Here is a 114,609-nt window from a genome sequence, read left to right on the forward strand (position 1 = left end):
ACGTGCGAAACGGTGCTGCGCAACTGCATAACTCTGAAAACGACGAGAGCCTGCGGTTACATGCTCCGCAGGCTCTGTACTGCAAGGGGAACCAAACTGCAACTTGCGGCAAGCCTAGCATCCGGGCAGCCGAAAGCAATAGGGGTCAAGATCACTTCACCCGGATGTTTGAACACCCGCTCGGCCATTCGACGGCACGGCGAGGGTGGGGGCGGTCCCGGCACCGTACGGCACGGGGTCTAGTCTCGCGATGTGGACAATTCTCGCACCCGGCCGCGCGTCGGCCACATCCAGTTCCTGAACTGCCTGCCCCTCTACTGGGGGCTCGCGAGAACCGGCACCCTACTCGACTTCGACCTCACCAAGGACACCCCGGAGAAGCTCAGCGAGCAGATCGTGCGCGGCGACCTCGACATCGGCCCCGTCACCCTGGTCGAGTTCCTGCGCAACGCCGACGACCTGGTCGCCTTCCCGGACATCGCCGTCGGCTGCGACGGCCCGGTGATGTCCTGCGTGATCGTGTCGCAGGTCCCGCTCGACCGCCTGCACGGCGCCCGCGTCGCCCTCGGCTCGACCTCCCGCACCTCGGTCCGCCTCGCCCAGCTCCTGCTCGCCGAGCGCTACGGCGTCCAGCCCGACTACTACACCTGCCCGCCCGACCTCAGCCTGATGATGCAGGAGGCGGAGGCGGCGGTTCTCATCGGCGACGCGGCGCTGCGCGCGAACCTGCTCGACGGCCCGCGCTACGGCCTCGAAGTCCACGACCTCGGCGCGCTGTGGAAGGAGTGGACCGGCCTGCCGTTCGTCTTCGCCGTCTGGGCGGCCCGCCGCGATTACGTGGAACGCGAGCCGCTCATCACCCGCCGGGTCCACGAGGCGTTCCTCGCCTCCCGCAACCTCTCCCTGGAGGAGGTCGCCAAGGTCGCCGAACAGGCGGCCCGCTGGGAGTCCTTCGACGAGGCGACCCTGGCCCAGTACTTCACCACCCTCGACTTCAGCTTCGGCACCCCCCAACTGGAGGCCGTCGCCGAGTTCGCCCGCCGCGTCGGTCCCACGACCGGTTTCCCGGCGGACGTGAAGGTGGACCTGCTGCAGCGGTGAGGACGCGTCACTAGGCTGAACCCACAGGCCGTTGAGGTAGCGGCCTCGAGGTCCGGTGACCTCGGGCTGGCGACCTCGGGTTGCCGACCCCGGGTCGGCGATCTCGGTCCGAGGCGTTGGGGGGAGCGCGTCATGCAGCCGCTGGACATGGACGAGCCGGCCACCGTCGGGCCCTACCGGCTGCTCGGCCGGCTCGGCTCCGGTGGCATGGGCCGGGTCTACCTCGGCCGCAGCGCCGGCGGCCGTACCGTCGCCGTGAAGATCGTGCACCCGCACTTCGCGCTGGACGAGGAGTTCCGCGCCCGCTTCCGGCGCGAGGTGGCGGCCGCCCGCCGGGTCGGCGGCGCCTGGACCGCACCCGTCCTGGACGCGGACCCGGACGCCCCGGTGCCCTGGGTCGCCACCGCCTACGCGGCCGGCCCGTCCCTCGCCGCGGCCGTCACGGACGCCGGCCCGCTGCCCGCGCACACCGTACGGGCTCTCGGCGCGAGCCTCGCCGAGGCGCTCACGGCCGTACACGAACTGGGCCTGGTGCACCGGGACGTGAAGCCCTCCAACGTCCTGCTGACCCTCGACGGCCCCTTGCTGATCGACTTCGGCATCGCCCGGGCCATGGACGGTACGGCGTCCCTGACGTCCACCGGTGTGTCGATCGGCTCCCCGGGCTACATGGCCCCCGAGCAGATCCTCGGCAAGGGCGTCACCGGGGCCGCCGACGTCTTCTCCCTCGGCGCGGTCCTCGTCCACGCGGCCACCGGCGAACCACCCTTCCGCGGCGACTCCTCGGCCGCGCTGCTCTACAAGGTGGTCCACGAGGAGCCCGAACTCGGCACGCTCGACGGCGAGGCGGCGGAGGTGGCGGCGGCCTGCCTGGCCAAGGACCCGGCATCCCGGCCCACCCCCGCCGAGGTGAGCCACCGCCTCGCCCCCGAGGGTGCCGCCCGCCTGATCACCGGCGGCTGGCTGCCGGGCCCCCTGGTGGAGCAGGTCAGCCGCAGCGCCGTACGCCTCCTGAACCTGGACACGGGGGAGACGGCACCCTCGGGCCCGGCGCCCTTCGACAGCCCGGCGGTGACGGGCTCCTCGATCCCGGCACCGCCTTCGGGTGCGACACCGGCCTCTGCCTCCGTCCCCGCTCCGGCCCCTGCCCCTGCCTCCGCGGAGCTCAACGCGTTCACCGGAGCCGGTGCTTTCGGGCCCGCTCCGGTGATGAGTCCAGGGGGTCCGGCCGCGGCGGCCGGTGTCGGCGGGGCTTCCTCGGGAGCGCCTTCCGGTGTGGGGGCGGTCCCGGGGCCGGCGACCGGTGTGGACGGCGCGGTCCCCGGAGCGCCGACCGTCGTGCCCGCGCCGCGGGACGCGGTGCCGCCCGGCCGGTTCTCCGTCAGCGTGGCGGCGGCCTCCGCTCCGGTCGAGGGCGGCCGTGGGCGCCGGCTGAGCTGCACGGTGGTGCTGGCCGTCGCCGGGGCGCTGGCCGCGGCGACCCTGGGTGCCGGCGTGCTGCTCCAGCCCTGGGCCCGACAGGACGGGGGCGACAAGAGCATGGGCAGCGGCCCCTCCCACTCCCGGACGCCGACCGCGGACTCCACCGACGCCACCGGCACGGGCTCCGGGCCCGGCGCGATCCCGGCCCGCTACCTCGGCACCTGGGAAGGACAGGCCACCGGCCTCGGCGGCAGCCTGCCCGAGGGCACCTTCCGGCTCACCGTCCATCAGGCCGCCGTGGGAAAGGAGTTGGGACAGCTCCGGCAGACCGACCAGATCGGCCAGGTCTGCACGGACGTCCTGACCCTGAAGAAGGTGACGAAGACCCAGGTCCTCGCGACCTCGACCGGCGCCAAGGACAACCCCGGCCACTGCGTACCCACCCCGCACCAGGTCGAGTTGACCCCGGTCGGCGACGACCTGAGGTTCACCTCGGACAGTTCCGCCGAGGGCAACCCGGTGGCGCGCCTGTCGAAGGTGGGATGAGCACGGTGGGTGCGAGGGGGAGCGGGGGGACCGGATGAGCACAGGGGCGCTGGTGGCCGTCGCCGGGGTGTGGGGCGCGCTCGTGGGCGGGCTGCTGCCCCGCGCCGTCTACCGCTTCGCCGTACCGTCCGGTGAGCCCTGGCGGGACCGCTGCCCGGACGGCCATCCGATCCGCGGCTGGATCGGCCGGCTCGCGTGCGCCGCCTGCGGGGGAGCGGCCCACCGCACGGACCCACCCACCGCCGCCGCCCTCCCCGCCTCCCTCGTCACCGCCCTGACCTGCGCCGCCCTCGCCGCCGCCACCGGCACCCGGCCGGAACTGGCCGTGTGGCTGCTGCTCGCGCCCGTCGGCGTGCTGCTGGCCGTGGTCGACTTCCGCGTGCAGCGGCTGCCCGACCCGCTGACCCTGCCCCTCGCCGCGTCCGCCCTCGCCCTGCTGGGCCTCGCCGCCCTGCTGCCCGAGCACGCCGGCCACTGGCTCACCGCCCTGTACGGAGCCCTCGCGCTCGGCGCCGGCTACTACGCGCTGTACCGCATCAACCCGGCCGGCATGGGCTTCGGCGATGTGAAGCTGGCGGTCGGCATGGGCGCCGTACTCGGCTGGTACGGCTGGTCCACCGTCCTGCTCGGCGCCTTCGCCGGCTTCCTGCTCGGCGCGCTGTACGGCGCGGCCCTCGTCGCCGTACGGCGGGCGGGCCGGAAGACCACGATCCCGTTCGGGCCGTTCCTGCTGGCCGGCGCCCTCGCCGGGCTGCTGATCGGCGCGTACGCGGCCTGACGTCCTTACGGTGAAACCGCTGGCGTAGGCTGGTTCGGTCCGTCCACAACCCTTGACGAAAGGGACGCCCTGGTGACCGAGAAGGCCGACCTCCAGTCTGTCCTCGACCGTGCCGCTGCCGGTGGGCGGATCACCCCGGAAGAGGCGCTCGACCTCTACCGGGACGCCCCGTTGCACGCGCTGGGCGCCGCCGCCGACGCCGTACGCCGCCGCAAGTACGCCGGCGTCGAGCACATCGCGACGTACATCATCGAGCGGAACATCAACTACACGAACGTGTGCGTCACGGCGTGCAAGTTCTGCGCCTTCTACGCGGCCCCCAAGGACAAGGACAAGGGCTGGACCCGCGACCTCGACGACATCCTGCGCCGCTGCGCGGAGACGGTCGAGCTGGGCGGCACCCAGATCATGTTCCAGGGCGGCCACCACCCGGACTACGGCGTCGAGTACTACGAGAAGCACTTCCGGGCCATCAAGGAGGCCTTCCCCCAGCTGGTGATCCACTCGCTGGGCGCGTCCGAGGTCGAGCACATGGCCCGCATCTCCGGAGTGTCGGTCGAGGAGGCCATCACCCGGATCCACGAGGCGGGCCTCGACTCCTTCGCCGGCGCCGGCGCCGAACTGCTCCCCGAGCGCCCCCGCAAGGCCATCGCGCCCCTCAAGGAGTCCGGCGAGCGCTGGCTGGAGATCATGGAGACCGCGCACCGGCTGGGCGTGGAGTCCACCTCCACCATGCTGATGGGCACGGGCGAGACGAACGCCGAGCGCATCGAGCACCTGCGGATGATCCGGGACGTACAGGACCGCACGGGCGGCTTCCGCGCCTTCATCCCGTACACCTACCAGCCCGAGAACAACCACCTGAAGGGCCGCACCCAGGCGACCCTCTTCGAGTACCTGCGGATGATCGCGATCGCCCGCCTCTTCCTCGACAACGTCCAGCACATCCAGGGCTCCTGGCTGACCACGGGCAAGGAGGTCGGCCAGCTGTCGCTGCACTACGGCGCGGACGACCTCGGCTCGATCATGCTGGAGGAGAACGTGGTCTCCTCGGCCGGCGCCAAGCACCGCTCCAACCGCCTGGAGATCATCGACCTGATCAGGAAGGCGGGGCGGGTGCCGGCGCAGCGCTCCACGACCTACGAGCACCTGGTCGTCCACGACGACCCGGCGAACGACCCCGTGGACGAGCGGGTGATGTCCCACATCTCGTCCACGGCGATCGAGGGCGGCACGGCCCACCCGGAACTGAAGCTGCTGGCGTCCAACTGAGGCCGTTTTGCTGACGATTCACACCGCGGACCTGCTGATCACCGGGGACCCGCGGTGGTCGCCGATGCGCGAGGGGGCGATCCTGGTCCAGGGCCGGGAGATCGCCTCCGTCGGCCCGTACGAGGAACTGGCCGCGGCGCATCCGTCGGCCCGGGTACGCCGGTGGCCGGGCCTCATCGCGCCCGGTCTGCTCAACCCGTACGGGCCCGAACTGCTGGAGCAGGCCTACCACCCCGACCCGCGCGAGGCCGGCGAACTGGGCACCGAGCCGATCATGGACGCGGCGGCCCTGGCCGCCCTCGACATGACCGACGCGCGGTGGGGCGCGAGCGCCCGGCGCGGCGTACAGCGGATGCTCGCGCACGGAACGGTGGCGGTGGCGGGGGACCTGTGGCGGCCGTCCGTGGCCGACGCCGTGCACCGGGCCGGGCTGACGAGCGAGGAGCGCTTCGAGGATCCTCCGGGCCCGCCGGGCCTGGACCCGCTGGCCGGGTGCCGATCCCTCGCCGAGGCGATCCTCATGCCGATCCTGCCGCACGAGGGCGTGTGCGCGGACTTCGCCGTGTTCGACGTGCCGGACGAAGACGCCCTCGTCGAGCGTGGGGCGGGTACCTGCGTGGCGACGGTCGTCGAGGGCCGTCTGCTGTACCGCCGCCGCTGACCAGCGGCACCTCCCAACGAGCGCCGCCCCGCCCGCCTTGCCCCGCGCGGGAGCACCTCCGCCTGCCCCGCCACCCCCGCCCGGCGAGCAGCGCCCGCCCCCCTCAGCCCGCGAACGCCTCCCCGAACGCCCCCGAACTCTGGCTCAACCCGCTGCAGTTCGTCGCCGCGTCGTCCGCGTCGGAGTCCCCGGCCGTGCACCGCCGGTCCCGGAAGGTGGACCACATGGACACCCAAGCGATCTCCTTCTCCTCCGCGAACGTGCGTACCCGCGCCGCGTCGGACAGCGTGAACGTCTCCCCGTCCACGTCGTTGACCCCGATCATCGAGGTGAGCGCCATGCCCCGCCACGCCCCGGCGTCCGACAACCCGAACACCTTCTTCAGCTGGGCGTGCGCGGCCTCGGCGGAGGTGACCGCGTAGTCGCCCATGTCGCCGGCGTACGACTCGCCGTAGTTCATCGTCATCAGGTTCACCGTGGCGACCTGGACGTCGTACGTGTTCGCGGACGCCAGCAGCGCGAGACCGTCGGAGTCGAGGCCCGAGGGCATCACCGGCAGGGTGAAGGAGACCTTCAGGCCCGGCCGTTGCTTCTGGAGCAGCGCTATCGCCCGCGAACGCCGGGCGACGGAAGCGGAGTCGGTCAGTTCGTCGCCCTCGATGTCGAAGTCGGCCCGTTCGGAGCCGGCCGCGTCCAGCGCCCTGCCGTAGGCGGCGGCCAGTTCCGCGACGCTGTCGCAGGTCGCGGCCAGCTCCTTGCCGGACGCTCCGCCGAAGGACACACGGACGTCGGCGCCGTCCTTCTTCAGGCGCGCTATCCGGGACTTCACGGCCGAGTCGCCGATCGCCTCGGTGCCGTTCCACTTCGGCGTGCAGCCACTGCCGTCGGAGATGACGAAGGCGAGGTTGTACGTCGACGGTGAACCGGCGGAGTCGGTGTCCGACGCCTCGGTGGCGCTGACGTAGGGGGCGTAGGCGACCGTCGAGGGCGAGGGCGAGGGCGAGGGCGAGGGCGAGGGCGAGGGCGAGGGCGAGAGCGAGCTTGCAGAGCGCCGATCCCCAGCCCCTTCGGTCTCCGCATCCGCCTCCCCTGGCGCCAACTGACCGGAGCGCAGCGGCAGTCATGACCATTCCGACGTCCTCGCGCGGCCGCCGGCGCGCCCCCACCCGCATCGAACGCGCGGCGGGCAGGGCCGCGGCGCTCCAGCGCCCCCGTGTCATCCTCGCGCTTCTTCTCCTGCTGGCCCTGACCTGCGTAATGCTGCTCGACGGCTATCTGCGCGCCGAGGTCGGCGGCGACCAGCGCGTACGCACCGGTGCCGGCTCCGGCAAGGTCCCCGACAAGATCCTGAACGGCGGCCCGATCCTCACCTTCCGGGGCGGACAGGCCACCGCGGTCTCCGTCCCGGCGAAAACCATCGCGCTCACCTTCGACGACGGCCCGAAAGCTTCGGCAGCGCCCTGTGGGACCTGTCGACGTACCTCTTCTGCTGGATCCTCGGCTTCGCCCACCGCGACGGTGTGCTGCGGCGGATGAGACCGGCGCTCGTCTGCGTCCTGTCGTGTGCCGCGATGGCCTACGGCGCCTGGTACGCCCTCTCCCACCAGGCCGACTTCGGCACCTACGACCTCGACGAGAACCCCCTCGCCCAGGCCTTCTGGTCGGCGGGCTTCGTGACGCTGCTGATGTGGGCGAAGGCGTCCTTCCGGATCGACTTCGCCTGGCTGACCCGGTTCCGGCGGCTGGACCGTACGGTCACCGTCTTCAACGCCCGCGCGGTGACGATCTACCTCTGGCACGAGATCGCCCTGGTCCTGGCCGTCCCGCTGATCGACCGGTTCTGGGACGTGCCCGCATTCGAGAGATACCTGCCCCTGGACAGCCAGTGGTTCATGTTCGGCGTCGGCTGGATCCTGATCGCCGTCTTCGTGCTGCTGTGCGGCTGGGTGGAGGACGTCGCGGCACGGAGGCGGCCCAGGCTCCTGCCGTGAGGGCGGGCTGCAAGAATGGGCGGGTGACCCGCGCTTCCCTGAACAAGCAGCCGCACGAAGTCGCCTCGATGTTCGACGACGTGGCGGAACGGTACGACCTGACCAACGACGTGCTGTCGCTCGGCCAGGACCGGGTGTGGCGCAAGGAGGTGGCGAAGGCGGTCGACGCGCGCCCCGCGCAGAAGGTCCTCGACCTGGCCGCCGGCACGGCCACCTCCTCGCTGCCCTTCGCGCGGACGGGCGCGTACGTCGTCCCGTGCGACTTCTCGCTCGGGATGCTGCAGGTCGGCAAGAAGAAGCACACCTGGCTGCCGTTCACGGCCGGCGACGCGACGCGGCTGCCGTTCAAGGACGACACCTTCGACGCGGTGACGATCTCCTTCGGGCTGCGCAACGTCCAGGACACGGACGCGGCGCTGCGGGAGATGTACCGGGTGACCCGGCCCGGCGGCCGGGTGGTGATCTGCGAGTTCTCGCACCCGACCTGGGCGCCCTTCAGGACCGTCTACACCGAGTACCTGATGCGTGCGCTGCCGCCGGTCGCGCGGGCGGTCTCGTCCAACCCGGACGCGTACGTCTACCTCGCCGAGTCCATCCGCGCCTGGCCCGACCAGCCCGCCCTCGCCGAGCGGCTGCGCAAGGCGGGCTGGTCGAAGGTGGCCTGGCGCAACCTCACCGGCGGCGTGGTCGCGCTGCACCGGGGCTTCAAGGAGAGCTGAGGCCCTTCACGGCGCCTAGCGGTTGATCGTCTCGAAGGCGTCCCCGGGCTCACCGAGTTCGCGTTGCAGTCCGCCGCTGGGCGGCCGTGGGATGCGTGGCTCGCGCACGCCTCCGCCGCCCTCTCCCTCACCGAAGTCGAACCACACGTACACCATGGAGTCCCGGGGCACTTCGGCGCCGGGCTGCGGGTACTGGCGTACGACGTAGTCGACGACCGCGAGGTGGAAGTCCGGGCGGTCCGGCGCGTTGAGGAACAGGCCCCGCGCCTGGGCCGTCTCGCGCGCGTCCATGGCCATCAGTCCGACCAGTCGCGGTACGCGCACTTCGGGTGTTTTGGGTGTTATGCGCACAGATGTCACCCCCAGCGGTACTGGAAGGGTAACTCCCGTGCGCCCCGGCCGGAAGGAGTCGGTGTCTTTCTGTGACAGATGGCTACTCTGTGTGGTCGAGGCTCAGCCGGAAGCACAGGGCGTCTTCGTCCAGGGTGGGATGCGGATAGGTCTCCGCCGGGCGCATGCCGAGCCGCCGGGTCACCGCGATCGACCGCTCGTTTCCCGGCCGGACCACCGCCACCACCTCCTTGACCCCGGCCGTCCGCACCCGCCGCAGCGTCTCGCGCGCGGCCGCGGTGACGTACCCCTTGCCCCAGTGCGCGCGGCCGAGCCGCCAGCCGATCTCCATCTCGCCGACCGGACCCCACTCCGGCCGCCAGGGCTGCGCTCCGGTGAAGCCGATGACCTCACCGGACTCGTCCAGCATGGTCCACAGGCAGAAGCCGAGTTCGGCGTCGTGCCGCCGCTGCCGCGCGGTGAGTTCCTCGTAGACCGACAGCGCGGCCGGTCTGCCGCCGTAGAACTCCATGACCTCGGGGTCGTCGAAGACCCGGTGCCAGGCGATCGCGTCCTCATGGGTGGGAACGCGCAGCCGTACCGCAGGGAGAGGTCGGTTCACAGGGCAGCCCTTCAGCCGGGTGATCAATTCTGCTGAATAGACTGCCCATGTCCAGTGCCGGTCGGCACACAGATTTCGAACTTGGGGAGATCCCGCCGTGACCGTCGAGACCGAGCCCCTCTCCGAGAACACCGCCGATGTGATCGTCGTGGGCGCGGGGCCCGCCGGCTCCACGACCGCGTACCACCTCGCCAAGGCCGGCCTCGACGTCCTGCTCCTGGAGAAGACCGAGTTCCCGCGCGAAAAGGTGTGCGGTGACGGCCTCACCCCGCGCGCGGTCAAGCAGCTCGTCGCCATGGGCATCGACATCTCCGAGGAGGCCGGCTGGCTGCGGAACAAGGGCCTGCGCATCATCGGCGGCGGCGTCCGCCTCCAGCTGGACTGGCCGGAGCTGGCCTCCTACCCGAACTACGGACTCGTCCGCAAGCGCGACGACTTCGACGAGCAGCTCGCCCGCAACGCCCAGAAGGCGGGGGCGCGGTTGTACGAGCGCTGCAACGTGAGCGGCCCGGTCATCGACGACCGCACCGGCCGCATCACGGGTGTCACCGCCAAGCTCGGCGAGGAGAAGCGCGAGGTCACCTTCCGCGCGCCCCTGGTGGTGGCCGCCGACGGCAACTCCACCCGCCTGTCCCTCGCGATGGGCCTGCACCGCCGCGAGGACCGCCCGATGGGTGTCGCGGTGCGCACCTACTTCACCTCGCCCCGCCACGAGGACGACTACCTGGAGTCCTGGCTGGAACTGTGGGACCGCCGCGGCCCCCAGGACCGGCTGCTGCCCGGCTACGGCTGGATCTTCGGCATGGGCGACGGCACCTCGAACGTCGGCCTCGGTGTGCTGAACACCTCCGCCTCCTTCAAGGAGCTGGACTGGCGCGAGATCCTCAAGGCCTGGTGCGCCTCCATGCCGGAGGACTGGGGCTACACCCCCGAGAACATGACCGGCCCCATCCGTGGCGCCGCCCTCCCCATGGCCTTCAATCGCCAGCCGCACTACACGCGCGGCCTGCTGCTCGTCGGGGACGCCGGCGGCCTGGTGAACCCCTTCAACGGCGAGGGCATCGCCTACGCCATGGAGTCCGGCCAGATCGCCGCCGACGTCATCGTCCAGGCCCACGCGCGGGCCACGCCCGCCCAGCGCGAGATCGCCCTGCAGCGCTACCCGCGCGTCCTGAAGGACACCTACGGCGGCTACTACACGCTCGGCCGTGCCTTCGTGAAGCTCATCGGCAACCCGAAGGTCATGCAGATCGCGGCCCAGCGCGGCCTCACCCACCCGATGCTGATGAAGTTCACCCTCAAGCTGCTGGCGAACCTCACCGACCCCACGGGCGGCGACGCCATGGACCGCATCATCAACGGCCTGAGCAAGGTGGCCCCGAAGGCGTGAGCCCTTCCTAGGACCGGCTCAGCTCCTCGGCACGGGCGGCCCGGCGGGCGAACACCTCGTCCCGCCGGTCCGCCATCTGCCGCAGCGCGTCCTTTTTCTCCCGCTTGGAGAGCCGATCCAGGTAGAGGTACCCGTTGGTGTGGTCGGTCTCGTGGATGAGGCAGCGCGCGAAGTACCCCGTGCCCTCGATGACGACGGGATCGCCGTCCTTGTCCTGCCCGCGCACGACGGCCCGGTCCGGCCGCGGTACGGCCATCACGGCACCCGGAACCGACAGACAGCCCTCGCCCTCGTCCAGCAACCGCCGCCCGCTCGTGGGCGTTTCGAGCACCGGATTGACGATGTGCCCGACATGCCGGACTCCGTCGTCATCGGGGCAGTCGTACACGAACAGCCGCAGATCGACCCCCACCTGACTCGCCGCGAGTCCCGCTCCTTCGGCGACATACAGGGTCAGGAACATGTCGTCGACGAGTGCGGCGAGGTCGGGTCCGAACTCCGTGACGTCCCGGCACGGCTTGTGCAGGACCTCCTCGCCGACCTCGGTGATCCGGCGCACCGCACCGCGCCCGGCCTCGGGGGCGTGGCGGGGGTAGTAGTCGGCGGGCCTTCCCTGTACGAACACGCGTGGCATGCCGCGGTCTCCTTCGCTCATGGACGGACCGCAGGACGGCGGCCCGAGCAGAGCATGTCAGGAGCGGCGCTCCGCGGCGCCGGGAACGGCGCAAGGGCCGCTGCCCCCGAGCGGCTGCGGCCCTGTGCGCGTGACAGGCGGGTGAGCGAGGTGCGTTCAGAGCACCCGCACGGCGCCGGTCGGCGGGTCGTACGACAGCGGCTTCTCGACGATGCCGGTGGACGGGTTCTGCGCGCCGACGAACATACCGTCGCCGGCGTAGATCGCCACGTGGTACGCGCTGCCCGCGCTGCCCCAGTAGAGGATGTCGCCCGGCTGCAGGTTGCTCAGCGAGACCTGCGTGCCGGCGGTCGACTGGTCCTGGGACACGCGCGGCAGGCTGACGCCGACCTGCTTGAAAGCGGCCTGCACCAGGCTGGAGCAGTCCCACGCGTTGGGGCCGGAGGCGCCAAGGACGTAGCTCTTGCCGATCTGGGCCTTGGCGAAGGCGAGGACGGCCGCGGCGGAACCGGTGGCCGTGCTCGTGGAGGTGCCGGTGCTGTCCGTGGCGGCGAGTGTCGTCCGCGCCGCGCTGCGCGAGGCACGCTCGGCGGCGGCCTTGCGGGCGGCCTCCTCGGCCTTCTTCTTGGCTTCGGCGGCCTTCTGCTTCGCCTCCGCGAGGTCCGCCTTGGCCTGCTTCGCGGCCTTTGCGGCGGCCGCGTCACGCTCGGCCTGCAGCTGGTAGTTCGCGGCGGCCTGCTGGGTGGCGTCCGCGGACTTGGCGGCCTGAGCGGCCAGGTCGGCCGTCAGGGTGGGCAGTTCGAGGGTCTGCGTCACCGGCTCGGCCGCGTTCGCCGAGCCCGACGCCCCGGCCACTGCCAGGGTGCTGAGGACGCCACCGGCAACTCCGGCCCGCATCGCGAGGGTCGACGCGCTGCGGCGGGGCTTCCGGTGGCTGCGTATGTGAGCGGTGTGGGACATGGGAACAACCGGTATCAGGGGCTCCTTCATATCTTCAAGAAACGTGTGCTGCGCCACAGTTGCTCAATCGAGACCTGAAATCCCGGACGCGTCGCTCTTTATTGACGCCGTAACGGACATTGCGGACGCACGTGATCAAGGGCTTGATCACGGCCTTTGATCATTACGTCCGAATTGCCCCACGCCTACCACTGGTTGAGGTCATTGGCCAAGCCCGGTTCTCAGGAGCCTCTCATCGATGTGGCGGAGGTCACGGAACGGTCACCGGAAACGCGGCGTCCCGTGCGCGAGGAGCTCGTGAACGCGTGCACGCGTCCGGACCCGCGTCCACATCGCACCCCGCACCTCCCCCTGATGTGTGAACGCGTCCCTCTATCAGGCACCCACGTCCAGCACCAATTTGCATGCGTCGGAACCCTCTTGATATGGAGACGCACCCTCCGGCCTGCGATGACGAGCGAGAATGTCACTTCTCGTGATCAACTGAACGCTTCGCGTATGAAGATCACTCATAATCCGACTTCATGATCCTTCGTCAGGTGGTGGAGATCACAAAGCTCGTGCAATACCCCGTGTCGCAGATCACAGAGCGACGGGCATAAGATGCGTGGCAACTGGGCTTGTGACCTGCTTCACATGTTCTCGATCTTCGCCCGGGACGGCGGGGCTCGTGGGACCGGTGAGGCGGGAGTGAGTTCAGTGCACCAGTGCAACCGCCAGCAGTCAGCGCCGACTGAGAGGAGCGAGGAGCGGTGAACGCGTATGCGCCCATCCTCGTACTGGGAGCCCTCGGGGCAGGCTTTGCGATCTTCTCCGTGGTCATGGCCACGCTGATCGGTCCGAAGCGGTACAACCGCGCCAAGCTCGAGGCCTACGAGTGCGGTATCGAGCCGACCCCCACGCCGGCCGGCGGCGGGCGCTTCCCCATCAAGTACTACCTGACGGCGATGCTCTTCATCGTCTTCGACATCGAGATCGTCTTCCTCTACCCCTGGGCCGTCACCTTCGACGCCCTGGGGATTTTCGGGCTCGTGGAGATGCTGCTCTTCGTGCTCACCGTCTTCGTCGCGTACGCGTACGTATGGCGGCGCGGCGGCCTGGAATGGGACTGAGGGGCCTTAGGACATGGGACTCGAAGAAAAGCTGCCGAGCGGCTTCCTGCTGACCACCGTCGAGCAGGCCGCGGGCTGGGTGCGCAAGGCGTCCGTCTTCCCGGCCACCTTCGGCCTCGCCTGCTGCGCCATCGAGATGATGACCACCGGCGCCGGCCGGTACGACCTTGCGCGCTTCGGCATGGAGGTCTTCCGCGGCTCACCGCGCCAGGCCGACCTGATGATCGTCGCCGGCCGGGTCAGCCAGAAGATGGCGCCGGTGCTCCGGCAGGTCTACGACCAGATGCCCAACCCGAAATGGGTGATCTCCATGGGCGTCTGCGCCTCCTCGGGCGGCATGTTCAACAACTACGCGATCGTTCAGGGCGTCGACCACATCGTTCCGGTCGACATCTACCTGCCGGGCTGCCCGCCCCGCCCCGAGATGCTGATGGACGCGATCCTCAAGCTTCACCAGAAGATCCAGTCCACCAAGCTCGGCGTCAACGCCGAGGAGGCCGCCCGCGAGGCGGAGGAAGCGGCGCTCAAGGCCCTGCCCACGATCGAGATGAAGGGGCTGCTGCGGTGAGCGACGCGAACGGCAACGGCACGGGCGGCGTGAACGGGTCCGCGAACGGGGTGAACCCCGAGAAGGACCTCTCCGCCTCCAACCTCCCCGGCCAGCGCGGCCAGGGTGGCGAGGAGATCCGCGTCCAGCGCGGCATGTTCGGCGCCAACAACGGCGGCGACACCTCCGGCTACGGCGGCCTGGTCCGCTCGGTCCGACTCCCGGGACCGGCGACCCGCCCCTACGGCGGCTGGTTCGACGAGGTCGCCGACGAGCTGGAGGGCGCCCTGGAGGAACAGGGGCTCCTCCCCGACAACGCGATCGAGAAGACGGTCGTCGACCGCGGCGAGCTGACCTTCCACATCGAGCGCGAGCACCTGCTCCGCGTCGCCCGCACCCTGCGCGACGACCCGGCCCTGCGCTTCGAACTATGCACCGGCGTCAGCGGCGTCCACTACCCGCACGACACGGGCCGCGAACTGCACGCCGTCTACCACCTGCGCTCGATCACCCACAACCGGCTGATCCGCCTCGAAGTCAGCGCCCCCGACGCCGACCCGCGCATCCCGTCCCTCGTCTCCGTCTATCCGACGAACGACTGGCCCGAGCGCGAGACCTACGACTTCTTCGGAATCGTCTTCGACGGTCACCCGGCCCTGACGCGGATCATGATGCCGGACGACTGGCAGGGCCACCCGCAGCGCAAGGACTACCCCCTCGGCGGCATCCCCGTCGAGTACAAGGGCGCCCAGATCCCGGCTCCGGACCAGCGGAGGTCGTACTCGTGAGCAGCACCCAGTCAGCAGCCGCCCGGGAAACCACCGAGGGCACCGTCTACACGGTCACCGGTGGCGACTGGGACGAGGTCGTCCAGTCCGCGACCCGCGCCGACGACGAACGCATCGTCGTCAACATGGGTCCCCAGCACCCCTCCACCCACGGAGTGCTCCGCCTGATCCTGGAGATCGAGGGCGAGACGGTCACCGAGGCCCGGTGCGGCATCGGCTATCTGCACACCGGCATCGAGAAGAACCTCGAGTTCCGCACGTGGACGCAGGGCACCACCTTCGTCACGCGCATGGACTACCTGACGTCCTTCTTCAACGAGACCGCCTACTGCCTCGCCGTCGAGAAACTCCTCGGCATCGAGGACGACATCACCGAGCGGACCAAGATCATTCGGGTGCTCCTGATGGAGCTGAACCGGATGTCCTCCCACCTGGTGTGCATCGCCACCGGCGGCATGGAGCTCGGCGCCACCACGATCATGATCTACGGCTTCCGTGATCGTGAAATGATTCTCGACCTCTACGAGCTCATCACGGGCCTGAGGATGAACCACGCGTACATCCGCCCCGGCGGACTCGCCCAGGACCTGCCGCCCGGCGCGGTGGACCAGATCCGCGAGTTCGTGAAGAAGATGAAGAAGAACCTCCCGGAGTACGACAAGCTCGCCACCGGGAACCCCATCTTCAAGGCCCGCATGCAGGACATCGGCTACCTCGACCTGGCCGGCTGCATGGCCCTCGGCGCCACCGGCCCGATCCTGCGCTCCACCGGCCTGCCGCACGACCTGCGCAAGGCACAGCCGTACTGCGACTACGAGACGTACGACTTCGAGATCCCGACCGCCGACACCTGCGACGCCTACGGCCGCTTCCTGGTCCGCCTGGAGGAGATGCGCCAGTCGCTCAGGATCATCGAGCAGTGCCTGGACCGGCTCCAGCCCGGCCCGGTCATGGTCGCCGACAAGAAGATCGCCTGGCCCGCCCAGCTCGCGCTCGGACCGGACGGTCTCGGCAACTCCCTCGACCACATCAAGAAGATCATGGGCACCTCCATGGAGGCCCTGATCCACCACTTCAAGCTCGTCACCGAGGGCTTCCGCGTCCCGCCGGGACAGGCGTACGCGGCCGTCGAGTCCCCCAAGGGCGAACTCGGTGTGCACGCCGTCTCCGACGGCGGCACCCGCCCCTACCGGGTCCACTTCCGCGACCCGTCCTTCACCAACCTGCAGGCCATGGCGGCGATGTGCGAGGGCGGCCAGGTCGCCGACGTCATCGTCGCCGTCGCGTCCATCGACCCCGTGATGGGAGGCGTCGACCGGTGACCACCTCTTCTTCGGAGCGGGGCGTCAGCCTGGGCATGCCCGAACTGCCCGCGCCCGCCTACCCGGACGACGTCCGGGCCCGGCTGGAGGCGGACGCGCGCGAGGTCATCGCGCGCTACCCGGACTCCCGGTCCGCCCTGCTCCCGCTGCTCCACCTCGTGCAGTCGGAGGAGGGCCATGTCACGCGCACCGGAATGCAGTTCTGCGCGGACATGCTGGACCTGACCACGGCCGAGGTCACCGCCGTCGCCACCTTCTACACCATGTACCGGCGCAAGCCGTCCGGTGACTACCAGGTGGGCGTGTGCACGAACACGCTGTGCGCGGTGATGGGCGGAGACGCGATCTTCGAGACCCTCCAGGAGCACCTGGGCGTCGGCAACGGCGAGACCACCGACGACGGCAAGGTCACCCTGGAGCACATCGAGTGCAACGCGGCCTGCGACTACGCGCCGGTCGTGATGGTCAACTGGGAGTTCTTCGACAACCAGAGCCCGGGCAGTGCCAAGCGTCTGGTCGACGATCTGCGCGCGGGACGGCCCGTACAGCCCACGCGCGGGGCGAAGCTGTGCACGTTCAAGGAGACCGCGCGGATCCTGGCCGGCTTCCCCGACGAGCGGCCCGGGGCCGTCGAGGAGGGCGGAGGTGCGGGACCGGCGTCGCTGGTGGGCCTTCGCCTGGCAAGGGGAGAGGCCGCACCCGCGCGCGTGGTCCATCCGCGCGGAGGTCCCCACGAGCAACCGCAGGACAGGGTGCACGAGCCGTCGCCGGCCGAACACCTCAGTTCCCATGACGCGCCGCTGGACACATCGGCCTCCGACCCGGCCCACCCGGCAGGGCCTACCGCCGAGGAGGGGGAGTGATGACCGTGGTACCCGAGGTCAAGGACACGAGCCCCGAGAAGCTGCTCGCACCCGTGCTGTCGGCCTTCTGGGACGAGGACCGGTCCTGGACTCTGGACGTCTACCGGAGGCACGAGGGGTACGAGGGGCTCCGCAAGGCGCTCGCCATGTCACCGGACGACGTGATCGCGTACGTCAAGGAGTCCGGTCTGCGCGGCCGCGGCGGCGCCGGGTTCCCGACCGGAATGAAGTGGCAGTTCATTCCGCAGGGTGATGGAAAACCTCACTATCTAGTTGTCAACGCCGACGAATCGGAGCCCGGGACCTGCAAGGACATCCCGCTCCTCTTCGCGAACCCGCATAGCCTCATCGAGGGCATTGTGATCGCGTGTTATGCCATCAGGTCGTCGCATGCCTTCATCTATCTGCGTGGTGAAGTCGTCCCCGTTCTGCGGCGGTTGCACGAGGCCGTGCGCGAGGCCTACGAGGCGGGCTACCTCGGCGAGAACATCCTGGGCAGCGGGCTGGACCTCAAGCTCACCGTGCACGCGGGCGCCGGCGCGTACATCTGCGGTGAGGAGACCGCACTGCTGGACTCGCTCGAAGGCCGCCGTGGTCAACCGCGGCTGCGTCCCCCCTTCCCTGCGGTGGAAGGCCTCTACGCCTGTCCGACTGTTGTGAACAACGTCGAGTCGATCGCGTCGGTTCCCGCGATCCTGAAAAACGGGAAAGACTGGTTCAGGTCGATGGGCAGCGAGAAGTCCCCTGGCTTCACGCTCTACTCGCTCAGCGGCCATGTCGCCAGCCCCGGCCAGTACGAGGCCCCGCTCGGCATCACGCTCCGCCAGCTCCTCGACATGAGCGGCGGCATGCGGGCCGGGCACCGCCTCAAGTTCTGGACGCCGGGCGGCTCCTCGACGCCGATGTTCACCGACGAGCACCTCGACGTCCCCCTCGACTACGAGGGCGTCGGCGCCGCCGGCTCGATGCTCGGCACCAAAGCCCTGCAGTGCTTCGACGAGACGACCTGCGTGGTGCGGGCGGTGACCCGCTGGACCGAGTTCTACGCCCACGAGTCCTGCGGCAAGTGCACGCCCTGCCGCGAAGGGACGTACTGGCTGGTGCAGTTGCTGCGGGACATCGAGGCCGGCAAGGGCACCATGTCCGATCTCGACAAGCTCGCCGACATCGCCGACAACATCAACGGCAAGTCCTTCTGCGCCCTCGGCGACGGCGCCGCGTCCCCGATCTTCTCCTCGCTGAAGTACTTCCGCGAGGAGTACGAGCAGCACATCACGGGCCGGGGCTGCCCCTTCGACCCGGCCAAGTCGACGGCCTGGGCGGACCGCCCGGAGGTGAACGCATGACCGTGACCACCAGCGCCCCCACCGGAGGGGGAGAGGCGGCGGTCCCGCCGGAAGACCTCGTCACGCTGACGATCGACGGCATCGAGATCAGCGTGCCCAAGGGCACCCTGGTCATCCGGGCCGCCGAACAGCTCGGCATCGAGATCCCCCGGTTCTGCGACCACCCCCTGCTCGACCCTGCCGGCGCCTGCCGTCAGTGCATCGTCGAGGTCGAGGGCCAGCGCAAGCCGATGGCGTCCTGCACCATCACCTGCACCGACGGCATGGTGGTGAAGACCCAGCTCACCTCGCCGGTCGCGGAGAAGGCCCAGCACGGTGTGATGGAGCTGCTGCTCATCAACCACCCGCTGGACTGCCCGGTCTGCGACAAGGGCGGCGAGTGCCCGCTGCAGAACCAGGCCATGTCGCACGGCAACGCCGAGTCCCGCTTCGAAGGCAAGAAGCGCACCTACGAAAAGCCCGTACCGATCTCCACGCAGGTGCTGCTCGACCGCGAGCGGTGCGTGCTGTGCGCCCGCTGCACCCGCTTCTCCAACCAGATCGCGGGCGACCCGATGATCGAGTTGATCGAGCGCGGCGCACTGCAGCAGGTCGGCACCGGCGAGGGCGACCCGTTCGAGTCGTACTTCTCCGGCAACACCATCCAGATCTGCCCGGTCGGAGCGCTCACCTCGGCGGCCTACCGGTTCCGCTCCCGCCCCTTCGACCTCGTCTCCTCGCCGTCGGTCTGCGAGCACTGCTCCGGCGGCTGCGCCACCCGCACCGACCACCGGCGCGGCAAGGTCATGCGGCGGCTCGCCGAGAACGACCCCGAGGTCAACGAGGAGTGGATCTGCGACAAGGGACGCTTCGCGTTCCGCTACGCGCAGATGAAGGACCGCCTGGACACCCCGCTCGTCCGTAACGCCGACGGTGTCCTGGAACCCGCGTCCTGGCCGGAAGCCCTGGAGGCGGCCGCCCAGGGCCTGACCGCCGCACGCTCCCGGGCCGGCGTCCTCATCGGCGGCCGGCTGACCGTCGAGGACGCCTACGCGTACAGCAAGTTCGCGCGCGTGGCGCTCGACACCAACGACATCGACTTCCGCGCGCGCGTGCACAGCGGCGAGGAGGCGGACTTCCTGGCCTCCCGGGTGGCAGGCCGCGGCCGGGACCTTGACGGCACGGGTGTCACCTACACCTCCCTGGAGAAGGCGCCCGCGGTCCTGCTGGTCGGCTTCGAGTCGGAGGAGGAGGCACCCGGCGTCTTCCTGCGGCTGCGCAAGGCCTGGCGCAAGCGCAAGCAGAAGGTGTTCGCGCTGGCCACACACGCCACCCGGGGCCTGCAGAAAGCGGGCGGCACCCTGCTGCCGGCCGCGCCCGGCACCGAGACAGAGTGGCTGGACGCCCTCGCGAGCGGCGTCGGCCTGGAGGAGCCCGGCACCCGTGCCGCCGAGGCCCTGCGCACCGAGGGCGCGGTCATCGTCGTCGGTGAGCGGCTCGCCTCGGTCGCCGGCGGCCTCACCGCCGCCGTACGCGCCGCCACCGCGACCGGCGCCCAGCTGGTGTGGATCCCACGCCGGGCCGGCGAGCGCGGTGCCGTCGAGGTGGGCGCACTGCCGTCGCTGCTGCCGGGCGGCCGTCCGGCGACCGACCCGCGTGCGCGAGACGAGGTCGCCGCCGTCTGGGGGCTCGCGGAACTCCCGCTGCGCTACGGCCGCGACACCCACCACATCGTCGAGGCCGCCGCCACCGGCGAACTGTCGGCCCTCGTGGTCGCCGGGGTGGAGGTCGCCGACCTGCCCGACCCGGCACGCGCGCGTGAAGCACTCGACAGCGTCGGCTTCCTGGTGTCGCTGGAGCTGCGGCCCAGCGAGGTCACCGAGCACGCCGATGTCGTCCTGCCGGTCGCCGCGGTCGCCGAGAAGGCGGGCACCTTCCTCAACTGGGAAGGCAGGGTGCGGTTCTTCGACGCCGCCCTCAAGCCCGACCAGATGACACGCCGCCTCGCACCGACCGACACGCGCGTGCTGCAGATGCTGGCCGACGCCATGGACGTCCACCTGGGCCTGCCGGATCTGCGCACCACGCGCGCGGAGATCGACCGGCTCGGCTCCTGGGACGGTCCGCGCGCCCAGGACCCCCACGAGACCGCGGGCGCGCTGCCCCGCCCGGCCGCCGGCGAGGCCGTACTCGCCGGGCACCGGCTCCTTCTCGACCAGGGCGTCCTCCAGGAGGGCGACGAGGCGCTCGCCGGAACCCGGCATGCCGCGCACGCGCGCGTGTCGGCGGCGACGGCGGCCGAGGCAGGCGTCAAGGAAGGCGAAGCCCTCGCCGTCACCGGCCCTGCCGGGACCGTCGAACTGCCGCTGCAGATCACCGAGATGCCCGACCGGGTGGTCTGGCTTCCGCTGAACTCCGTCGGCGCCGGCGTCGCCTCCGACACCGGGGCACGGCCCGGCTCACTCGTCCGCATCGGCCCGGCGGCATCCGCCGAACCGGCCCCCAAGGAGGTGGAGGCATGAGCCCGTACCTCGCAGCTGAAAACCTCTCGATGTTCGGCCGCGACCCCTGGTGGCTGGTCGTCGTCAAGGCCGTGTTCTGCTTCGCCTTCCTGATGGTGACCGTGCTGTTCTCCATCGTCTGGGAGCGCAAGGTCGTCGCCTGGATGCAGCTGCGCATCGGCCCGAATCGGCACGGCCCCTGGGGCATGCTCCAGTCGCTCGCCGACGGCGTGAAGCTGATGCTCAAGGAAGACATCATCGTCAAGCGCGCCGACAAGGTGGTCTACGTCCTGGCGCCGATCGTCGCGGCCATCCCGGCCTTCATGGCGATCGCGGTGATCCCCTTCGGCCCGGCCGACAACGAGATCTCGATCTTCGGCACCCGCACCACGATGCAGCTGACCGATCTGCCGATCGCGATGCTCTACATCCTCGCGGTCGCCTCCGTCGGCATCTACGGCATCGTCCTCGCGGGTTGGAGTTCCGGATCCACCTACCCGCTCCTCGGCGGCCTGCGCTCCTGTGCGCAGATGATCTCCTACGAGATCGCCATGGGCGCCGCGTTCGCCTCCGTGTTCCTGTACTCGGGGTCGATGTCGACGTCCACGATCGTCGAGCAGCAGCACGACCGCTGGTACATCCTGCTGCTCCCGGTCTCGTTCATCCTCTACATCGTCACGATGGTCGGCGAGACCAACCGGGCCCCCTTCGACATGCCGGAGTCCGAAGGCGACCTGGTCGGCGGCTTCAACACCGAGTACTCGTCCATCAAGTTCGCGATGTTCATGCTCGCCGAGTACGTGAACATGGTGACGGTGTCGGCCGTGTCGACCACGCTGTTCCTCGGCGGCTGGCGCGCCCCCTGGCCGATCAGCTCCTTCTGGCAGGGCGCGAACCACGGCTGGTGGCCGCTGCTCTGGTTCGTGATCAAGGTCCAGCTGCTGCTGTTCTTCTTCATCTGGCTGCGCGGCACGCTTCCTCGCGTCCGCTACGACCAGCTGATGAAGCTCGGCTGGAAGGTCCTCATCCCGGTCTCCGTGACCTGGCTGATGCTGGTGGCGACCGTACGGGCCCTGCGCAACGAGCACTACGACTTCCCGAGCATCGCCCTACCGGTCGTCGGCGCGGTACTCGCCCTGGTGGTGATCTCCTACGTCGTCGAGATGTTCCGGGAGAAGGCCAAGGCGGCCGAGCAGCCCGCCGCCGAGGAGGCCGGGTTCGACGCGATGGCGGGCGGATTCCCCGTACCGCCGCTGCCCGGACAGGAGTTGCCGCCGGTGCCCAGGCGCCGCTCACGCCGTGAGCGGGAGCTGATTGTCAGTGGCGGGTCGGACACTGTCAGTGACGGATCTTCGGATGGAAAGGAGGCGTCCGATGGCTGAGGAGCCCAAGGAGACCAAGCCCGGTTTCCAGAACCCCGTGGCCGGCTTCGGCGTGACCTTCAAGGCCATGTTCAAGAAGCGGCTGACCGAGCAGTACCCGGAGCAGAAGAAAACCACGGCTCCGCGGTTCCACGGACGGCACCAGCTCAACCGCCATCCGGACGGCCTGGAGAAGTGCGTCGGCTGCGAGCTGTGCGCCTGGGCCTGCCCCGCCGACGCCATCTACGTGGAGGGCGCCGACAACACCGACGAGGAACGCTACTCGCCGGGCGAGCGGTACGGCCGCGTCTACCAGATCAACTACGCCCGCTGCATCCTGTGCGGCCTGTGCATCGAGGCGTGCCCCACGCGCGCGCTGACGATGACCAACGAGTTCGAACTGGCCGACTCCAGCCGCGCCAACCTCATCTACACCAAGGAACAGCTCCTCGCCGGCCTCGAAGAGGGCATGGTCGACACACCGCACGCGATCTTCCCCGGGACCGACGAACAGGACTACTACCGGGGCCTGGTGACCCAGGCCGCGCCCGGTACGGTCCGCCAGGTCGCCGTCTCCAAGGGTGAGAAGCCCGAGGACCAGGAGGTGGAAGCATGAGCCCGCAGCTCGCCGCCTACACCACCTCCACCGGTGAGGCCTTCCAGTTCTGGGTCCTCGGCACCGTCGCGGTGATCGGCGCCCTGGGCACCGTCTTCATGAAGAAGGCCGTGCACAGCGCGCTCTGCCTGGCCGGAACCATGATCGTCCTGGCGGTGTTCTACCTCGCCAACGGCGCCTACTTCCTGGGCATCGTGCAGATCGTCGTCTACACCGGCGCGATCATGATGCTGTTCCTGTTCGTGGTGATGCTCGTCGGCGTCACGGCCGCTGACTCGCTGAAGGAGACCATCAAGGGTCAGCGCTGGCTGGCCCTTCTGTGTGGGATCGGCTTCGGAGTCCTGCTGCTGGCCGGCATCGGGAACGCCTCCCTGAAGGAGTTCGCCGGCACCGGCCAGGCGAACGCGAACGGCAATGTGGAGGGCCTCGCCTCCCTCATCTTCACCAAGTACGTGTTCGCCTTCGAAATCACCGGCGCCCTGCTCATCACCGCCGCCGTCGGCGCCATGGTGCTCACCCACCGCGAGCGCACCGAGCGCGCCAAGACCCAGCGCGAGCTGTCCGAACAGCGCGTACGCGACGGGAAGTACGTCCCGCCGCTGCCCGCCCCCGGTGTCTACGCCCGGCACAACGCCGTCGACATCGCGGGCCTGCTCCCCGACGGCACCCCGTCCGAGCTGACCGTCAGCAAGACGCTGCGCGAGCGCGGCCAGATCCGTGACGTGTCGGCGGAGGCGCTCAACGACCTGCGAGCGCTGGAGCAGCGCGCGCAGGAACGCCTGGAGCGCACGGCGATCGAACCGGCGACGTTCAAGCGGCCCGAGGAGGCGTCGAAGTGAACCCGGTCAACTACCTCTACCTCGCCGCCCTGTTGTTCACGATCGGCGCGACCGGCGTACTGATCCGGCGCAACGCCATCGTGGTCTTCATGTGCATCGAGCTGATGCTGAACGCCTGCAACCTCGCGTTCGTCACCTTCTCCCGGATGCACGGCAACCTCGACGGCCAGATCATCGCCTTCTTCACGATGGTCGTCGCCGCCGCGGAGGTCGTGGTGGGCCTCGCGATCATCGTGTCGCTGTTCCGTACCCGCCACTCGGCCTCGGTCGACGACGCCAGCCTGATGAAGCTGTAAGGGGTCGGAAGAATCGTGGAGAACCTGATCGCGCTGCTCATCGCGGCGCCCCTGCTCGGAGCGGCCGTCCTCCTGGTCGGCGGCCGGCGCCTGGACAGCGTCGGCCACTGGATCGGCACGCTGCTCTCGTTCGTCTCCTTCGTCATCGGTGTCGTCCTCTTCGCCGACCTGCTCGGCAAGAGCGCCGACCACCGCACGCTGACCCAGCACCTGTGGACCTGGATCTCGGTCGGCAGCTTCCAGGCGGACGCCACCTTCCGCCTGGACCAGCTGTCGATGACGTTCGTCCTGCTCATCACGGGCGTCGGCTCGCTGATCCACCTGTACTCGGTCGGGTACATGGAACACGACGAGCGGCGCCGCCGCTTCTTCGGCTATCTGAACCTGTTCCTCGCGGCGATGCTGCTGCTCGTCCTCGCCGACAACTACCTGCTGCTGTACGTCGGCTGGGAAGGCGTCGGCCTCGCCTCGTACCTGCTGATCGGCTTCTGGCAGCACAAGCCCAGCGCCGCGACGGCCGCGAAGAAGGCCTTCCTGGTCAACCGCGTCGGCGACATGGGCCTGTCGATCGCGATCATGCTGATGTTCACCACCTTCGGCAGCTTCGCCTTCGGCCCGGTCTTCGGCCACGCCAGCGACACGTCGGAGGGCAAGCTCACCGCCATCGCACTGATGCTGCTCCTCGCCGCCTGCGGCAAGTCGGCCCAGGTGCCGCTGCAGTCCTGGCTCGGTGACGCCATGGAGGGCCCGACCCCGGTCTCGGCCCTGATCCACGCGGCGACGATGGTGACCGCGGGCGTGTACCTGATCGTCCGTTCCGCCGCCATCTTCAACGCGGCGCCCGACGCCCAGCTCGCCGTCACCGTGGTCGGTGCGGTCACGCTCCTCTTCGGTGCGATCGTCGGTTGCGCGAAGGACGACATCAAGAAGGCGCTGGCCGGCTCGACCATGTCGCAGATCGGCTACATGGTGCTCGCCGCGGGCCTCGGCCCCATCGGCTACGTCTTCGCGATCATGCACCTGGTGACGCACGGCTTCTTCAAGGCCGGGCTGTTCCTCGGCGCCGGTTCCGTCATGCACGGCATGAACGACGAGGTCGACATGCGCCGCTACGGCGGCCTGCGGAAGTACATGCCGGTCACGTTCATCACCTTCGGGCTGGGCTACCTCGCCATCATCGGCTTCCCGGGCCTGTCCGGCTTCTTCTCCAAGGACAAGATCATCGAGGCGGCCTTCGCCAAGGGCGGCACCGAGGGCTGGATCCTCGGCGGCGCGGCCCTGCTGGGCGCGGCCATCACCGCCTTCTACATGACGCGCGTGATGCTGATGACGTTCTTCGGAGAAGAACGCTGGCGGCACGCCCCGACCCCGTCCCCGGCCGAACCGAGCGTGGAGCCCGCCGCCGAGACGCGCGGCGAGCACGCCGAGCCGCACCCGCACGAGTCGCCCAGGGTCATGACGATCCCCATGATCCTGCTGGCCGTGGGATCGGTGGCCGGCGGCTTCTTCTTCAACCTCGGCGACCGCTTCCTGCACTGGCTCGAACCGGTCACGGGGCACAGCGAGGGCCACTCGCCGGTCAGCGCGGCGGCGGTCACCGGCGCGACCATGGTCTGCCTGGTCGTCGGCGTCGGCATCGCCTGGGCCCAGTACGGCCGCAAGCCCGTACCGGCCGTCGCCCCGCGCGGCTCGCTGCTCACCCGCGCGGCCCGCCGCGACCTGCTCCAGGACGACTTCAACCATGTGGTCCTGGTGCGCGGCGGCGAGCACCTGACGCGCTCCCTGGTCTACGTCGACCACACGCTGGTCGACGGCGTCGTCAACGGCACGGCGGCCGGCTTCGGCGGCCTGTCCGGACGGCTCCGCCGGGTCCAGAACGGCTTCGCCCGCTCCTATGCGGTCTCGATGTTCGGCGGCGCGGCACTCCTGGTCGCCGCGACCCTGCTGATGAGGGCGGTCTGATACCGATGTCCTTTCCTCTGCTGACAGCGACGGCGGCGCTCCCGGCCGTGGGGGCCGTCGCCACGGCCGCCGTACCGGCCGCGCGGCGCACCGCCGCCAAGTGGCTGGCGCTGCTCGTCTCGCTCGCCACACTCGCCCTGGCGATCGTCGTCCTGGCCCGTTTCGACCCGGGCGGCGCCCGCTACCAGCTCACCGAGTCCCACGCCTGGATCGAGAACTTCGGCGTGCGATACGAGCTGGGGGTCGACGGCATCGGGGTGGCGCTGGTCGCCCTGACCGCCGTACTGATCCCGTTCATCATCCTCGCGGGCTGGCACGACGCGGACCCGCTGGAGACGGGCAGCCGCCGCTGGCGCCCCACCCAGGGTTTCTTCGCGCTGATCCTGGCCGTCGAGGCGATGGTGGTCATCTCGTTCGAGTCCACCGACGTCTTCCTCTTCTACATCTTCTTCGAAGCCATGCTCATCCCGATGTACTTCCTCATCGGCGGCTTCGGAGACCGCGCCCACGCGCAGGGCGAGGAGGCGGCCTCGACGCAACGGTCCTACGCGGCCGTCAAGTTCCTCCTGTACAACCTGGTCGGCGGCCTGATCATGCTGGCCGCCGTGATCGGCCTCTACGTGGTGGCCGGTAACTTCAGCCTCCAGGAGATCGCGCAGGCCCGTGCGAACGGCTCGCTGCACATGGCGACGAGCACCGAGCGCTGGCTGTTCCTGGGCTTCTTCTTCGCGTTCGCGGTGAAGGCGCCGCTGTGGCCGCTGCACACCTGGCTGCCCAACGCCATGCAGGAGTCCACGGCCCCGGTCGCCGTCCTCATCACCGCGGTCGTCGACAAGGTCGGCACCTTCGCGATGCTCCGCTTCTGCCTCCAGCTGTTCCCCGAGGCCAGCAAGTGGGCGACGCCCGTCATCCTCGTCCTGGCCCTGATCAGCATCGTCTACGGCGCACTGCTCGCCGTCGGCCAGCGGGACATCAAGCGCCTGGTCGCCTACGCCTCGATCTCGCACTTCGGCTTCATCATCATGGGCATCTTCGCGATGACCAGCCAGGGCCAGTCCGGCGCGACGCTCTACATGGTCAACCACGGCATCTCCACCGCCGCGCTGATGCTGGTCGCCGGCTTCCTGATCTCCCGGCGCGGCTCGCGGCTCATCGCCGACTACGGAGGCGTGCAGAAGGTCGCCCCGGCGCTCGCCGGCACCTTCCTGATCGGCGGCCTCGCCACCCTCTCGCTGCCCGGACTAGCCCCGTTCGTCAGCGAGTTCCTCGTCCTGGTCGGCACGTTCACGCGGTATCCGGCGATCGGCATCATCGCCACCTTCGGCATCGTCCTCGCCGCGCTCTACACCCTCGTCCTCTACCAGCGGACGATGACGGGCCCGGTGAAGCCCGAGGTCTCGGCGATGCCCGACCTACGCGCGCGTGAACTCGTCGTCGTCGCCCCGCTGATCGTGCTGCTGATCTTCCTGGGCGTCTACCCGAAGCCCGTCACGGACATCGTCAACCCCGCGGTCAAGCAGACCATGTCCGACGTACACAAGACCGACCCCAAGCCCTCGGTGGAGGCGGCCAAGTGAGCGCAACAGCCGTCCACAGCCTGTGGACAACCGCGGCCGACCCGATCGCGAAGATCCCGGCACCGAAGATCGAATACGGACAATTGTCGCCGACGCTGATCGTCGTCGGTGCCGCGCTGGTCGGCGTGCTGATCGAGGCGTTCGTCCCGCGCAAGTCCCGCTACTACGCCCAGGTGTTCCTGTCCGTCGTCGCGCTGTGCGCCGCGTTCGCCGCGGTGGTCGCACTGGCGGCCGACGGCTACGGCACCACCAAGGCGCACATCGCGGCCATGGGCGCGATCGCAGTCGACGGCCCGTCCCTGTTCCTGCAGGGCACTATCCTGCTGGCCGGTCTCGTCGGCCTGTTCACCTTCGCCGAGCGGCGCCTGGACCCGGCCGCGCACGGCAACCGCGTCGACTCCTTCGCCGCGCAGGCCGCCTCCGTACCAGGGAGCGACAGCGAGAAAGCGGCGGTGAAGGCGGGATTCACCACCACGGAGGCCTTCCCGCTCCTGCTCTTCGCGATCGCCGGCATGCTGGTGTTCCCCTCGGCCAACGACCTGCTGACCCTGTTCGTGGCCCTGGAGGTCTTCTCCCTGCCGCTGTACCTGCTGTGCGCGCTGGCCCGCCGCAAGCGGCTGATGTCGCAGGAAGCCGCGGTCAAGTACTTCCTGCTCGGCGCCTTCGCCTCCGCGTTCACGCTGTTCGGCATCGCCCTGCTGTACGGCTACGCGGGCTCGGTGTCGTACGCGCGCATCGCGCAGGTCGTCGACGGCACGGTCACCAACGTCGACCCGGCGCTCGCCAACACCATGGGCAACGACGCACTGCTGCTGCTCGGCAGCGCCCTGATCGTGATGGGCCTGCTGTTCAAGGTGGGCGCGGTGCCGTTCCACATGTGGACGCCGGACGTCTACCAGGGCGCGCCGACCCCCGTGACCGGGTTCATGGCGGCGGCGACGAAGGTGGCCGCGTTCGGCGCGCTGCTGCGCCTGCTGTACGTCGTCCTGCCCGGGATGCGCTGGGACTGGCGGCCGGTCATGTGGGCGGTGGCGATCATCACGATGCTCGGTGGCGCGATCGTCGCGATCACGCAGACCGACATCAAGCGACTCCTGGCGTACTCGTCCATCGCGCACGCCGGATTCATCCTCGCGGGAGTCATCGCCACGTCGAAGGACGGCGTCTCGTCCGTCCTCTTCTACCTGGCCGGCTACTCGTTCGTGACGATCGGCGCCTTCGCGGTGGTCACGCTGGTGCGCGACGCGGGCGGCGAGGCGACCCACCTGTCGAAGTGGGCGGGGCTCGGCCGCCGCTCCCCGCTCGTCGCGGCGGTCTTCGCCGTATTCCTGCTGGCCTTCGCCGGCATCCCGCTGACCTCCGGCTTCGCCGGGAAGTTCGCCGTTTTCAAGGCGGCGGCGGACGGCGGCGCGGCCCCGCTGGTCGTGGTGGGCGTGATCTCCTCGGCGATCGCCGCGTTCTTCTACATCCGGGTGATCGTCCTGATGTTCTTCAGCGAGCCCAGGCCGGAGGGCCCGACCGTCGCCGTCCCGTCCCCGCTGACCATGACGGCGATCGCCGTGGGCGTCGCGGTGACGGTGGTGCTCGGTGTGGCGCCGCAGTACTTCCTGGACCTGGCGAGCCAGGCGGGAGTGTTCGTGCGCTGACGCTCTCAGGTACACAGCGGCCCGGCACCTCATGGGGTGTCGGGCCGTCGTGCTGGCGGCGACAGGAGAAAGCGGCTCGTTGCTTCATGTCAGCGTCCGATGACGCGGAAGAAAGGACCGAGCCTGTGGATAACTCCGAGGCTGTCGGTCCGGGCCCCTATGGTGGAGGCAGTGGTCGAGGAACGACACACGGGGGACCGACGGGGGACAGGACGATGGGTGCGACGGGCGGGATCAGCGAGATGCCACAGGTGACCGAGGGGCCGGGCGCGGCCGACAGTGAGGCGCTGGCCACCCTGCACCGGGTCTTCGGGTACGAGGCCTTCCGGGGCGAACAGGCAGCGATCATCGAGCATGTGGTGGCGGGCGGCGACGCCGTCGTCCTCATGCCCACCGGCGGTGGAAAGTCGCTGTGCTACCAGATCCCGGCCCTGGTCAGACCGGGTACGGGCGTGGTGATCTCGCCGCTGATCGCTCTCATGCAGGACCAGGTGGACGCCCTGCGTGCCCTGGGCGTGCGCGCCGGCTTCATCAACTCCACGCAGGACTTCGACGAGCGGCGCGTGGTCGAGGCCGAGTTCCTGGCCGGCGAGCTCGACCTGCTGTACCTGGCGCCGGAGCGGCTGCGCCTGGAGGGCACCCTGGACCTGCTCTCCCGAGGCAAGATCTCCGTCTTCGCGATCGACGAAGCGCACTGCGTGTCCCAGTGGGGTCACGACTTCCGCCCCGACTACCTCACCCTGTCCCTCCTCGGCGAGCGCTGGCCGGACGTCCCGCGCATCGCCCTCACCGCCACGGCCACCCACGCCACCCACCAGGAGCTCACCCAGCGGCTGAACCTGCCGACGGCCCGCCACTTCGTCGCCAGCTTCGACCGGCCCAACATCCAGTACCGGATCGTGCCCAAGGCCGACCCCAGGAAGCAGCTGCTCGCCTTCCTTCGCGAGGAGCACGCGGGCGACGCCGGCATCGTGTACTGCCTGTCGCGCAACTCGGTGGAGCGGACGGCGGAGTTCCTGACCGCCAACGGCATCACGGCGGTGCCGTACCACGCGGGACTGGACGCGGGCATGCGCGCCGCCCATCAAGCACGTTTCCTGCGGGAGGACGGCCTGGTCGTGGTGGCGACCATCGCCTTCGGCATGGGCATCGACAAGCCGGACGTACGGTTCGTCGCCCACCTGGACCTGCCCAAGTCGATCGAGGGCTACTACCAGGAGACCGGCCGCGCGGGCCGCGACGGACTGCCGTCCACGGCCTGGATGGCGTACGGACTGAACGACGTCATACAGCAGCGCAAGCTGATCCAGTCCGGCGAGGGCGACGAGGCGTTCCGCCGCCGGGCCACCGCCCACCTCGACTCCATGCTCGCGCTGTGCGAGACGGCCCGGTGCCGCCGCGGCCAGCTGCTCGCCTACTTCGGCCAGGACCCCGACGCGGAGGCCTGCGGCAACTGCGACACCTGCCTCACCCCGCCGGAGACCTGGGACGGCACGATCGCCGCGCAGAAGGTGCTGTCGACGGTGGTACGGCTGCAGCGGGAGCGGGGGCAGAAGTTCGGCGCCGTGCAGATCGTCGACATCCTGCTCGGCAAGCGCACCGGCAAGGTGATCCAGTTCGACCACGACCAGCTGTCCGTCTTCGGCATCGGACAGGACCTCACCGAGGCCGAGTGGCGGGGCGTCATCCGGCAGCTGCTGGCCCAGGGGCTGCTCGCGGTCGAGGGGGAGTACGGCACTCTGGTGCTCACCGAGGCGAGCGGTACCGTGCTGCGGAGAGAGCGGGAGGTGCCGCTGCGCAAGGAGCCGAAGAGGCCCGCCGTCTCCCGGTCCCGGTCGGCCGGCGCCTCCGGCGGCGACCGCAAGGCCAAGGCCGCCGCGGCCGAGCTGCCCGACGAACTCCTCCCCGCCTTCGAGGCGCTGCGTGCCTGGCGCGCCGAACAGGCCCGCGAGCAGGGCGTGCCAGCGTACGTCATCTTCCATGACGCCACCCTGCGGGAGATCGTCAGCCGCAGGCCCGGTTCGGTGCGAGAGCTCGGCACGGTGAGCGGCGTCGGCGAGAAGAAGCTGGTGACGTACGGGGAGGGCGTGCTGGCCGTGCTGGCCGCTTTGGACGCCCCGGCCCCGACCGCGGGTGATGCTCAGGCCGCCGACTGGCCGGAGCCGGACGAGGAGCCGGAGCCGGACGACTGGATATAGCCCCCTGTCCGTCCGTCCGGACGCGGCGGCCGTCACAGCCCCCGAGCCGCGTACGCCCTGACGTCCGCGTCGGTGTCGGCCGTGGCCGTGGCGAGGGCCGCGCGGGCCTCCTCCGTGGCCCGGTGCCGGGTCAGGGCCAGCACCGCCGCCTTGCGGACGTCGGCGTTGGGGTCGGCCAGCGCCTTGGCCAGGGCGGGGACGGCGGCCTCGGCGGACGCGGCCGACAGTGCGGTGGCGGCGCCGGAGCGGACCTGCCAGACCGGGTCGGACAGCGCGGCGACGGCGCGGTGGGCGAGTGGGTCCGGGCAGCCGGTGTCGGCCAGAGCGGCGAGCGCGGCGCCACGCACCAGGGGATCGCTGTCCCCGATGAGCCGGTCCAGGGCGGTGGTGAGCAGCGCCCGGTCGGCTGCGGTCAGGGACGCCGAGCCGACGGAGGCCAGAGCCTTGGCCACGGTGACCCGGACCTCACGGGACGGATCGTTCGCAGCAGCAGTCAGCGGCCCGACCGCGTCGACGGAGACGAGGGCCCGTACGGCCTCGGTGCGCACAGCGGTGTCGGGGTCGTCCAGCCCCGCCGCGAACACCCCGGCCTCGCCGAGCCGCAGGGCGCGCAGCACATCGAGGGCGGCGGCGCGGACCACCGGGTCGAGCGAGGTGAGGGCGCCGGTGAGAGCGGTGCCCAGGGCGGGTTCGGGCGACAGGGTCTCGACCAGCTCGCGCAGTGAGGCAGCGGCGGCCGCCCGGACCTCGGCGTCGGGATCGGACAAGGCGCCGGCCAGAGCCTGCCCGGTGCCGGGCGGCACCGTCTCGGTGAGCATCGAGACGGCCGTCTGACGGACGGCGAGGTCTGGGTCGGCCAAGTAGGGCTCAAGTACGGCGAGTTCTGGTTCCGTCTCGGCCAGCGCCAGCAGCTCGAGGAGCCGGGGTGAGGCGGTGCCCGCCACGTCGGCGCGGTCGGCGGAGGCGGTGACACGAGCGGACGTCGGTCCTGCGGCGACCCGAGCCACCTCGCGCGGCCCGGCCGTGGCCACGTCCTCGGGACGGACCTCGCCGAGCCGGCGTGAGGGACCGCCGGCCGGCGCGAACTCCTCGACCGGGACCAGATACGGAGCCACGGGACGAGCCGTGAACTCCATCGCACCAGAGGGGGACTTGTGCAGATCGAGGTGGTGGAACCAGGACACGTCGTCGCGGCCCGGGTGGTCGAGACGGTCGTGGTAGAGGCCCCAGCGGGACTCGGTGCGGGCGAGCGAGGCGCGAGCGGCCATCTCGGCGCAGTCACGGATGAAGCCGACCTCGGCGCAGCGCATCAACTCGTGCGGGCTACGGGCGCCCATGGCGGCGATGTCGGTGCGCATCCGCTCGAAGGCCTCCAGGGCGAGGGAGAGCCGGGCCCCGGACTTCGGCGGTGCCACGTAGTCGTTCACGAAGCGGCGCAGCTTGTACTCGACCTGGGGCTGCGGCGGACCGTCCGGGTTGCGCAGCGGGCGGTAGATCAGCTCATGCGCCTCGCGCACCTGGTCGGCGGGAAGCTCCCCCTCGTACGCGGTGTACTGGGCGGCGTCCGCGCCCGCGAGGTCGCCGAAGACGAAGGCGCCGATCATGTAGTTGTGCGGCACGCAGGCGAGGTCGCCGGCGGCGTAGAGGCGGGGCACGGTCGTACGGGCGTGGTCGTCGACGCGGACGCCGGAGGCGGAGTGGCCGCCGCACAGGCCGATCTCGGAGATGTGCATCTCGACGTCGTGGGTGCGGTAGTCGTGCCCGCGCCCGGAGTGGAAGGTGCCCCGGGTGGGCCGCTCGGTGGAGTGCAGGATCGACTCCAGCGCGGAGATCGACTCCTCCGGGAGGTGGCTGAGCTTGAGGTAGACCGGGCCGTGGTTGCCGGCGACCTCGGCGGCGAACTCGGCCATCATCTGTCCCGACCAGTAGTCGGAGTCGACGAAACGCTCGCCGTGCCGGTTGACCTGGTAGCCGCCGAAGGGGTTGGCGACGTAGGCGCAGGCCGGGCCGTTGTAGTCCTTGATCAGAGGGTTGATCTGGAAGCACTCGATACCGGTCAGCTCGGCGCCCGCGTGGTAGGCCATGGCGTACCCGTCACCGGCGTTGGTGGGGTTCTCGTAGGTGCCGTACAGGTAGCCGGAGGCGGGCAGGCCGAGCCGGCCGCAGGCGCCGGTGGCGAGGATGACGGCGCCCGCGCGGACGGTGACGAAGGCGCCGGTGCGGGTGTGGAAGCCGGCGGCGCCCACGACCCGCCCCTCGGCGGTCAGGACCCGAACCGGCATCACCCGGTTCTCGATCCGGATCCGCTCCCGCATCTCGCGCCGCCTGAGCTGCCGGTACAGGACCTTTTTGACGTCCTTGCCCTCTGGCATGGGCAGTACGTACGAGCCGGAGCGATGCACCTGGCGCACCGCGTACTCACCGTGCTCGTCCTTCTCGAACTTGACGCCGTACGACTCCAGCCGCTGCACCATGGCGAAACCGCGGGTGGCGGTCTGGCGGACGGTGGACTGGTCGACGATGCCGTCGTTGGCGCGGGTGATCTCGGCGACGTAGTCGTCGGGGTCGGCGCGGCCGGGGATGACCGCGTTGTTGACGCCGTCCATGCCCATGGCGAGCGCGCCGGAGTGGCGGACGTGGGCCTTCTCCAGCAGCAGCACGCTCGCGCCGTGCTCGGCGGCGGTCAGGGCGGCCATGGTGCCGGCGGTGCCGCCGCCGATGACGAGGACGTCGCAAGTCAGCTCCTCGGCGTCGGGGGTGGCGGGAATCTCCGGGTGAGTGGTGGCGAGGGTGGTCACCGGGGTGCCTTTCAGGAGCCGAGCGAGGTGAGGACGTCGCGGCGCAGGGCCACGCGGGCCGGGTCGTCCACGGCCCCGCGGTCGCGAGGCCCGGACACGTCCCGTACGGCGGCCACCCGGCCGGAGCCGAGCACGGCCACGCGGTCGCCGAGGAAGAGGGCCTCGTCGACGTCGTGCGTGACGAAGACGACGGTCGCACCCGTGCCGCGCAACACCTCCACCAGCAGGTCCTGCATGCCGGAGCGGGTCTGGGCGTCAAGGGCGCCGAAGGGCTCGTCCATGAGGACGGCTCGCGGGCTGTCGGCCAGCGCACGGGCCAACTGGGCACGCTGGCGCTGCCCACCGGACACCCGGTGCGGCAACTGCCCCGCATGCGCGCTGAGTCCGACGCGGCCGAGCCAGGACTCGGCACGGGAACGGCGTTCGGAGCGCGGTACACCGCTGATGGCGAGCGGCAGTTCGACGTTCCCGCGCAAGGTGCGCCATGGCAGCAGCGCGTCCTCCTGGAAGACCAGCGCACGGTCGGCCGACGGCCCCGTCAGCGGGACACCGTCCACTTCTGCCGCGCCGCCCAGCGGAGGCAACAATCCGGCGAGGGTGCGCAGCAGCGTGGACTTGCCGCAGCCGGACGGGCCGACGACGGTGAGGATCTCGCCGGGTGAGACGTCCAGGTCGACGTCGTACAGCACCGGTGCGTCCGGGTGGCCGAGCACGGCGGCCCGGAAGGTGAGCCGGGTGCCGCGTACGGCACGCGATACCGGCGCGACGGGAGAGGTGACGGTCTCAGACGAGGTGCTCATCGCGGGCCTCCTCGGTGTCCTTCTGGCCTTGCTGCTCGGGCTGGGCCTGGTGCTTGGAATCGCTGTCGGCACGGACGGGCGCGGCGACAGGCCGGGGCGCGCGGGTGCGGCCACCGGGGACGTACGAGGTGCGGGGCAGCCAGCGGGTCAGGCGCCGGCCGAGGAGTTCCACGGCCGTGGAGGTGACCCAGCCGAGAACGCCGATCGTGACCATGCCGACGAAGACTCCCGGGTAGTTCACCACCGTGTAGTCCTGCCAGGTGCGGTAGCCGACCCCGTACTGGCCGGAGATCATCTCGGCGGAGATCACGCAGATCCACGACACGCCGATGCCGACCGACAGCCCGCCGAAGATGCCGGGCAGCGCGCCCGGCAGTACGACCGAACCGAGGATCCGCAGTCGCCCGCCACCCATGGTGCGCACCGCCTCTTCCCAGACGGGGGTCAGCGCGCGGACCGCGTGCCGAGTGGAGACCAGCACGGGGAAGAAGGCGGCGGTGCAGGTGATGAAGACGATGCCCTGCTCATCGGACGGGAAGAGCAGGATCGCGACCGGGACGAGCGCGATCGCCGGGACCGGGCGGATCACCTCCAGGACCGGGCCGAGCAGATCCTCGGCGAGGCGCGAACGGGCCACGAGCACGCCCGTCGCCACGCCCAGGACGGCCGCCAGGGCAAAGCCGGTCAGGATCCGGGTGAGGCTGTCGGTGAGGTCGGTCCAGAAGTCGCCTCCGGAGAGCCGGCCGGTGAAGGCGCGGGCCACGTCAGTGACCGTCGGGAACTGCGAGAAGCGCAGCCACAGGTCGACGTTGAGGCTGGTCAGCAGCTGCCACAGCCCGAGGAAGGCGGCCAGGGAGGCCGTCCGCAGCGCATACCGGGCGAGGGGCAGCCGGGTCATGAGGCCCGCTCCAGAGCCACGTGGTACGACACCGTACGTGCGCCGCCGTGGGCGGCGATGTAGGCCTGGGCGGTCGCCGGTGTGACGAAGGGCAGCAACTGGTTGCCGTCGGCCACCCAGACAGCCTTGTCGGCGAACCAGAGGGTGCCGGTGGTGGCGTCGGGCACGTAGGCGGCGCGGATGGCGCCTTGGTGTCCGCCCACATAAACCAGCAGCTCCTTCGCGGACTTGAAGGAGACCGTCTTGTCGCTGCCCTTGGGCCACACCTCGCTCGCGGCCGGTGCGGGCGTAGCGATGAGCCGCCTGGCGTAGGAGGCACCAAGGGCCTTCTTGACGTACTGGTCGTCGACGAAGGAGTCCACGTCGATGTCGCCGGTCAGCTTGGCGGCCTTCAGCACGGACACGTCCTGCTTCAGCGCGGAGACGAGCTGCGGCTTGACGGCCGGGTCGAAGGTGGCGATGCCGTGGGCGCCGTTGTACAGATAGACGACCTCGGCGGGCAGACCGGTGGCCTTCGCGACCTTTTCTGCGGCAGCGACGGGGTGCGCGTTGAGGTAGTCCGTCGCCTTCGCTTGGGCCTTGAGGAAGGCCTCCAGAACGGCCGGGTGCTGTTTGGCGAAGTCCTCGCGGGCGGTGACGCCATGGAAGGTGGGCAGATTCAGCTGCGCGCCGTCGTACAGGGCCTTCGCCTTGCCCTGGTAGGCGAGCAGGCCCGGCCAGGCGACGAACTGCGACAGCGCGTCCACGCCACCGGAGGAGAGCGCCGAGGCGCCGACGGCAGGCTGCTGGTTGAGTTTCGAGATGCCCTTGTCAGTGTCGATGCCAGCGCGTTGCAGGGCCCGTACGAGGGTGCCGTCTGCGGCGGAGCCGACGCTCGTGGAGACCTTCTTGCCCTTGAGGTCCTGCAGGGAGGTGAGTTTCGAGCCGGGCGCGGTGACGACGGTGTTGAGACCACCGCGCAGGTTGTAACCGGTCACCGAGACCAGGCGGGTGGGGCGGCCGAGCTGCTTGCCGCGGGCGGCGTTGAGCAGCAGCGGGAAGTCGCCCATCGAGCCGATGTCCACCTTGCCGGCGGTCATCTGGGCGGTGATCGGCGCGCCGGTGGCGTAGTCCTGCCAGTCGACCTTGTAGGTGTGGCCGTCGTGCAGGGAGTTGAGCTGCTTCTCGAAGGAGCCGAGGGAGCGCAGCAGGGTGCCCGCGGTGACGGTGTTGATGGTCCTGGACTGATAGCCGACGGTCACGGTGACCGTGGAGCCGCTGCCCGCCTCGGTGCTGCCGCCACAGGCTGACAGGGGGAGGAGCAGCGCGGCGGTGGATGCGGCGACTGCCGTTCGCTTCATGGTGGTTGTCCCTCTCACCGGAGCAGGTAGGGCATGTTGACGGTGACGGCCCCGGTGGGGCAGCGGGCCGCACAGGGGCCGCAGTACCAGCACTCGTCGACGTGCATGTACGCCTTGCCGTTGGTCTCGTCGATGGCGAGGGAGTCCAGCGGGCACATGTCCACGCAGAGGGTGCAGCCGTCGATGCACTTCGACTCGTCGATGGTCACGGGCACGTCGGCCCGCTGGGGCACCAAGGGCATGGCTGTCTCCAGGAAACGTGCAGGCAGGGATGGTGGAAGGGGGTCTACGACCGGTGGAGCAGGCCGCTCATGGTGATCCGGTCGCCGCGGAAGCGGATGAACTCCAGGTCGACGGGACGGCCGTCGGCGAGGTGGGTGAGGCGTTCCAGCATCAGTACGGCGGCGCCGCGGGGGGCCTGGAGCACGGCGGCGGAATGGGTGTCCGCGTTCACCGCTTCCAGAGTGATCTCGGCCTGGCCGAGGCGCTGGCCGGTGATGGCTTCCAGGAGGCGGAAGACATCGGTGTTCTCCAGGTCGGCACCGAGCAGGGCGGTGCCGATGTCGAGCGGGATGTAGGTGAGGTCGAGGGAGAGGGGCAGGCCGTTCAGGCGGCGCAGACGCTCGATGTAGAGGACATCGGCGCCGGCGGGGACGTGGAGGCGGTCGGCCACCGGGGCGGGTGCGGGGGCGGGGCCCATGGTGCGGACCTCGTTCGTGACGCGGCCGTGTTCGCGGAGGGTTTCCGCGAGGCCCATGAGGCGGTCGAGCCCGTGCGGGTATTTCCGGGCGACGACCACGGTGCCGACGCCGGGCAGTCGTTCCACCAGGCCCTCGGCCCTGAGCAGGTCCAGGGCCTGGCGGACGGTGTTGCGGGAGGCTCGGTAGTCGGCCGCGAGGGTCGACTCGTGGGGGAGGGGGCCGTTCTGGAAGGCACCGGTGAGGATCTGGCGGCGCAGCAGATCGGCGAGCTGCCTGGCCCGGTCCGCGCGCAGCCGACGACGCGCGCGGTGGGCGGCGACGGTGGTCGCAGCGCCCTGACCGGCGTTGTCCCGGAGGCGGTCGGTGGGTGGCATGGCTGGAACCATACCGATGCGGTAGGGAAAGTCGTGTTGCCGAAGTGTTGCGCCAGGTGAGGGGGCGTCGGGTACGCCGCTGAGCTGCGGGTTTTCCTCTCCGGACGGGAACATCCGCCACCCGGCGGAACCGGGTCGGCACACGGCCGTCAGGACAGTGCCGTCAGTCCCGGCGCGAACGTGATCAGCAGCGGAAGCAGCGGCACCAGGGCGGCCACCGTCGTCGTCAGGGCACGGTGCCGGCGCAGCAGCCGTGGTGGCGGTTCCAGCAGGCGGTCCACGCGTTCGCCGAGGAGGCGGCGGCTGGAGTCGCAGGACAGGACACCCCGGTGCTGGTTCAGCTCGATCAGCGCGAGGGCCGTGGTGAGGTGGCCGCAGCGCCGGGACGCCGTGTCGTCGGCGGCCAGCTCGACCAGGCGGTGCGTCTGATCGCAGAAGTGGGCGAACAGCGGCACGCGCGGGAAGCCCGTGGCGAGCGCGGTGGACAGGTGCAGCAGCCAGTCGTGGTGGGCACGCGCGTGCCCGCGCTCGTGGGTGAGGACCGCGTCCAGCTGGTGGTCGGTGAGCCGGTGGAGCGCGCCCGTGGTGACGACCAGCTGCGGCGGGTGTCCGGGCATCCACCAGGCGTCCGGGTACTCGTCCTCGAGCACCAGCATCGGCCCGCGTGCCGCCGGCAGTCCGGCCGGGAGGTCGGGGGCGCGCTCCCGCAGCTGGGCGCGGGCCTGGCCACGGGTGCGGCGGGCCTCGACGAGTTCCCGCGCCAGCATCGCCGTCGTCCAGGCGGCCCCGCAGGCCAGTAGCACGGTGAGGACGGCGGCCCACACCGGCGCGGAGGAGAGGTCGTAGGCGGCGGTGACGGAGGGCGGCGCGGGGGCGAACACGCGGTCGCGGACGGTGTGGAAGACGGCCGCCGCGCCCAGGACCAGTGCGGCCAGGCAGCACAGCAGGACGGTGGCGACCAGGCACTGCCACACCCACAGTGCGACCACGGGTTCCCGCTCGGGCCAGGCGGCACGGGTCAGCGCGCGCGGCGCCGGCAGGGCGGCCGTGAGGGCGACGACGCTCAGCAGGAGCAGGCAGACGGTCATGCCGGGGCTCCGGTTCCTGGTCGGAGAGTTGTGCGGCTGCGGGTGGTGCGGGGCGAGGCGCCGAGGGCGCCTCGCGTGGTGCGTGTCCGCCCAGTATGACGGTGCGGGGCGGCGAGAGGCAGATCTCGGCGGCGATCGGTCCCGCGGTTGCGGCCGTCCGCTCTCCCTCGCGTCCGGCTTGCCCGGCTTGCGGAGCGGAAGCCCTACGGCTCCCGCTCCCGAAAGGCCTGCCGCACCGCCTCCAGCACGTCATCCGCTCCGAGCCCAGGGCCATTGTCCAGACCGTGAAGCTCCCAGTGCCGCCGGTGAGTTCACGCCTACGATGGCCGCGGGCGCCAGGGGCGGCGCGGCCACGCGCGTGCCCGCCCCCGCCGGCCCCGGCGGACTCGTCTCAATCTCTTGCTACAAGGTGGCCCGTCACCCCGTCACCACACGCCCGCTGACCTCCCCCAGCCCCACCCTGCGTCCGTCCGCGCCGGGTGCCCAGGCCGACAGGGTCACCACGTCCCCGTCCTCCAGGAAGGTCCGCTTGCCGTCCGGGAGTTCGAGAGGGTCGCGGCCGTTCCAGGTCAGCTCCAGCAGGGAGCCGCGCTGGCGCTCCTCGGGGCCGCTGACCGTGCCCGAGCCGTACAGGTCGCCGGTGCGCAGGGAGGCGCCGTTCACCGTCATGTGGGCGAGCTGCTGGGCGGCGGTCCAGTACATGGTCGAAAAGGGCGGCTCGGAGACCACGTGGCCGTTGATGGCGACGGAGATTCGCAGGTCGTAGCCGCCGGGCTCGATGCCGGGTGCCGAGTCGTCCAGGTAGGGCAGCAGCGGGTGTGTGCGCTCCGGGGGCGCCACGCGCGCGTGCTCCAGCGCTTCCAGCGGGGTGATCCACGCCGACACCGAGGTCGCAAAGGACTTGCCGAGGAAGGGGCCGAGGGGGACGTACTCCCAGGCCTGGATGTCCCGCGCGGACCAGTCGTTCAGCAGGCACAGCCCGAAGACGTGGTCGCGGAAGTCGCCGAGCGCGACCGGCCGGCCCAGCTCGGTCGGCACGCCCACGACGAAGCCGACCTCGGCCTCGATGTCCAGCCGGATCGACGGGCCGAAGACGGGGGCCGGGTCGGCCGGGGCCTTGCGCTGCCCGGACGGCCGTACGACGTCCGTGCCGGAGACGACGACCGTGCCGGAGCGGCCGTGGTAACCGATCGGCAGATGCTTCCAGTTGGGGGTGAGCGAGTCCTCGGCGTCCGGGCGGAAGATCCGGCCGACGTTCCGGGCGTGGTTCTCCGAGGCGTAGAAGTCGACGTAGTCCGCCACCTCGAGGGGCAGGTGCAGGGTCACCTCGGACAGGGGGTGGAACAGCGGCTCGACCGTCTCGTGGTGCGCGGGGTCCGTGACCCAGGCCGTGACGGCGCGCCGTACGTCCGTCCAGACCGGGCGGCCCGCGGCCAGCAGCGCGTTGAGGGTGGGCCGTGCGAGCAGCGCGTGGTGCGGCGAGCCGAGGGCGGCGGCCGCGGCGCCCGCGTCGAGGACCTGGTCCCCGAGCCGGACGCCGACCCTCCGCTCCGTGCTGCCGGAGGGCGAGAACACGCCATAGGGAAGGTTGTGCGGGCCGAAGGGGTCGCCCTCGGGGACGTCGAAGGGGGGCATGGGGTGCTGCCTCACTCTCATCCAGGCCGTGCATGGCGCTCGTTCCATGTGATCGCGCCACACGTTACGGCCGTGATGCGTGTCTTGGGCAGAGCCTGCTGCGGCACCCGCCACGGTGTCCGAAAGATGTGTGTCGCGGGGCCTTCGAAAGGTTGCTCGCACCCTGTCTAAAGAGTTCGCAATGTCCGAATAAGCCTTGTCGGAGTCGGCAATTCCGGCTTAGCGTCCTTTGGGGACACGGACGGGGTGGGTCCGTTCCATTGGGGGGACACGTGGGGGGACCCGTGGCCGGAGACACCGTCGGTCTGCCGTTCGAGCTGGACCGGGACGTTCCAGGGCTGATCGTCAAGTTCGGCGACTATCCGCTGCACCACGGCGGCGTCGGCGCGATCCGCAGCCTGGGCCGGCTCGGCGTTCCCATGTACGCCATCACCGAGGACGCGTACACGCCCGCGGCCTCCTCCCGCTACCTGAAGAAGGCCTTCGTGTGGCCGACGACCGGTGCGGAGGACCCGGACCGGCTGGTCGAGGGCCTGCTGCGCATCGGCCGCCGCATCGGGCGCCCCGCCGTTCTCGTCCCGACCGACGAGGAGGCCGCCGTACTGATCGCCGAGCACCAGGACGATCTGGCCGGTTCCTTTCTCTTCCCGCGCGTCGACCCCGCGCTGCCGCGCCGGCTCGCCAGCAAGCAGGGCCTGTACGAACTGTGCGTGGAGCACGGCATCGCGAGCCCCGCGTCGGCGTTCCCGGAGTCGTACGGGGACATCGTCGCCTTCGCCGACACGGCCCGCTTCCCGGTGGTGGCCAAGAACCGCGAGGCGTTCGTCCGGCGCAGACGGCCCGCCGTCAACGGCACCACACGGATCGCCACCCGCGAGGGGCTGCTCACCCTCGCGCGTGACTGGAGCGCGCGGCCGGGCGTGATCCTCCAGGAGTACCTGCCGCGCGAGGAGGCCGAGGACTGGATCGTGCACGCCTGCTTCGACCAGGACTCCAGCCCGCTCGCGCTGTTCACCGGCGTCAAGGTCCGCTCATGGCCGCCGCACGCCGGGATGACGGCCAACGCCTACGTCGTCGACAACCCGGAACTCACCGACCTCGCCGCGCGTTTCATCAAACAGATCGGCTACAGCGGCATCATCGACCTCGACCTGCGCTTCGACCGGCGCGACGGACAGTACAAGCTCCTCGACTTCAACCCGCGCATGGGCGCCCAGTTCCGGCTGTTCGAGAACGAGTCGGGAGTGGACGTCGTACGCGCGATGCACCTGAACCTGACCGGCCGCCCCGTTCCGGAAGGGGAACAGCGCGCCGGCCACCGCTACATCGTGGAGAACATCGACCTCCCCGCCCTCCTCGCCTACCGCCGCAGCGGCTACACGACGCCGCACGCGCCGGCGAAGGCGAGCGGGACGGAGCTGGCCTGGCTCGCGGGTGACGACCCGCTGCCGTTCCTCACGATGCTCGCCCGCTTCGTGCGCCCGGGCGCGAAGCACCTCTATCAGCTGTGGCGGACCAACCGCCGCGGCAGCGGCACCTCCACGAAGTAGGCAAAGCCACGCCAAAAGTGGCGCACCATGTCCTGGGGAGGGACTTCGTGACTCGACCGGTTGCAGTCATCGGGGCCGGGCCGTTCGGCCTGTCCACCGCCGCCCATCTGCGGGCGCGCGGTATCCCCGTCCGCGTCTTCGGCGACCCCATGGTCAGCTGGCGCGACCACATGCCCGAGGGCATGCTCCTGAAGTCCACGCCCGCCGCCTCGAACCTCGACTGCCCGCAGCCCGGCCACACCCTCGCCGACTACTGCGACGCGGCCGGGATCCGCCGCCTGGTGACCGACGAGGACGTCATCCCGGTGGAGACGTTCATCGCGTACGGCGAGTGGTTCCAGCACAAGCTCGTCCCCGATCTGGAGCGGGTGCGGGTCGTCTCCGTGGACCGCGACAAGAGCGGCGGCTTCGAGCTGAAGCTGGACTCGGGGGAGATGTTCACCGCGCGCGCGGTCGTCGTCGCCACCGGCCTGTCGGGCCTGGCGCACCTGCCGGCGGAGTTCGCGGGAGCCGCGGCCGACGGACCGGCGCCCACCGGTCCGGTCTCGCACAGCTCCCAGCACCACGACCTGAGCCGTTTCGCCGGCAAGGAACTGATCGTCGTCGGCGCCGGCCAGTCCGCGCTGGAGACGGCGGCGCTCGCCGCCGAGGCGGGGGCACGCGTGCGTGTCGTCGCACGCGGCCGCGGCAGGGTCGCCTTCGGCGCGCCGCCCTGGAAGCAGCCAAAGCTGCGTCCCGAGTCCCCGTTCGGCCGCGCCTGGTCGCTGTGGGCCTTCAGCTACTACCCGCACCCCTACCGCTATCTGCCCGAGGCCACCCGACACTTCCTGGTCCGCCGGGTCCTCGGACCGCTCGGCGCCTGGTGGCTGCGCGAGCGCTTCGAGAGCGCGGTGCAGGTGCAGGACGTGGAGCGGGTCGTGAGCGCGGAGGCACGGGACGGCAGCCCCGTTCTCACCGTCCGCACCCACGGCGGGCACACCGAGCGGCTCGCAGCGGACCACGTCATCGCCGCCACCGGCTACCGCGTCGACATCGCGGCGATGGACTTCCTCGGCCACGAGCTGCGTACCCGGCTCGCGGTGAGCCGCGGCACGCCGAAGCTCGGCCCCGGGTACGTCTCGTCCGTTCCCGGCCTGTATTTCACCGGCCTGCCGGCGGCGTCGTCGTACGGCCCGGTGATGCGCTTCGTCTGCGGCACGGAGTTCGCCTCGCCGCGCCTGACGAAACACCTGGCGTCGGCCCACGGCTGAAGCCGCCGACCGCCCGTGCCGAGTCCCGTCATCAACCTGGAGTCGCAAGGCACCACTTGGGGTGGAACAGCACGTAAGTGCGCAGGACGACAAGGTGAGTCGGTGGGGCCCGGTATCCGTATTCTCTGATCATGGCAGCCTCCCCCACATATGCACTGATCGCCACCGACCTGGACGGAACGCTGCTGCGCGGCGACGACACCGTCTCCGACCGGTCGCTCGCCGCGCTCGCGCGGGTGGCGCGGGCCGGCGCCCGGCACCTGGTGGTGACGGGCCGCCCGGCCCCGCGGGTACGGCAGCTCCTCGCGCACCTCGGCTGCACGGGGCTCGCGGTGTGCGGGCAGGGCGCACAGGTCTACGACGCCGGGACCGGCCGCCTGCTGTGGTCGGTCCGGCTGGACCGGGAGCTGGCCGAGACCGCGCTCGGCAAGATCGAGGCCGAGGTGGGGCAGGTGTACGCGGCCGTGGACCAGGACGGGGTCGACGGGCTCACGCTCATCGAACCCGGCTACCGGATGCCGCACCCCACCCTGCCCGCGGTGCGGGTCGACCGGCGTGACGACCTGTGGTGCGCGCCCATCAGCAAGGTGCTGCTGCGCCATGCCGAGCTGTCCGACGACGAGTTGGCGGCCACGGCGCGCGGCGTGGTGGGCGACCTGGCGACGGTCACCATGTCCGGGCCGGGGACCGTGGAGCTCCAGCCGTCGGGGGTGACCAAGGCGACCGGTCTCGCGCTGGCCGCCGAGCGGCTCGGGATCGCGGCGGAGGAGGCGCTGGCGTTCGGCGACATGCCCAACGACATCCCGATGTTCGACTGGGCGGGGCGCGGGGTCGCCATGGCCGGCGCGCACCCCGAACTGAAGGCGGTGGCCGACGAGATCACTCTGTCGAACGAGGACGACGGAGTCGCCGTCGTCCTCGAAAGACTGTTCCCGACCGACTGACCGGCACATCAGTACACGGCCGCCCCGGAAGGAGCGACGGCCGCCCGGTGTGCCCCTCCGTCAGGTGAGGGCACACCGGGCGGCCGATGCCGTGCCGGTCGGCGGGACCGTCAGTACGCGCTGTGCACGTTGTCGATCGAGCCGTACCGGGCGGCGGCGTAGTTGCAGGCCGCGGTGATGTTCGCGACCGGGTCGTAGGGGTCGAAGGAGGTGCCGGCCACGTGGTACGCCTTGAAGGTCGGGTCGATCACCTGGAGCAGCCCCTTGGACGGGATGCCCTTGGCGGCGTTGGAGTCCCAGAGGTTGATGGCCTTCGGGTTGCCGGAGGACTCCCGGATGATGTTGCGATAGATGCCGTTGTAGGTGCCCGGAATGCCCTTCTGGGCCATGATCGCGAGGGACTCGCGGATCCAGCCGTCGAGGTTGTTCGAGTACCCGGCGGTGGTGGTGGAGGCAGCCTTGGAGGTCGTGCCGGTGGCTGCGGAGGCGCTGGTGGCGCCGATGAGCGAGAGGGTGAGGACGGCGGCGCCGGTGCCGGCGACCGTGAGGGCGCGGACCAGGCGGTTGTTGCGCGGGCGGCGGTGCTTGGCGGCAGCAGACATGGGGAAGTCCTCTCCGTCGCCTGCGAGGTGAGCTGTCGGGTTCGGGCGGGGAGGTGCCCGGCCGCGTCTTCCTGAGAAGGCGTGGCTTCACCCCGAGCCGTTCCGGTGCGACGTGTGCCGACCGGCCCGGCGACTTACCTGGGTCCCCCGCTCCTGCCGTACGAATGAGTTCGTCGATGGGTCACGCGGGCGGCGGCAGGATTCGGCGTCCGCCCGACGGCCCGGAACGTATGCGAGAGCACATGCCGGGAACAAGTACCGGATGCACACTAAGTACTATTTGACCTTTGTCTGTGGCATATGGGGTACTTGATCCTTTGCGGTTGCCAACCCTCAACTCGCCGATGTGACAAGGGTGGAGGTGGCCTGACGGGCTCCTGGGGGTCGCAGGTCGGCCGTGACCCAATTCACGAAATAACAAAGTATTTCAAATCGGACATGGGGGGTTCGGGTGGATCGGGTGGGTGATGGCGCCCGTGGTGGAGCCTGTCGCGGAACCCGTGACGGGCCGTCTGTCGTTGTCTGGGGCGTAGGCATTACTCCGCTCGCCCCCTCGACTCGCGACAAAGCATCTGGATTCCTGTTAAGTCGATAAATGTCCGCTCTTATCACTTGATCAAAAACATACCGGTCGTGATCCGATACCGCCCAGGCTGGACCGGTGGGCGCTATCGGTGATCGAAACAGGACCGGATACGCTGAGTTGAGTGATGGCAGCGACCTATCGACAAACCGTGTAATCGCCAGCAGACACCAGCAGACAGGAGACCCCTCGTGACCGTCGTCGGGCCGTTCGGGCTGAGCGTGCGGGACCAGGCTCTGGAAGCCGATGTCCAGGCCGGATTGGCGGCTGTCGAGGAAGGCTTGCTCGAGGCCACCAAGAGCGAGGTCCCGTTCATCACGGAGGCCGCGCAGCACCTCGTACGAGCCGGCGGGAAGCGGTTCAGGCCGCTGCTCGTGATGCTCGCGGCCCAGTTCGGCGACCCCTACGCGCCGGGCGTCGTGCCCTCGGCCGTGGTCGTGGAGCTGACCCACCTGGCCACGCTGTACCACGACGACGTCATGGACGAGGCGGCCGTACGGCGCGGCGTGGACAGCGCCAACACCCGCTGGGGCAACTCCGTCGCGGTCCTCACCGGCGACTTCCTCTTCGCCCGCGCCTCCCAGATCCTCGCCGACCTCGGCCCCGAGGCGGTCCGGGTGCAGGCCCTCGCCTTCGAGCGGCTGGTCACGGGCCAGATCCTGGAGACCGCCGGCCCCTCCGACGGCCGCGACCCGGTCGAGCACTACCTGGACGTGCTCGGCGGCAAGACGGGCTCGCTGGTGGCGGTGTCGTGCCGGTTCGGCGCGATGATGTCCGGTGCCGACGAGACGGTCGTCGACGTGCTCACCCAGTACGGCGAGCGGCTCGGGGTCGCCTTCCAGCTCGCCGACGACGTCCTGGACATCGCCTCCGACTCGCACGAGTCCGGCAAGACCCCGGGGACCGACCTGCGCGAGGGCATCCCGACGCTGCCCGTGCTCCGGCTGCGCGAACGCGCCGCCCGCCTCGGCCTGGCCGAGGACATCGCGCTGTGCGAGCTGCTCGACTCCGACCTCAGCGACGACGCCCGGCACGCCGAGGCGCTGGCCGCGCTGCGCGGCCACCCCGCGCTGGAGCAGGCCCGCCGGGACACCATCCGGTACGCGGAGGAGGCCCGCGCCGCGCTGGCGCCGCTGCGGGAGTGCGACGCCAAGGCCGCGCTGATGCAGCTGTGCGACGCGGTGGTCCACCGCGCCGGCTGACCCGACGGCCTGCCCCAGCACGCCGCGCCCGGCCTCCGGCGGCCACTCCGGCACGCTTACGGCTGTCCGCCGCGCCGGTTTCCGGGCTGTGGGGATCCGGCGCGCCTCCGGCCGTCTGTCGCGCCGTGCTTGAGCTGCACGTGACGGCAGGCTTCCGTCCGTCCGTTCATCGCGACGCGACGCGCCGCGCCCCAGCCGTACGTCACGCCGCGCTTCGGGGCCGCCCGCCACGCCGCGCTACAGCCATGCGACCGGGCACGGGCTCATACGACCCGGCGCGGGGCCCGTGCGACCCGTACGCCCGCGCGTCCGTACACCTCCGCGCCCCCGTACCGCCCCCTCCGTTCCGGTGAGACCCCTACGGGTCGGCGGCGTTCCTGCCCCTGCGTGTCATACCGCAGGCGTACGCGGAGTTGGCTCCGAGGTCTGACGATTCCTCATGGCCGATTTGGTGAGATGGAAACCACGGAAATCACCAATCCTCACCGATTCGGGTGAGAATGGCGGCTCGGGTGGACCAGCGTGAGAACAGCCGCCGCCGACGACGGAGGTAAGGCACACATGGCACCGTACGAATCCGACGACGCAGTGGACGCCGCGCGCGTGGACGCCGCGGGGGGCGCTGAGCGAAACGCCGGGCGCCGCAGGGCGGCCCGTTACGCGGTCCCGGTCGCCGTGGTGGGGGTCGCGGCGGCCACGATCGGTCTGGTCCCGGCGCTCGCCGCCTCCGGCGACCCCGACCTGCCCAGGATCACCGCACAGCAGCTCATCGAGAAGATCGCCAAGTCGGACGTGCAGCAGCTGTCCGGCACGGTGCGGATCAACACCGACCTCGGCCTGCCCGACCTCGGCGGCCTGGAGAACAGCCTGGCCTCCGGCGCCGCCAGGGGCTCCGGCGACGGTTCCTCCGCCGACCCGCAGTCCCAGCTCACCTCGCTGGTCTCCGGCACGCACACGCTGCGCGTCGCCGCCGACGGTCCGGAGAAGCAGAAGCTGTCTCTGCTGGAGAGCGGCTCGGAGTACAACCTCATCCACAACGGCAAGAACGTCTGGGGCTACGACAGCAAGACCAACGAGGTGTACCACGGCACCTCGGCCGACTCCGGCAAGGAGCACGACGCCGAGCCCCCGGCGACGCCGAAGGACTTCGCCGACCAGGCGCTGAAGTCGGTGGACGGCACCACGTCCGTCACTGTCGACGGCACCGAGCGGGTCGCCGGCCGCGACGCCTACAAGCTGCTGATCAAGCCCAGGCAGTCCGGCACCACGGTCGGCGCCATCAGCATCGCCGTAGACGCGAAGACCGGCATGCCGCTGAAGTTCACCCTGACGCCGAAGAGCGGCGGCGCCGCCGTCCTCGATGTCGGCTTCACCCAGGTCTCCTTCGCCAAGCCGGCCGCCTCGACCTTCACCTTCACCCCGCCCAAGGGCGCGAAGGTGACGGAGGAGAAGCGGGACTCCGCCGCGCGGAAGCACGCGCCCGAGTCCGGCGAGGACTTCGCCAAGGGCATGAACGGCGCCGGCGTGCTCGGCAAGGGCTGGACGTCCATCGCCACCTTCGACACCGGCGCGAAGAGCGGCCTGCCGACCGGTGCCCAGGGCGGTGACCTCGGCGGCTTCCTCGGCTCGCTCGGCGACAAGGTCTCCGGCAAGTTCGGCAAGGGCACGGTCTTCTCCACCCGCCTGGTCAACGCCCTGATCACCGACGACGGCAAGGTCTACGCCGGCGCGGTGACCAAGGACGCCCTGGTGAAGGCGGCGAACGAAGGGAAGTGACCCTGCCCGGGCACTACGGGCCGTGACCGTACGTTGACCCTTCACGGGAGCACGAAGCGAGGGGGGAGCCGATGGACGGACGGTCCGTCACGGAGCGGGAGGCGGGGGACGCGGCGGAGCGTGCGCCGGGGCAGGAGGAGGCGAGCGTCATCGCGACGCGCGGCCTCACCAAGCGCTACCGCGGCGGACAGCTCGCCGTCGACGGTCTCGACCTGACCGTCCCGGCGGGCAGCGTCTTCGGCTTCCTCGGTCCGAACGGCTCGGGCAAGACCACCACCATCCGCATGCTGATGGGCCTGATCGAGCCCACGGCGGGCACGGCACGCGTGCTGGGCCGCCCGATGCCCCGGGCGGCCCGGTCCGTCCTCCCCCAGATCGGCGCGCTCATCGAGGGCCCGGCGCTGTACGGCTTTCTCTCCGGCCGGGACAACCTGCTGCGCTACGACGCCGCCGACCCGACCGCCGACCCCCGCACCCGGCACGCCCGCGTCGCCACCGCCCTGGACCGGGTGGGCCTCGCGGCCGCCGCCGGCAAGAAGGCGAAGGCGTACTCGCTGGGCATGAGACAGCGCCTCGGCCTGGCCGCCGCGCTGCTCCAGCCACGCCGGCTGCTCGTCCTGGACGAGCCCACCAACGGCCTCGACCCGCAGGGCATGCGCGAGATCCGCACCCTGATCCGGGAACTGGCCGCCGACGGCACGACCGTCTTCCTCTCCTCCCATCTCCTCGACGAGATCGAGCAGGTCTGCACCCATGCGGCGGTCATGGCGCGGGGCCGGCTCGTCACCCAGGGCGCGGTGGCCGACCTGGCGGCCGGAGCGCGCGGCCGGCTGGTGGTGACCACCCCGGATCCGGCCGAGGCGGCCCGGGTGCTGAAGGAACAGGGCGTCGGGGACGTCACCGTCGACGGAGACCGGGTCACCGGGGAACCGCCCGCGCAGGACCTCGCCGAGGTGAACGCGGCCCTGGTCGCGGCTGGGGTCCGGGTCCGGGGGTTCACGGTCGAACGGGCCTCGTTGGAGGACGCGTTCGTGGCGCTGACGGGGGAGGGCTTCGATGTCGCGGGCTGAGACGGTCTCCGTGAACGGTACGGTCCCCGCGCCCGGGACGGCCCCCGTGGCCGCGGTGCGCCGGCCGAGCCCCCTGTGGACGTTCGGGCTGCTGCGCAGCGAACTCGCCACGACCCTCCGCCGCTGGCGCACGCTCGCCCTGCTCGGGGTGCTGGCCGCCGTGCCGGTGCTGGTCGGGATCGCGGTGAAGATCCAGACGCGGGGCGGCAGGACGGCGGACCACAGCGGCCAGGGCCCGGCGTTCATGACGCAGATCACCAACAACGGCCTGTTCCTGGTGTTCACGGCGCTGGCCGCGACCCTGCCGTTCTTCCTGCCGATGGCCGTCGGGGTCGTCGCGGGCGACGCGATAGCGGGCGAGGCGGGCGCGGGCACCCTGCGCTATCTGCTGGTCGCCCCGGCCGGCCGCACCCGGCTGCTGCTCACCAAGTACACGACGGTGATGGCGTTCTGCGTGCTGGCCACGCTGGTCGTGGCCGGCTCGGCGTTGATCGTGGGCGCGCTGCTCTTTCCGCTGGGCGACCTCACGACCATATCCGGCACCCGGATCAGCTTCACCGAGGGCCTCGGCCGGGCCCTGCTGATCGCCCTGGTGGTCGCCGCCTCACTGGTCGGCCTGGCGGCGCTCGGCCTGTTCGTGTCGACGCTCACGAACAGCGGCATCGCGGCGATGGCGACCACCGTCGGCATACTCATCACGGTCCAGATCCTGGACCAGATACCCCAGTTGCACGCCCTGCGGCCGTACCTGTTCTCGCACTACTGGCTGTCCTTCGCCGACCTGATGCGCGACCCGGTCTACTGGGACGACCTGGTGAAGAACCTCGGCCTCCAGGCGCTGTACGCGGCCGTGTTCGGCTCGGCGGCCTGGGCGCGGTTCACGACGAAGGACATCAGCGCGTAGGGCTAGCCGGCGGGCGTGTCGTACGGGAAGCGCGCGAAGGGTGCGTCCTGCGCGAAGAAGGTCTTCGCGCGTGCCAGCGCGTCGGTGTCCTTCAGTACGTCACCCCGGGCGCTGCCGTTGCCCAGCAGGACGCCGCCGAAGCGCATCCCCATGTAGGCGGCCGAGTTGTTCAGCGTGCCGACGTAGGGTTCGGCGACCGACGCCTCGGCATGGGCGAGCGCGGCGATGCCCCAGAGCGTGCGCCCGGCCAGGGTCGCCTTGAAGTCGACGCCCGGGGTGCGCAGCCAGCCCGACCAGTAGTCCAGGTAGCGCTTGGTGAGGCCGGACACCGAGTACCAGTACAACGGGGAGGCGATCACGATGTCCGTGGCCGCCAGCGTGGCGTCCAGCAGCAGACCGGTCGCGCTGTCCGAGGGCGGCCGTACGTGGTCGCTGTCGTGCCGCAGGTCCACGAAGTCGGGCAGGGGGTGCTCGGCTAGGCGGATCCAGCGCTGTTCGACGTCACCGGGCAGTTGCTCGGCCGCCGCGCGGGCCAGCAACTCGGTGTTGCCCTCGGCGCGAGCGCTGCCCAGGACGAAGAGAAAACGACGGTTCATGGGTCCCCCGGAGGCGTGCTGTCGTACGGCTGATAAAGGCGCATGCATTATATGCACACGCAAGCAATGAGGGCCAGGGTGTGGCTGGTGCGAGGCTGTGACGTCGCGGTGACGCGGAAGCCGAAGCGAGCCGACACACTGGTCGGCAGGACGCGTACGACCGGATCGCGACGCCGGGGGAGTGAGGGAAAAGCCGATGTCTCGAGTCAGCTTCGAGAAGAAGCGGGCGCAGCAGCCCGTTGCGCATCCGGCGGTGGTACCGGTCCGGGTGTTCGGCGCGGGACGCGCGTCGGTCGGCGGGACGTCGGTGGTGGCGGCGCCGGGCGAGGAGATCCAGCAGGCCGTCCTCAACCACCTCCAGCGTCTGGCCATCAGCATCGGCGCCCCCATACGCGCCACGATCCACGACGACCTCGCGGGCTGCGTGGTTCCCCTGGAGGTCTCGGCGGACGGCTCCAGCCGGGTCACGGGGCAGGCGGAACGGGTGGCCGCGCCGGCGAAGCCGGGTGCGGCGGGCGCGTCCTCACAGGCGGCCGTGGCTGCACCGCAGGGAGCGCGGGATGTGCCCCCGGTCACGCAGTCGGCGCCCGTGTCGGCCGGGAGCGTGCAGGCCCCCACGGGACAGTTCGGCCCCGCACCGGTCATGTCGGTCACCAAGCCCTCGGCGCCCGTCACCGATCTCGTGGAGCCCGAGCCCGCCCCCACCACCGCGACTCCCACCCCCGCCCGGGGTTTCGACGCCGTCGCCGAGGAGGTGCTCGGGGACGAGCCCGTGACCGAGACCGCGGAGGGGGCCGAGTTGCTCAGCGAGCCGATGACGCGGATCAACGAGGCCGTGCGCTCCGGCCGTATCGAGGCGGCGGCGCAACTCGCCGACCGTGCGGTCACCGAGGCGACCACCGTGCTGGGCCCCCGCCATGCCGAGGTGCTGCACCTGCGCGAACTGTCCGCCTACATCGCCTACTTGGGCGGCGACCCGGTCGGCGCCTGCCGGCAGTCCCTGGACCTCGCCCGGCTGCGCCGGCAGGCGCGGGACGCGGAGGCTGCGTACGGCAACGTGCAGAGCGCGGCGACCGCGTGGCGTGCGGTGCGCGATCCCGAGGAGGGCCTGCGGTTGGGCCGCGACCTCATCGAGCTGTGGGCGGACCTCACCACCGAGCCGGGGCCCGCCGCCGACGACCCGCGCCCGCTGGAGTCCGCCCGCGCCCGCATGGTCCGCCTGACCGACCGCGCGGCCCGCGCCGTACAGCCGTAACCGACCGTGCGGCCCGCGCTGCGCGGCCGTAACCGGCGGCAGTCCTAGTGCACGCAGAACTCGTTGCCCTCCGGGTCCGCCATCACCACCCATGAGCCCGAGGGCTCCTTCACCTCGTCCAGCACCCGCGCGCCCAGCGCCCGGAGCCGTGCCACCTCGTCGGCGCGCCGGCCCTCGCCGGGGTGCAGGTCCAGGTGGAGCCGGTTCTTGACCGTCTTCGGCTCCGGTACGCGCTGGAACAGCAGCCGCCGGCCGAGCCCGGTGCCGGTCTCCGTGTCGTACGGGTCGTCGGGGTGCCGTACGGCGATCAGGTCACGGAAGGCGTGCCGGCCGTGGTACTCGACCGTGGCCTCGCGGGGCAGCGCGCCGAGGGACAGCAGCCGTTCGATCAGGCTGCTGTTGTCCTCGGCCGTGTAGTGCAGCGCGGCGGCCCAGAAGTCGGCCTGGGCGTGCGGGTCGGCCGCGTCGATGACGAGCTTCCAGTGCAGCGGGGCAGAGGCCTCGGTGGGTGACTGAGTCGACATGCTCACCACTTATAGCGGCGAGCACTGACTTCTCACCCACCGAATCAGGTTTCCACCGGCGCGGAATCGGGCGTCTCCACCCGGGGCAGGCCCAGCGGCTCCCGCGGCCTGCGCGCCGAGCGCAGCGCGTCGCCCGTGAGCAGCATCAGCGCCAGCCAGACCAGCGCGAACCCGGCCCAGCGCTCGGGCGGCATGGCCTCGTGGAAGTAGAAGATGCCGAGCAGGAACTGGAAGACGGGCGCCAGGTACTGCAGCAGGCCCAGCGTCGACAGGGGCACGCGGATCGCCGCCGCGCCGAAGCAGACCAGGGGCAGCGCGGTGACCAGGCCGGTGGAGGCGAGCAGGGCGGCGTGCCCGGTCCCGTCGTTCAGGAAGCTGGTCTTGCCGTGCGCGCCGAGCCACAACAGATAGCCGAGCGCGGGCAGGAACTGGATTGCGGTCTCGGCGGCCAGCGACTCCAGGCCGCCGAGGGCGACCTTCTTCTTGACCAGGCCGTAGGTGGCGAAGGAGAACGCGAGGACGAGCGAGATCCACGGCGGGCGGCCGTAGCCGACCGTCAGGACGACGACGGCGGCGAGGCCGGTGGCGACCGCCGCCCACTGCGCGGGGCGCAGCCGCTCCTTCAGCAGCAGCACGCCCATCGCGATGGTCACCAGCGGGTTGATGAAGTACCCGAGGGAGGCCTCGACGACATGGCCGGAGTTCACGGACCAGATGTAGACGCCCCAGTTCACCGTGATGACGGCGGCGGCCACGGCGATGAGTCCGAGCCGGCGGGGCTGGCGCAGCAGCTGTCCGGCCCACGCCCAGCGCCGTACGAAGAGCAGGGCGACGGCGACGACGACCAGGGACCACACCATGCGGTGGGCGAGGATCTCCACCGCTCCGGCGGGCTTCAGCAGGGGCCAGAACAGGGGCACCAGGCCCCACATGCCGTAGGCGGCGAAGCCGTTCAGCAGGCCTATTCGGTGCTCACCCTTGGACTTCCCGGCCATGGGCCCCTCCCTCTCGCATCAGGCACGCGAGAAGGAAGGTAGCGCCGAGGACCCCCGACTGTCATGGCCGTATCGCCATACGGTCATGACAGTCCGAGGGGTGTCGGACGGCTCAGCCCTTGAGCGCGGCGGTGACCGCCTCCGCCAGCGGGGTGGTGGGGCGGCCGATGAGCCGCGACAGGTCGCCGGAGGAGACCACCAGCTCGCCCTTCTCGACCGAGGCGTCCACACCGGCCATGATCGTGGCCAGCGGCCCGGGCAGCCCGGCGCCGGTCAGGATGTCGGCGAAGGTCTCCACCGAGACCGCGTTGTAGACGATCTCCTTGCCGGTCTGCCGGCTCAGCTCGGCGGCGTACTCGGCGAAGCCCCATGCCTCGTCGCCGCCCAGCTCGTACGTCCTGTTCTCGTGGCCCTCGCCGGTCAGCACCGCGACCGCGGCGGCGGCGTAGTCGGCGCGGGCGGCCGAGGAGACCCGGCCGTCGCCGGCGGCCTGGACGACCGCGCCGTGCTCCAGCACCGGGGCCAGGTTCTCGGTGTAGTTCTCGTGGTACCAGCTGTTGCGCAGCAGGGTGTACGGCAGGCCGGAGGCGAGCAGCGCCTCCTCCGTCGCCCGGTGGTCGTCCGCGAGCGCGGCGGTGAGGCTGCCCGGGGCGCTGGTGTAGGCGAGCAGCGCCACGCCGGCGGCCTTCGCGGCGTCGATGACGACCTTGTGCTGCTGCACCCTGCCCTTGTCGAACTCGTTGCCGGAGATCAGCAGGACCTTGTCGCCGGCGGCGAACAGGCCGTCGAAGGTCTCGGGCGCGTTGTAGTCGGCGACGGCCAGCTTGACCCCGCGGGCGGCGAAGTCGGCGGCCTTCGCCTCGTCGCGCACGACGGCGGTGATCCGCTCCGCCGGAACCTTCTCCAGCAACTGCTCCACGACGTGCCGGCCGAGGTGTCCGGTGGCTCCGGTGACGACGATGCTCATGGTTCGCAACTCCTTGTGGGATGCCGTGTATCTCGTATGGCACTCACCCTAGGAGGGGCGCTAACTCGGCGAAAGTACCCACCTTGAAGTAAGGTACGGGCATGTCGGTAAGTCAGTGGAAGGGCGACGGCGAGGCCATGTGCCCCCACCGCCTGGTCCTGGAGCACGTGACCAGCCGCTGGGGCGTGCTGGTGCTGATCCAGCTCCTCGACCGCCCGTATCGCTTCAGCGAACTGCGCCGGGCGATCAGCGGCCTCGGCGGGCGTGGCGTCAGCGAGAAGATGCTCACGCAGACCCTCCAGACCCTGGAGCGCGACGGCCTCGTCCACCGGGACGCCAAGCCCGTCATCCCACCGCGCGTCGACTACTCCCTGACCGAGCTCGGCCGCGAGGCGGCGGAGCAGGTGCGCGCGCTGGCCCGGTGGACCGAGCGGCGCATGGACGACGTGCTCAGCGCCCGCCGGGCATACGACGAGGCCCGGGACGTCCGGTCCCGGGCCTCATAGCCAAGCCAAAGCGTTCTCAGCCGACGACCGTCCAGGTGTCCCCGCCCGCCAGCAGCGCGGCCAGGTCGCCCTTGCCCTTCTGGTCGATCGCGGTGTCCAGCTGGTCGGCCATCGCCGTGTCGTAGACCGGCCGGTCGACCGAGCGGAAGACGCCGATCGGCGTGTGGTGCAGGGTGTCGGGGTCGGCGAGCCGGGAGAGCGCGAAGGCGGTGGTCGGGGACGCCGCCTGGGCGTCGTGGACCAGGATGTCCGCCTCGTTCTCCGCCGTCACCGTGACGACCTCCAGGTCACCGGTGGCCTGGTTGCGTACGACGCCGCGCGCCCCGTCGGCGCCGAAGCGGATCGGCTGCCCGTGCTCCAGCCGGATCAGGGCCTCCTCGGCCTGCTGCTTGTCCTTCAGGGCGTCGAAGGCGCCGTCGTTGAAGATGTTGCAGTTCTGGTAGATCTCGATCAGCGCGGTGCCCGGGTGGTCGGCGGCCGCGCGCAGCACCTCGGTCAGGTGCTTGCGGTCGGAGTCGATGGTGCGGGCGACGAAGGACGCCTCCGCGCCGATCGCCAGCGACACCGGGTTGAACGGCGCGTCCAGCGAGCCCATCGGCGTCGACTTGGTGATCTTGCCGAGTTCGGAGGTCGGGGAGTACTGGCCCTTGGTCAGGCCGTAGATCCGGTTGTTGAACAGCAGGATCTTCAGGTTGACGTTGCGGCGCAGGGCGTGGATCAGGTGGTTGCCGCCGATGGACAGCGCGTCGCCGTCACCGGTCACCACCCACACCGACAGATCCCGCCTGCTGGTGGCCAGGCCGGTGGCGATGGCCGGGGCGCGGCCGTGGATGGAGTGCATCCCGTAGGTGTTCATGTAGTACGGGAAGCGGGAGGAGCAGCCGATGCCGGAGACGAAGACGATGTTCTCCTTGGCCAGCCCCAGCTCCGGCATGAAGCCCTGCACGGCGGCGAGGATCGCGTAGTCACCGCAGCCCGGGCACCAGCGCACCTCCTGGTCCGACTTGAAGTCCTTCATCGACTGCTTGGCCCCGGCCTTGGGGACCAGCTGCAGCAGTCCGTTGCCGGTGTCAGTCATCGATGGCCTCCTTCAGAGCCTTGGCGAGCTGTTGCGCCTTGAACGGCATGCCGTTGACCTGGTTGTAGGAGTGGGCGTCGACCAGGTACTTCGCCCGGATCAGGGTGGCCAGCTGCCCGAGGTTCATCTCGGGGATCACCACCTTGTCGTACCGCTTCAGGACCGTGCCGAGGTTGCGCGGGAAGGGGTTGAGGTGGCGCAGGTGGGCCTGCGCGATTTCCTCGCCGGCCGCCCGCAGCCGCCGTACCGCCGCCGTGATCGGGCCGTACGTCGAGCCCCAGCCCAGTACCAGCGTGCTCGCGCCGTGCGGGTCGTCGACCTCGATGTCGGGGACCTCGATGCCGTCGACCTTGGCCTGCCGGGTGCGGACCATGAAGTCGTGGTTGGCGGGGTCGTAGGAGATGTTGCCCGTGCCGTCCTGCTTCTCGATGCCGCCGATGCGGTGCTCCAGACCCGGGGTGCCCGGGATCGCCCACGGCCGGGCGAGGGTCTCGGTGTCGCGCTTGTAGGGCCAGAAGACCTCGCTGCCGTCGTCCAGGGTGTGGTTCGGGCCGGAAGCGAACTGCACCCGGAGGTCCGGCAGTTCGTGCAGGTCGGGGATCCGCCACGGTTCGGAGCCGTTGGCCAGGTACCCGTCGGACAGAAGCATCACCGGGGTGCGGTAGGTCAGCGCGATCCGGGCCGCCTCAAGAGCCGCGTCGAAGCAGTCCGCCGGGGTCTTCGGCGCCACGATCGGCACCGGGGCCTCGCCGTTGCGGCCGAACATCGCCTGCAGCAGGTCCGCCTGCTCGGTCTTGGTCGGCAGACCCGTGGACGGGCCGCCGCGCTGGATGTCGACGACCAGCAGCGGCAGCTCCAGGGAGACCGCGAGGCCGATCGTCTCGCTCTTCAGCGCGACACCGGGACCGGACGTCGTGGTCACCGCGAGCGAACCGCCGAACGCCGCGCCCAGCGCCGCGCCGATGCCCGCGATCTCGTCCTCCGCCTGGAAGGTCCGCACGCCGAAGTTCTTGTGCTTCGACAGCTCGTGCAGGATGTCGGAGGCCGGCGTGATCGGGTACGAGCCCAGGAACAGCGGCAGGTCCGCCTGCTGGGACGCGCTGATCAGGCCGTATGCCAGGGCGAGGTTGCCGGAGATGTTGCGGTAGGTGCCGACCGGGAAGGCCTTGGCGGCCGGAGCGACCTCGTAGGAGACGGCGAAGTCCTCCGTGGTCTCGCCGAAGTTCCAGCCCGCCCGGAACGCGGCGATGTTCGCCGCCATGATCTGGGGCTTCTTCGCGAACTTCGACTTCAGGAACTTCTCGGTGCCCTCGGTCGGCCGGTGGTACATCCACGACAGCAGACCCAGCGCGAACATGTTCTTGCTGCGCTCGGCCTCCTTGCGGGAGAGGTCGAACTCCTTCAGCGCCTCCACGGTGAGGGTGGTCAGCGGCACCGGGTGGAGGTTGTAGCCGTCCAGCGAGCCGTCGTCCAGCGGAGAGGTGGCATAGCCGACCTTCTGCAGGGCGCGCTTGGTGAACTCGTCGGTGTTGACGATGATCTCGGCGCCGCGCGGCAGATCGCCGATGTTCGCCTTCAGCGCGGCCGGGTTCATGGCGACCAGGACGTTCGGCGCGTCGCCTGGGGTGAGGATGTCGTGGTCGGCGAAGTGGAGCTGGAAGCTGGAGACGCCGGGCAGGGTGCCGGCGGGAGCGCGGATCTCGGCGGGGAAGTTGGGCAGGGTGGAGAGGTCGTTGCCGAAGGACGCGGTCTCCGAGGTGAACCTGTCACCGGTGAGCTGCATGCCGTCACCCGAGTCCCCCGCGAACCGGATGATCACCCGGTCCAGGCGCCGTACGTCCTTGACGCCGCCCGGTTTGCGCTGCTCTCCGACGACGGCTCCGTCGGCCTGCTCCGCCTGGCTGCTGACCTGGCTGGTCACTGAACTGGACCTCCTTCGAGGCGGCTGTCCGGGGCGTGGTCATCCCACGGACCATCCCAGGATCAACCCTACGTCGGTTAGGGTCGCCTTCCCGAGGCGATCCACAGAATGGACGACATCGAGTCGGCCCGTGGCGCTTTCGAGTCGGCGTGGCGCTGAGGTGTCAGGACGTCCTGTGCCGGTCGTCTCCTCCGGTCTTCCATCCGGGTACCCGGTCTTCCCACCGAAGCCGGACCGTTCGGCAGCCCTGCTGGCACAGTGTTCTTCGGGTCAGGAGTTCAGATAGGTCAGTACGGCCAGAACACGCCGGTGGTCCCCTTCGCTCGGAGCCAGCCCGAGCTTCAGGAAGATGTTGCTGACGTGCTTCTCCACGGCGCCGTCACTGACCACCAGCTGTTTGGCGATCGCCGAGTTGGTGCGCCCCTCCGCCATCAGCCCGAGCACCTCGCGCTCGCGTGGGGTGAGCCCCGCCAGCACGTCCTGCTTGCGGCTGCGGCCGAGCAGCTGCGCGACCACCTCGGGGTCCAGCGCCGTACCGCCCTGGGCCACCCGCACCACCGCGTCCACGAACTCGCGGACCTCGGCGACCCGGTCCTTGAGCAGATAGCCCACGCCCCGGCTGGAACCGGCCAGCAGTTCGGTGGCGTAGCGCTCCTCCACGTACTGCGACAGCACCAGCACGCCGAGCCCCGGATGGGCCTTGCGCAGCCGTACGGCCGCCCGCACGCCCTCGTCGGTGTGTGTCGGCGGCATCCGTACGTCCGCCACCACGACATCGGGCAGCTCGCCCTGAGCGTCCAGGTCGGCGACGGTCTTGACCAGCGCCTCCGCGTCCCCGACGCCGGCCACGACCTCGTGCCCGCGGTCGGTCAGCAGCCGGGTCAGGCCCTCCCTGAGCAGCACTGAGTCCTCGGCGATGACCACCCGCACCCTGTCCTCCACGATCTTCCGGCCCCCCAAGCCCGATCCCGCTCCGCGACGACGTCCGTCGTCACGGAGATCCGGCGTTCCAGCGTACGGAGGTCCAGCATTCCAGCATTCGATACGCGCCGCTTGGCGCATCAGCACAATCCCGCCCCCGGGGAAGGCGCGGGACGGGCCGGGTGCGGGGGACCGACCGGGTGCGGGGGCGGGATGTTCTTCACGCGCGTGTGCCGGTGATCGATCGATGGGCGGGTGGGGGCCTCGACGATTCTCGACGATCCGGATCCTCGCGTCAGGCTCGCCAGGGCAGTTCCGCGATCACCCGGGTGGGGCCGCCTTCCGGGGAGTCCACCACGAAGACGCCGTCCACCGCGTCCAGGCGGCCGGCGAGACCGGCCAGGCCCGAGCCGCGGGTGACGTCCGCGCCGCCGACGCCGTCGTCGATCACCTGCAGCATCAGTCGGTCCTCCGCGCGCCACACGTCCACCGAGGCGGACCGGGCCCGGCTGTGCTTGCTGATGTTCTGCAGCAGTTCGGAGACGGTGAAGTAGGCGATACCCTCGATGGCCGGCGCCGGACGGGCCGGCAGATCGACCTCCACCCGCACCGGCACCGCGCAGCGGGAGGCGACCGCGGACAGGGCCGCGTCCAGACCCCGGTCGGTCAGTACGGCCGGGTGGATGCCGCGGGCGAGATCGCGCAGCTCCTGCAGCGCCGTCTTCACCTCGCCGTGCGCCTCGTCCACCATCCGCGCCGCCGCCTGCGGATCCTCCCGCAGCTTCTCCTTCGCCAGCCCCAGGTCCATGGCGAGGTTGACCAGGCGGGCCTGGGCCCCGTCGTGCAGGTCCCGCTCGATGCGCCGCAGATCGGCGGCGGCCGTGTCGACCACCACCCCGCGGTCCGACTCCAGCTCCACCACCCGCGCCGACAGCAGCGACGGCCCCAGCAGACCCCGTACCAGCAGCCCGTCCACCGTCGTCAGGGCCCGTACGATCCACGGCGTGGCCAGCGTGAACAGCAGCCCGACCAGCGCGGTCACGGTGATCTCGAAGGGGTTGTCGAGAGAGACGCTGTGGTGCTCGTCGCCGTACAGCTGGATGCCGCCCTGGCCTGTGTACGCCGGGAAGACCCAGAACCACAGCGGGTAGGTCAGCAGCGTCCAGCCCATCGTCCACAGGCTCACCGCCACCGAGAACGAGAACACCGCCCACGGGAACTGCACCAGCGCGTACAGCAGGTTCCGCCAGGAGGTACCGCTCTTGAGCACCGCGCCCATCCAGGCCAGCGCCCCGGGCCCGCGCATCCGCAGCGGCTCCGGCTCGGCCACGTCCAGCCGCAGCAGGCCCCGCGCCCGCGCCCGCTCCAGCGCGCCGAAGCCGCGGCAGCCGGCCAGCGCCGCCGCGAGCACCGGGACGCCGAGGAAGGTCACCAGCAGGCCCGCGCCGAGCGACACCATGGTCACCGTCCAGGTGAACAGGACGATCGAGATCGGCAGGCTCAGCAGGACGTAGCCGAACTCGCGCCAGCTGCGCGCCTCGAACGGCGCCCGCAGCGCGGCGGGCAGCCGGTGGCCGGCGCCGGCGGACTGTCCCTCACCCCGTCCGTACCCGTACCCGTGTCCGTACTCGGTGGCCATCGATTCCGTCCCGTTCTCCTCGTCCCAGCGGCGGTTCAGCCGTGGTTCCAGGGTCGTGCGCCGGGAGTTTCCGGGCCATGGAGTCCGTCGGCGTCTTGGGGCGGGGGTTTTCCCCACCTGTTGCCTCCGGCGGGTATCCGTTCGCCCGGTGCGGTCGGTCTCTCGGTGCGGTTGGCCGTGGGTGGCGTGGGGCGGGATCGCCGTGGGGGCTGCCTGTGGGGCGGCTGCGGGTTCGCCGGGGAGCTGCTCGCGCGGCTCCCCGCGCCCCTGGGGGTTGCGGTCGCCCGCACCCGCAGGTGGAACCGTCCGCTGCTCCACCCGCGTACGGCGCCGTCGGCTACTCCGTCCGGTCCCTCCACGGCAGCTCCGCCGTGACCACCGTCGGGCCGCCGGGTGGGGAGTCGAGGACGAACAGGCCGTCCACCGCACCCAGCCGGTCCGCGAGGCCGCGCATGCCGGTGCCGCCCTCCAGACGGGCGCCGCCCCGGCCGTCGTCGCGGACCTGGATGAGCAGCCGGTCCTCGGTGCGCCACACGTCCACCGAGGCGGTCCGGGCCTGGCTGTGCTTGCTGATGTTCTGCAGCAGTTCGGAGACGGTGAAGTAGGCGATGCCCTCGATGGCCGGCGCCGGGCGGTCCGGCAGGTCCACGCTCACCTTCACCGGCACCGTGCAGCGGGTGGCGACCGAGGACAGGGCCGCGTCCAGGCCCCGGTCCGTGAGCACGGCCGGGTGGATGCCGCGGGCCAGGTCGCGCAGCTCCTGGAGGGCCAGCTTCACCTCGCCGTGCGCCTCCTCCACCATCGCCGCCGCCGTGTCGGGATCCTCCAGCAGCTTCTCCTTGGCCAGACCGAGCCCCATGGCCAGGTTGACCAGCCGGGCCTGCGCCCCGTCGTGCAGATCCCGCTCGATGCGCCGCAGATCCGCGGCGGCCGTGTCGACCACGACTCCGCGGTCCGACTCCAGCTCGGCGATACGGCGCTCCAGCTCGTCCGAGGGCGACAGCAGCCCGCGCACCAGGAAGCGGTCCACGTTCGCCAGACCCCGCGCCAGGTACGGCAGCACCGGCCACAGCACGAACAGCGAGGTCAGCACGGTGCAGAAGGTGAGGATGCCCCAGGGCAGCCGGATGGCGTCGTACAGCAGCGTCCGCCAGCCCACCGGGTCCTTCAGCGCCATCCACAGCCGCTGCATCAGCCCGCCGCTCCTGGCGAGCGGCAGCGGAGTCGGCTCCTCCACCCGCACCCCGAGCAGCCATCGCGCGCGGGCCCGCTCCAGCTTCCCCAGCTGCCGGGAACCCAGCAGACTGAGCGCCAGCAGCGGAAGGCCGACCACGGTGATCGTCAGGGACCCGCCAACGGACAGCACGGTGATCGCGTAGACGAAGCCGAACACCGTCACCGGCAGGTTCAGCAGGAGATACAGGATCTCCTTCCAGGTGTGCGCGTCGTACGCCGGCCGGATCGGGGGCAGACGGTCGGGGCCGTCGGTCCGGCCGACGGCGGAGCTGGTAGCGGTCATACCGGTCAGCCTGCCGTGCCCGACACCCTCCGCGCCATGCGGTACGCCGCCCTCCGCCGACGGGGGAAAACCCCACCCTGTGGACGTCCGCCGGCTGCGCCGGCTGTCCCATGGCGTGACGGGCTGCTTACCGGTTCTTTATCAGGGCCTAGACTCCCGTGCGTACGGATCCTCGAACATGCGGGATCACGGAATTCACTCAGGTCACACGGTCAGGGAGCGAGGGACGGACGGTGCGGGAGACGTTGGGGGACTCGACGGCCGCCGCGGGGAACGTCATCGCGGCCGGCTACTTCCAGTCCTACTCGGTGGTGGGACTGCTCGCGCTCATCGGCGTGCTGTTCGTCGCGGTCGCCTTCGGCGCGGGCCGCCTGCTGCGCCCGGTCGTGCCGACACCCGAGAAACTCCTGACCTACGAGTGCGGCGTCGACCCGGTCGGCGAGGGCTGGGCCCACACCCAGGTCCGCTACTACGTCTACGCCTTCCTGTACGTGATCTTCGCGATCGACTCGATCTTCCTGTTCCCCTGGGCGACGGTCTTCGCCGCCCCCGGCTACGGCGCGACGACGCTCGTGGAGATGTTCGTCTTCCTCGGCTTCCTCGCCGTCGGCCTGCTGTACGCATACAAGAAGGGCGTCCTGGCATGGACGTGACCCCCACACCTGTGTCGCTCCCGGAGCCGAAGCGGCTGGGCACGCTCGCCCGCCTGGCCCCCGAGCCGATGAAGGTGGTCCTGAACTGGGGCCGCCGCTACTCGCTCTGGGTCTTCAACTTCGGCCTCGCCTGCTGCGCGATCGAGTTCATCGCCGCGTCGATGGCCCGCCACGACTTCATCCGCCTCGGTGTGATCCCGTTCGCACCCGGGCCCCGCCAGGCCGACCTGATGGTCGTCTCGGGCACGGTCACGGACAAGATGGCCCCGGCCGTCAAGCGCCTGTACGAGCAGATGCCCGAGCCGAAGTACGTCATCTCCTTCGGCGCCTGCTCCAACTGCGGCGGCCCCTACTGGGACTCCTACTCCGTCACCAAGGGCGTCGACCAGATCATCCCGGTGGACGTGTACGTCCCCGGCTGCCCGCCGCGCCCCGAGGCGCTGCTCCAGGGCATCCTCAAGCTCCAGGAGAAGATCGCCCGCGAGTCGCTGGGGGAGCGGTACGGCCACTCCCGCCCGTCCGCGGCCGCCCTGACCAGCGACCTGGTGAAGCCGCCCGCCCCCGCTGGTGAGGAGGACGGCCGATGAGCACGGTCGGCTGGCTGCCCAACCCGGTCGAGGACCTCTTCGGCACGGACGCCACGGCCGAGGAGTCGTACGACCTCCTCACCGTGGACGTACCGCCGTCCTCCTGGCTCACCGCCCTGGAGACGGCCCGTACGGCCCTGGGCTGCACCTACTTCGACTGGCTGAGCGCGGTCGACGAACCGGGCACGGGTTTCCGCGTCTCCGCCCACGTCGTCGCCCTGGGCCCGGTCCGCCGCCTCCTCGTCCGTACGACCGTCCCGCACGAGGCGCCGACGCTGCCCTCCGCCGTCGGCGTCTACGCGGGCGCCGCCTGGCACGAGCGCGAGACCCACGAGATGTTCGGCGTGGTGTTCGAGGGCCACCCCGGCCTGGAGCACCTGCTCCTCCCGGAGACCTTCGAGGGCCACCCGCTGCGCAAGGACTTCGTCCTCGCCGCGCGTGTCGCCAAGGCCTGGCCGGGCGCGAAGGAGCCCGGCGAATCCGAGCACGGCGGCCCGAAGCGCCGCCAGATGCTCCCCCCGGGTGTGCCGGATCCCAACGAGTGGGGCCCCCTGAAGGGCCAGCTGTCCCCCGCCCCGGCCCGCCCCGCACGGGGCGCGGGCCGCGCGGCGGGCGAGCGTCCGGCGGCTGCTCGCGCGGGCGCGGCCGGAGACCGCCCGGTACGACGGACCCGCACGGCGGCACAGGGCTCGGCGAGCCAGGCGCCGCAGGCCGCCCCGACCGAGCCGACGGGCGAGGCTGCCGGGGCTGGAGCTGCTGAGACCGGCGGGGCTACCGGGGCCGCGGGTGCTGCCGGGGCCCGGCCGCGGCGGACGCGGAGCGCGAGCGAGGGCTCGGTGAGCCAGACGCGGCCACCTCAGGACGCGGCCGAACTCAAGCAGACCGCCGCCGAGGGCGACGCGACCCGTGCCGCGGCGGCGGGAGGCCCGGCCGCCGAGGCCTCCGTGGCCCACGAGCCCGGCCCCGCCCCGGCCCGCCCCCGCCGCGCCCGCAGCGCCTCGGAAGGCTCGGCCTCACAGCGAGCCCAGGCTCCGGAACCGACGGCACCGGCCACGGACGAGCCGACGGAACCGGCTACGGGTGAGTCGGCGGCACCGGGCAGCGCCGCTCGTCCGGCCCGCCGGAGCACGGCCCCGCGCAGCTCCGACGCCCCGTGGCACCACGCTCGCCCGGCCTTCGAGGGGCCCGAACAGGCAGCGGAGGAACCGGGGCGGACCGATGCGGGGCCCGAGCAGGCGACGACGGAACCTGAGCGGACGTCCGCCGAACCCGAGCGGAGCACCGCTGAGCCCGGGCAGACCCCCGAACAGGCCTCCGCCGAACCCGGCCAGGCCCTCGCCGAACCCGAGCAGACCGAGCAGCAACCCGAACGGCCCGCCGACACCGGTGACGCCCCCGCCGCCGGCGACGAGCCCGCCACTCCCGGCGACCCCGAACCCGAGCCCAACGACGACAACCCCACGGGAGGCCCGCATTGAACGGCGCCTTGGACGTCGCCCTGCGACTCCTGGTCGTGTTCGTCGTCTTCCTCACCTTCCCGCTGATCGTCGGCCAGACCGAGCACAAGGTGATGGCGCACATGCAGGGCCGCCTCGGCCCGATGTACGCGGGCGGTTTCCACGGCTGGGCGCAGCTCATCGCGGACGGCGTGAAGTTCGCGCAGAAGGAGGACGTGGTCCCGGCCGGCGCCGACCGCCGCGTCTTCCAGCTCGCCCCCGCCGTCGCCCTGCTGCCGTACCTCCTCGTGCTGCTCGCCATCCCGATCGGCCCCGGCGAGGGCGCCGTCGGCCAGGTCCTGGACGCGGGCGTGTTCTTCGTGCTCGCGGTGATGGGTGTCGGCGTGCTCGGCTCGCTCATGGCCGGCTGGGCCAGCGCGAACAAGTTCTCCCTGCTCGGAGGCCTGCGCACGGCCGCCCAGCTGCTCGCCTACGAGCTGCCGATGCTGCTCGCCGCCGCCTCGGTCGCCATGGCGGCCGGCACGGTCTCCCTGCCCGGCATCCTGCACGGCTTCCACTGGTGGTGGGTGCCCTGGCAGATCGTCGGCGCCGTCGTCTTCTTCGTCGCCGGACTCGCCGAGCTGCAGCGCCCGCCGTTCGACATGCCCGTGGCCGACTCGGAGATCATCTTCGGCGCGTACACCGAGTACACCGGTCTGCGGTTCGCACTGTTCCTCCTCGCCGAGTACGCCGGGATCGTCGTCCTGTGCGGCCTGACCACCGTCCTCTTCCTGGGCGGCTGGCACGGCCCGTGGGGCCACGACGGCCTGGGCTGGCTGTGGACCCTGCTGAAGACCGCGATCCTCGCCTTCCTCGTCATCTGGCTGCGCGTCACCTACCCGCGCCTGCGCGAGGACCAGCTCCAGAAGCTGTCCTGGACCCTCCTCGTCCCCCTCTCCCTCGCCCAGATCGCCCTCACCGGCATCGTCAAGGTGGTGATCTCCTAGTGGCCCCGATCCCCGGCTCCGGCCTTGCCAAGGGCCTGGCCGTCACCCTCCGCACGATGACCAGGAAAACGGTCACCGAGCAGTACCCGGACGCCCAGCCCGAACTGCCGCCCCGCACGCGTGGTGTGATCGGCCTGTTCGAGGAGAACTGCACGGTCTGCATGCTCTGCGCCCGTGAGTGCCCCGACTGGTGCATCTACATCGACTCCCACAAGGAGACCGTCCCGCCCGCCGGCCCCGGCGGCCGCGAGCGCAGCCGCAACGTCCTCGACCGGTTCGCCATCGACTTCTCCCTGTGCATGTACTGCGGTATCTGCATCGAGGTCTGCCCTTTCGACGCGTTGTTCTGGTCCCCGGAGTTCGAGTACGCCGAGACCGACATCCGTGACCTCACCCACGAGCGGGACAAGCTCCGCGAGTGGATGTGGACCGTCCCGGCCCCGCCGGCCCTCGACCCCGCCGCCGAGGAGCCGAAGGAGATCGCCGCCGCCCGCAAGACCGCCGAGAAGCTGGCGGCCGCTCAGGCCGAACCTGGGGAGGGCACGGCATGACCCTCGCCTCGGCCCCGAGCCCCGCCGCGGGTCACCCCGGCGTCCACCTCGCCGCGGCCTCGCCCGGCTTCCTGTCCCCGACCGGCGTGGAGATCGCCTTCCTCTTGGTCGGCCTGGTCACCTTCGGCGCCGCGCTGATCACCGTCACCACCCGCCAGCTGGTGCACGCCGCCCTGTGGCTGGTGGTCGCTCTCGGCGGCCTCGCCGTGGAGTACCTGCTGCTCACGGCCGAGTTCATCGCCTGGGTGCAGGTCCTGATCTACGTCGGTTCCGTCGTCGTCCTCCTGCTGTTCGGTCTGATGCTCACCAAGGCCCCCATCGGCCGCTCCCCGGACGCCGACTCCGGCAACCGCTGGGCCGCCCTGGCCGTCGCGGTCGCCGCCGCCGTCGCCCTGGTCTGGGTGGTCGTCGACGCCTTCCGCACCACCTGGATCCACCTGAACGGCCCGGCCGCCGGCTCCACCCGGGTCACCGGCGAGAGCCTCTTCCGGAACTGGGTGCTGCCCTTCGAGGCGCTGTCCGTCCTGCTCCTCGCGGCCCTGGTCGGCGCGATCGTCCTGTCCCGCAAGGCGAAGGCGGAGTCGATCCCTCCCCCTGTGAACTCCCGAGGCGTCACCGAGAGTTCCCCCTCCGTCACGGATTCCGGAATTCACCCGGTCGAGCAGGAAGGCGCCCGCTGATGCACCTCGCCTACCCGGCCGTCCTCTCCGCCCTCCTGTTCTGCACCGGCCTGTACGGCGTCCTCGCCCGCCGCAACGCGATCCTGGTCCTGATGTCGGTCGAGCTGATGCTCAACGCCGTCAACCTCAACCTCGTCGCCTTCGACGTCTGGCTCAGCCGGGCCGCGAAGGACACCCTGCACTCCGGCCAGGCGCTGACCCTGTTCACCATCACCATCGCCGCCGCCGAGATCGGCATCGGCCTGGCGATCGTGCTCGCCGTCTACCGCAACCGCGGCACCTCCGACATCGACAAGCTCCGCGACACCGCCGAGGGCCCCGGCACCGAGGGACCGGGCTCCTCCGCGGCCGAGAAGACTGAGGCCACCGCGTGACCACGACCACCCTCGCCGCCCTCGTCCCCCTTCTGCCGTTCCTCGGCGCCGCGGCCGGACTGCTGCTCGGCCGCACCGCGCCCGGGTTCGTCCGCCCGCTCGCCGTGCTGCCGCCGCTGGCCTCGCTCGTGCTGGCCGCGATCGTCGCCGCGCACCAAGGGGGCGGACCGGCCATCACCGCACACATCGAGCTGACGCCCACCGGCTCGGTCCCGATCGAGCTGGGCCTGTACATCGACGGCTTCGCCGCGCTCGTCGCGATCCTGGTGGCGTTCGTCGCGGCCTGCGTGCAGATCTACTCGACCGGCTATCTGCGCGACGACCCGCGCTATCCCTCCTACGCCGCCCTCGTCTCCCTGTTCACCTCCGCGATGCTCCTGGTCGTCTACTCCGGCGACCTGATCGTCCTGCTGGTCGGCTGGGAAGTCATGGGCATCTGCTCCTACTTCCTGGTCGGCCACTACTGGGAGACCCCCGAGGCCCGCGCCGCCTCCTTGAAGGCCTTCCTGGTCACCAAGCTCGGCGACGTGCCGTTCCTCATCGGGCTGTTCGCGCTCGCCACCAACGCCGGTTCGTTCCGGATCACGCGCGTCCTCGGCGCCGTCGCGAGCGGCAACCTGCACCATCCGACGGTGGTCGCCCTGCTGCTCCTCGCGGGCGTCGCGGGCAAGTCGGCACAGTTCCCGCTGCACACATGGCTCCCCGACGCGATGGCGGGCCCCACGCCCGTCTCGGCGCTGATCCACGCCGCGACGATGGTCGCCGCCGGTGTCTATTTCGTCGCCCGTCTCCTTCCGGTCTTCGAGGCCTCCCAGGCCGCGATGCTCGTGCTCGCCGTCATGGCCGCCGTCACGATGGCCGGCTCCGGTCTCGCCGCGCTCGCCCAGGACGACATCAAGCGCGTCCTCGCCTACTCGACGATCGGCCAGCTCGGCTACATGACCGGCGCCCTGGCCGTCGGCGACCGCGGTGCCGCCGTCTTCCACCTCCTGTCGCACGGCGCCTTCAAGGCGCTGCTGTTCCTCGCGGCGGGCGTGATCATCCACGCCGCCGGCACCAACTCGCTGGCCGCCATGTCCCGCATGCACGGGCTGCGCGACCGGATCCCGGACGCCTACTGGACGATGACCGTGGCGCTCCTCGCGCTCGCCGCGATCCCGCCGTTCAGCGGCTTCTTCTCCAAGGAGTCCGTCCTCGGCGCCGCCGAGCACGCGGCCGACGGCGGCACCCTGCACGTGCCGGGCGCGGCCGGCTGGATCGTCCTCGTCGCCGGCCTGGTCACCGCGCTGCTCACCGCCGCCTACGCAACCCGGCTGTGGCTGCTGGCCTTCCGCGGCCGGGGCGCCGAGGCCCCCGACCACGGCCGCCAGCCGCTGACGATGACCGTGGTGCTGTGGGTCCTCGCCGTGCCGTCCCTGGCCTTCGGTGGGCTCGCCTACCGCTCGCTGCCCGGCTGGTTCGACGGCCGCGCCCTGACCCCGACCCTGCTCACCTCCATCCTCGGCACAGGCCTCGCCGTGGTCGGCGGACTGCTCACCTACGGCGCCTGGCAGCGCACCACCCAGCTCGCCGCCCGCGTCCCGCTGGGCGCGGTCGCCGCCCATCCGGAGGAGGACGCCGGGCTGGTCGAGGCCGAGGCCATCGCCACCCACGAGCCGGCCTACGGCGGCATCGCCTACGCGCCCGACCCGGCGGACCCGGCACGGCTGCTGCTCGGCCCGCTGCGCCGCCACGCGGCCGTCGGCTTCCACCTGGACGCCGTGTACGCGGCGCTGTTCGTCCGCCCGGTCCAGGCCGGAGCGAGCCTCGTCCGGTTCCTCGACCGCGAGGTCGTCGAGACCTACGTACAGGGCGCGGCCGCCCTGCCCCGGCTGCTCGGGGCCGCCGTACGGCGGGCGCAGACCGGCAATGTGCAGACCTATGTGAGCGCGCTGCTCGCCGGCACCGTCGTCCTGGCGGTCGCCGTCGTCCTCGTCGCCACGGGAGCGTGAGCAGGCGTGATCGATATCAACGAGTCCGTGATGCAGTTCCTTCTGGCGTTCGTCGTCGTCGGCCCGCTCCTCGGCGCCGTCGCCGCTCTCCTCCCGGCCCCGCCCGGACTGAAGGGGAGGTCGCCCGAGCAGGCCGTGCTGCGGCACGGCGTGACCGTGACCGGCGCGATCCTCATCGCCGCGATCGTCCTGGCGCTCGGCTTCGACCACGACCATCCGTCGAAGATGCAGGCCACGACCGACATCAGCTGGATCCCCGCACTCGACGTGCGCATCCACCTCGGCATCGACGGCATCTCCCTCCCCCTCGTCGTCCTGACCGCGCTGCTGACCTTCCTCTGCGCGCTGTACTCCTACTTCAAGCCGCCCGCGGGCGGCTCCCCGAAGGCGTTCGTCGCGCTGCTGCTCCTGCTCGAGTCCGGCACCCTCGCCACCTTCGCCGTCCTCGACCTGCTGCTGTTCTTCCTCGCGTTCGAGATGGTGCTCATCCCGATGTACTTCCTCATCGCCCGCTGGGGCGGCGAGGGCCGGACCCGGGCCGCGTGGAAGTTCATCCTGTTCACGCTGCTCGGCTCTGTGGTCATGCTGCTCGGCCTGCTCCTGATCGGGATCAAGGCGGGCACGTTCGACATGGTGGCACTCGCCACTGACAACGGCCGGTCGCTGACCGCGTCCGTGCAGGTCATCGCCGTTCTGGCGATCGGGATCGGACTCGCCGTGAAGTCGCCGATGTGGCCGCTGCACAGCTGGCTGCCCGACGCCCACACCGCCGCCCCGACCGTCGGATCGGTCCTGCTGGCCGGTGTCCTGCTCAAGATGGGTACGTACGGGTTCGTCCGGATCCTGCTGCCGATCGCGCCGCACGGCTTCCACACCTTCGCGCCCTATCTCGCCGCGTTCGCCGTCGTCGGGATCATCTACGGGTCCCTGGCCTGCCTGGCCCTGGCCAAGCGGGGCGCGAAGGGTGATCTCAAGCGGCTGATCGCCTACTCCTCGGTCGGTCACATGGGCTTCGTCCTGCTGGGCGTCGCCACCATGACGCCGACCGGCGTCAACGGCGCCCTGTTCGCCAACATCGCCCACGGCCTCATCACCGGCCTGCTCTTCTTCCTGGTCGGCGCGCTGAAGGACCGCACCGGCAGCACCGACCTCGACACCCTTGCCGAGGAGACGGGAGCCGCGCTGTACGGCAAGGCCCCGCGCCTCGGCGGCCTCCTCGCGTTCGGCGCGGTCGCCTCGCTCGGACTGCCCGGGCTCGCCGGGTTCTGGGGCGAGATGCTGGCCCTGTTCGGCGCGTTCAAGCCCGCCGCCGACCTCAGCCGGCCGGCCTTCCTCACCTTCATGGCGATCGGCGCGTTCGGCACCCTGCTGACGGCCGCGTACATGCTGATCGTGGTCCGCCGCGTCTGCATGGGCGGAATCGAACAGGAAGTCCCGAAGCTCGCCGACGTCCACGGCTACGAGTTCGCCGCCTGGACCCCGCTCGTCGCCCTCACCGTCGCCGCCGGACTGTGGCCGAGGGCGCTGCTCGGCCTGACCGATCCGGCCGTGCACCAGCTCCTCGCAGGAGGCACCCGATGAGCGCCCAGCCCCTCGCCGAGTCGCTGGTCCAGTCCGTCGACTGGCTCGCCGTCGCCCCGCCGACCATCGCCGCCGCGGTCGCACTCGTCGTCCTGGTCGCCGACCTGTTCCTGCCCGAGGCCCGCAAGGCCGTCCTCGGCTGGGTATCGGTCGCCGGTCTCGCCGTGGCCACGCTGATGCTGCTGCCCCTCCTGGACGGCGACCGCAGCACCTTCTGCCTGACCGGCGGTGGTACGCGCGCGTGCAGCTACACCGCCGACCACTTCACACTCGTCATCCAGTTCCTGTCCCTCGGCGGCGCCCTGCTCGCGGCCCTGCTGTCGGTCACCAACCTCAGGGACGACGAGCGGCGCGTCCCGCCGGGCGAGTTCTGGTTCCTGCTGCTGTCCTCCGCGGCCGGCGCCGCCCTGCTGCCCGCCTCCCGCGACCTGGCCACCCTGATCGTCGCCCTGGAGGTCGCCTCCCTGCCCGCCTTCGCCCTCGTCGGCATCCGGCACGGCGACGAGCGGTCCTCCGAGGCCGCCCTGAAGTTCTTCCTGTCCTCGGTGACGGCCACCGCCGTCAGCCTGATGGGCGTCAGCTTCGTCTACGCCTCCACCGGCACCCTCTACCTCACCCAGGTCGCCCAGCGCCTGCCGCACGTCGGCGGACAGCTGCACACGCTCGCCCAGGCGGGGGTCGTCCTCACCCTGATCGGCTTCGCGTTCAAGACGGCCGCCGTGCCCTTCCACTTCTGGGTGCCCGACACCTACGTCGGCGCGCCGCTGCCCGTCGCCGCCTATCTGTCGGTCGTCGGCAAGGCGGTCGGCTTCTCCGGGCTCATCCTCGTCACGGTCGTCGCGTTCCCGTCGTACGCCGACGTCTGGGGCCCCGCGCTCGCCGCCCTGGCCGCGCTCACCATGACCGTCGGCAACGTCGGCGCCCTGCGCCAGCAGGCCACGCGCGCGTACAGCGCCGTACGGCTGCTCGCCTGGTCCTCCGTCGGCCAGGCCGGCTACCTGCTGGTGCCGATCGCCGCCGCCGGCTACGCCACGGGCCCACAGAAGGCGATCGGCTCCACCGTGGCCTACGCGCTGATGTACGGCGCCGTGAACCTGGGCGCGTTCGCGGTGGCGGCCGTGGTGGGCCGTAGCCGGGCGCTGAACCGGATCAGCGACTACCGGGGCCTGTACGCCGCCAATCCGCTCACCGCGCTGCTGCTGGCGTTCTTCCTGCTGTGCCTGGCCGGCCTGCCACCGGGCGTCATCGGGCTGTTCGCCAAGGTCACCGTGTTCTCGGCGGCCGTCGACGCGGGCCTCGGCTGGCTCGCCGTCGTCATGGCCGTCAACGTGGTGATCGCCCTCTTCTACTACCTGCAGTGGACGGCCCTGCTGTTCCGCGCCCCCGAGGGCGAACCCGCCCGGCACCGCGTCCCGGCCCCCCTCACGGCCGCCCTCGCCCTCACCGGCGTACTCGGCGTCGCCCTCTCCGGAGCACCCCAGCTGGTCCTCCGTTTCGCGGCCACCGGACTGTTCTGAGGAATCGGCCACGCGCGCGTGGGGCACCCGTAGCCTCCACGCGCGCGTGGCCCTACACGCCCCGTCACCCGTACGGCCAGGCGCGCAGCCGCATCCACCAGGGAACTCGCAGCCGCCGCCTGGCGTTGTCAGAAGCGGGAGGGTCCACTGGACCAAAGTGTTCCCCAGCTGCACGACTTGGAGGGCGCACGGTGCACCGCCGGCACAACGGGCTCAGGACCGCAGTACTCCTCGGGGGACTGTCCGCCCTCATCATCGTCATCGGCAGCCTCTTCGGCCGCACCGGCCTGATCGTCGCGGTCCTGGTGGCCCTCGGCACGAACGCGTACGCGTACTGGAACAGCGACAAGCTGGCGCTGCGCGCGATGCGCGCCCGCCCGGTCAGCGAGTTCGAGGCCCCGGCGCTGTACCGCATGGTCCGCGAGCTGTCCACGCAGGCCCGACAGCCCATGCCCCGCCTGTACATCTCGCCCACCGAGGCCCCCAACGCCTTCGCCACGGGTCGCAACCCGCGCAATGCGGCCGTGTGCTGCACCGAGGGCATCCTGCGCCTGCTGGACGAGCGCGAGCTGCGGGGCGTCATCGGCCACGAGCTCAGCCACGTCTACAACCGCGACATCCTCATCTCCTCGGTCGCCGGCGCGCTCGCCTCGGTGATCATGTTCCTGGTGAACTTCGCCTGGCTGATCCCGGTCGGCCGCTCGGACGACGACGACGGCCCCGGCCTGCTCGGCCTGCTTCTGATCATGATCCTCGGCCCGCTCGCCGCCTCCCTCATCCAGCTGGCCATCAGCCGTTCCCGCGAATACGAGGCGGACGCCTCCGGCGCCCAGCTCACCGGCGACCCGCTGGCCCTCGCCAGTGCCCTGCGCAAGCTGGAGGTCGGCACCCAGCAGCTCCCGCTGCCCCCGGAGCCGCGGATCGAGACCGCCAGCCACATGATGATCGCGAACCCGTTCCGCGCGGGCCAGGGCCTGACCAGGATGTTCTCCACGCACCCGCCGATGGCGGACCGCATCGCCCGGCTGGAGAAGATGGCAGGTCACCACCGGTGAAGGCTCGCCGTCCCGGTATGTCCCACTAAGGCAGGAGCCCGCGCGCCGGATCGCGTGTCCCCGACCGACGCCAGGCGGAGCGCGATGGAGCAGCTCGCCGAGTTGCCGGGGTGAACCCATGAGCCGGTTTCGGCGCTGAGACCGACCGACGGTGGCGGGTAGCCGAAGTCGTGGAGCTGGGCGTGTGCCGGAGACGAGCAGAGTCATGGCCGTCTGCCGGGTCGTGCTGGACACTGCGGTGCCGCAGGGTGACGGCGGCGCCGCTGCCGGGCCGGCCGGGGATTCGGGAAGCCCGTACGACGTACTGGAGCTGGTCCTCGACCGACTCGCCGTCACGAGCAGCTCGACAAGCAGCGGGCGATATTCCTTCCGCCGCCGCGCAGGCGCTCACAGGGAACGGTGGACACCGGGGAGACGGTGGTTCCGGAGATCAGCGCCCGGCGAAACCCTGGTCCGACGGCACCACCTCACGCCCGAGCGGCATGAGGGAGATCGGGATGAGCTTGAGGTTCGCCCAGCCGAAGGGGATCCCGATGATCGACAGGAACAGGGGGATGCTCGTGATCAGGTGGCCCAGCGCCAGCCACCATCCCGCGAAGATCACCCAGATCACGTTGCCGATGAAGGAGCCCGCCCCCGCGTCCGGGCGGTCCACGGTGGTCCGGCCGAACGGCCACAGGACGAAGCCGGCGATGCGCAGCGACGCGATGCCGAACGGAATGGTGACGATCAGGACGAAGCAGATCAGGGCGGCGATGAGATAACCGATCGCCATCCAGAAGCCGCAGAACACGAGCCACAGGATGTTGAGCAGCAGGTTGAACACCTTCATGATCGGTACCTCTCCAGGTCGCTCCGCCGGCATGCCCGCTGCCACAAGTATCAGCGTGTCAGCGCGTTCGGGCAGAACCGCAGCGTCCCTGTGGCGTGATCGGGAACGCTCGGAGACGATCCCGATCGGCAGGGCCGGCTGCAGGCTGAGCGGGCCAGCGGAAAGGAGGCACTACACGCGCGTGCCGACGCGGCTGACGAGAGGTCACTCGGTGGGGCGCCGCCGCGCCCGTCGTCGTACGCCGTAGGCCGCCACACCCACCGCGAGCACTCCCGCCCCCACCGCCACCGAGACGGCGGGCAGCGCGAACGCCAGCGTGGCGCAGCCCAGCAGGCCCACCACGGGCACCACACGGGCCGACGGGGCCGGACTCAGGCTCCACGCGGAGGCGTTGGCGACGGCGTAGTAGACGAGCACGCCGAAGGAGGAGAAGCCGATCGCACCGCGCACGTCGACCGTCGCGGCCAGTACGGCGACCACCGCGCCCACGGCGAGCTCCGCCCGGTGCGGCACCTGGAACCGCGGGTGCACGGCCGCCAGCGCCCCCGGCAGATGCCCGTCCCGGGCCATGGCGAGCGTCGTACGGGACACACCGAGGATCAGCGCGAGCAGCGAGCCGAGCGCCGCCACCGTCGCCCCCACCCGCACCACCGGCGCGAGTCCCGGTACGCCGGCCGCCCGTACCGCGTCGGCCAGCGGCGCCGCCGCGTGCCCGAGCCGGTCCGCGCCGAGGACGGCGAGCACCGCGACGGCCACGCACGCGTACACCACAAGTGCGATCCCCAGGGCCAACGGGATGGCACGCGGAATCGTGCGCGCCGGATCCCGTACCTCCTCCCCGAGCGTCGCGATCCGCGCGTACCCGGCGAACGCGAAGAACAGCAGCCCCGCCGCCTGGAGCACCCCGCCCGCGCCCGACGACAGCCCGATGTCCAGCCGCCCGGCGTCGGCCCGCCCGGAGGCCAGGCACACGACCACCACGGCCGCGAGCACGGCCAGCACCACAGCCACGATCACGCGCGTCAGCCACGCCGACTTCTGGATCCCGCCGTAGTTCACGGCCGTCAGGGCCACCACGGCCGCGACCGCCACCGCATGCGCCTGCCCCGGCCAGACGTAGGCGCCCACAGTGAGCGCCATGGCCGCGCAGGACGCCGTCTTGCCGACCACGAACGCCCAGCCCGCGAGATAGCCCCAGAAGGGGCCCAGCCGTTCCCGTCCGTACACATACGTCCCGCCGGAGGCCGGGTAGCGGGCGGCGAGCCGGGCCGAGGACATGGCGTTGCAGTAGGCCACCAAGGCCGCGAGCGCCAGCCCGGGCAGCAGCCCCGATCCGGCCGCACGCGCGGCGGGCCCCAGGGCGGAGAAGACGCCGGCTCCGACCATCGAGCCGAGGCCGACGACCACGGCGTCCCGCACGCCGAGGGCGCGTCGCAGTGCGGTGCTGGACGTTGTCATGCGCCGCACCCTACTGAGCGCCGGAACCGGGTGGTGGACCGCCGGTGTCTTCCTCGTCAACAGGCCACGAACCCGCCGACACCAGGCAGTGAACGTGCCCGGCGACAGCACGGAAGGGCGGGCACCGCTCGGGGGCGCCCGCCCTTCCGTGCTGCCGCAGATGTCCTGCCGGTCGCTTACCGGTAGTTCACGAACTGCAGCGCGAAGTCGAAGTCCTTGCCCTTCAGCAGCGCGATCACGGCCTGCAGGTCGTCACGGCTCTTGGAGGAGACGCGCAGTTCGTCCCCCTGGACCTGGGCCTTCACGCCCTTCGGGCCCTCGTCACGAATGATCTTCGCCACCTTCTTCGCGTTCTCCTGGGAGATGCCCTCCTGGATCGACGCGAAGATCTTGTATTCCTTGCCGGACAACTGGGGCTCGCCCGCGTCCAGTGCCTTCAGCGAGATACCGCGCTTGATCAGCTTGGACTGGAAGACGTCGAGGACAGCCTTCACCCGGTCCTCGGAGTTCGCCTCCATGAGGATCTTGTCCCCGGACCACGAGATCGAGGCACCCACGCCCTTGAAGTCGTAGCGCTGCGAGATCTCCTTGGCGGCCTGGTTGAGGGCGTTGTCGACCTCCTGCCGCTCGACCTTCGAGACGATGTCGAAACTGGAGTCGGCCATGTCCTGTGGCTCCTTGTATCGGGGTGAGTATCGGATGCGTATCGGGCGCGTGCCGGCGTGCGCGGCGGCGGCCGCCGGGCCCGGCATGAGACCGGGCCGCATCCGCACCAGCCTAGCCACCCCACGAGCCGAGGGGTGGAGATCAATCGGGTGGCGAAGCACCCCCGTGTATCGGGTATTGTTTACGTCGTCGCCAGGGGGCACCGCCGAAAAGCGGTTCGATCTGGTGGCCAACCCGGCGGTGTGCCCGAGCGGCCAAAGGGAGCAGACTGTAAATCTGCCGGCTCAGCCTTCCCAGGTTCGAATCCTGGCGCCGCCACACGGGAGCAAGGGCCCGGTGACCTGCGAGAACAGCAGGTCACCGGGCCCTTGTCGTATCCCCGAGTGATCAGCGGACCGTCTCACGCTGTCCCGCGTTCGAACGCCGCGTCTCGGTGTGTGGACGGGGCGTGGACGGGATTTCCGGCCCGTCGCCCGGCCTGCCTCAGGCGGACGGAGATCTTGGCGTTCGCCACCTCGTCGCCCTCACCGCCACACTGTGCACACTGTGGCCGACGCGCTCCGCCACGAGTTGGGGCTCCACCCCGGAGCTGAGCCAGGTGGACACCGCAGCGTGGCGAAGGTCATACGGGTGCTTGGCCTACGCCGATCTGTAGTCGCCGGAGTCCGTCCCACAGGGTCTGGAACACGCGGCGCTTCGCCGCTGTCCGTCCAGGCGGCGCCGGAGGGGTGGGGCAGCCTCGACGACTACCGGCTCAGTGCTGAGTTCCGTCGTGCTGTGAGCACTCCTCACCCGGAAGTCGCAGCCGGGCTGCCGGCAGCGGCACGCCGACCAGGAGTTCCAGCAGGTGGCCTGGCCCTGGTCGAGGCGGCAGGCGCAGACCATGCCGACGAGGGTGGCCAGGGTGACGGGAGCGGTGGAGTGGCAGCGGGAGAAGGAGAGTTCGCGGGTGTAGCGGTGGCGGCGGACGAGGACGACGGCGCGGCCGGGTGCGTGGTGGTCGGGGTTGTCGTCAGGGTGGATGTCGAGCATGGCCCGGTCGTAGTGGCGGTCGCCCTTGCGGCCGTGGCCGGTGCGCAGACGCATCCAGTTCTTTTTCGGACGTATACCTCGTCGTCGGCCAGCCGCCGGGCCGGTATGCGCAGGTCGCGAGTACCCGAGGAATTGCTTTACGGTGAAGGTCGGCGAGAAACAGCTGGCATATGCCGTGCTTCTACAGAAATTCGTGGTCTGGGCGGATGGCTTTTCCATCCACCCAGACCATGAAATCAGCCGTTGTTGTTATTGTTGTTGTTGGTGCGCCCAACGTTGTTATTGTTGTTGTTGTTGGCGTTGCCGCCATTGTTATTGTTGTTGTTGACGATGACAGTAATCCGCAAGCCGTCGTCGTCGAAGTCCGCCCAGTCGTGGGAAGCGTAGTCGTCTGCATCGTCGTCGAAGTCCGCGCGGTCGTTGGTGGCCTTGGCGTCTTCGTCGTCGAAGTCCGCCCGGTCCTCCGCAGTGTCGTCGTCTGCATCGTCGCCGAAGTCCGCACGGTCGTGGGTGGCCTTGGCGTCTTCTTCGTCGTCGAAGTCCGCCCAGTCGTGGGTGGAGTTGGCGTCTGCCTCGTCCTCGGCGTCCGCCCGGTCCTGGGCAGCGTCGATTTCAGCGTCATCCTTGGCGTCCGCCCGGTCCTGGGCGGAGTCGACGTCTGCGTCGTCCTTGGCGTCCGCCCGGTCGTCGAAGATGGTGAGAATGCCGCTTGAGCGGAAGGTGTTGAGCGAATCATGACTTGCGGCGTGCGCCATGGGCGCCGACCAGAGACCTACCCCGCTGCCGAGCACGATCAGGGCCGCCGCCTTCGCACCCAGGCGGGGGTGATGCGAGGGAGCTCCCTCGTCTTGGCGCCAATTGCGCGTCACCTTGCGCTTCGGGAACATCTTGCGTCCTCTCTCCTCGCATAGCCGAGGGAACTGTCCGATTGGTTCGAGGATGCAAACGTTGAGCCGCATCCAGCCTCATCACCCATTCCGTGCGAGCTGCCTGCGATAACGGTTCGACCTGCGGTTTTAGGCCAGGTGCTGACATGTCTGAAACCCGTGGCTCAGCGCCGGTGGCGCCTCTGGAAGCCGGGCGATAAAGTAATTGACCTCAATTGTCATGACGACCCGTCAGTTTGTCTGCCAGGCCGTTTCGGCTTGCCGGTCCCGCCATGGGCAGGCGGGTGGCCCGCTGTCGCGCCGCGTGGACGCCGGGTTCCACGGCTCCGGGGCGGGGCTCAGGGCGTAGAGGCAGAGCGTTTCCGCTGGTCAGCCGGAGATCGGCAGGGCCTGCAGGCGCGCGAACGCGCCGGTGATCACGTGGGTGAGGGGTCAGCGCCTGGCGAGGCGGCGGCAGCGGCGGCGGCCGGCGGCAGAAAACAGCCACAGGCGTTCGGGCTCCCAGCAGCGGGCGTCGCCCGTGGGGCGAGCACGGGCATCCAGGCCGGCAGGCCGAGGGCGACAAGGGCGCGGTGATGCGTGGTCTGCACTCAGAAGTCCCTTCAGAGCGGGTGGTGTTCAGGCGACGGCCACGCGCTGCTCCTCGGGATAAGCGGCGGCGCGGACACTCCCACCGATAGACGGGGATGCCGGCCATCAGACGACCGCGGTGTCGACAGCTCGCATGACGGGGCGGGAGGGCTCGTCGTCGTGGACGGCGAGGATCTGCTCACGTACCCAGGTCTCGCTCATGCCGAATGCCTCGTCCAGCGCTCGCGCGCTGAGCAGGAGACCCGTCTGTTTCGGATGTTCGGACTCGGTGTACGCACGGAGTGCGTCCTGGGCGTCCGCACGGGCCGTGACCAGCGCGGACGGTTCCAGACGGGTACGCCTGCCGAGGCGTCGGCGGCGACCGGGGTGGGCGCCGGTTCGGGGTGTACGAGGGCGTACGGGGCGGGTGTGGATTCCGGCCCGTGCCGCTCGCACACCGCCTCCCGTGCTGTGAGGAGGGGTGGGCGTGCCGGCTCAGCCCCCAGGTTCGAATCCTGGCGCCGTCAAACGGCCCCCTTTCGGCGTTCCGGCCACCGAGTGGCCGGCGCGGCGGGCGGGCCTCCGCCGGGTCGGCTCCGGAGTTCGGCCAGAGGCTTACGCACGCGCGCGTAGATCATGCGGGCGGGCGGCGAGGGATGAGGCACGGGAGAGCCCGCTACTGGTCGCTTGAGGGGGCTCTGCGACTGCCCTGGCCGTCACTGCCTGCCGTTTCGCGGCGTCTGCCGTTCCACGGCGTCTGTTGTTCCGCACGTCCGTCGCGACGGTGGAGCGCCACTCGTGATCAGGGGCAGAGGTTCACGTGCCGGACGGCCAGGACGTGCCCCGCCGCGTCGATGAGGCGGCTGCGGGCGAGGTGTCCGCCGGCCACCGCATTGGTGATCGCCGTGGCGATCGCGGACGTCTGGGAGCTGACGTTGCCCCCCAGGTCGAACATGACCATGTCGGCGCCGGAGCGCAGGGCCTGGACGGCGGCGGTGGGGACGCTGAAGCCGGCGGCGGAGATCGCCTTGGCGCTGAGCGAGTCGGTGACCACCAGCCCCTTGAAGCTCAGCTTGCCGCGCAGTTCCGAGCTGATGGCGGTGGGTGACAGGCTCGCCGGGTTGGTGCCCAGGCCCGGCACGACGTTGTTGGAGACCATGATGGCCGGGGCGCCGGCCTTGATGGCCGCTATGAACGGCGGGATGGCCACCTTTTGCAGGGTGGACCAGGGCAGGGTGTGGGCGGGGCCGAAGTCGGAGTTGTAGCTGGAGCCGCCGAGGCCCGGGAAGTGCTTGACGACGGGGATCACGTTTCCGGCGCGCAACCCGTTCATGTACGCGACCCCGTCCTTGGAGACCACCGAGGTGCTCCCGCTGAAGGACCGCCATCCGTCGGGGTTGGTCTTACTGGGGGCCACGTTCCTGCCGTCGACGTCGACCACCGGGGCGAGGTCCATGTTCACCTGGGCGGCGGCCATCTTGGTCGCGACCTTGGTGACGTTCTGCTGGATCTGGGCCGGAGTCCAGTGCGCGCCCATGTACGCGGCCCAGGGCAGGGATCCGACGAGGTTCGCCATGCGCTGGATGCCGCCGCCCTCCTCGTCGGTCATCACCAGCAGGCCCAGGTGGCCCGGCACATGGGTCTTCAGGGTGGTCAGCCGGGAGCCGAGGTCGGACGGCGCCTTGCTGCCGAACAGCAGCACACCGCCCGCACCGGCGCTCACCTCGGTGGTGACGTCCGACACCGAGGTCTCGGACACCGGGACGGCGACGGTCAGCATGGCCAGCCGGCGGTTCGACCACCCGGCCAGCTTCGTGCTGTTGGTGCACGCGGTGGCGCTGGCGGTGTTGACGGTGGCGGTGGTGGAGAGGTCCGGGGTGAGGGACGACTGGGAGAAGGAAGGCGTGGCGGACGGGGTGCGGGACACGCCGGGGCCACTGGAGTGCGGGGTCGCCTTGGGGGCGCCCGCACCACAGCCCGCGAGGAGCATCGCGGCCACGGCGGCGGTGCTCAGTCTTCGTGCTGTCCCGGCCCGGCGGGGGAGCCGCGGCGATGCGGTCGCGCTTCTGCAGTCACGGTACGTCGGAAGATTCATCGCCGGCCTCCTTCGGGGGAGACGCGACGGTGGCCGTCGCGTCTCCGGGCCACATCAGCATGAGGTGTGCCTTACGAACGCGTGAGATGCGCCCGGTCCGGCATTTGTTCGCTGGCCCACGGTCGGAGTACCAGGATCTCGCGCCTCGGAGTCGGACGAAAGTCCAGCCGACGTGAGTGGGGCCGCTCAGGAACCGACTTCGATCGCGCTTCACCCCGGTTCGCAGCACCGTTCACCGGGGGCGGGTGTGGGGCGGTGGCGCCCCTGGACCTTGTTCGGTCGCATCCCGCTGGTCGCACTTCCGGGTCTCTTCACTAGAATCGAACGTGTGAACGATGACCGTCCGCTGACGCGTCTCGACATGCTGCGTTTCGCCCGCCGCGTCGTCGAACACCAGGCCGCGCGACAGCTCGCCCTGATGGACCGGTGGATCGCGGACGAAGAACGCCGGGAGGCCGAACGGGAGCGCCGCCTCGCCACCCGGCAGGCCGCTCCGGACTGGCTGATCGAGCGCGGGCTGAACGGCCGCACCGCGGTGTACGTCCATGTCGGCGGCTGCGCGAGCGCCGGCGGGCGTGCGAAGGGGGCCAGCCGGGACCAGGCGGTACGCGCACTCACCGAAGGAGAAATCGCCGCATGCCCACTGTGCCGCCCCGACACCGCGCTGGGAATACTGGAATGACCGGTCCAGGTGCGGGCCCCGACGGTCCGGACAATGCTGGAGCCATGGCCGGGAAACGACCCATCATCGTGCACCTGCCGTCCCCGACCGGCGGCCGCCGGGTCCGGGTGGACGGCGAGATCCTCGGCTTGGCGCACAACGTGGGCGACCTGGTGGAGTTCCTGCGCCGCGCGGGGCTGGAGATCGAGCCGGAGCAGGTGGCCGACTCGCCGCTGATCGACTGGCGCGGAGTGGGCCCCGATCACTGGGAGGCCGAGACCCGCACTTGACAGCGGTGTCGGTCGGTGGCGGTGTCGCGTCCGCCTTGGCGCGGGCACACTGACGGCATGTCCACCCGACGTAGAACCTGTCCTGTGTGCCACCGCGACATCGCTGTCGTCGCGGGCCGCTACGCGCGGCACGACCCGCCCGGGGCGCGGGAGAACGGGGAGCTCGTCTCCTGCGCCGGGTCGCGGCAGCAGGCGCAACTCGGCGCCCTGCAGCCGGCGCTGGACGGATACGTCGTACCGGAGTTTCCGGGTCAGCTGCCTCTGTTCTGAGGAAGGAACGAAGAGGCGGAGAGGGCCGACTTGTGGTGGGGGCGGGTGTTCGCGGGAACCTGACGGGGCGGCAGGTCGGTGGTGCTGAAGGCTCGATGGCGGGGTCTGTCCGTTCAACGGCCGGTGGTGGGCCTCAGTTCCCGGCCACCGACTTCACCGCGACCGACACCGGCGTCGATCCGCTGATCAGCTCCAGCGTCAGGCCGGTCGTCGCCGGGGTGTCCACCAACTCCGCGAGTACGGTCGCCACATCGTCCCGGGGAATCGCGCCGCGCCCGGTGTGCGCCTCCAGCCGGACCTGACCGGTACCGGCGTCGTTCGTCAGCGAGCCGGGGCGCAGGATCGTCCAGTCCAGGGACTCCTGGCGGGCGACGTACGCGTCGGCCTCGCCCTTGGCGCGCAGATACACGTCGAAGACATCGTCGCCCTGGTGCGCGGGATCCGCGCCCATCGAGGACACGACCAGGAAGCGGCGCACGCCCGCGCGAACGGCCGCGTCAGCGAACAGCACCGCCGCGCCCCTGTCCACCGTCTCCTTGCGCGCCGCCCCGCTGCCCGGGCCCGCACCGGCCGCGAAGACGGCCGCATCGGCGCCCTGCAGATGCGCCGCGACCCCCTCCACCGAGGCGGACTCCAGGTCGAGCAGCACCGGTTCGGCGCCGGCCGCCCGCAGATCGTCGCCCTGTTCCGGCTTGCGGATGATCCCCGCGACCTCGTCGCCGCGCGCGGAGAGCAGGCGCTCCAACCGCAGCGCGATCTGTCCATGGCCCCCAGCGATGACAATGCGCATGATTCCGACCGTACGCCGGAAGGGACGCATCCGCCGCACGAGTTAACCGGCGTGGCAGGCCCGCGCCGGGCTCACGCCCACCGCCCCGCGCCGGGTGCGCACGTGCACACGCCCGGCGCGTACGCCCACCCGCGCGCCCCAGGCCCCCACCCCGAACCGTGCCCCGCACAACACCCCGAATCACGCCCGCTCACGACAACTCGCCCCGCCCCTGCCGCGGCAACCCGAGTTCCGCCGTGGCCGCCGAGTTGCAGTACTCCCGTACCGCGCTCGTGCGGGCCACCACCCGGCCCCGGTGGACCACGATCCGGCTGTACGCCAGTGACAGGGCGCCGGCCAGGCGGTTGCCGCGTACGGCGAGCAGGTCGGCGGGGAAGCCGGCCTCCACGCGTACCTCCGGCAGGCCCAGCATCGCGCGGGCCGAGGCACTGACGGCATCGTAGGCGTCCTCCGGGCGCAGGCCGTGGGCGGAGGCGAGGAGGTAGGCGGCTTCCAAGGGGTCACCGCGGCCGACGGGGTTGGAGGCGTCGCGCAGGGCGCCGCTGCCGGCCGACACGCGCACACCGGCCGCACGCAGCAGCCGTACCGGAGCCGCGCCCCGGCGGTCGGTTCCGCAGCAGCCGCCCTGGGGCAGGCACACGACCGTCACACCGGCGGCCGCGAGCTGGTCGGCGGCGCGGGAGGCGGCCTCGGTGGGGAGGCGCGCGAGACCGGCGCACGGCCCGATCGTCACGCCGGGGCGCAGGCCTCCGGCCATGGCCGCGAGCCGGGACAACCGGGCCGGGTCGGAGGCGTCCGTGTGCAGATCCACCGGGCAGCCGTGCTCGGAGGCCACGTCCAGGACGGTCTCGACATAGCCCGTGGGATCGGGGTCCAGGTCGGGGCAGCCGCCCACCACGGAGGCGCCCATCTTGAGCGCGTCGCGCAGTATCGCCAGCCCGTCGGCCCCGGCCACCCCTGTCAGCAGCCGTGGCATCGCCACCGTCGTCAGCTCGGTGAGTCCCCGCAGCGAGCGCCGCGCCTGCAGGACGGCGCCCAGCGCGCCGAGCCCTTGCACGTCGCCCACGCGCACGTGCGTGCGTGCCGCCGTGGCCCCGTGGCCGAGCTGCAGCAGGGCCGCCTCCGTCGCCCGGCGCTGGACGTCCTCGGGGGCGTACGACACCGGGCCGGGGTGCTCGGCGGACAGCGCGGTCTCACCGTGGGCGTGCGGTTCGGCCGGGGCCGGCAGGAGCAGGTAGCCGCTCAGGTCCACGCGCGTGGCGGCCGTCCGGGCGGGGCCCGGCGCCAGACTGCCGGCCGTGCCCACCGCCTCGATGCGCCCGCGGCCCAGCCGTACGTCCACCGTCCGGCCGTCGGTGAGCCGCGCCCCGCACAGCAGCAGGGCGACCGGGTCGGACTGACCCGAGGATCCCGAGGAGTTCGACGGCGGGTGGGGCTGCGGCTGGCTGTCGGGCATCGCGCTCCAGGATGGGGGCCGGGGGCTCGGGCGGGCCGGCGTGAGACACCGGAGCCCGGACCCAAGATCACGCAGAGCGAGTCGAGCCTAGGGTGGCGAACGGCGCCGATCGCGCAGGAGCGCAATAGTCGTACCGGTGGGGTCCACCCTTGGCAGTACAAGCATCGCCCACCCGCGTGGCCTCCGGCTCTCTGCGACGACGGCCAAGACGGCTACGACGTTCACGCGCGTGGCCCGGCTCCCGCTCCCTCTCTCGATGACGTCCACGCGCGCGTGCGTCGCTTCCGGCGCCGCCCGTGCCCGGCGCCGACGACATCCACGCGCGCGTGCCACCGCTCCCCCCTCCAAGTGGCACCCGGCCATCGGCCCCCACGGGCATCGGCCACGCACGGGTACCGCGCCTGAGCACTCACCCCCTGCCCGCCGGCCCCGCCCAGCGACTCATGAGGTCACTGCGAGCCCTGGGATGGGGGGTGTCGCGGGCTGCCGGATACGGATTTGGGTGAACGGCGGCGGACCGTGTAATGTCTTCATCGCTCGCCCCAATAGCTCAGTCGGCAGAGCGTCTCCATGGTAAGGAGAAGGTCAACGGTTCGATTCCGTTTTGGGGCTCTGGTGTGAGAGGTTCCCGTCGAAAGGCGGGTCCCGATCGCACCGCAGCGGTGTAGCTCAGTCGGTAGAGCAAGCGGCTCATAATCGCTGTGTCACCGGTTCAAGTCCGGTCACCGCTACTCACAGTAGCCGATTGCGGGGTCGGTCCTTCGATCGGCTACTCTTTCTTGCGTTGAATTAGTCCACCCGTTCGTCTTAGGAGCACTCACGTGGCTGCCACCGACGTCCGCCCGAAGATCACGCTGGCCTGCGTGGAGTGCAAGGAGCGGAACTACATCACCAAGAAGAACCGGCGTAACAACCCGGACCGTCTTGAGATGAAGAAGCACTGCCCGCGTTGCAACGCGCACACCGCGCACCGCGAAACGCGATAAAACAGGCTCGTCCGCGAGGCCGTCCCCTTCCGAGGGGGCGGCCTCGCGGCGTTTCACCGCTCGCCGGTGCTGCGGCAGCGCCGGCGCTCCGGCAGCACCAGCGCTCAGGCGAGCACCGGTGCATCACCGGCGCTTCAGCTTCCCCCGCGCTTCAGCGGCCCGGGGCTCACCCGTCCCCCCGCACAATCCCCGGCGGGATTCCGGCTAATTTGGGGCCATCACAGCAGACATCAGGAGGTGCCGGGCCATGGCGCTCGACCAGTCCTTCGTTGGACGGACCTACCCACCCACCGCGCCCTATGAGGTGGGCCGGGAGAAGATCCGCGAGTTCGCCGAGGCGGTGGGCGAGACCAACCCGGTCTACACCGACCCGGAGGCCGCGAAGGCGTTCGGTCATTCCGATGTGATCGCCCCGCCGACGTTCGTGTTCGCCATCACCTTCCCGGCCGCGGGGCAGATCGTCGAGGACCCGCAGCTCGGTCTCGACTACAGCCGCGTGGTGCACGGCGACCAGAAGTTCGCCTACAGCCGCCCGGTGCGCGCCGGCGACCGGCTCAGCGTCACCTCCACCATCGAGGGGATCAAGTCCCTCGCGGGCAACGACATCCTGGACGTCCGCGGTGAGGTGCACGACGAGGCGGGCGAGCACGTCGTGACCGCCTGGACCAAGCTCGTGGCCCGCGCGGCCGAGGAGGCGTGAGGACCTGATGACGGCGAAGATCGCGTACGACGACGTCGAGGTCGGCACCGAACTGCCGGCGCAGTCCTTCCCTGTGACCCGCGCCACGCTCGTGCGCTACGCGGGTGCCTCCGGGGACTTCAACCCCATCCACTGGAACGAGAAGTTCGCCAAGGAGGTCGGCCTGCCGGACGTCATCGCGCACGGCATGTTCACCATGGCCGAGGCGATCCGCGTGGTCACCGACTGGACCGGGGACCCGGGCGCGGTCGTGGAGTACGGCGTCCGCTTCACCAAGCCCGTCGTGGTGCCCAACGACGACAAGGGCGCGCTGATCGAGGTCAGCGGCAAGGTCGCGGCCAAGCTGGACGACAACACGGTGCGCGTGGACCTGACGGCGACCAGCGCCGGCCAGAAGGTGCTGGGCATGTCCCGGGCGGTCGTACGGCTGGCCTGACGGCTCCACCGGAAGCAGTGCTGTAAGGGGCGTCCTCCCTGGTGGGGCGCCCCTTACGCGTGTCTCGGGCGGCGGGGCTTGCCAAGTTAGTGATTGAGCACTAACTTACTTCTCATGGTCAGGATGAGCGCAGAGGAACGACGCGAGAGCGTCATTCGCGCGGCGATCGCCGAGTTCGCGCAGAAGGGCTACTACGGCACCTCCACGGAGGCGATCGCCAGCCGCGTGGGCGTGTCGCAGCCGTACCTCTTCCGGCTCTTCGCGGGCAAGAAGGCGATCTTCGCCGCCGCGTCCCTCCGGTGCGTTGAGGACACCTGCCGGGTCTTCGAGGAGGCGGCGAAGGGGCTGGAGGGCGAGGAGGCCCTGCACGCCATGGCGAACGCCTATGTGCGGCTGATCACGGAGCAGCCCGAGAAGCTCCAGATGCAGATGCAGACGTACATCACGGTCGCGGCCGCCGAGGCGGAGGGCGACCACGAGTTCGGCGAGGCCGTACGGGCGGCCTGGATGAAGCTCTGGGACACGGTTCACCTGCCGCTCGGGGCGGACGACGGCGAGACCACGACCTTCCTGGCGTACGGAATGCTCATCAACACCCTCACCGCCATGGGGTTTCCACCCGAACACCGGGTCTGGGAGGGGATGTATCCGTCGGCCCGGGTCACGGGCCGGCTGGAGAAGTAGCGGAACGAGGTGGATCGTCCGCCTCTTTTCCTGCCCAGGAAAGTTAGTCATCAATAACTAACTAGATCGCTCTCTGGGGGAGAGATGTCACAGGAGAACGCAACGAACGGCGGCCGCGGAAGCGCCGCCTGGGCCCTCGTCATCACCAGCGTCGCCGGGTTCATGGCGGCCCTCGACAACCTCGTCGTCACCACCGCCCTGCCCTCCATCCGCAAGGACCTCGGCGGCGCCCTGGACGACCTCGAGTGGACCGTGAGCGCCTACACGCTCACCTTCGCCGTCCTGCTGATGTTCGGCGCGGCCCTCGGCGACCGCTTCGGGCGCCGACGGCTCTTCATCGCCGGACTCGCCGTGTTCACCGGGGCCTCCGCCGCCGCAGCCATGGCCCCCGGCATCGGCTCCCTGATCGCCGCCCGCGCGGTCCAGGGCGTCGGCGCGGCGGTGATGATGCCGCTCACGCTGACCCTGCTGACCGCGGCCGTGCCCGCCGCCAAGCGCGGGATGATGTACGGCATCTGGGGCGCCGTCAACGGACTCGCCGTCGCCTCCGGACCGCTCATCGGCGGCAGCCTCACCGAGCACGTCTCCTGGCACTGGATCTTCTGGCTGAACGTGCCGCTCGGCCTGATCACGCTGCCGCTCGCCCGGCTGCGCCTCGCCGAGTCCCACGGCACCGGCGCCCGGCTCGACGTGCCCGGCACCCTGCTCGCCAGCGGCGGCCTCTTCGGGATCGTCTACGGCCTGGTCCGCGGCCCCGCCGACGGCTGGACCGACACCGTGGTCCTGACCGCGCTGTTCGCGGGCGGCGCACTGCTGGCCGGGTTCGTCCTGTACAGCTCGCGCGCGGCCAACCCCATGCTGCCGATGCGGCTGTTCCGGTCCCGCGCCTTCTCCGGCATCAACGCCGCCAGCCTGCTGATGTTCGTCGGCATGTTCGGCTCGATCTTCCTGCTCAGCCAGTACATGCAGGGCGTGCTCGGCTACTCGCCCACCGAGGCGGGCCTCAGGATGCTGCCCTGGACCGGCATGCCGATGCTCGTCGCGCCGATCGCCGGGATCCTCTCCGACCGCATCGGCGGCCGCCCGGTCGTCGCCGCGGGCCTGTTCCTGCAGGCCGTCGGTCTCGGCTACATGGCCGCCGTGGCCACCACGGACGCCTCCTACGCCGCCCAGCTGCCCGCCCTGGTCGTCAGCGGGATCGGCATGGCCCTGTACTTCGCGCCGGCCGCCAATCTGGTGATGTCCAGCGTCCGCCCGCAGGAGCAGGGCATCGCCTCCGGCGCCAACAACGCGCTGCGCGAGGTGGGCGGCGCGCTCGGCATCGCGGTGATGTCGTCCATCTTCTCCGCGCAGGGCGGCTACGAGAGCGCGCAGAGCTTCGTGGACGGCCTGCGGCCGGCCCTGGTCACCGGCTCGGCGGTGGTCGCCCTCGCCGCGGTCGCGGCCCTGGCGATCCCGGCCCGGCGCAGCGCCGCCCGGCGCGCCGCGGGGGACGGGCGGACGCCCGCGACCGCCCCGGAGGCCGCTGCCGGCGAGGCTCCCGCCCCGGCGACCGGCGCCCTGGAGAGCACCGCCCGCTGAGACCCGGACCGGAACCTCGCCACCCTCGTCGCAAGGAGTTCGCGATGCCCGCTCTTCCCTGGATCGTGCCGAACACCCCGCCCCAGGGCACCGAGGTGCACGTCTTCGCCTCGCGCTTCGAGACCCACTCCCTGTGGGGCGCCCTCCGCTTCCTCGCCCGCACCCCGGCCGTGTGGCGGCAGGTCGGCAAGGCGCCCGGCGCCTACGGAGCCTCCCTCAAGGCACAGCCTCTGCGGCGGACCTTCTGGACGCTGTCCGCCTGGGAGTCGGCCGACGCGCTGAAGGCTTTCGCCCACTCCGGTGCCCACCGGCCCACCTCCCGCGGACTGGCCGCCCAGATGCGCGACGTCGCGTTCGCCACCTGGCAGACCTCCGGCGACGAGTTGCCGGTGAGCTGGGAGGAGGCGGAGCGGCGGCTCAGGTAGCCCGCCGGCCGGCAATCGCGGTACGTCGCCTGCGCGCGCGTGGCCTTCGAGAGGAGGCCACGCGCGCGTATCTGTGCCAGGCGTGGCGCGCAACCGCCTCCCCCCACCGCCTCCCCGCACCGCCTCGTGTCCGCCGTCCGCGTGGATGCGGGGCTGTCGGAGGCGTCTCGTAGTCTTGGGCCCGTGCAGGTACTCCACGACGCCCCTCTTGCCCCGCTGACCACCTTCCGGCTGGGCGGTCCCGCGACGCGGCTGGTCACCGCGGTGACCGACGCCGAGGTGATCGCCGCCGTCCGTGAGGCCGACGACAGCGGGACGCCGCTGCTGGTCATCGGCGGTGGATCGAACCTGGTCATCGGCGACAAGGGCTTCGAGGGCACCGCCCTGCGCATCGCCACGCGCGGCGTCGAGCTGCGCGGTACGACGCTGGAGCTCGCGGCCGGCGAGGTGTGGACGGACGCCGTCGCCCGCACGGTCGAGGCGGGGCTCGCCGGCATCGAGTGCCTGGCCGGCATCCCCGGGTCCGCGGGCGCCACGCCGATCCAGAACGTGGGCGCCTACGGCCAGGAGGTCTCCTCCACCATCACCGAGGTCATCGCCTACGACCGGCGCGCCGGCGAGACCGTCGCGCTGACGAACGAGGAGTGCGCCTTCTCGTACCGCCACAGCCGCTTCAAGGCCGACCCCGAGCGCTACGTCGTGCTGCGCGTCCGCTTCGCGCTGGAGGACGCGGGCGGGCTCTCCGCGCCCGTGAAGTACGCCGAGGCGGCCCGCGCGCTCGGCGTCGAGCCGGGAGACCGGGTGCCGCTGGCCGCCGCCCGCGAGACCGTGCTCAAGCTGCGCGCCGGGAAAGGCATGGTGCTCGACGCCGAGGACCACGACACCTGGTCCGCCGGGTCCTTCTTCACCAACCCGATCCTCACCGACGAGCAGTTCGCCGCGTTCCACGCGCGCGTGCGCGAGCGGCTGGGCGACGGCGTCGAGCCGCCCGCCTACCCGGCGGGGGAGGGCCGTACGAAGACCTCCGCGGCCTGGCTGATCGACAAGGCGGGCTTCACCAAGGGCTACGGCACCGGACCGGCCCGCATCTCCACCAAGCACACCCTCGCCCTCACCAACCGGGGCGCCGCCACCACCGAGGACCTGCTGGCCCTGGCCCGCGAGGTGGTCGCCGGCGTCCGCGAGGCCTTCGGGATCACCCTCGTCAACGAGCCGGTGACGGTCGGCGTCAGCCTGTAGGGCCGACAGGACCCCGACGGCAGCGTGGGCCTCCGCGCGGTCTAGTACGCCACCCCCACCCCCTGCTTCACCGTCCCCGCGTCGTCGATCATCGCCAGCATCGCGTGCGCCACGTCGGCGCGCGCGATGAAGCGGCCCTTGCGCGGGAAGCCGCCGACGACCGTGCGGTAACTGCCGGTGACCGGCTTGTTCTGCAGGCGCGGCGGCCGTACGGACGTCCAGTCCGTGCCGCTGCGGGCCAGCTCGGCCTCCATCCCGCGCAGGTCGGTGTAGACGTCCTTCAGGACGGCCGACACCAGGCCGCGCATCGCACGGTCCAGGGCGCCGTCGCCCGCGGGGTCGGGGCCGACGGGACCGGCGCTGACCACGAGCAGCCGCCGTACGCCCTCCGCCTCCATGGCGCGCAGGACCGTACGGGTCAGCCGGGTGGCCACCCCGGCGTCCTTGCGGCTGCGCGCGCCCAGGCCGGAGAGGACCGCGTCCCGGCCCCTGACGGCGGTGCGCAGCTCCTCGGGGTCGGTGAGGTCGGCGCGGACCACCTCCAGCGCGTCCCCGGTGACGTCGAGCCGGGCCGGATCGCGGACCACGGCCGTCACCCGGTGGCCGGAGCCGAGTGCCTGACGCACGAGCTCCCGGCCGATGCCGCCGGTGGCGCCGAAAACGGTGAGATTCATGTGTGCTCCCGTACTCGGGACTGGTGGGTGAGTATTCACTCACCCCTGCTGCCCTCTAGAGTGGGTAAGCACTCACTCACCCGTCAAGCCCGATTGGACGCCCATGGAGCCGAAGCCGGCGCGTGTCCGCATCCTCGACGCCGCCCACGAGCTCATGCTCACCGTCGGACTCGCCCGCGCCACCACCAAGGAGATCGCCCGCGCGGCCGGCTGCTCCGAAGCGGCCCTCTACAAGTACTTCGACAGCAAGGAGGAGCTGTTCGTGCGGGTGCTCGCCGAGCGGCTGCCCCGGCTCACCCCCCTGCTCAACAGCCTCGCCGCCGAACCGGGCCAGGGCACACTGGAGGGCAACCTCACCGAGATCGCCCGCCAGGCCGCCCTCTTCTACGAGCAGAGCTTCCCGATCGCGGCCTCCCTGTACGCCGAGACCCAGCTCAAGCGCCGCCACGACGACGCGCTGCGCACGCTCGGCTCCGGCCCGCACCGGCCCATCCAGGACCTGGACGCCTACCTGCGCGCCGAGCAGGCCGTCGGCCGCGTCCGCTCCGACGCCGACACCTTCGCGGCCGCCTCCCTGCTGCTGGGCGCCTGCGCGCAGCGCGCGTTCGCCTACGACGCGACCGGCACGGGGGAGCGGCCGTCGGTCGACGAGTTCGCCGCGCGGCTCGCGCGGACGCTGCTGGGCGGAATCTCCGTTGCACCGGCCTCGGCGTGAGCATCACGCTGGGCGCATGACGAACACCATCGGGACCATGGCCGTATGCGGCTGAGGCTGCGCGAGTTCCGGCCCCGCACCGGCCCGCACGAACACCGGGTCGTCCAGCCCCGGCAGATCCTGCGCCACACCTCGCTGCGCGCCCCCGACCCCATCGGGCTGCTGCTCGGCGACCACGACGGACTCAGCCGGCTGGCGGGCCTGTTCTCCTTCGCCGCCTACTCCCGGCACACGATCGTCCACGTGCCGCTGCGCGACGGCGTCCCGCCCGACGAGGGCGTCGGCGAGCTGGTCGACCTCGTCCTGGTCCACCACTCGCTCGGACTGCGCGCCGGCCAGTGGCCCGAGCTGCGCCGGAAGCTGCGCGCTGGGACCCCGCTGACGGTCCGGACGGACGAGGCGCGCATCGCGCGGGACGCCGCCGTCTGGCGCGCACGCAGGGAGCGCGCCGACGTCCGGGACGAGCTGCGGCACGCCACGCACGCGCGTACGTTCTTCCTCTTCGGCAGCCGGGACGTGTTCGCCGAGACGGCACGGCCACCTGGCTCGCGCACGCGGCGGGCCGGGGGCCGTATCAGAAGGGTGTCGGCGAAGGCCATATGGCGTACATGGGATCGTTCTTCAACCTGGTCGATCCGCCCGGCGGAGGGCATCCCGTAGAGGTGATGATCTGCTTCAAGCCCTATCCGCCCTACGCCCACTTCGTACGACCCGGCGAGAGCTTCAGCCGGCCGGGCGGGTCAGCCAGTCGTCCACGCCGGCCAGCAGCCGCGCCCTGACGTCCTCCGGGGCGGCCGAACCCCGCACCGACTGGCGGGCCAGTTCGGCGAGTTCGGCGTCCGAGAAGCCGTGCGCGTGCCGGGCGATCTCGTACTGGGCGGCCAGCCGGGAGCCGAACAGCAGCGGGTCGTCGGCGCCGAGCGCCATGGGCACGCCCGCGTCGAAGAACGTCCGCAGCGGCACGTCCTCGGGCTTCTCGTACACGCCGAGCGCCACGTTCGAGGCCGGGCACACCTCGCAGGTCACGCCCCGGTCGGCCAGCCGCTTCAGCAGCCGCGGGTCCTCCGCCGCGCGCACCCCGTGCCCGATCCGCGAGGCGTGCAGGTCGTCCAGGCAGTCGCGCACGGAGGCCGGGCCGGTCAGCTCGCCGCCGTGCGGGGCCGACAGCAGACCGCCCTCGCGCGCGATGTGGAAGGCCCGGTCGAAGTCCCGCGCCAGGCCCCGCCGCTCGTCGTTGGAGAGCCCGAAGCCGACCACGCCCCGGTCCGCGTACCGCACAGCGAGGCGGGCCAGCGTACGGGCGTCCAGGGGGTGCTTCATGCGGTTGGCGGCGACCAGCACGCGCATGCCGAGCCCGGTCTCCCGGGACGTGGTGTCCACGGCGTCCAGGATGATCTCCAGCGCGGGGATCAGACCGCCCAGCCGGGGCGCGTACGACGTCGGGTCCACCTGGATCTCCAGCCAGCCCGAGCCGTCCTTTATGTCCTCCTCGGCGGCCTCCCGGACCAGCCGCTGGATGTCCTCCGGCCGGCGCAGGCAGGAGCGCGCCGCGTCGTACAGCCGCTGGAAACGGAACCAGCCCCGCTCGTCCGTGGCCCGCAGCTTGGGCGGTTCGCCGCTGGTCAGTGCCTCCGTCAGGGCCTCGGGCAGATGTACGCCGTACTTGTCGGCCAGTTCCAGGACGGTCGCCGGCCGCATCGAACCGGTGAAGTGCAGGTGCAGATGGGCTTTCGGCAGTTCAGAGACATCACGTACACGCTCCATCCCAGGATCCTGCCGTACGCACCTGTCACATCGGTAGCCGTTTCCCCTTACGTGGTCTTGCTCGCACAAAGGAACAGGAGCACCCGGGAACGTTCCCGGGTGCTCCTGTTCAAAAATGGACCGCTCGGTTGTCCAAAGATGGACCGCTCAGGCCTTGGCCTCCGCCAGCAGCTTCTGGATGCGGCTCACGCCCTCGACGAGGTCCTCGTCGCCGAGCGCGTACGACAGCCGCAGGTAGCCCGGCGTGCCGAAGGCCTCGCCCGGGACGACCGCGACCTCGGCCTCCTCCAGGATCAGCGCGGCCAGCTCGACCGTGTCCTGCGGCCGCTTGCCGCGGATCTCCTTGCCGAGCAGGGCCTTGACCGACGGGTAGGCGTAGAACGCGCCCTCGGGCTCGGGGCACACCACGCCGTCGATCTCGTTGAGCATCCGCACGATGGTCTTGCGGCGCCGGTCGAAGGCCTCGCGCATCCGCGCCACGGCCTGAAGGTCACCGGAGACGGCGGCCAGGGCGGCCACCTGGGCCACGTTGGAGACGTTCGAGGTGGCGTGCGACTGCAGGTTCGTCGCGGCCTTGACGACGTCCTTCGGGCCGATGACCCAGCCCACGCGCCAGCCGGTCATGGCGTACGTCTTGGCCACACCGTTGACGACGATGCACTTGTCGCGCAGCTCGGGCAGCAGCGCCGGCAGCGACACGGACACCGCGTCGCCGTACACCAGGTGCTCGTAGATCTCGTCGGTGAGCACCCACAGGCCGTGCTCCAGGGCCCAGCGGCCGATCGCCTCGGTGTCGGCCTCGGAGTACACCGCGCCGGTCGGGTTGGACGGGGAGACGAAGAGCACGACCTTCGTCTTCTCCGTACGCGCCGCCTCCAGCTGCTCGACCGACACGCGGTAGCCGGTCGTCTCGTCGGCCACGACCTCCACCGGGACACCGCCGGCCAGGCGGATCGACTCCGGGTACGTCGTCCAGTACGGCGCCGGGACGATGACCTCGTCGCCCGGGTCGAGGATCGCGGCGAACGCCTCGTAGATGGCCTGCTTGCCGCCGTTGGTGACGAGGATCTGCGAGACGTCGGGCTCCCAGCCGGAGTCGCGCAGGGTCTTCGCGGCGATCGCGGCCTTCAGCTCGGGCAGGCCGCCGGCCGGCGTGTAGCGGTGGTACTTCGGGTTCTTGCAGGCCTCTACGGCCGCCTCGACGATGTAGTCCGGGGTCGGGAAGTCGGGCTCACCGGCGCCGAAGCCGATCACCGGACGCCCGGCGGCCTTCAGGGCCTTGGCCTTGGCGTCCACGGCGAGGGTGGCGGACTCGGAGATCGCGCCGACTCGGGCGGAGACCCGGCGCTCGGTGGGTGGGGTTGCAGCGCTCATGGAGCCCATCGTTCCAGACCGGAAATCCCCCCGGCACATGGGTTTCACAGACTGAACAGCAAGGGGGCGGGACGTGAACACGGGTCCGAATCCGGCCTCCGGCCAGGACGATCTTTGGTCACCCGGCCCCGGACGGGCACTTTCTGTTCGACGCCGGGCCGTTGACCACGTACACTCTCACCTCGTTGGCCTTCAGCAGCCGCCGCCGAAACCGGTGCACACCGCGCACCCGTCCGGATGCGGTACGTTGGGGGACACACAAAGGGTCGTAGCTCAATTGGTAGAGCACCGGTCTCCAAAACCGGCGGTTGGGGGTTCAAGTCCCTCCGGCCCTGCTACACACACCGCCAGGATGTGTGCGCATGTACGTACAGCAATGCACCGCCGTGCGGCTCAGTAACCGGGCGCGGCACGGCCACGACCCGGGACCAGGTGAGGACAATGACGGACGCCGTGGGCTCCATCGACACGCCTGATGCCCAGGACGAGGCACTCGAGTCGAAGAAGAAGGCCCGCAAGGGCGGCAAGCGCGCCAAGAAGGGCCCGCTGAAGCGCCTCGCCACCTTCTACCGCCAGATCATCGCGGAGCTCCGCAAGGTCGTCTGGCCGACGCGCAACCAGCTGACGTCGTACACCACCGTGGTGATCTTCTTCGTCGCCATCATGATCGCGCTGGTGACCGTGATTGACTATGGGCTCAACCACGCGGCCAAGTACGTCTTCGGCTGAGCCAAGAGCGAAGGGCGCCGTGGCACCGGCGCCCGTTTTCGCATGTTCCACCCCTATGTATCCAGGAAGAAGCAGCCATCGTGTCTGACCCGAACCTGAACGACGACGCCATCGAGCCTCGCGGGACCGCTGCCGAGATGGTGGACGACGAGCGCGACATCGTCGAGGGCGCGGACGAGCAGGACGAGTTCGAGGCTGCCGAGGCCGAGGCGGGGGAGCCGGCCGAAGAGGCTGCCCTGAACGTCGAGGACGAGGAAGACGAGGAAGAGGCCGAGGAGGCTGCCGCCGAGGCCGCCGAGGAGGAGCCGGCCGCTCCCGTCGACCCCGTCGAGGCCCTGCGCGAGGAACTGCGCTCGCTGCCCGGTGAGTGGTACGTCATCCACACCTACGCCGGTTACGAGAACCGCGTGAAGACCAACCTGGAGCAGCGCGCCGTCTCGCTGAACGTCGAGGACTACATCTTCCAGGCCGAGGTGCCGCAGGAAGAGGTCGTCCAGATCAAGAACGGCGACCGCAAGACGATCAAGCAGAACAAGCTGCCGGGTTACGTCCTGGTCCGCATGGACCTGACCAACGAGTCCTGGGGTGTCGTCCGCAACACCCCGGGTGTCACCGGCTTCGTCGGCAACGCCTACGACCCCTACCCGCTGACCCTGGACGAGATCGTCAAGATGCTCGCCCCGGAGGCCGAGGAGAAGGCCGCCCGCGAGGCCGCCGAGGCCGAGGGCAAGCCCGCCCCGCAGCGCAAGGTCGAGGTCCAGGTGCTGGACTTCGAGGTCGGCGACTCGGTCACCGTCACCGACGGCCCGTTCGCCACGCTGCAGGCGACCATCAACGAGATCAACCCCGACTCGAAGAAGGTCAAGGGCCTGGTGGAGATCTTCGGCCGCGAGACGCCGGTCGAGCTGTCCTTCGACCAGATCCAGAAGAACTAGTCCATTTCTGGACGTCGCTCTTCCGCGCAGGTCAGGCGGGCTGTCTCAGCCGGTCTGACCTGCGCGGTTTTTGGCCGCGCATCTATACCCGTTATCGTTGTGCGGTATGCCTGCGTCAGGATCGCGATCCTCGTGCGGGCATGGACCCGAATGAAAGGACCCGGAGAGCTATGCCTCCCAAGAAGAAGAAGGTCACGGGGCTCATCAAGCTCCAGATCCAGGCCGGTGCCGCCAACCCGGCCCCGCCGGTCGGCCCCGCGCTGGGTCAGCACGGCGTGAACATCATGGAGTTCTGCAAGGCCTACAACGCCGCGACCGAGTCGCAGCGCGGTTGGGTCATCCCGGTGGAGATCACGGTCTACGAGGACCGCTCCTTCACCTTCGTCACCAAGACGCCGCCGGCCGCGAAGATGATCCTCAAGGCCGCGGGCATCGAGAAGGGCTCCGGCGAGCCGCACAAGACCAAGGTCGCCAAGATCACCGAGGCGCAGGTCCGCGAGATCGCCCAGACCAAGATGCCCGACCTGAACGCGAACGACCTGGACGCCGCCGCGAAGATCATCGCCGGTACCGCGCGTTCCATGGGCGTCACGGTCGAGGGCTGACCCCCACCCCCCTAGCAGTCATGCGGCCGTAGCCGGTCGCACGTGGCAGGGCCTGCTCGGCCCAGGGACCACGACTCCTTTCAGAACACACAGGAGCAAGTTGTGAGCAAGCGCAGCAAGGCTCTCCGCGCTGCGGACGCCAAGGTCGACCGGGAGAAGCTGTACGCCCCGCTCGAGGCCGTCCGTCTCGCCAAGGAGACCTCCACGACCAAGTTCGACTCCACCGTCGAGGTCGCCTTCCGTCTGGGTGTCGACCCGCGCAAGGCCGACCAGATGGTCCGTGGCACCGTGAACCTTCCGCACGGCACCGGTAAGACCGCCCGGGTCCTGGTCTTCGCGACCGGCGACCGTGCCGAGGCCGCGCGTGCCGCGGGCGCCGACATCGTCGGCGCCGACGAGCTGATCGACGAGGTCTCGAAGGGCCGCCTGGACTTCGACGCCGTCGTCGCCACCCCGGACCTCATGGGCAAGGTCGGCCGCCTCGGCCGCGTCCTCGGCCCGCGTGGTCTGATGCCGAACCCGAAGACCGGCACCGTCACCCCCGACGTCGCCAAGGCCGTCACCGACATCAAGGGCGGCAAGATCGAGTTCCGCGTCGACAAGCACTCGAACCTGCACTTCATCATCGGCAAGGCGTCCTTCGACGACGCCAAGCTGGTGGAGAACTACGGCGCCGCGCTGGAGGAGATCCTCCGTCTGAAGCCGTCCGCCGCCAAGGGTCGCTACATCAAGAAGGCCGCCATCACCACCACGATGGGCCCCGGCATCCCGGTCGACCCGAACCGCACCCGCAACCTCCTCGTCGAGGAGGACCCGGCCGCCGTCTGAGCCGTCCGCTCACCCCGGTAGCCGCGTCAGGTACGCGTGAGTAAAGGGCGGGCCCCGCAACCTTCGAGGTGCGGGGCCCGTCCTTTCTTTGTACGAGCTTTCATACGACTGTCAGTGGCCTGAGTTACCGTGCAGGACACACGAGTTGGCATAGGGGTGGGACCAGATGAAGAGCACGACCGTCCGCCGTACGGCCCTTTCCATAGCGGTGGTCGCCGCGCTGACCTCCGTGGCGGCCTGCGGCTCCTCCTCGGGCTCCGGCAAGGATGACAAGGCCGCCGGCGGCACCACGATCCACGTCAGCCCCATCGCGGCCGTGCTGCGCAGCGCCGAGAAGTCCACCGACAAGGCCGAGTCGGTCACGGTGCGCTCCAGCACTTCCCTGGGCACCCTGATGTCGCTGAACGCGAACGGCGCCGTGTCCTGGGCCGGCGGCCTCAAGGGTCACCTCACCATCGCCTACACCGGCGGCAAGCTCGGCGAGGCCATGCGCAAGGCAGGCACGCCGTCCTCGGAGGCCCGGTATCTGCCGGACGCCGTCTACGCGAAGATGGGCGGCAAGTTCGCCCAGCAGACCGGCAAGCACTGGATCCGGTACAGCTACGAGGACCTCACCAAGATCACCGGCGGCGCCACGCCCAACCTCCAGGACCAGGCACGGACCACCACGCCGAACCAGTCGGTGCAGATGCTGCTGGCCTCGCGCGACGTGAAGAAGGTCGGCGAGGAGGAGGTCTCCGGCGTCCGCACCACGCACTACGCCGGCACCATCGACGTCGCCGACTTCGCCCGCAGGAACGGCAGCCTGAGCGCCGGCCGACTGGCCGACCTCAAGCGGCAGCTCGAGAAGACGGGCATCACCACGGAGACCATCGACATCTGGATCAACGACCAGAACCTGCTGGTCAAGAAGACCGAGAAGGCCAACACGGCGTATGGCGCCATGACCAACACCACCTACTTCAGCGACTACGGCGTGAAGGTCTCCCCCGAGGCACCCCCGGCGAGCGACACCGAGGACTTCAAGGACCTGATGAAGTCCCTCGGCACCCTCGGCTCGGGCAACGCGTCGAGCGGCTCCGCCACCAGCGTTCCCGGGGCCGGCACCGGCATCAGCTCCTGACCCCGCGGGGGCCGGGGCCCGATTTGCTCGACGGTGCCCCGGTCCCGTACTCTCTTCCAGAAGCCAAAGACCGCTGGTCGTTGCCGTGCGCTCGTACGAGGGTGCGGTGGCCGAAGGATCCGCTGAAAAGTGGGCGACCCGCGCAGGTGACAGTGGAAGAACTCCCGGAGTGCGCGCGCAGAGCGCGTGTGCGGCCGGTCGAGTCCGCCCCGTGCGCCTGCGCCGGGGCGTTTCGTTTTCCCCAGTCCTCCTTCGGGTCCGCGCGGTCCGAATCACCCGGAAGGAGGCCGAGGCTCTATGGCGAGGCCCGACAAGGCTGCCGCGGTTGCGGAGCTGACGGACAAGTTCCGCAGCTCCAACGCCGCCGTGCTGACCGAGTACCGCGGTCTCACCGTGGCGCAGCTCAAGACGCTGCGCCGGTCGCTCGGTGAGAACGCCCAGTACGCCGTGGTGAAGAACACGCTGACCAAGATTGCGGCCAAGGAGGCCGGGATCACGCTGGAGGACCAGCTCTTCGCTGGCCCGACGGCCGTCGCCTTCGTCACCGGTGACCCGGTGGAGTCGGCGAAGGGTCTGCGTGACTTCGCCAAGGACAACCCCAATCTCGTCATCAAGGGCGGTGTCCTCGAGGGCAAGGCCCTCTCCGCCGACGAGATCAAGAAGCTTGCGGACCTCGAGTCCCGCGAGGTTCTGCTCAGCAAGCTGGCGGGTGCCATGAAGGGCAAGCAGTCCCAGGCTGCCGCGCTCTTCCAGGCGCTCCCGTCGAAGCTCGTCCGCACCGTGGACGCGCTTCGCGCCAAGCAGGCCGAGCAGGGCGGTGCCGAGTAATTCGGCTCGCTTTCTGACCCGCGCCGACGGCACGGGTCGCAGCGGGCCGACGTACGCCCGCCACACCCAGTACATCCGGCACCTGCCGATTTGAGTGGAAGGATCGCCCATCATGGCGAAGCTCAGCCAGGAAGACCTGCTCGCGCAGTTCGAGGAGATGACCCTCATCGAGCTCTCCGAGTTCGTGAAGGCCTTCGAGGAGAAGTTCGACGTCACCGCCGCCGCCCCGGTCGCCGTGGCCGCCGCCGGCGCCCCGGGTGCCCCGGCCGCCGAGGCCGTCGAGGAGAAGGACGAGTTCGACGTCATCCTCACCGGCGCCGGCGACAAGAAGATCCAGGTCATCAAGGTCGTGCGTGAGCTGACCTCCCTGGGTCTGAAGGAGGCCAAGGACCTCGTCGACGGCACCCCGAAGCCGGTCCTCGAGAAGGTCAACAAGGAAGCCGCCGACAAGGCTGCCGAGGCCCTCAAGGGCGCGGGTGCCTCCGTCGAGGTCAAGTAAGACCTTCCGGGTCCGCAGGACTCGACTGCGCGCCGAAATCAGCCCCGTGGGGCTGTAACGCGAGCGCACCGAAGGGCGATCATCCATCCGGGTGGTCGCCCTTCGGCGTTCCCCGGGGCCCGGCCTGGGCTACCTTGCACCTGAGTTCGTGAGGGGTAAGGTGATCTTCGCCGTGTCTCCGGATCCCCGGTTCCCGCAAGGGAGCCCTTGACGAACCGCACGCAGCGCGCAATTCTCAGGACGCGTCGTCACAAGGATCCGAATCCGAGGCATGGATCGACGGCGAAGAGGGCAGTATCAACGTGCGTTGAGGGCAGCATGCCGAGGGCGTTGACAAGAGTGGTGAGCACAGCGAGGGTCTCGACAAACCCGCACTGGACATCAGTGTGCCAAGTGGCTACACTGACCCTTTGCGCTGCCTGTTAGCTGTCCCCTGCCCGTCACCAGGGGTCTGCCCTCACTCGAGTACTGACGACAAAAGCTCCCTTGACCTGGGGTTTCTGTCTCTGTGTACGGGTGAGGGGCCGGTACGCGCGTAGTGAGTCCGAGCCCTCGGAAGGACCCCCTCTTGGCCGCCTCGCGCAATGCCTCGACCGCGAATATGAACAACGGCGCCAGCACCGCCCCGCTGCGCATCTCCTTTGCAAAGATCAAGGAGCCTCTCGAGGTTCCGAACCTGCTCGCGCTGCAGACCGAGAGCTTCGACTGGCTGCTCGGCAACACCGCTTGGCAGAGTCGGGTCGAGGAGGCTCTGGAGAACGGTCAGGACGTCCCCACCAAGTCCGGTCTGGAGGAGATCTTCGAGGAGATCTCCCCGATCGAGGACTTCTCCGGGTCGATGTCCCTGACGTTCCGGGACCACCGCTTCGAGCCGCCGAAGAACTCCATCGACGAGTGCAAGGAGCGCGACTTCACGTACGCGGCCCCGCTCTTCGTCACCGCGGAGTTCACCAACAACGAGACCGGTGAGATCAAGTCCCAGACCGTCTTCATGGGCGACTTCCCGCTCATGACGAACAAGGGCACCTTCGTCATCAACGGCACCGAGCGTGTCGTGGTGTCGCAGCTGGTCCGTTCCCCCGGTGTCTACTTCGACTCCACCATCGACAAGACGTCCGACAAGGACATCTTCTCCGCCAAGATCATCCCGTCCCGCGGTGCCTGGCTGGAGATGGAGATCGACAAGCGCGACATGGTCGGTGTGCGTATCGACCGCAAGCGCAAGCAGTCGGTCACCGTACTGCTGAAGGCGCTCGGCTGGACGACCGAGCAGATCCTCGAGGAGTTCGGCGACTACGAGTCCATGCGCGCCACCCTGGAGAAGGACCACACCCAGGGCCAGGACGACGCGCTGCTCGACATCTACCGCAAGCTGCGCCCGGGCGAGCCCCCCACGCGTGAGGCCGCGCAGACGCTGCTGGAGAACCTGTACTTCAACCCCAAGCGCTACGACCTCGCCAAGGTCGGCCGCTACAAGGTCAACAAGAAGCTCGGCGCGGACGAGCCGCTGGACGCCGGCGTGCTCACCACCGACGACATCATCGCCACCATCAAGTACCTGGTGAAGCTGCACGCCGGCGAGACCGAGACGGTCGGCGAGTCGGGTCGCACCATCATGGTCGAGACCGACGACATCGACCACTTCGGCAACCGCCGCATCCGCAGCGTCGGCGAGCTGATCCAGAACCAGGTCCGTACGGGTCTCGCCCGTATGGAGCGTGTCGTGCGCGAGCGCATGACCACCCAGGACGTCGAGGCGATCACGCCGCAGACCCTGATCAACATCCGCCCGGTCGTGGCGTCGATCAAGGAGTTCTTCGGCACCTCGCAGCTGTCCCAGTTCATGGACCAGAACAACCCGCTGTCGGGGCTGACGCACAAGCGTCGTCTGAACGCCCTCGGCCCGGGTGGTCTCTCCCGTGAGCGGGCCGGCTTCGAGGTCCGTGACGTGCACCCCTCGCACTACGGCCGCATGTGCCCGATCGAGACGCCGGAAGGCCCGAACATCGGTCTGATCGGCTCGCTCGCCTCCTACGGCCGGGTCAACGCGTTCGGTTTCATCGAGACCCCGTACCGCAAGGTCGTCGAGGGCCAGGTCACCGACGAGGTCGACTACCTGACCGCCGACGAGGAGGACCGCTTCGTCATCGCGCAGGCCAACGCGCCGCTGAACGACGAGATGCGGTTCGCCGAGGCCCGTGTGCTGGTCCGCCGCCGTGGCGGCGAGGTCGACTACGTCGGCCCCGAGGACGTGGACTACATGGACGTCTCGCCGCGCCAGATGGTGTCGGTCGCGACCGCCATGATCCCCTTCCTCGAGCACGACGACGCCAACCGTGCCCTCATGGGCGCGAACATGATGCGTCAGGCCGTGCCGCTGATTAAGTCCGAGGCCCCGCTCGTCGGCACCGGCATGGAGTACCGCTCCGCGGTCGACGCCGGCGACGTGGTCAAGGCCGAGAAGGACGGTGTGGTCCAGGAGGTCTCCGCGGACTACATCACCACCGCCAACGACGACGGCACGTACATCACGTACCGCCTGGCCAAGTTCTCCCGGTCCAACCAGGGCACCTCGGTCAACCAGAAGGTCATCGTCAACGAGGGCGACCGCGTCGTCACCGGCCAGGTGCTGGCCGACGGCCCGGCCACCCAGAACGGCGAGATGGCCCTCGGCAAGAACCTGCTCGTGGCGTTCATGCCGTGGGAGGGTCACAACTACGAGGACGCGATCATCCTGTCGCAGCGCCTCGTGCAGGACGACGTCCTCTCCTCGATCCACATCGAGGAGCACGAGGTCGACGCCCGTGACACCAAGCTCGGTCCCGAGGAGATCACCCGGGACATCCCGAACGTCTCCGAGGAGGTCCTCGCCGACCTCGACGAGCGCGGCATCATCCGCATCGGTGCCGAGGTCATCGCCGGTGACATCCTCGTCGGCAAGGTCACCCCGAAGGGTGAGACCGAGCTGACCCCCGAGGAGCGCCTGCTGCGCGCGATCTTCGGTGAGAAGGCCCGTGAGGTCCGTGACACCTCGCTGAAGGTGCCGCACGGCGAGACCGGCAAGGTCATCGGTGTGCGCGTCTTCGACCGCGAGGAGGGCGACGAGCTGCCGCCGGGCGTGAACCAGCTGGTCCGCGTCTACGTCGCGCAGAAGCGCAAGATCACCGACGGTGACAAGCTCGCCGGCCGGCACGGCAACAAGGGTGTCATCTCGAAGATCCTGCCGATCGAGGACATGCCGTTCCTGGAGGACGGCACCCCGGTCGACATCATCCTCAACCCGCTGGGTGTGCCGTCCCGAATGAACCCGGGACAGGTCCTGGAGATCCACCTCGGCTGGCTCGCCAGCCGCGGCTGGGACGTCTCCGGCCTCGCGGACGAGTGGGCCCAGCGTCTGCAGGCCATCGGCGCCGACCAGGTCGCCCCGCGCACCAACGTCGCGACCCCGGTCTTCGACGGTGCCCGCGAGGACGAGCTGGCGGGTCTGCTGCAGCACACCATCCCGAACCGCGACGGCGAGCGCATGGTGCTCCCGTCCGGCAAGGCGCGGCTGTTCGACGGCCGCTCCGGTGAGCCGTTCCCGGACCCGATCTCGGTCGGCTACATGTACATCCTGAAGCTGCACCACCTGGTCGACGACAAGCTGCACGCGCGCTCGACCGGTCCGTACTCGATGATCACCCAGCAGCCGCTGGGTGGTAAGGCGCAGTTCGGTGGCCAGCGGTTCGGCGAGATGGAGGTGTGGGCACTCGAGGCGTACGGCGCCGCCTACGCCCTCCAGGAGCTGCTGACCATCAAGTCCGACGACGTCACCGGCCGCGTGAAGGTCTACGAGGCCATCGTCAAGGGCGAGAACATCCCCGAGCCCGGCATCCCCGAGTCCTTCAAGGTCCTCATCAAGGAGATGCAGTCGCTCTGCCTGAACGTGGAGGTGCTGTCCAGCGACGGTATGTCCATCGAGATGCGTGACACCGACGAGGATGTCTTCCGCGCTGCGGAGGAGCTCGGCATCGACCTGTCCCGGCGCGAGCCGAGCAGCGTCGAAGAGGTCTGACGGGAGTCCGGCGGGGCCCTGACCCACAAGGGCCCCGCCGACCCCCAGGCCCCCGTTTCAGACCAAAGACTTACGACCCTGAGAGGGATTGACGCATAGTGCTCGACGTCAACTTCTTCGACGAGCTCCGGATCGGCCTGGCCACCGCTGACGACATCCGTCAGTGGAGCCACGGCGAGGTCAAGAAGCCCGAGACCATCAACTACCGCACCCTCAAGCCGGAAAAGGACGGACTCTTCTGCGAGAAGATCTTCGGTCCGACCCGGGACTGGGAGTGCTACTGCGGCAAGTACAAGCGCGTCCGCTTCAAGGGCATCATCTGCGAGCGCTGTGGCGTCGAGGTCACGCGCGCCAAGGTGCGCCGTGAGCGGATGGGCCACATCGAGCTGGCCGCGCCCGTCACGCACATCTGGTACTTCAAGGGTGTCCCCTCGCGCCTCGGCTACCTGCTGGACCTGGCGCCCAAGGACCTCGAGAAGGTCATCTACTTCGCCGCGTACATGATCACGTACGTCGACGAGGAGCGCCGTACCCGCGACCTGCCCTCTCTGGAGGCGCACGTCTCGGTCGAGCGCCAGCAGATCGAGAACCGCCGCGACGCCGACCTGGAGGCCCGCGCCAAGAAGCTCGAGGCCGACCTGGCCGAGCTGGAGGCCGAGGGCGCCAAGGCCGACGTGCGCCGCAAGGTGCGCGAGGGTGCCGAGCGCGAGATGAAGCAGCTGCGCGACCGCGCGCAGCGCGAGATCGACCGCCTCGACGAGGTGTGGAACCGGTTCAAGAACCTCAAGGTCCAGGACCTGGAGGGCGACGAGCTGCTCTACCGCGAGCTGCGGGACCGCTTCGGCACGTACTTCGACGGCTCGATGGGTGCCGCGGCGCTGCAGAAGCGCCTGGAGTCCTTCGACCTCGAGGAGGAGGCCGAGCGTCTCCGCGAGATCATCCGCACCGGCAAGGGCCAGAAGAAGACCCGTGCCCTCAAGCGCCTGAAGGTCGTCTCCGCGTTCCTGCAGACGTCCAACAGCCCCAAGGGCATGGTCCTGGACTGCGTCCCGGTCATCCCGCCGGACCTGCGTCCGATGGTGCAGCTGGACGGTGGCCGCTTCGCGACCTCCGACCTGAACGACCTGTACCGCCGTGTCATCAACCGCAACAACCGTCTGAAGAGGCTCCTGGACCTCGGTGCCCCGGAGATCATCGTCAACAACGAGAAGCGCATGCTTCAGGAGGCCGTTGACGCCCTCTTCGACAACGGTCGTCGCGGCCGTCCGGTGACCGGCCCCGGTAACCGCCCGCTGAAGTCCCTCAGCGACATGCTGAAGGGTAAGCAGGGCCGCTTCCGCCAGAACCTGCTCGGTAAGCGAGTCGACTACTCGGCGCGTTCCGTCATCGTCGTCGGCCCGCAGCTGAAGCTGCACCAGTGCGGTCTGCCCAAGGCCATGGCGCTGGAGCTGTTCAAGCCGTTCGTGATGAAGCGCCTGGTCGACCTGAACCACGCGCAGAACATCAAGAGCGCCAAGCGCATGGTGGAGCGCGGCCGTACGGTCGTGTACGACGTCCTCGAAGAGGTCATCGCCGAGCACCCGGTTCTGCTGAACCGTGCTCCCACCCTGCACCGCCTCGGCATCCAGGCCTTCGAGCCGCAGCTGGTCGAGGGCAAGGCCATCCAGATCCACCCGCTCGTCTGCACCGCGTTCAACGCGGACTTCGACGGTGACCAGATGGCCGTGCACCTGCCGCTGTCCGCGGAGGCGCAGGCCGAGGCCCGCATCCTGATGCTGTCCTCGAACAACATCCTCAAGCCGGCCGACGGCCGTCCGGTGACGATGCCGACCCAGGACATGGTCCTCGGTCTGTTCTTCCTCACCACCGACGGCGAGATGCGTGACGTCAAGGGCGAGGGCCGCTCGTTCGCGTCCGTGGCCGAGGCGATCATGGCGTTCGACGCCGGCGAGCTGTCGCTGCAGTCGCGCGTGGACATCCGCTTCCCGGTGGGCACCATCCCGCCGCGCGGCTGGACCCCGCCGGCGCGCGAGGAGGGCGAGCCGGAGTGGCAGCAGGGTGACAGCTTCCGGCTGAACACCACGCTGGGCCGTGCGCTCTTCAACGAGCTGCTGCCCGAGGACTACCCGTTCGTCGACTACGAGGTCGGCAAGAAGCAGCTCTCCGAGATCGTCAACGACCTCGCCGAGCGCTACCCGAAGGTCATCGTGGCGGCGACGCTCGACAACCTGAAGGCGGCCGGCTTCTACTGGGCCACCCGTTCCGGCGTCACCGTCGCCATCTCCGACGTCGTCGTTCCCGAGGCGAAGAAGGAGATCGTCAAGGGCTACGAGGCGCAGGACGAGAAGGTCCAGAAGCAGTACGAGCGCGGTCTGATCACCAAGGACGAGCGCACGCAGGAACTCATCGCGATCTGGACCAAGGCGACCAACGAGGTCGCCGAGGCGATGAACGAGAACTTCCCGAAGACCAACCCGATCTTCATGATGGTGAACTCGGGTGCACGAGGCAACATGATGCAGATGCGTCAGATTGCCGGTATGCGTGGTCTGGTGTCGAACGCGAAGAACGAGACGATCCCGCGTCCGATCAAGGCGTCGTTCCGTGAGGGCCTGTCCGTGCTGGAGTACTTCATCTCCACGCACGGTGCCCGTAAGGGTCTTGCGGACACCGCTCTGCGTACCGCCGACTCGGGTTACCTCACCCGTCGTCTGGTCGACGTCTCCCAGGACGTCATCATCCGCGAGGAGGACTGCGGCACCGAGCGTGGCCTCAAGCTCCACATCGCGGAGCGCGGTGCGGACGGTGTGCTGCGCAAGGCGAACGACGTCGAGACGTCCGTGTACGCGCGCTGCCTCGCCGAGGACATCGTCGTCGACGGCAAGGTGCTGGCCCCGGCCGGTACCGACCTCGGTGACGTGCTCATCGACGAGCTGGTCAGGCACGGCGTCGAGGAGGTCAAGACCCGCTCGGTCCTGACCTGCGAGTCCGCCGTCGGCACCTGCGCGATGTGCTACGGCCGTTCGCTCGCCACCGGCAAGCTGGTCGACATCGGTGAGGCGGTCGGCATCATCGCCGCCCAGTCCATCGGTGAGCCCGGTACCCAGCTGACGATGCGTACCTTCCACACCGGTGGTGTGGCCGGTGACGACATCACCCAGGGTCTGCCGCGTGTCGTCGAGCTCTTCGAGGCCCGTACCCCGAAGGGTGTCGCCCCGATCTCCGAGGCCTCCGGCCGCGTGCGGATCGAGGAGACCGAGAAGACCAAGAAGCTCATCGTCACCCCGGACGACGGCAGCGACGAGACGGCCTACCCGATCTCGAAGCGTGCCAAGGTCCTGGTCAGCGAGGGCGAGCACGTCGAGGTGGGCCAGCAGCTCACCGTGGGTGCCACCAACCCGCACGACGTGCTGCGCATCCTGGGTCAGCGTGCCGTCCAGGTCCACCTGGTCGGCGAGGTCCAGAAGGTCTACAACTCGCAGGGTGTGTCGATCCACGACAAGCACATCGAGATCATCATCCGGCAGATGCTGCGCCGCGTGACGATCATCGAGTCCGGCGACGCCGAGCTGCTGCCCGGCGAGCTGGTCGAGCGCTCCCGCTTCGAGCAGGAGAACCGTCGTGTGGTCCAGGAGGGCGGTCACCCGGCCTCCGGTCGTCCGCAGCTGATGGGTATCACCAAGGCCTCGCTGGCGACGGAATCCTGGCTGTCGGCCGCCTCCTTCCAGGAGACGACCCGAGTCCTGACGGACGCGGCGATCAACGCCAAGTCCGACAGCCTCATCGGCCTCAAGGAGAACGTCATCATCGGTAAGCTCATCCCGGCCGGTACGGGTCTGTCCCGCTACCGCAACATCCGGGTCGAGCCGACCGAGGAGGCCAAGGCCGCGATGTACTCGGCCGTCGGCTACGACGACATCGACTACTCGCCGTTCGGCACCGGCTCCGGCCAGGCCGTCCCGCTGGAGGACTACGACTACGGTCCGTACAACCAGTAAGCGAGCAGCTTGAACCGAAGGGCGGTCACCCCGTGGGGGTGGCCGCCCTTCGGCGTTCTCTCTGCAAAGACGTCCACGCCCTCCCCGCAGACCGACGCCCCTGACGCAAGGCGGCGTACCTCGCCGGCCGGCCCCTCAAGGGTTGTGTGCGGCTCCGCCTGGGCGTCGGCAGCGGGGAGGTGCCCCCGGTGGGTGCGGGAAGCCGTGCTCGGGTGGTGCCGCAGTCGTGTGTCCGGTGGGGCCCTGCGTCGGTGCGCTTCAGGCGTTCCGGGGCCGCGGGGACGCGCTCCCGCAGGTTCGGGACGTTCGGCCGGTGCGCTTTGCCGCGACCTCTCGTACGCCTGCACCGTGGGGTGCGGAAGCCCGGAAGGTTGTCAGGTCAGCCCGATCGTCGGGCGGGCGCCTGCTGGGCGCCCTTCCGCGCACGTGCCGAGCCCCTCGGCCGGTGTCGGGCCGCGAGTGCCGTCCACGGCCGACCTGAGCCCCCTGCGTCGTACGGCCTGGGGTCCGCCCGCCACAGGCACGCCGTCTCCCCGGCGGTGCCCGACCCCCGCGATCCCGCGAGCCGCTGCCCCCCGGATGGCGGTGCGGGCAGTGGTGGGATTCGATTGTGTTTGAGTCGCTTCGAGTGCCGGTACCCGTCAGGAAGCGGGGCGTTGGGCGGCGCAGGGGCTTGACAGCGCGGCCGACGTGATAGAGGCAGGGTCCATTTGTTTTGACCACAGCGAATGAGGTAGGTACGCTCAGACCTTGTGCCTGGGGTGTGCCCTGGCTCTCGTGCGTGCCTTCAGACCGCACGGCGAGCCATGAGCGGCCACCGTAATCTGTGCTCTTTTCGCCTTGCGGCGGGAATCCGCCGGATTCGACACACCCGACCGCGTGGGTCGGCGATGTTCCAGGTTAGCTGTACCCATCGGCACACAGAAACCGGAGAAGTAGTGCCTACGATCCAGCAGCTGGTCCGCAAGGGCCGGCAGGACAAGGTCGAGAAGAACAAGACGCCCGCACTCGAGGGTTCCCCTCAGCGTCGCGGTGTCTGCACGCGTGTGTTCACGACCACCCCGAAGAAGCCGAACTCGGCCCTCCGCAAGGTCGCGCGTGTGCGTCTGACCAGCGGCATCGAGGTCACCGCTTACATTCCGGGTGAGGGACACAACCTGCAGGAGCACTCCATCGTGCTCGTGCGCGGCGGCCGTGTGAAGGACCTGCCGGGTGTTCGCTACAAGATCATCCGCGGCTCTCTCGACACCCAGGGTGTCAAGAACCGCAAGCAGGCTCGCAGCCGTTACGGCGCCAAGAAGGAGAAGTAAGAATGCCTCGTAAGGGCCCCGCCCCGAAGCGCCCGGTCATCATCGACCCGGTCTACGGTTCTCCTCTGGTGACCTCCCTGATCAACAAGGTGCTGCTGAACGGCAAGCGCTCCACCGCCGAGCGCATCGTCTACGGCGCCATGGAGGGCCTGCGCGAGAAGACCGGCAACGACCCGGTCGTCACGCTCAAGCGCGCTCTCGAGAACATCAAGCCGACCCTCGAGGTCAAGTCCCGCCGTGTCGGTGGCGCCACCTACCAGGTCCCGGTCGAGGTCAAGCCCGGCCGTGCCAACACCCTGGCGCTGCGCTGGCTGGTCGGTTACTCCCGCGCCCGTCGCGAGAAGACCATGACCGAGCGTCTCCTCAACGAGCTTCTCGATGCCTCCAACGGCCTCGGTGCTGCCGTGAAGAAGCGCGAGGACACCCACAAGATGGCCGAGTCCAACAAGGCCTTCGCGCACTACCGCTGGTAGTCGCTACCCACATCGAGACCGAGAGAAGACTGAAGCCTTATGGCTACCACTTCACTTGACCTGGCCAAGGTCCGGAACATCGGGATCATGGCCCACATCGACGCGGGCAAGACGACCACCACCGAGCGGATCCTGTTCTACACCGGCGTTTCGTACAAGATCGGTGAGGTCCACGACGGCGCTGCCACCATGGACTGGATGGAGCAGGAGCAGGAGCGTGGCATCACGATCACCTCTGCTGCCACCACCTGCCACTGGCCGCTGGAGAACGTCGACCACACCATCAACATCATCGACACCCCGGGCCACGTCGACTTCACCGTCGAGGTGGAGCGCTCCCTGCGCGTGCTCGACGGTGCCGTGACGGTGTTCGACGGCGTCGCCGGCGTTGAGCCCCAGTCCGAGACCGTGTGGCGTCAGGCGGACCGCTACGGCGTCCCGCGTATCTGCTTCGTCAACAAGCTCGACCGCACCGGTGCCGAGTTCCACCGCTGTGTCGACATGATCAGCGACCGCCTGGGCGCTCAGCCGATCGTGATGCAGCTGCCGATCGGTGCCGAGGCCGACTTCAAGGGCGTCGTGGACCTGGTCCGCATGAAGGCGCTCGTGTGGTCCGCCGAGGCCACCAAGGGCGAGATGTACGACGTCGTCGACATCCCGGACACCCACACCGAGGCTGCCGAGGAGTACCGCGGCAAGCTGCTCGAGGCCGTGGCCGAGAACGACGAAGAGATCATGGAGCTGTACCTGGAGGGCACCGAGCCCACCGAGGAGCAGCTGTACGCCGCGATCCGTCGTATCACCATCGCGTCCGGCAAGGGCACCGGCACCACCGTGACCCCGGTGTTCTGCGGTACCGCGTTCAAGAACAAGGGTGTTCAGCCCCTGCTCGACGCGGTCGTGCGCTACCTGCCTTCCCCCGTTGACATCGAGGCCATCGAGGGCCACGCGGTCAACGACCCGGAGGAGGTCGTCAAGCGCAAGCCGTCCGACGACGAGCCGCTGTCCGCGCTGGCGTTCAAGATCATGAGCGACCCGCACCTCGGCAAGCTCACCTTCGTCCGGGTCTACTCGGGCCGCCTGGAGTCCGGCACCTCGGTGCTGAACTCCGTCAAGGGCAAGAAGGAGCGCATCGGCAAGATCTACCGCATGCACGCGAACAAGCGTGAGGAGATCGACTCGGTGGGCGCCGGCGACATCGTCGCCGTCATGGGCCTGAAGCAGACCACCACCGGTGAGACGCTGTCCGACGACAAGAACCCGGTCATCCTGGAGTCCATGGACTTCCCGGCGCCGGTCATCCAGGTCGCCATCGAGCCCAAGTCGAAGGGCGACCAGGAGAAGCTGGGCGTCGCGATCCAGCGCCTGGCCGAGGAGGACCCGTCCTTCCAGGTCCACTCGGACGAGGAGACCGGCCAGACCATCATCGGTGGTATGGGCGAGCTGCACCTCGAGGTGCTGGTCGACCGTATGCGCCGTGAGTTCAAGGTCGAGGCCAACGTCGGCAAGCCGCAGGTGGCGTACCGCGAGACGATCCGCAAGGCCGTCGAGCGCGTCGACTACACCCACAAGAAGCAGACCGGTGGTACCGGTCAGTTCGCGAAGGTGCAGATCGGCATCGAGCCGCTCGAGGGTGGCGACACCTCGTACGAGTTCGTGAACAAGGTGACCGGTGGTCGTATCCCGAAGGAGTACATCCCTTCGGTCGACGCCGGTGCGCAGGAGGCCATGCAGTTCGGCATCCTCGCCGGTTACGAGATGACCGGTGTCCGCGTGATCCTGCACGACGGTGCCTACCACGAGGTCGACTCCTCCGAGCTCGCCTTCAAGATCGCCGGTTCGCAGGCCTTCAAGGAGGCCGCGCGCAAGGCTTCGCCCGTGCTGCTCGAGCCGATGATGGCCGTCGAGGTCACCACGCCCGAGGACTACATGGGTGAGGTCATCGGCGACATCAACTCCCGCCGTGGCCAGATCCAGGCCATGGAGGAGCGGGCCGGTGCCCGCGTCGTGAAGGGCCTCGTGCCCCTTTCGGAGATGTTCGGTTACGTCGGCGACCTGCGCAGCAAGACGTCCGGCCGCGCCAGCTACTCCATGCAGTTCGACTCCTACGCCGAGGTTCCGCGGAACGTCGCCGAGGAGATCATCGCGAAGGCCAAGGGCGAGTAACGCACCGCGTTCACACGCTTTAGGCTTGACTCCGGAGCCTCAAGGGGCATTCAGCCGCAATCCCGGATGAATGCCCCGGGTTCCGGGCTTTCCAGCAAAGATCACCTGGCGCCGATGAAGTAAGGCGTACAGAACCACTCCACAGGAGGACCCCAGTGGCGAAGGCGAAGTTCGAGCGGACTAAGCCGCACGTCAACATCGGCACCATCGGTCACATCGACCACGGTAAGACGACCCTCACGGCCGCCATTACCAAGGTGCTGCACGACGCGTACCCGGACCTGAACGAGGCCACCCCGTTCGACAACATCGACAAGGCTCCTGAGGAGCGCCAGCGCGGTATCACCATCTCCATCGCGCACGTCGAGTACCAGACGGAAGAGCGTCACTACGCCCACGTCGACTGCCCGGGTCACGCGGACTACATCAAGAACATGATCACCGGTGCCGCCCAGATGGACGGCGCGATCCTGGTGGTCGCCGCCACCGACGGCCCGATGCCGCAGACCAAGGAGCACGTGCTCCTGGCCCGCCAGGTCGGCGTTCCGTACATCGTGGTCGCCCTGAACAAGGCCGACATGGTGGACGACGAGGAGATCCTGGAGCTCGTCGAGCTCGAGGTCCGTGAGCTCCTCTCCGAGTACGAGTTCCCGGGCGACGACGTTCCGGTCGTCAAGGTCTCCGCTCTGAAGGCCCTCGAGGGCGAGAAGGAGTGGGTGGACTCCGTCCTCAACCTGATGAAGGCCGTCGACGAGTCGATCCCGCAGCCGGAGCGCGACGTCGACAAGCCGTTCCTGATGCCGATCGAGGACGTCTTCACCATCACCGGTCGCGGTACGGTCGTCACCGGCCGTATCGAGCGTGGTGTCCTCAAGGTCAACGAGACCGTCGACATCATCGGCATCAAGCCGGAGAAGACCTCCACCACGGTCACCGGCATCGAGATGTTCCGCAAGCTGCTCGACGAGGGCCAGGCCGGTGAGAACGTCGGTCTGCTGCTCCGCGGCATCAAGCGCGAGGACGTCGAGCGCGGCCAGGTCATCATCAAGCCGGGCTCGGTCACCCCGCACACCGAGTTCGAGGCGCAGGCCTACATCCTCTCCAAGGACGAGGGTGGCCGCCACACGCCGTTCTTCAACAACTACCGTCCGCAGTTCTACTTCCGTACGACGGACGTGACCGGCGTCGTGACCCTCCCCGAGGGCACCGAGATGGTCATGCCGGGTGAC

The 114,609-nt window shown here is 70.2% G+C and carries 100 protein-coding genes, 4 tRNA genes, 3 pseudogenes and 1 riboswitch (1 of these 108 only partly in view); of the genes and pseudogenes, 73 read left to right on the forward strand and 34 right to left on the reverse strand.

Annotated features, from left to right (window positions below):
- The first annotated feature begins 252 nt into the window (after positions 1–252).
- The 5 genes from ACQPXS_RS27015 (at position 253) to ACQPXS_RS27035 (ending at position 5,780) form a co-directional block, all read left to right on the forward strand.
- Positions 253–1,101 carry a menaquinone biosynthetic enzyme MqnA/MqnD family protein gene (locus ACQPXS_RS27015; RefSeq protein WP_433451849.1) on the forward strand — a complete coding sequence of 283 codons (849 nt, stop codon included), beginning with the start codon at positions 253–255 and terminating at the stop codon, positions 1,099–1,101.
- A gap of 132 nt (positions 1,102–1,233) precedes the next feature.
- Entirely contained in the window at positions 1,234–3,069 is a 1,836-nt protein-coding gene (locus ACQPXS_RS27020; protein WP_433451850.1) for a protein kinase domain-containing protein, read from the forward strand.
- A 34-nt stretch (positions 3,070–3,103) separates the two neighbouring features.
- Positions 3,104–3,847 (forward strand): prepilin peptidase, encoded by a 744-nt coding sequence (locus ACQPXS_RS27025; protein WP_433451852.1) that lies wholly within the window; start codon positions 3,104–3,106, stop codon positions 3,845–3,847.
- A 72-nt stretch (positions 3,848–3,919) separates the two neighbouring features.
- On the forward strand, positions 3,920–5,119 hold the full coding sequence (gene mqnC, locus ACQPXS_RS27030; RefSeq protein WP_365333036.1) for a cyclic dehypoxanthinyl futalosine synthase: 1,200 nt from the start codon (positions 3,920–3,922) through the stop codon (positions 5,117–5,119).
- A 7-nt stretch (positions 5,120–5,126) separates the two neighbouring features.
- Complete coding sequence (locus ACQPXS_RS27035; RefSeq protein WP_433451853.1) at positions 5,127–5,780, forward strand: imidazolonepropionase-like domain-containing protein; 654 nt, start codon at positions 5,127–5,129, stop codon at positions 5,778–5,780.
- Between the two features lie 103 nt (positions 5,781–5,883).
- On the opposite strand, the gene ACQPXS_RS27040 is transcribed toward ACQPXS_RS27035, so the two are convergent.
- Positions 5,884–6,879: a chitinase gene (locus ACQPXS_RS27040; RefSeq protein ID WP_433451854.1), complete on the reverse strand. Its 996-nt coding sequence runs from the start codon at positions 6,877–6,879 to the stop codon at positions 5,884–5,886.
- A 23-nt stretch (positions 6,880–6,902) separates the two neighbouring features.
- On the opposite strand from ACQPXS_RS27040, the pseudogene ACQPXS_RS27045 reads away from it, so the two are divergent.
- The 3 genes and pseudogenes from ACQPXS_RS27045 to ACQPXS_RS27055 all read left to right on the forward strand — a co-directional run.
- A pseudogene (locus tag ACQPXS_RS27045) lies at positions 6,903–7,241 on the forward strand (bi-functional transferase/deacetylase); the annotation flags it as partial.
- Positions 7,229–7,771, forward strand: a pseudogene (locus tag ACQPXS_RS27050) (acyltransferase family protein); the annotation flags it as partial. The pseudogenes ACQPXS_RS27045 and ACQPXS_RS27050, both read left to right, overlap by 13 nt.
- Before the next feature lie 23 nt (positions 7,772–7,794).
- The gene (locus tag ACQPXS_RS27055) at positions 7,795–8,490 is read left to right on the forward strand and encodes a demethylmenaquinone methyltransferase (RefSeq protein ID WP_351802361.1); all 696 of its coding nucleotides are present in this window, start codon (positions 7,795–7,797) and stop codon (positions 8,488–8,490) included.
- A gap of 15 nt (positions 8,491–8,505) precedes the next feature.
- On the opposite strand, the gene ACQPXS_RS27060 is transcribed toward ACQPXS_RS27055, so the two are convergent.
- Together ACQPXS_RS27060 and ACQPXS_RS27065 are read right to left on the reverse strand one after the other, a co-directional pair.
- A complete protein-coding gene (locus ACQPXS_RS27060; protein WP_351802359.1) occupies positions 8,506–8,814 on the reverse strand; it encodes a PASTA domain-containing protein in 309 nt (102 codons plus the stop codon).
- A 109-nt stretch (positions 8,815–8,923) separates the two neighbouring features.
- Entirely contained in the window at positions 8,924–9,442 is a 519-nt protein-coding gene (locus ACQPXS_RS27065; protein WP_433451855.1) for a GNAT family N-acetyltransferase, read from the reverse strand.
- Between the two features lie 97 nt (positions 9,443–9,539).
- Here ACQPXS_RS27065 and ACQPXS_RS27070 point away from each other — a divergent pair, with 97 nt between their 5' ends.
- Positions 9,540–10,832 (forward strand): geranylgeranyl reductase family protein, encoded by a 1,293-nt coding sequence (locus ACQPXS_RS27070; RefSeq protein WP_356307689.1) that lies wholly within the window; start codon positions 9,540–9,542, stop codon positions 10,830–10,832.
- Between the two features lie 7 nt (positions 10,833–10,839).
- Here ACQPXS_RS27070 and def read toward each other — a convergent pair whose 3' ends face one another.
- Together def and ACQPXS_RS27080 are read right to left on the reverse strand one after the other, a co-directional pair.
- Positions 10,840–11,466, reverse strand: a complete 627-nt coding sequence (gene def, locus ACQPXS_RS27075) for a peptide deformylase (RefSeq protein WP_433451857.1) — start codon at positions 11,464–11,466, stop codon at positions 10,840–10,842.
- 156 nt (positions 11,467–11,622) lie between these two features.
- Positions 11,623–12,426: a C40 family peptidase gene (locus tag ACQPXS_RS27080; protein WP_433451859.1), complete on the reverse strand. Its 804-nt coding sequence runs from the start codon at positions 12,424–12,426 to the stop codon at positions 11,623–11,625.
- A 752-nt stretch (positions 12,427–13,178) separates the two neighbouring features.
- On the opposite strand from ACQPXS_RS27080, the gene ACQPXS_RS27085 reads away from it, so the two are divergent.
- The 15 genes from ACQPXS_RS27085 (at position 13,179) to recQ (ending at position 31,379) form a co-directional block, all read left to right on the forward strand.
- A complete protein-coding gene (locus ACQPXS_RS27085) occupies positions 13,179–13,538 on the forward strand; it encodes an NADH-quinone oxidoreductase subunit A (RefSeq protein ID WP_003992243.1) in 360 nt (119 codons plus the stop codon).
- A gap of 13 nt (positions 13,539–13,551) precedes the next feature.
- Positions 13,552–14,106: a NuoB/complex I 20 kDa subunit family protein gene (locus tag ACQPXS_RS27090; RefSeq protein WP_009190037.1), complete on the forward strand. Its 555-nt coding sequence runs from the start codon at positions 13,552–13,554 to the stop codon at positions 14,104–14,106.
- Complete coding sequence (locus tag ACQPXS_RS27095; RefSeq protein WP_433451860.1) at positions 14,103–14,873, forward strand: NADH-quinone oxidoreductase subunit C; 771 nt, start codon at positions 14,103–14,105, stop codon at positions 14,871–14,873. Before ACQPXS_RS27090 ends, ACQPXS_RS27095 begins: the two co-directional genes overlap by 4 nt.
- The gene (locus ACQPXS_RS27100; protein ID WP_433451861.1) at positions 14,870–16,195 is read left to right on the forward strand and encodes an NADH-quinone oxidoreductase subunit D; all 1,326 of its coding nucleotides are present in this window, start codon (positions 14,870–14,872) and stop codon (positions 16,193–16,195) included. The genes ACQPXS_RS27095 and ACQPXS_RS27100 overlap by 4 nt, the downstream gene beginning before the upstream one ends.
- A complete protein-coding gene (nuoE, locus tag ACQPXS_RS27105) occupies positions 16,192–17,058 on the forward strand; it encodes an NADH-quinone oxidoreductase subunit NuoE (RefSeq protein WP_433451862.1) in 867 nt (288 codons plus the stop codon). Before ACQPXS_RS27100 ends, nuoE begins: the two co-directional genes overlap by 4 nt.
- Positions 17,058–18,404: an NADH-quinone oxidoreductase subunit NuoF gene (nuoF, locus tag ACQPXS_RS27110; protein ID WP_390682941.1), complete on the forward strand. Its 1,347-nt coding sequence runs from the start codon at positions 17,058–17,060 to the stop codon at positions 18,402–18,404. Before nuoE ends, nuoF begins: the two co-directional genes overlap by 1 nt.
- On the forward strand, positions 18,401–20,905 hold the full coding sequence (locus tag ACQPXS_RS27115) for an NADH-quinone oxidoreductase subunit G (RefSeq protein ID WP_433451864.1): 2,505 nt from the start codon (positions 18,401–18,403) through the stop codon (positions 20,903–20,905). Before nuoF ends, ACQPXS_RS27115 begins: the two co-directional genes overlap by 4 nt.
- On the forward strand, positions 20,902–22,266 hold the full coding sequence (nuoH, locus tag ACQPXS_RS27120; RefSeq protein ID WP_351802339.1) for an NADH-quinone oxidoreductase subunit NuoH: 1,365 nt from the start codon (positions 20,902–20,904) through the stop codon (positions 22,264–22,266). The genes ACQPXS_RS27115 and nuoH overlap by 4 nt, the downstream gene beginning before the upstream one ends.
- The gene (gene nuoI, locus ACQPXS_RS27125; protein WP_351802337.1) at positions 22,259–22,861 is read left to right on the forward strand and encodes an NADH-quinone oxidoreductase subunit NuoI; all 603 of its coding nucleotides are present in this window, start codon (positions 22,259–22,261) and stop codon (positions 22,859–22,861) included. Before nuoH ends, nuoI begins: the two co-directional genes overlap by 8 nt.
- Positions 22,858–23,700, forward strand: a complete 843-nt coding sequence (locus ACQPXS_RS27130; RefSeq protein WP_433451866.1) for an NADH-quinone oxidoreductase subunit J — start codon at positions 22,858–22,860, stop codon at positions 23,698–23,700. The genes nuoI and ACQPXS_RS27130 overlap by 4 nt, the downstream gene beginning before the upstream one ends.
- Complete coding sequence (gene nuoK / locus ACQPXS_RS27135; RefSeq protein WP_023547474.1) at positions 23,697–23,996, forward strand: NADH-quinone oxidoreductase subunit NuoK; 300 nt, start codon at positions 23,697–23,699, stop codon at positions 23,994–23,996. Before ACQPXS_RS27130 ends, nuoK (ACQPXS_RS27135) begins: the two co-directional genes overlap by 4 nt.
- Before the next feature lie 15 nt (positions 23,997–24,011).
- Positions 24,012–25,958, forward strand: coding sequence for an NADH-quinone oxidoreductase subunit L (gene nuoL / locus ACQPXS_RS27140; protein ID WP_433451868.1), 1,947 nt, complete (start codon positions 24,012–24,014; stop codon positions 25,956–25,958).
- 5 nt (positions 25,959–25,963) lie between these two features.
- Positions 25,964–27,535 carry an NADH-quinone oxidoreductase subunit M gene (locus ACQPXS_RS27145; protein WP_433451870.1) on the forward strand — a complete coding sequence of 524 codons (1,572 nt, stop codon included), beginning with the start codon at positions 25,964–25,966 and terminating at the stop codon, positions 27,533–27,535.
- A complete protein-coding gene (nuoN, locus tag ACQPXS_RS27150; RefSeq protein ID WP_351802329.1) occupies positions 27,532–29,181 on the forward strand; it encodes an NADH-quinone oxidoreductase subunit NuoN in 1,650 nt (549 codons plus the stop codon). The genes ACQPXS_RS27145 and nuoN overlap by 4 nt, the downstream gene beginning before the upstream one ends.
- Before the next feature lie 215 nt (positions 29,182–29,396).
- The gene (gene recQ / locus ACQPXS_RS27155) at positions 29,397–31,379 is read left to right on the forward strand and encodes a DNA helicase RecQ (RefSeq protein WP_433451872.1); all 1,983 of its coding nucleotides are present in this window, start codon (positions 29,397–29,399) and stop codon (positions 31,377–31,379) included.
- Positions 31,380–31,411: 32 nt separating this feature from the next.
- Here recQ and ACQPXS_RS27160 read toward each other — a convergent pair whose 3' ends face one another.
- The 8 genes from ACQPXS_RS27160 to fahA form a co-directional block, all read right to left on the reverse strand.
- Positions 31,412–34,177: a fumarate reductase/succinate dehydrogenase flavoprotein subunit gene (locus ACQPXS_RS27160; protein ID WP_433451873.1), complete on the reverse strand. Its 2,766-nt coding sequence runs from the start codon at positions 34,175–34,177 to the stop codon at positions 31,412–31,414.
- An 11-nt stretch (positions 34,178–34,188) separates the two neighbouring features.
- On the reverse strand, positions 34,189–34,977 hold the full coding sequence (locus tag ACQPXS_RS27165) for an ABC transporter ATP-binding protein (protein ID WP_433451875.1): 789 nt from the start codon (positions 34,975–34,977) through the stop codon (positions 34,189–34,191).
- Positions 34,961–35,875, reverse strand: a complete 915-nt coding sequence (locus ACQPXS_RS27170) for an ABC transporter permease (protein WP_433451876.1) — start codon at positions 35,873–35,875, stop codon at positions 34,961–34,963. The genes ACQPXS_RS27165 and ACQPXS_RS27170 overlap by 17 nt, the downstream gene beginning before the upstream one ends.
- On the reverse strand, positions 35,872–37,215 hold the full coding sequence (locus tag ACQPXS_RS27175) for an ABC transporter substrate-binding protein (protein WP_433451878.1): 1,344 nt from the start codon (positions 37,213–37,215) through the stop codon (positions 35,872–35,874). Before ACQPXS_RS27175 ends, ACQPXS_RS27170 begins: the two co-directional genes overlap by 4 nt.
- Before the next feature lie 14 nt (positions 37,216–37,229).
- Positions 37,230–37,457 (reverse strand): 4Fe-4S dicluster domain-containing protein, encoded by a 228-nt coding sequence (locus tag ACQPXS_RS27180; protein ID WP_351802318.1) that lies wholly within the window; start codon positions 37,455–37,457, stop codon positions 37,230–37,232.
- Between the two features lie 44 nt (positions 37,458–37,501).
- On the reverse strand, positions 37,502–38,290 hold the full coding sequence (locus ACQPXS_RS27185; protein WP_351802316.1) for a GntR family transcriptional regulator: 789 nt from the start codon (positions 38,288–38,290) through the stop codon (positions 37,502–37,504).
- Between the two features lie 149 nt (positions 38,291–38,439).
- Complete coding sequence (locus tag ACQPXS_RS27190; protein WP_351802314.1) at positions 38,440–39,378, reverse strand: M56 family metallopeptidase; 939 nt, start codon at positions 39,376–39,378, stop codon at positions 38,440–38,442.
- 417 nt (positions 39,379–39,795) lie between these two features.
- On the reverse strand, positions 39,796–41,013 hold the full coding sequence (fahA, locus tag ACQPXS_RS27195) for a fumarylacetoacetase (protein WP_433451879.1): 1,218 nt from the start codon (positions 41,011–41,013) through the stop codon (positions 39,796–39,798).
- A 305-nt stretch (positions 41,014–41,318) separates the two neighbouring features.
- Here fahA and ACQPXS_RS27200 point away from each other — a divergent pair, with 305 nt between their 5' ends.
- The 3 genes from ACQPXS_RS27200 (at position 41,319) to ACQPXS_RS27210 (ending at position 44,757) form a co-directional block, all read left to right on the forward strand.
- Positions 41,319–42,563 (forward strand): ATP-grasp domain-containing protein, encoded by a 1,245-nt coding sequence (locus ACQPXS_RS27200; RefSeq protein WP_433455962.1) that lies wholly within the window; start codon positions 41,319–41,321, stop codon positions 42,561–42,563.
- Positions 42,564–42,610: 47 nt separating this feature from the next.
- Entirely contained in the window at positions 42,611–43,813 is a 1,203-nt protein-coding gene (locus ACQPXS_RS27205) for an FAD-dependent oxidoreductase (RefSeq protein ID WP_433451880.1), read from the forward strand.
- Positions 43,814–43,944: 131 nt separating this feature from the next.
- Positions 43,945–44,757 carry an HAD family hydrolase gene (locus tag ACQPXS_RS27210; protein ID WP_356307648.1) on the forward strand — a complete coding sequence of 271 codons (813 nt, stop codon included), beginning with the start codon at positions 43,945–43,947 and terminating at the stop codon, positions 44,755–44,757.
- Between the two features lie 110 nt (positions 44,758–44,867).
- On the opposite strand, the gene ACQPXS_RS27215 is transcribed toward ACQPXS_RS27210, so the two are convergent.
- Positions 44,868–45,359, reverse strand: coding sequence for a transglycosylase SLT domain-containing protein (locus tag ACQPXS_RS27215; protein ID WP_356307646.1), 492 nt, complete (start codon positions 45,357–45,359; stop codon positions 44,868–44,870).
- A 4-nt stretch (positions 45,360–45,363) separates the two neighbouring features.
- A riboswitch (cyclic di-AMP (ydaO/yuaA leader) is annotated at positions 45,364–45,545 on the reverse strand.
- Between the two features lie 588 nt (positions 45,546–46,133).
- On the opposite strand from ACQPXS_RS27215, the gene ACQPXS_RS27220 reads away from it, so the two are divergent.
- From ACQPXS_RS27220 to ACQPXS_RS27235, 4 genes are all read left to right on the forward strand, one after another.
- A complete protein-coding gene (locus ACQPXS_RS27220; RefSeq protein WP_351802307.1) occupies positions 46,134–47,144 on the forward strand; it encodes a polyprenyl synthetase family protein in 1,011 nt (336 codons plus the stop codon).
- A 561-nt stretch (positions 47,145–47,705) separates the two neighbouring features.
- Complete coding sequence (locus ACQPXS_RS27225) at positions 47,706–48,920, forward strand: LolA family protein (RefSeq protein WP_433451881.1); 1,215 nt, start codon at positions 47,706–47,708, stop codon at positions 48,918–48,920.
- A 71-nt stretch (positions 48,921–48,991) separates the two neighbouring features.
- Complete coding sequence (locus ACQPXS_RS27230; RefSeq protein ID WP_433451883.1) at positions 48,992–49,990, forward strand: ATP-binding cassette domain-containing protein; 999 nt, start codon at positions 48,992–48,994, stop codon at positions 49,988–49,990.
- Positions 49,977–50,894, forward strand: coding sequence for an ABC transporter permease (locus ACQPXS_RS27235; protein WP_433451884.1), 918 nt, complete (start codon positions 49,977–49,979; stop codon positions 50,892–50,894). The genes ACQPXS_RS27230 and ACQPXS_RS27235 overlap by 14 nt, the downstream gene beginning before the upstream one ends.
- A gap of 2 nt (positions 50,895–50,896) precedes the next feature.
- Here the strand turns inward: ACQPXS_RS27235 and ACQPXS_RS27240 are convergent, their stop codons facing one another.
- Entirely contained in the window at positions 50,897–51,490 is a 594-nt protein-coding gene (locus ACQPXS_RS27240; protein ID WP_433451886.1) for a flavodoxin family protein, read from the reverse strand.
- A gap of 196 nt (positions 51,491–51,686) precedes the next feature.
- Here ACQPXS_RS27240 and ACQPXS_RS27245 point away from each other — a divergent pair, with 196 nt between their 5' ends.
- A complete protein-coding gene (locus ACQPXS_RS27245; RefSeq protein WP_433451888.1) occupies positions 51,687–52,745 on the forward strand; it encodes a hypothetical protein in 1,059 nt (352 codons plus the stop codon).
- A gap of 44 nt (positions 52,746–52,789) precedes the next feature.
- Here ACQPXS_RS27245 and ACQPXS_RS27250 read toward each other — a convergent pair whose 3' ends face one another.
- The 3 genes from ACQPXS_RS27250 to ACQPXS_RS27260 form a co-directional block, all read right to left on the reverse strand.
- Positions 52,790–53,269: a VOC family protein gene (locus tag ACQPXS_RS27250; RefSeq protein ID WP_433451890.1), complete on the reverse strand. Its 480-nt coding sequence runs from the start codon at positions 53,267–53,269 to the stop codon at positions 52,790–52,792.
- Between the two features lie 44 nt (positions 53,270–53,313).
- Complete coding sequence (gene rarD / locus ACQPXS_RS27255; protein WP_365332630.1) at positions 53,314–54,264, reverse strand: EamA family transporter RarD; 951 nt, start codon at positions 54,262–54,264, stop codon at positions 53,314–53,316.
- Positions 54,265–54,376: 112 nt separating this feature from the next.
- On the reverse strand, positions 54,377–55,231 hold the full coding sequence (locus tag ACQPXS_RS27260; protein ID WP_433451892.1) for an SDR family oxidoreductase: 855 nt from the start codon (positions 55,229–55,231) through the stop codon (positions 54,377–54,379).
- A gap of 101 nt (positions 55,232–55,332) precedes the next feature.
- On the opposite strand from ACQPXS_RS27260, the gene ACQPXS_RS27265 reads away from it, so the two are divergent.
- The gene (locus ACQPXS_RS27265) at positions 55,333–55,737 is read left to right on the forward strand and encodes a winged helix-turn-helix transcriptional regulator (RefSeq protein WP_365332626.1); all 405 of its coding nucleotides are present in this window, start codon (positions 55,333–55,335) and stop codon (positions 55,735–55,737) included.
- A 16-nt stretch (positions 55,738–55,753) separates the two neighbouring features.
- Here the strand turns inward: ACQPXS_RS27265 and ACQPXS_RS27270 are convergent, their stop codons facing one another.
- From ACQPXS_RS27270 to ACQPXS_RS27290, 5 genes are all read right to left on the reverse strand, one after another.
- Positions 55,754–56,815 (reverse strand): 2-oxoacid:ferredoxin oxidoreductase subunit beta, encoded by a 1,062-nt coding sequence (locus ACQPXS_RS27270; RefSeq protein WP_433451893.1) that lies wholly within the window; start codon positions 56,813–56,815, stop codon positions 55,754–55,756.
- The gene (locus tag ACQPXS_RS27275; RefSeq protein WP_433451894.1) at positions 56,808–58,736 is read right to left on the reverse strand and encodes a 2-oxoacid:acceptor oxidoreductase subunit alpha; all 1,929 of its coding nucleotides are present in this window, start codon (positions 58,734–58,736) and stop codon (positions 56,808–56,810) included. Before ACQPXS_RS27275 ends, ACQPXS_RS27270 begins: the two co-directional genes overlap by 8 nt.
- A gap of 270 nt (positions 58,737–59,006) precedes the next feature.
- Positions 59,007–59,666, reverse strand: coding sequence for a response regulator transcription factor (locus ACQPXS_RS27280; protein ID WP_351802568.1), 660 nt, complete (start codon positions 59,664–59,666; stop codon positions 59,007–59,009).
- 286 nt (positions 59,667–59,952) lie between these two features.
- On the reverse strand, positions 59,953–61,296 hold the full coding sequence (locus tag ACQPXS_RS27285; protein WP_433451895.1) for a sensor histidine kinase: 1,344 nt from the start codon (positions 61,294–61,296) through the stop codon (positions 59,953–59,955).
- A gap of 337 nt (positions 61,297–61,633) precedes the next feature.
- Positions 61,634–62,815, reverse strand: a complete 1,182-nt coding sequence (locus ACQPXS_RS27290; protein WP_433451896.1) for a sensor histidine kinase — start codon at positions 62,813–62,815, stop codon at positions 61,634–61,636.
- A gap of 233 nt (positions 62,816–63,048) precedes the next feature.
- Between ACQPXS_RS27290 and ACQPXS_RS27295 the strand changes: the two genes are divergently transcribed.
- The 11 genes from ACQPXS_RS27295 to htpX all read left to right on the forward strand — a co-directional run bounded on the left by ACQPXS_RS27295 (position 63,049) and on the right by htpX (position 74,247).
- Complete coding sequence (locus ACQPXS_RS27295; protein ID WP_351802279.1) at positions 63,049–63,468, forward strand: NADH-quinone oxidoreductase subunit A; 420 nt, start codon at positions 63,049–63,051, stop codon at positions 63,466–63,468.
- The gene (locus tag ACQPXS_RS27300; RefSeq protein ID WP_433451898.1) at positions 63,459–64,055 is read left to right on the forward strand and encodes an NADH-quinone oxidoreductase subunit B; all 597 of its coding nucleotides are present in this window, start codon (positions 63,459–63,461) and stop codon (positions 64,053–64,055) included. The genes ACQPXS_RS27295 and ACQPXS_RS27300 overlap by 10 nt, the downstream gene beginning before the upstream one ends.
- Entirely contained in the window at positions 64,052–65,533 is a 1,482-nt protein-coding gene (locus ACQPXS_RS27305; protein WP_433451899.1) for an NADH-quinone oxidoreductase subunit C, read from the forward strand. Before ACQPXS_RS27300 ends, ACQPXS_RS27305 begins: the two co-directional genes overlap by 4 nt.
- Positions 65,530–66,498, forward strand: coding sequence for a complex I subunit 1/NuoH family protein (locus ACQPXS_RS27310; RefSeq protein WP_356307616.1), 969 nt, complete (start codon positions 65,530–65,532; stop codon positions 66,496–66,498). Before ACQPXS_RS27305 ends, ACQPXS_RS27310 begins: the two co-directional genes overlap by 4 nt.
- The gene (locus ACQPXS_RS27315; protein ID WP_351802271.1) at positions 66,498–67,049 is read left to right on the forward strand and encodes a NuoI/complex I 23 kDa subunit family protein; all 552 of its coding nucleotides are present in this window, start codon (positions 66,498–66,500) and stop codon (positions 67,047–67,049) included. The genes ACQPXS_RS27310 and ACQPXS_RS27315 overlap by 1 nt, the downstream gene beginning before the upstream one ends.
- On the forward strand, positions 67,046–67,729 hold the full coding sequence (locus tag ACQPXS_RS27320; protein ID WP_433451900.1) for an NADH-quinone oxidoreductase subunit J family protein: 684 nt from the start codon (positions 67,046–67,048) through the stop codon (positions 67,727–67,729). The genes ACQPXS_RS27315 and ACQPXS_RS27320 overlap by 4 nt, the downstream gene beginning before the upstream one ends.
- Positions 67,729–68,103, forward strand: a complete 375-nt coding sequence (gene nuoK, locus ACQPXS_RS27325) for an NADH-quinone oxidoreductase subunit NuoK (protein ID WP_351802267.1) — start codon at positions 67,729–67,731, stop codon at positions 68,101–68,103. Before ACQPXS_RS27320 ends, nuoK (ACQPXS_RS27325) begins: the two co-directional genes overlap by 1 nt.
- Positions 68,100–70,094, forward strand: coding sequence for an NADH-quinone oxidoreductase subunit 5 family protein (locus tag ACQPXS_RS27330; RefSeq protein ID WP_433451901.1), 1,995 nt, complete (start codon positions 68,100–68,102; stop codon positions 70,092–70,094). The genes nuoK (ACQPXS_RS27325) and ACQPXS_RS27330 overlap by 4 nt, the downstream gene beginning before the upstream one ends.
- Positions 70,095–70,100: 6 nt before the next feature.
- Positions 70,101–71,675 carry an NADH-quinone oxidoreductase subunit M gene (locus ACQPXS_RS27335; protein ID WP_433451902.1) on the forward strand — a complete coding sequence of 525 codons (1,575 nt, stop codon included), beginning with the start codon at positions 70,101–70,103 and terminating at the stop codon, positions 71,673–71,675.
- Complete coding sequence (locus tag ACQPXS_RS27340) at positions 71,672–73,192, forward strand: NADH-quinone oxidoreductase subunit N (RefSeq protein ID WP_433451903.1); 1,521 nt, start codon at positions 71,672–71,674, stop codon at positions 73,190–73,192. Before ACQPXS_RS27335 ends, ACQPXS_RS27340 begins: the two co-directional genes overlap by 4 nt.
- A gap of 191 nt (positions 73,193–73,383) precedes the next feature.
- Positions 73,384–74,247, forward strand: coding sequence for a zinc metalloprotease HtpX (htpX, locus tag ACQPXS_RS27345; protein ID WP_351802259.1), 864 nt, complete (start codon positions 73,384–73,386; stop codon positions 74,245–74,247).
- 430 nt (positions 74,248–74,677) lie between these two features.
- On the opposite strand, the gene ACQPXS_RS27350 is transcribed toward htpX, so the two are convergent.
- The 3 genes from ACQPXS_RS27350 to ACQPXS_RS27360 form a co-directional block, all read right to left on the reverse strand.
- Positions 74,678–75,079 carry a YccF domain-containing protein gene (locus ACQPXS_RS27350; RefSeq protein ID WP_356307606.1) on the reverse strand — a complete coding sequence of 134 codons (402 nt, stop codon included), beginning with the start codon at positions 75,077–75,079 and terminating at the stop codon, positions 74,678–74,680.
- A 204-nt stretch (positions 75,080–75,283) separates the two neighbouring features.
- Positions 75,284–76,537 carry an APC family permease gene (locus ACQPXS_RS27355; RefSeq protein WP_433451904.1) on the reverse strand — a complete coding sequence of 418 codons (1,254 nt, stop codon included), beginning with the start codon at positions 76,535–76,537 and terminating at the stop codon, positions 75,284–75,286.
- A 176-nt stretch (positions 76,538–76,713) separates the two neighbouring features.
- A complete protein-coding gene (locus ACQPXS_RS27360; RefSeq protein ID WP_166001462.1) occupies positions 76,714–77,202 on the reverse strand; it encodes a YajQ family cyclic di-GMP-binding protein in 489 nt (162 codons plus the stop codon).
- A 237-nt stretch (positions 77,203–77,439) separates the two neighbouring features.
- On the opposite strand from ACQPXS_RS27360, the gene ACQPXS_RS27365 reads away from it, so the two are divergent.
- Positions 77,440–77,521: transfer RNA gene (locus ACQPXS_RS27365), tRNA-Tyr, on the forward strand.
- Between the two features lie 321 nt (positions 77,522–77,842).
- Here ACQPXS_RS27365 and ACQPXS_RS27370 read toward each other — a convergent pair.
- From ACQPXS_RS27370 to ACQPXS_RS27380, 3 genes are all read right to left on the reverse strand, one after another.
- Positions 77,843–78,289 (reverse strand): hypothetical protein, encoded by a 447-nt coding sequence (locus ACQPXS_RS27370; RefSeq protein ID WP_433451906.1) that lies wholly within the window; start codon positions 78,287–78,289, stop codon positions 77,843–77,845.
- A gap of 182 nt (positions 78,290–78,471) precedes the next feature.
- Positions 78,472–79,122, reverse strand: a complete 651-nt coding sequence (locus ACQPXS_RS27375) for a hypothetical protein (protein ID WP_433451907.1) — start codon at positions 79,120–79,122, stop codon at positions 78,472–78,474.
- Between the two features lie 1,372 nt (positions 79,123–80,494).
- Positions 80,495–81,682 (reverse strand): glycoside hydrolase family 3 N-terminal domain-containing protein, encoded by a 1,188-nt coding sequence (locus ACQPXS_RS27380; protein ID WP_433455964.1) that lies wholly within the window; start codon positions 81,680–81,682, stop codon positions 80,495–80,497.
- A gap of 433 nt (positions 81,683–82,115) precedes the next feature.
- Between ACQPXS_RS27380 and ACQPXS_RS27385 the strand changes: the two genes are divergently transcribed.
- Genes ACQPXS_RS27385 through ACQPXS_RS27395 form a run of 3 tightly spaced genes read left to right on the forward strand, consistent with a single transcriptional unit; the run spans position 82,116 to position 83,008 of the window.
- On the forward strand, positions 82,116–82,469 hold the full coding sequence (locus ACQPXS_RS27385; protein WP_351802247.1) for a DUF6233 domain-containing protein: 354 nt from the start codon (positions 82,116–82,118) through the stop codon (positions 82,467–82,469).
- Between the two features lie 44 nt (positions 82,470–82,513).
- Positions 82,514–82,738: a hypothetical protein gene (locus ACQPXS_RS27390; protein WP_356302340.1), complete on the forward strand. Its 225-nt coding sequence runs from the start codon at positions 82,514–82,516 to the stop codon at positions 82,736–82,738.
- Positions 82,739–82,795: 57 nt separating this feature from the next.
- Complete coding sequence (locus ACQPXS_RS27395) at positions 82,796–83,008, forward strand: hypothetical protein (RefSeq protein WP_351802243.1); 213 nt, start codon at positions 82,796–82,798, stop codon at positions 83,006–83,008.
- A 133-nt stretch (positions 83,009–83,141) separates the two neighbouring features.
- Here the strand turns inward: ACQPXS_RS27395 and ACQPXS_RS27400 are convergent, their stop codons facing one another.
- Positions 83,142–83,798, reverse strand: coding sequence for an SDR family oxidoreductase (locus ACQPXS_RS27400; protein ID WP_433451910.1), 657 nt, complete (start codon positions 83,796–83,798; stop codon positions 83,142–83,144).
- A 190-nt stretch (positions 83,799–83,988) separates the two neighbouring features.
- Positions 83,989–85,254 (reverse strand): amidohydrolase family protein, encoded by a 1,266-nt coding sequence (locus ACQPXS_RS27405; protein ID WP_433451911.1) that lies wholly within the window; start codon positions 85,252–85,254, stop codon positions 83,989–83,991.
- 539 nt (positions 85,255–85,793) lie between these two features.
- Here ACQPXS_RS27405 and ACQPXS_RS27410 point away from each other — a divergent pair.
- From ACQPXS_RS27410 to ACQPXS_RS27450, 9 genes are all read left to right on the forward strand, one after another.
- A tRNA-Thr gene (locus tag ACQPXS_RS27410) sits at positions 85,794–85,866 on the forward strand.
- A 46-nt stretch (positions 85,867–85,912) separates the two neighbouring features.
- Positions 85,913–85,985 (forward strand) — tRNA-Met (locus ACQPXS_RS27415).
- Positions 85,986–86,075: 90 nt separating this feature from the next.
- On the forward strand, positions 86,076–86,240 hold the full coding sequence (gene rpmG, locus ACQPXS_RS27420; RefSeq protein WP_003948671.1) for a 50S ribosomal protein L33: 165 nt from the start codon (positions 86,076–86,078) through the stop codon (positions 86,238–86,240).
- Positions 86,241–86,487: 247 nt separating this feature from the next.
- Positions 86,488–86,940 carry an FAS1-like dehydratase domain-containing protein gene (locus ACQPXS_RS27425; protein ID WP_433451912.1) on the forward strand — a complete coding sequence of 151 codons (453 nt, stop codon included), beginning with the start codon at positions 86,488–86,490 and terminating at the stop codon, positions 86,938–86,940.
- A 7-nt stretch (positions 86,941–86,947) separates the two neighbouring features.
- Positions 86,948–87,376, forward strand: a complete 429-nt coding sequence (locus ACQPXS_RS27430) for a MaoC family dehydratase (protein ID WP_365332584.1) — start codon at positions 86,948–86,950, stop codon at positions 87,374–87,376.
- 114 nt (positions 87,377–87,490) lie between these two features.
- Positions 87,491–88,060: a TetR/AcrR family transcriptional regulator gene (locus ACQPXS_RS27435; RefSeq protein ID WP_433451913.1), complete on the forward strand. Its 570-nt coding sequence runs from the start codon at positions 87,491–87,493 to the stop codon at positions 88,058–88,060.
- 84 nt (positions 88,061–88,144) lie between these two features.
- Entirely contained in the window at positions 88,145–89,641 is a 1,497-nt protein-coding gene (locus tag ACQPXS_RS27440) for a DHA2 family efflux MFS transporter permease subunit (RefSeq protein ID WP_356302322.1), read from the forward strand.
- A gap of 44 nt (positions 89,642–89,685) precedes the next feature.
- Positions 89,686–90,066, forward strand: coding sequence for a DUF3291 domain-containing protein (locus tag ACQPXS_RS27445; RefSeq protein WP_351802229.1), 381 nt, complete (start codon positions 89,686–89,688; stop codon positions 90,064–90,066).
- Positions 90,067–90,219: 153 nt separating this feature from the next.
- Entirely contained in the window at positions 90,220–91,305 is a 1,086-nt protein-coding gene (locus tag ACQPXS_RS27450) for a UDP-N-acetylmuramate dehydrogenase (protein ID WP_433455966.1), read from the forward strand.
- Positions 91,306–91,346: 41 nt separating this feature from the next.
- On the opposite strand, the gene ACQPXS_RS27455 is transcribed toward ACQPXS_RS27450, so the two are convergent.
- Positions 91,347–91,979: an NAD(P)-dependent oxidoreductase gene (locus ACQPXS_RS27455; protein WP_433451914.1), complete on the reverse strand. Its 633-nt coding sequence runs from the start codon at positions 91,977–91,979 to the stop codon at positions 91,347–91,349.
- A gap of 103 nt (positions 91,980–92,082) precedes the next feature.
- On the opposite strand from ACQPXS_RS27455, the gene ACQPXS_RS27460 reads away from it, so the two are divergent.
- Both ACQPXS_RS27460 and ACQPXS_RS27465 read left to right on the forward strand, forming a co-directional pair.
- Positions 92,083–92,694, forward strand: a complete 612-nt coding sequence (locus ACQPXS_RS27460) for a TetR/AcrR family transcriptional regulator (RefSeq protein ID WP_433451916.1) — start codon at positions 92,083–92,085, stop codon at positions 92,692–92,694.
- A gap of 45 nt (positions 92,695–92,739) precedes the next feature.
- Positions 92,740–93,473: pseudogene (locus tag ACQPXS_RS27465) on the forward strand (hypothetical protein).
- Here the strand turns inward: ACQPXS_RS27465 and ACQPXS_RS27470 are convergent.
- Together ACQPXS_RS27470 and ACQPXS_RS27475 are read right to left on the reverse strand one after the other, a co-directional pair.
- Positions 93,418–94,458: an adenosine deaminase gene (locus ACQPXS_RS27470; protein ID WP_365332571.1), complete on the reverse strand. Its 1,041-nt coding sequence runs from the start codon at positions 94,456–94,458 to the stop codon at positions 93,418–93,420. The pseudogene ACQPXS_RS27465 and the gene ACQPXS_RS27470 overlap by 56 nt on opposite strands.
- A gap of 147 nt (positions 94,459–94,605) precedes the next feature.
- The gene (locus ACQPXS_RS27475) at positions 94,606–95,832 is read right to left on the reverse strand and encodes a pyridoxal phosphate-dependent aminotransferase (protein ID WP_356302307.1); all 1,227 of its coding nucleotides are present in this window, start codon (positions 95,830–95,832) and stop codon (positions 94,606–94,608) included.
- 262 nt (positions 95,833–96,094) lie between these two features.
- Here ACQPXS_RS27475 and ACQPXS_RS27480 point away from each other — a divergent pair.
- The 14 genes from ACQPXS_RS27480 to tuf all read left to right on the forward strand — a co-directional run.
- A tRNA-Trp gene (locus ACQPXS_RS27480) sits at positions 96,095–96,167 on the forward strand.
- A 106-nt stretch (positions 96,168–96,273) separates the two neighbouring features.
- Positions 96,274–96,561 carry a preprotein translocase subunit SecE gene (gene secE, locus ACQPXS_RS27485; protein WP_023547417.1) on the forward strand — a complete coding sequence of 96 codons (288 nt, stop codon included), beginning with the start codon at positions 96,274–96,276 and terminating at the stop codon, positions 96,559–96,561.
- An 80-nt stretch (positions 96,562–96,641) separates the two neighbouring features.
- The gene (nusG, locus tag ACQPXS_RS27490) at positions 96,642–97,496 is read left to right on the forward strand and encodes a transcription termination/antitermination protein NusG (RefSeq protein ID WP_351802216.1); all 855 of its coding nucleotides are present in this window, start codon (positions 96,642–96,644) and stop codon (positions 97,494–97,496) included.
- A 170-nt stretch (positions 97,497–97,666) separates the two neighbouring features.
- A complete protein-coding gene (gene rplK / locus ACQPXS_RS27495) occupies positions 97,667–98,101 on the forward strand; it encodes a 50S ribosomal protein L11 (RefSeq protein ID WP_023547415.1) in 435 nt (144 codons plus the stop codon).
- A gap of 102 nt (positions 98,102–98,203) precedes the next feature.
- Positions 98,204–98,929: a 50S ribosomal protein L1 gene (rplA, locus tag ACQPXS_RS27500; RefSeq protein ID WP_351802214.1), complete on the forward strand. Its 726-nt coding sequence runs from the start codon at positions 98,204–98,206 to the stop codon at positions 98,927–98,929.
- A 166-nt stretch (positions 98,930–99,095) separates the two neighbouring features.
- Positions 99,096–100,052, forward strand: coding sequence for a hypothetical protein (locus tag ACQPXS_RS27505; protein ID WP_433451918.1), 957 nt, complete (start codon positions 99,096–99,098; stop codon positions 100,050–100,052).
- Positions 100,053–100,349: 297 nt separating this feature from the next.
- On the forward strand, positions 100,350–100,880 hold the full coding sequence (gene rplJ, locus ACQPXS_RS27510) for a 50S ribosomal protein L10 (RefSeq protein ID WP_055706208.1): 531 nt from the start codon (positions 100,350–100,352) through the stop codon (positions 100,878–100,880).
- Between the two features lie 112 nt (positions 100,881–100,992).
- Positions 100,993–101,379: a 50S ribosomal protein L7/L12 gene (gene rplL / locus ACQPXS_RS27515; protein WP_055706209.1), complete on the forward strand. Its 387-nt coding sequence runs from the start codon at positions 100,993–100,995 to the stop codon at positions 101,377–101,379.
- A 568-nt stretch (positions 101,380–101,947) separates the two neighbouring features.
- Positions 101,948–105,433 carry a DNA-directed RNA polymerase subunit beta gene (rpoB, locus tag ACQPXS_RS27520; RefSeq protein WP_351802209.1) on the forward strand — a complete coding sequence of 1,162 codons (3,486 nt, stop codon included), beginning with the start codon at positions 101,948–101,950 and terminating at the stop codon, positions 105,431–105,433.
- Between the two features lie 98 nt (positions 105,434–105,531).
- The gene (locus tag ACQPXS_RS27525) at positions 105,532–109,431 is read left to right on the forward strand and encodes a DNA-directed RNA polymerase subunit beta' (RefSeq protein ID WP_351802207.1); all 3,900 of its coding nucleotides are present in this window, start codon (positions 105,532–105,534) and stop codon (positions 109,429–109,431) included.
- A gap of 938 nt (positions 109,432–110,369) precedes the next feature.
- Positions 110,370–110,741 (forward strand): 30S ribosomal protein S12, encoded by a 372-nt coding sequence (gene rpsL / locus ACQPXS_RS27530; RefSeq protein ID WP_003948652.1) that lies wholly within the window; start codon positions 110,370–110,372, stop codon positions 110,739–110,741.
- Positions 110,742–110,743: 2 nt separating this feature from the next.
- Positions 110,744–111,214 (forward strand): 30S ribosomal protein S7, encoded by a 471-nt coding sequence (gene rpsG, locus ACQPXS_RS27535; RefSeq protein ID WP_055706461.1) that lies wholly within the window; start codon positions 110,744–110,746, stop codon positions 111,212–111,214.
- Positions 111,215–111,253: 39 nt separating this feature from the next.
- Positions 111,254–113,380: an elongation factor G gene (fusA, locus tag ACQPXS_RS27540; RefSeq protein WP_365332564.1), complete on the forward strand. Its 2,127-nt coding sequence runs from the start codon at positions 111,254–111,256 to the stop codon at positions 113,378–113,380.
- A gap of 155 nt (positions 113,381–113,535) precedes the next feature.
- Positions 113,536–114,609 carry the 5' portion of an elongation factor Tu gene (tuf, locus tag ACQPXS_RS27545; protein WP_351802203.1) on the forward strand. 120 nt of this gene lie beyond the right edge of the window, so 1,074 of the gene's 1,194 nt are visible here — the first part of the coding sequence; it begins with the start codon at positions 113,536–113,538; its stop codon lies off the right edge, out of view.

Origin of the sequence: Streptomyces sp. CA-142005 (assembly GCF_050942335.1) — a bacterium.
Taxonomy (GTDB): Bacteria; Actinomycetota; Actinomycetes; order Streptomycetales; family Streptomycetaceae; genus Streptomyces.

Bases quoted from the DNA above. Each gene is read 5' to 3' on its own strand.
- ACQPXS_RS27020 (WP_433451850.1), top strand. From the start codon at position 1,234: ATGCAGCCGCTGGACATGGACGAGCCGGCCACCGTCGGGCCCTACCGG.
- ACQPXS_RS27025 (WP_433451852.1), top strand. From the start codon at position 3,104: ATGAGCACAGGGGCGCTGGTGGCCGTCGCCGGGGTGTGGGGCGCGCTC.
- def (WP_433451857.1), bottom strand. From the start codon at position 11,466: ATGCCACGCGTGTTCGTACAGGGAAGGCCCGCCGACTACTACCCCCGC.
- ACQPXS_RS27080 (WP_433451859.1), bottom strand. From the start codon at position 12,426: ATGTCCCACACCGCTCACATACGCAGCCACCGGAAGCCCCGCCGCAGC.
- ACQPXS_RS27090 (WP_009190037.1), top strand. From the start codon at position 13,552: ATGGGACTCGAAGAAAAGCTGCCGAGCGGCTTCCTGCTGACCACCGTC.
- nuoF (WP_390682941.1), top strand. From the start codon at position 17,058: ATGACCGTGGTACCCGAGGTCAAGGACACGAGCCCCGAGAAGCTGCTC.
- ACQPXS_RS27115 (WP_433451864.1), top strand. From the start codon at position 18,401: ATGACCGTGACCACCAGCGCCCCCACCGGAGGGGGAGAGGCGGCGGTC.
- nuoH (WP_351802339.1), top strand. From the start codon at position 20,902: ATGAGCCCGTACCTCGCAGCTGAAAACCTCTCGATGTTCGGCCGCGAC.
- nuoI (WP_351802337.1), top strand. From the start codon at position 22,259: ATGGCTGAGGAGCCCAAGGAGACCAAGCCCGGTTTCCAGAACCCCGTG.
- ACQPXS_RS27130 (WP_433451866.1), top strand. From the start codon at position 22,858: ATGAGCCCGCAGCTCGCCGCCTACACCACCTCCACCGGTGAGGCCTTC.
- ACQPXS_RS27145 (WP_433451870.1), top strand. From the start codon at position 25,964: ATGTCCTTTCCTCTGCTGACAGCGACGGCGGCGCTCCCGGCCGTGGGG.
- recQ (WP_433451872.1), top strand. From the start codon at position 29,397: ATGGGTGCGACGGGCGGGATCAGCGAGATGCCACAGGTGACCGAGGGG.
- ACQPXS_RS27165 (WP_433451875.1), bottom strand. From the start codon at position 34,977: ATGAGCACCTCGTCTGAGACCGTCACCTCTCCCGTCGCGCCGGTATCG.
- ACQPXS_RS27170 (WP_433451876.1), bottom strand. From the start codon at position 35,875: ATGACCCGGCTGCCCCTCGCCCGGTATGCGCTGCGGACGGCCTCCCTG.
- ACQPXS_RS27175 (WP_433451878.1), bottom strand. From the start codon at position 37,215: ATGAAGCGAACGGCAGTCGCCGCATCCACCGCCGCGCTGCTCCTCCCC.
- ACQPXS_RS27180 (WP_351802318.1), bottom strand. From the start codon at position 37,457: ATGCCCTTGGTGCCCCAGCGGGCCGACGTGCCCGTGACCATCGACGAG.
- ACQPXS_RS27185 (WP_351802316.1), bottom strand. From the start codon at position 38,290: ATGCCACCCACCGACCGCCTCCGGGACAACGCCGGTCAGGGCGCTGCG.
- ACQPXS_RS27190 (WP_351802314.1), bottom strand. From the start codon at position 39,378: ATGACCGTCTGCCTGCTCCTGCTGAGCGTCGTCGCCCTCACGGCCGCC.
- fahA (WP_433451879.1), bottom strand. From the start codon at position 41,013: ATGCCCCCCTTCGACGTCCCCGAGGGCGACCCCTTCGGCCCGCACAAC.
- ACQPXS_RS27210 (WP_356307648.1), top strand. From the start codon at position 43,945: ATGGCAGCCTCCCCCACATATGCACTGATCGCCACCGACCTGGACGGA.
- ACQPXS_RS27215 (WP_356307646.1), bottom strand. From the start codon at position 45,359: ATGTCTGCTGCCGCCAAGCACCGCCGCCCGCGCAACAACCGCCTGGTC.
- ACQPXS_RS27225 (WP_433451881.1), top strand. From the start codon at position 47,706: ATGGCACCGTACGAATCCGACGACGCAGTGGACGCCGCGCGCGTGGAC.
- ACQPXS_RS27230 (WP_433451883.1), top strand. From the start codon at position 48,992: ATGGACGGACGGTCCGTCACGGAGCGGGAGGCGGGGGACGCGGCGGAG.
- ACQPXS_RS27235 (WP_433451884.1), top strand. From the start codon at position 49,977: ATGTCGCGGGCTGAGACGGTCTCCGTGAACGGTACGGTCCCCGCGCCC.
- ACQPXS_RS27240 (WP_433451886.1), bottom strand. From the start codon at position 51,490: ATGAACCGTCGTTTTCTCTTCGTCCTGGGCAGCGCTCGCGCCGAGGGC.
- ACQPXS_RS27245 (WP_433451888.1), top strand. From the start codon at position 51,687: ATGTCTCGAGTCAGCTTCGAGAAGAAGCGGGCGCAGCAGCCCGTTGCG.
- ACQPXS_RS27250 (WP_433451890.1), bottom strand. From the start codon at position 53,269: ATGTCGACTCAGTCACCCACCGAGGCCTCTGCCCCGCTGCACTGGAAG.
- rarD (WP_365332630.1), bottom strand. From the start codon at position 54,264: ATGGCCGGGAAGTCCAAGGGTGAGCACCGAATAGGCCTGCTGAACGGC.
- ACQPXS_RS27260 (WP_433451892.1), bottom strand. From the start codon at position 55,231: ATGAGCATCGTCGTCACCGGAGCCACCGGACACCTCGGCCGGCACGTC.
- ACQPXS_RS27265 (WP_365332626.1), top strand. From the start codon at position 55,333: ATGTCGGTAAGTCAGTGGAAGGGCGACGGCGAGGCCATGTGCCCCCAC.
- ACQPXS_RS27270 (WP_433451893.1), bottom strand. From the start codon at position 56,815: ATGACTGACACCGGCAACGGACTGCTGCAGCTGGTCCCCAAGGCCGGG.
- ACQPXS_RS27285 (WP_433451895.1), bottom strand. From the start codon at position 61,296: ATGGCCACCGAGTACGGACACGGGTACGGGTACGGACGGGGTGAGGGA.
- ACQPXS_RS27290 (WP_433451896.1), bottom strand. From the start codon at position 62,815: ATGACCGCTACCAGCTCCGCCGTCGGCCGGACCGACGGCCCCGACCGT.
- ACQPXS_RS27300 (WP_433451898.1), top strand. From the start codon at position 63,459: ATGGACGTGACCCCCACACCTGTGTCGCTCCCGGAGCCGAAGCGGCTG.
- ACQPXS_RS27305 (WP_433451899.1), top strand. From the start codon at position 64,052: ATGAGCACGGTCGGCTGGCTGCCCAACCCGGTCGAGGACCTCTTCGGC.
- ACQPXS_RS27320 (WP_433451900.1), top strand. From the start codon at position 67,046: ATGACCCTCGCCTCGGCCCCGAGCCCCGCCGCGGGTCACCCCGGCGTC.
- nuoK (WP_351802267.1), top strand. From the start codon at position 67,729: ATGCACCTCGCCTACCCGGCCGTCCTCTCCGCCCTCCTGTTCTGCACC.
- ACQPXS_RS27340 (WP_433451903.1), top strand. From the start codon at position 71,672: ATGAGCGCCCAGCCCCTCGCCGAGTCGCTGGTCCAGTCCGTCGACTGG.
- ACQPXS_RS27350 (WP_356307606.1), bottom strand. From the start codon at position 75,079: ATGAAGGTGTTCAACCTGCTGCTCAACATCCTGTGGCTCGTGTTCTGC.
- ACQPXS_RS27355 (WP_433451904.1), bottom strand. From the start codon at position 76,537: ATGACAACGTCCAGCACCGCACTGCGACGCGCCCTCGGCGTGCGGGAC.
- ACQPXS_RS27360 (WP_166001462.1), bottom strand. From the start codon at position 77,202: ATGGCCGACTCCAGTTTCGACATCGTCTCGAAGGTCGAGCGGCAGGAG.
- ACQPXS_RS27370 (WP_433451906.1), bottom strand. From the start codon at position 78,289: ATGCGTCTGCGCACCGGCCACGGCCGCAAGGGCGACCGCCACTACGAC.
- ACQPXS_RS27375 (WP_433451907.1), bottom strand. From the start codon at position 79,122: ATGTTCCCGAAGCGCAAGGTGACGCGCAATTGGCGCCAAGACGAGGGA.
- ACQPXS_RS27380 (WP_433455964.1), bottom strand. From the start codon at position 81,682: ATGCTCCTCGCGGGCTGTGGTGCGGGCGCCCCCAAGGCGACCCCGCAC.
- ACQPXS_RS27390 (WP_356302340.1), top strand. From the start codon at position 82,514: ATGGCCGGGAAACGACCCATCATCGTGCACCTGCCGTCCCCGACCGGC.
- ACQPXS_RS27395 (WP_351802243.1), top strand. From the start codon at position 82,796: ATGTCCACCCGACGTAGAACCTGTCCTGTGTGCCACCGCGACATCGCT.
- ACQPXS_RS27400 (WP_433451910.1), bottom strand. From the start codon at position 83,798: ATGCGCATTGTCATCGCTGGGGGCCATGGACAGATCGCGCTGCGGTTG.
- ACQPXS_RS27405 (WP_433451911.1), bottom strand. From the start codon at position 85,254: ATGCCCGACAGCCAGCCGCAGCCCCACCCGCCGTCGAACTCCTCGGGA.
- ACQPXS_RS27425 (WP_433451912.1), top strand. From the start codon at position 86,488: ATGGCGCTCGACCAGTCCTTCGTTGGACGGACCTACCCACCCACCGCG.
- ACQPXS_RS27430 (WP_365332584.1), top strand. From the start codon at position 86,948: ATGACGGCGAAGATCGCGTACGACGACGTCGAGGTCGGCACCGAACTG.
- ACQPXS_RS27435 (WP_433451913.1), top strand. From the start codon at position 87,491: ATGGTCAGGATGAGCGCAGAGGAACGACGCGAGAGCGTCATTCGCGCG.
- ACQPXS_RS27440 (WP_356302322.1), top strand. From the start codon at position 88,145: ATGTCACAGGAGAACGCAACGAACGGCGGCCGCGGAAGCGCCGCCTGG.
- ACQPXS_RS27445 (WP_351802229.1), top strand. From the start codon at position 89,686: ATGCCCGCTCTTCCCTGGATCGTGCCGAACACCCCGCCCCAGGGCACC.
- ACQPXS_RS27455 (WP_433451914.1), bottom strand. From the start codon at position 91,979: ATGAATCTCACCGTTTTCGGCGCCACCGGCGGCATCGGCCGGGAGCTC.
- ACQPXS_RS27460 (WP_433451916.1), top strand. From the start codon at position 92,083: ATGGAGCCGAAGCCGGCGCGTGTCCGCATCCTCGACGCCGCCCACGAG.
- ACQPXS_RS27470 (WP_365332571.1), bottom strand. From the start codon at position 94,458: ATGGAGCGTGTACGTGATGTCTCTGAACTGCCGAAAGCCCATCTGCAC.
- ACQPXS_RS27475 (WP_356302307.1), bottom strand. From the start codon at position 95,832: ATGAGCGCTGCAACCCCACCCACCGAGCGCCGGGTCTCCGCCCGAGTC.
- secE (WP_023547417.1), top strand. From the start codon at position 96,274: ATGACGGACGCCGTGGGCTCCATCGACACGCCTGATGCCCAGGACGAG.
- rplK (WP_023547415.1), top strand. From the start codon at position 97,667: ATGCCTCCCAAGAAGAAGAAGGTCACGGGGCTCATCAAGCTCCAGATC.
- ACQPXS_RS27505 (WP_433451918.1), top strand. From the start codon at position 99,096: ATGAAGAGCACGACCGTCCGCCGTACGGCCCTTTCCATAGCGGTGGTC.
- rplJ (WP_055706208.1), top strand. From the start codon at position 100,350: ATGGCGAGGCCCGACAAGGCTGCCGCGGTTGCGGAGCTGACGGACAAG.
- rplL (WP_055706209.1), top strand. From the start codon at position 100,993: ATGGCGAAGCTCAGCCAGGAAGACCTGCTCGCGCAGTTCGAGGAGATG.
- rpsG (WP_055706461.1), top strand. From the start codon at position 110,744: ATGCCTCGTAAGGGCCCCGCCCCGAAGCGCCCGGTCATCATCGACCCG.
- fusA (WP_365332564.1), top strand. From the start codon at position 111,254: ATGGCTACCACTTCACTTGACCTGGCCAAGGTCCGGAACATCGGGATC.